The following is an 81,123-nucleotide window of genomic DNA, read 5'->3' on the forward strand; positions in this document are numbered from 1 at the left end:
AGTTCAGTCGGTTAGAATACCTGCCTGTCACGCAGGGGGTCGCGGGTTCGAGTCCCGTCCGTTCCGCCACTTATTAAGACATTAAGCCTGCCTACCCGGCAGGCTTAATGGCAAAAGACTTTAGGGGCGTAGCTCAGTTGGTAGAGCACCGGTCTCCAAAACCGGGTGTCGCGAGTTCGAGTCTCTCCGCCCCTGCCATATATAATCCTTTGCTTCGGCAAAGGATTTTTTTTTGCCTGAAAGACGCCAGTCCCCTCTTCAGACGTTGCAGCCAGCATTTCTGCTGGCGCATGCATCAATCCATAATGTTGATTTTTAGAAGATCTTTTATCTGCGATTGCTTATCGCTGTTCTGGAGCCAGATGGCATACAGCGGTCTGGAAAGCGTGGTGGAGTCCACAACGGTATGCAACCCGGGTTTCGTGTCTGCCCAGCGAACAGGTAACCAGGTGCACCCCTTCAGCAAGGAGAGCTGCTGACAGGCGATCTCCGCAGAGCTGGTTGTTAACTGTGGCACATCATCCGGAGCAATCAATCCCGCCTCGTGTTGCTGGAAATCTGGCCCCCACTCCAGACGCAGATAGGTCAGGTCGGCTTTCATCATTGAAGGCTCGGAGGCATAAAGCGCAAGGCCAAACTGGCCAACAATCTGGCTGCTAAATTCGTCCATTTTGGGGGCTTCGGTCGTGATCAGAAGATCCAGCTGGCGCTCGTGCAGTTGCTTAACGAGCGACTGACGTTGCGCAATCCGCGCTTCAAATTGCAAATGGTTGTGGGAAGGGTAGAGCCGGGTAAGCCACTGACTGAGCATACATTCCCACAACGATGCGCTGGCCCCAATGGAGAACTCGTTATGCCTCGAGGTGTGCGCAACCTCTTTACGTGCCGCCTGCCAGGTATTCATCAGTGTTTCTGCATACGGCAGAAGTTTTTCACCGGCTGGCGTGAGGCGTATGTTGTTGCGGTGGCGGGTAAAAAGATTCACACCCAGTTGATTTTCCAGCTGTCGAATACGAAAACTGACCGCTGACTGCGTCAGGTAAAGGGCTTCCGCTGCTCGCCCAAAGTGGCGCGTTCTGCTCACTTCCAGGAAAGTTTTTAGCAATTCCGTATCCACATCTTTCTCCGCAAAATAATTTGTCGTTATGATTTAAATGTTTTGTTTTACACTCTGTCAAGCGTAACTAATACTCCGCGCCATAAATAGCTCGGCCAAAGAATTAGGAGCGTGTAGGATGGCGGAAAGCTTTACGACGACTAATCGTTTTTTCGACAATAAAAATTATCCACGCGGGTTCTCTCGTCACGGCGATTTCACCATCAAAGAGGCGCAGATGCTTGAGCGTCATGGTTATGCCTTTAACGAGCTGGATCTGGGTAAACGTGAGCCTGCAACTGAAGACGAAAAACAGTTTGTCGCAGTCTGCCGTGGCGAGCGTGAGCCACAGTCTGAAGCAGAACGTGTATGGATCAAGTATATGGCACGCATTAAGCGTCCAAAGCGTTTCCATACGCTGTCTGGCGGTAAACCGCAGATGGAAGGTGCTGAAGACTACACTGAGTCTGACGACTAACAAGAAAAGGGGCTGTGGCCCCTTTTTTTATGCCAGTAACTTTTGCAGGTGCAGGAGCAAGCGATCGATCGCACGATAGCTTAACGCTTCCTGCAGATGCCGCCTCTCAATGTCAGGGCACTTTTCCACATCGGCGATGGTGCGGGCGACTTTTATAAGACGCTGCCATGCGCGAATGGAAAGTCCAAAGCGCGTCAACGTATCCTCCAGCCAGCATGAATCTTCAGTCTTAAGAGGACAAAACTGCCGAATCTCAGCGTTATCCAGACGGGCATTCAGCTTATGTTGACGCATATACTGCCGGGCCTGCGCGGCGATAACCCGCTCGCGAACCTCCACCGTACTCTCTCCTCTGGCGCTGCTCTGGCTGAGCAGGCCGGGAGGAGGCAAGGGGATTTCCAGCGACAAATCGAAACGATCCAGGAAAGGACCAGATAACTTCCCCAGGTAGCGTAGCGTCTGTTCAGGCGTGGAGCGATTGTGGTTTCCCTGATAATGGCCCGATGGGCTGGGGTTCATTGCCGCTACCAGCTGGAACCGCGCGGGATAGCTTATTTTGGCGCGTGCACGGGAGATGTGGATCTCACCCGATTCGATGGGCTCCCTCAGCGCATCCAGAACGCGGCGTTCAAATTCAGGCAGTTCATCCAGAAACAGGATGCCGTTGTGCGCCAGAGAGAGCTCTCCCGGCCCTGGTATGGAGCCACCGCCGACCATGGCCGCCAGTGAGGCACTGTGGTGCGGAGAGCGAAACGGGCGACGTCGCCACTGTTTTTGCAATGACACTGAACTCACCAGACTAAATATCGCCGCGCTTTCCAGCGCTTCATGGTTATTAAGTGGAGGCAGTAAACCATTCAACCTGCTCGCCAGCATCGTTTTTCCTGTACCCGGTGGGCCAATCAACAACAGGTTATGTCCGCCGGCAGCGGTGATCTCCAGCGCCCGCTTCCCCTGCTCCTGGCCGTAAATATCGCTCAGATCGTCCGGGCTTTCTGCCAGGGGATCGCCTGATTCTTCCGGCTCTGACAGCACATGTTGCCCCTCAAGATACGCGCACACTTCCTGTAAATGCCCGGCTAGCAGACATCCTCTCTCGGCTATCAGGCTCACTTCTGCACCATTTTCATTGGCAACAATGATTTGTCGACCTGCGCGAATGGCCTCCAGCGCACCCGAGATGGCACCAGGAACGCCCCTCAGCGCGCCTGTGAGCGCCAGTTCACCGATGAACTCATATGCGCCTAGTCTGCTGCTGTTAAGCTGCTCAGAGGCGGCGAGGAGCGCTATAGCGATAGGTAAATCATATCGCCCTCCCTCTTTAGGCAAGTCTGCAGGCGCAAGGTTGATGGTGATTTTCTTTGCCGGAAAGGTATAACCGCTATTAATAATCGCACTGCGCACCCGATCTCTGGCTTCCTTTACCGTGGTCTCCGGCAATCCAACCAGCGTCAGCCCGGGCAGCCCGTTGCTGAGATGAACTTCTACCGAAATAAGCGGTGCTTTTACGCCAATGGCCGCTCGGGTATAAACAACTGACAGTGACATAAGCACCTCCTCAGGAGATGACTATGCCCGTGACCGATATGCATGTTTAGCCACATTTAGCGGATTTACGCATCCTCTTCCGAGGTTTTAACGTCAAGATGTAACCTTTTCTTTTCTGTGGAACCCTGCTCGCAAAAAAATGTACAGGTGACATACCGCTCTGTCCGTGCTGAAAAAATGAAAAATATTCACTATCTAATTTCTTTATATAAAACAATGCGTTCAGAAAATATGATTCGCAGACTAACGAAAACAGCCATAAATAAATCTTGTGTTTGATTTAAAAACTGTGATACCTCTTTAGGTATTCCTTCGAACAAGATGCAAAAAGAACTGAAAATGACAGCCCTTCTACGAGTGATTAGCCTGGTCGTGATTAGCGTGGTGGTGATTATTATCCCACCGTGCGGGGCTGCACTTGGACGAGGAAAGGCTTAGAAATCAAGCCTTAACGAACTAAGACCCCCGCACCGAAAGGTCCGGGGGTTTTTTTATGACTAAAAAACTTACATGAGGAGCAGAGAATGACTAATAGCACAAAATTCTGTTTCTCCCGATTTATGACGGGGAACTAACTATGAATGGTGCACAGTGGGTAGTACATGCGTTGCGCGCACAGGGAGTCGACACTGTCTTCGGTTATCCGGGGGGCGCAATAATGCCGATTTACGATGCATTGTATGACGGCGGCGTGGAACACCTCTTGTGCCGACACGAGCAGGGCGCTGCGATGGCCGCCATTGGCTATGCACGTGCCACCGGTAAAACCGGTGTCTGCATGGCAACCTCAGGGCCGGGCGCCACAAACCTGATCACCGGCCTGGCGGATGCACTGCTTGATTCCGTTCCCGTTGTCGCCATCACCGGTCAGGTGGCCTCGCCCTTCATTGGCACTGATGCCTTCCAGGAAGTGGACGTGCTCGGTTTGTCACTGGCCTGCACCAAACACAGCTTCCTCGTTCAGTCTCTGGAAGAGCTGCCGCGTGTGATGGCAGAGGCGTTTGAGGTGGCAAACTCTGGTCGCCCTGGACCGGTTCTGGTTGATATCCCGAAAGATATCCAGGTTGCTCTGGGCGATCTGGAACCGCACTTCTCCACCGTTGAAAGCGACGATGCATTCCCGCACGCCGCGGTGGAAGAGGCGCGGCAGATGATTGCCCACGCTAAACAACCGATGTTGTACGTAGGGGGTGGGGTTGGTATGGCACAGGCCGTTCCCGCCCTGCGCGAATTCATCGCGGTTACGCAAATGCCCGCCACCTGTACGTTGAAAGGTCTTGGCGCGGTAGATGCGGACTATCCGTATTATCTGGGCATGCTGGGGATGCACGGTACCAAAGCGGCGAACCTGGCCGTGCAGGCGTGTGACTTGCTGATCGCCGTAGGTGCCCGTTTTGATGATCGTGTCACCGGCAAGCTGAATACCTTCGCGCCGAATGCCAACGTGATCCACATGGATATCGACCCGGCGGAGATGAACAAACTGCGTCAGGCGCATGTGGCCCTGCAGGGCAATCTCAACGCGTTATTACCGGCTTTACAGCAGCCTCTGAAAATCGACGCATGGCGTCAGCACACCGCCGAAATGCGCGTTGAACATACCTGGCGTTACGACCATCCTGGTGACGCCATCTATGCGCCACTGCTGTTAAAGCAATTGTCCGACCGTAAACCGGCAGACTGTGTGGTCACGACGGATGTAGGCCAACACCAGATGTGGTCAGCACAGCACATGACTTACACGCGCCCGGAAAACTTCATTACCTCCAGCGGCTTAGGGACGATGGGCTTCGGTCTCCCTGCCGCGGTTGGGGCGCAGGTTGCCCGCCCGAACGATACGGTTATCTGTATCTCCGGTGACGGCTCTTTCATGATGAACGTGCAGGAGCTGGGCACCGTTAAGCGCAAGCAGTTACCGTTGAAAATCGTCTTGCTCGATAACCAGCGTTTAGGAATGGTTCGTCAGTGGCAACAGCTGTTTTTCCAGGAACGCTACAGTGAGACTACCCTGACGGATAACCCCGATTTCCTCATTCTGGCCAGTGCCTTTGGTATCCCTGGCCAGCACATCACCCGTAAAGACCAGGTTGAAGCGGCACTCGACACCATGCTGTCAAGCGAAGGGCCGTACCTGCTTCATGTCTCGATCGACGAGCTTGAGAATGTCTGGCCGTTGGTACCGCCAGGTGCCAGTAACTCACAAATGCTGGAGAAATTATCATGATGCAACATCAGGTCGCCGTGCAGGCTCGCTTCAATCCAGAGACATTAGAACGCGTTTTGCGTGTGGTACGTCACCGTGGCTTTCAGATTTGCTCTATGAATATGGAGACGGCCACTGATGCTCAAAATATCAGTATCGAATTAACCGTTGCCAGCCCGCGGTCGGTCGACTTACTGTTTAGTCAGTTAACAAAACTGGTAGACGTTGCACATGTTGCCATCTGCCAGAGCACAACCACATCACAACAGATCCGTGCTTAAGCGCGACAGGAAGAGAAAATGACGACAAAAAAAGCTGATTACATTTGGTTCAATGGTGAGATGGTTCGCTGGGAGGACGCGAAAGTCCACGTTATGTCCCACGCGCTGCATTACGGTACCTCTGTCTTCGAAGGCATCCGTTGCTACGACTCACACAAAGGGCCAGTGGTGTTCCGTCATCGCGAACACATGCAGCGTCTGCATGACTCAGCCAAAATTTATCGTTTCCCGGTTTCTCAGAGCGTGGATGAGCTGATGGAAGCCTGCCGCGACGTGATTCGTAAGAACAACCTCACCAGTGCCTATATTCGTCCGCTGGTGTTTGTAGGTGATGTGGGCATGGGCGTGAACCCGCCAGCCGGTTATACCACCGATGTGATCATTGCTGCGTTCCCGTGGGGTGCTTATCTGGGGGCTGAAGCCCTGGAGCAGGGGATCGACGCAATGGTTTCTTCCTGGAACCGCGTGGCACCAAACACGATCCCGACGGCGGCAAAAGCGGGCGGTAACTACCTCTCCTCACTACTGGTCGGTAGCGAAGCGCGCCGTCACGGTTATCAGGAAGGTATCGCGCTGGACGTGAATGGCTATATCTCTGAAGGTGCAGGTGAAAACCTGTTCGAAGTGAAAGACGGCATTCTGTTTACGCCGCCATTTACCTCTTCCGCCCTGCCGGGCATTACCCGTGACGCCATCATCAAGCTGGCAAAAGATTTGGGTATCGAAGTCCGTGAGCAGGTCCTGTCCCGCGAATCCCTGTACCTGGCCGATGAAGTGTTCATGTCCGGTACCGCGGCGGAAATTACGCCGGTTCGTAGCGTAGACGGTATTCAGGTTGGTGCTGGCCGCTGTGGTCCGGTCACCAAACGTATTCAGCAAGCCTTCTTTGGCCTCTTCACCGGTGAAACGGAAGATAAATACGGCTGGCTGGATCAGGTTAATCAATAAGCATAAATATGGGACGGCACGCACCGTCCCATTCAATAGTCAGACGGGAGTAAATAAAGCATGCCTAAGTATCGTTCCGCCACCACCACTCATGGCCGTAACATGGCAGGTGCCCGCGCACTGTGGCGCGCCACCGGGATGACCGACGCCGATTTCGGTAAGCCTATTATCGCCGTGGTGAACTCCTTCACCCAGTTTGTGCCGGGCCACGTGCACCTGCGCGATCTCGGCAAACTCGTTGCCGAGCAAATCGAAGCCTCCGGCGGTGTGGCGAAAGAGTTCAACACCATTGCGGTGGATGACGGTATCGCGATGGGTCACGGGGGTATGCTCTATTCACTGCCGTCGCGTGAGCTGATCGCCGACTCGGTGGAGTATATGGTGAACGCCCATTGCGCGGATGCCATGGTTTGTATCTCCAACTGCGACAAAATTACCCCAGGGATGCTGATGGCTTCCCTGCGTCTGAACATTCCGGTGATCTTCGTCTCCGGCGGTCCAATGGAAGCGGGTAAAACCAAGCTTTCCGATAAAATCATCAAGCTCGACCTGGTCGATGCGATGATTCAGGGCGCGGATCCAAAAGTTTCTGATGAGCAAAGCGATCAGGTTGAACGTTCTGCGTGCCCAACCTGTGGCTCCTGCTCAGGTATGTTCACTGCGAACTCCATGAACTGTCTGACCGAAGCGCTGGGTCTGTCTCAGCCGGGCAACGGCTCGCTGCTGGCGACCCACGCCGACCGTAAACAGCTGTTCCTCAATGCCGGTAAACGCATCGTTGAGCTGACCAAACGCTACTACGAGCAAGATGATGAAAGCGCGCTGCCGCGTAATATCGCCAGCAAAGCCGCGTTTGAAAATGCCATGACGCTGGATATCGCCATGGGTGGTTCCACCAACACCGTTCTCCACCTGCTGGCCGCCGCGCAGGAAGCTGAAATCGACTTCACCATGAGCGATATCGACAAGCTGTCCCGCAAAGTACCGCAGCTCTGTAAAGTTGCGCCGAGTACCCAGAAGTACCACATGGAAGATGTCCACCGTGCGGGTGGCGTACTGGGTATTCTCGGTGAACTGGATCGCGCCGGGCTGCTGAACCGCAACGTCAAAAACGTGCTCGGCCTGACGCTGCCGGAGTCGCTGGACAAATACGACGTCATGCTCACGAAAGACGATGCGGTGAAAAAGATGTTCCGCGCCGGCCCGGCAGGTATTCGTACCACCCAGGCCTTCTCACAGGATTGCCGCTGGGACACGCTGGATGACGATCGCGCAGAAGGCTGCATTCGCTCACTGGAACATGCCTACAGCAAGGACGGCGGTCTGGCCGTGCTCTACGGTAACTTTGCAGAAAACGGCTGTATTGTAAAAACCGCAGGCGTGGATGACAGCATTCTCAAATTCACCGGCCCGGCAAAAGTATACGAAAGCCAGGACGACGCGGTAGAGGCTATTCTCGGTGGTAAAGTGGTGGAAGGCGACGTGGTTGTCATTCGCTACGAAGGGCCGAAAGGCGGGCCGGGTATGCAGGAGATGCTCTATCCCACCACCTTCCTGAAATCCATGGGCCTCGGAAAAGCCTGTGCGCTGATCACCGACGGACGTTTCTCTGGCGGTACGTCTGGTCTCTCCATTGGCCACGTGTCACCGGAAGCGGCAAGCGGCGGCAACATTGCGATTATTGAAGATGGCGATTTGATCGAAATTGATATCCCGAATCGCGGTATTCAGTTGAAACTGAGCGACCAGGACATTGCGGCGCGTCGTGAAGCCCAGGAAGCTCGCGGTGACAAAGCCTGGACGCCAAAAGATCGCCAGCGCGACGTCTCCTTCGCCCTGCGTGCCTATGCGAGCCTTGCCACCAGTGCAGATAAAGGCGCGGTGCGCGACAAATCGAAACTTGGGGGCTAATGATGGCCGAGTCGCAACCGTTATCCGCCGCCCCTGAGGGGGCGGAATACCTCAGGGCGGTGCTACGTGCACCGGTCTATGAAGCCGTGCAGGTTACGCCGCTGCAGAAGATGGAGAAACTCTCCTCGCGCCTCGACAACGTGATTCTGGTGAAACGCGAAGACCGTCAGCCGGTACACAGCTTCAAGCTGCGTGGCGCCTACGCGATGATGGCCGGGTTGACCGATGAGCAAAAAGCGCGGGGGGTGATTACCGCCTCTGCGGGCAACCACGCGCAGGGCGTCGCGTTCTCCTCTGCGCGCCTGGGGCTGAAAGCGCTGATTGTTATGCCGGTTGCTACTGCCGATATCAAAGTGGATGCCGTACGCGGTTTCGGCGGTGAAGTGTTGCTCCACGGCGCAAACTTTGACGAAGCCAAAGCAAAAGCGATAGAGCTGGCGCAGCAACAGGGGTTTACCTGGGTGCCGCCGTTCGATCATCCGATGGTCATTGCCGGACAGGGGACGCTGGCGCTTGAGCTGCTGCAGCAGGATGCGCATCTCGACCGCGTCTTCGTGCCGGTTGGCGGTGGCGGCCTCGCGGCGGGCGTAGCGGTGCTGATCAAACAGCTGATGCCGCAAATCAAAGTGATTGCCGTTGAAGCGGAAGACTCGGCCTGTCTGAAAGCGGCGCTGGATGCCGGTCATCCGGTGGACTTACCACGCGTCGGGCTGTTTGCTGAAGGCGTGGCGGTTAAACGCATTGGCGATGAAACCTTCCGTCTTTGCCAGGAGTATCTCGACGATATTATCACCGTCGACAGCGACGCCATCTGCGCCGCAATGAAAGATCTGTTCGAAGATGTGCGTGCGGTAGCGGAACCTTCCGGCGCGCTGGCGCTGGCGGGGATGAAGAAATACATCGCGCAGCACAACATCCGCGGCGAGCGTCTGGCGCATGTCCTGTCTGGTGCCAACGTGAACTTCCACGGTCTGCGCTATGTTTCCGAACGCTGCGAGCTGGGTGAGCAACGCGAAGCGCTGCTGGCGGTTACCATTCCGGAAGAGAAGGGCAGCTTCCTGAAGTTTTGTCAGCTGCTGGGCGGCCGTTCAGTCACGGAGTTTAACTACCGTTTTGCCGACGCCCGAGATGCCTGCATTTTTGTCGGCGTACGGTTAAGCCGTGGTCTGGAAGAGCGTAAAGAGATCCTCCACCTGCTCCACGAAGGTGGCTACAGCGTCGTGGATCTCTCTGACGATGAGATGGCGAAACTGCACGTGCGTTACATGGTGGGTGGGCGTCCATCGAAGCCGCTGCAGGAACGTCTCTACAGCTTCGAGTTCCCGGAGTCACCGGGCGCGTTGCTCAAATTCCTGCATACGCTGGGCACGCACTGGAACATCTCTCTGTTCCACTACCGCAGCCACGGTACCGATTATGGACGCGTGCTGGCCGCCTTCGAACTGGGCGAGCACGAGCCTGATTTCGAAACGCGCCTGAACGAGCTGGGCTATGAGTGTCACGATGAAACCCATAACCCGGCGTTCAGGTTCTTCCTGGCGGGCTAGTGGTTAGGCAGTATCTGCCAGAAGGCATCAATAAGCGGCTCCTGCAGCCGCTTTTTTTGTGCGCACACGCCAAGCTCAAACGGCGTTTTTTCGTCGCTGCGCTCCAGAATCATCACGCGATTACGCACCGGTTCCGGGCTGTTCTCCAGGACCACTTCCGGCAGCAGTGCCACGCCGCAGCCCAGCGCCACCATTGAAACCATCGCCTCATGCCCGCCAACCGTCGCGTAAATCGACGGGTTGCTGATCTTCTGGCGACGAAACCAGAGCTCAATACGACGGCGCACCGGCCCCTGATCGGCCATGATAAAAGGCACCGTTGACCAGTCTGGCTTTTCCACCGACACCTGATTACGCACCGGGCAGGGTAACGCGGGGGCAATCAGCACGACCGCCAGGTTTTCCAGCATTGAGAACGCAACCGCGCCCGGCAGGGTTTCGGGTTTCCCGGCAATGGCGAGATCCGCCTCGCCTGTCACCACTTTTTCCATTGCGTCGGCGGCATCACCGGTGGTGAGTTTAATTTCCACCGACGGTTGTTCTGCGCGAAAGCGGTCAAGAATCGGCGGCAGATGGCTATAGGCCGCGGTCACGGAGCAGAAAATATGCAGCTCGCCGGACAGCGATGGCCCTTTCTGGTCAATGGTGTGTCGCAGCTGTTGATACTGCAGCAGCGTTTGTTGGGCAAAGACCCGTAACTCCTCACCGGCTTCCGTCAGGGTGACGGTGCGGTTGTCGCGTACAAACAGGGGCTGACCGAGGTCTTCCTCAAGGCGCTGGATCTGGCGCGAAAGCGTGGAGGGACTGACGTGCATCGCCCGGGCGCTGCGCCCAAAGTGACGGCTTTCCGCCAGATGCAGGAACATTTTCAGATCGCGTAAATCCACTGATTTCACTCCCCCTTTTTACATTGCAAATATTGCAACGTGACGTTGTGAATATATCAATTTCCGCAATAAATTTCCTATCATATAGTAAGTTCATTCTCGCAAAAGCGAACCGAACAATAAGCACAACAACACAACATCACAACATCACGGAGTCCATTATGGCTAACTACTTTAATACACTGAATTTGCGCCAGCAGCTGGCGCAGCTGGGCAAATGCCGCTTTATGGCGCGCGACGAATTTGCCGATGGCGCGAGCTACCTTCAGGGTAAAAAAGTGGTCATCGTCGGCTGCGGCGCCCAGGGTCTGAACCAGGGCCTGAACATGCGTGACTCCGGTCTGGATATCTCCTACGCCCTGCGTAAAGAAGCGATTGCTGAGAAGCGTGCGTCCTGGCGCAAAGCGACCGAAAACGGTTTTAAAGTTGGTACCTACGAAGAGCTGATCCCCCAGGCAGACCTGGTGGTTAACCTGACGCCAGACAAACAGCACTCTGACGTTGTGCGTTCCGTGCAGCCGCTGATGAAAGACGGTGCGGCGTTGGGTTACTCCCACGGCTTTAACATCGTTGAAGTGGGCGAGCAGATCCGTAAAGACATCACCGTTGTGATGGTGGCGCCGAAGTGCCCGGGTACAGAAGTACGTGAAGAGTACAAACGTGGCTTCGGCGTGCCAACGCTTATCGCCGTTCACCCGGAAAACGATCCGAAAGGCGAAGGTATGGCGATCGCCAAAGCATGGGCTGCAGCAACGGGTGGCCACCGTGCGGGCGTTCTGGAATCGTCTTTCGTCGCGGAAGTTAAATCTGACCTGATGGGTGAGCAAACCATCCTGTGCGGTATGCTGCAGGCGGGCTCTCTGCTGTGCTTCGACAAGCTGGTGGAAGAGGGTACAGACCCGGCATACGCAGAAAAACTGATTCAGTTCGGCTGGGAAACGATCACCGAAGCGCTGAAGCAGGGCGGTATCACGCTGATGATGGACCGTCTGTCCAACCCGGCGAAACTGCGTGCTTACGCGCTGTCTGAACAGCTGAAAACGATCATGGCACCGCTGTTCCAGAAACATATGGATGACATTATCTCCGGCGAGTTCTCTTCCGGCATGATGGCGGACTGGGCTAACGACGATAAGAAACTGCTGACCTGGCGTGAAGAGACCGGTAAAACCGCTTTTGAAACCGCCCCACAGTTTGAAGGTAAAATCGGCGAGCAGGAGTACTTCGATAAAGGCGTTCTGATGATTGCGATGGTGAAAGCTGGCGTTGAGCTGGCGTTCGAAACCATGGTGGATTCCGGCATCATCGAAGAGTCTGCCTACTATGAATCACTGCACGAGCTGCCGCTGATTGCGAACACCATCGCCCGTAAGCGTCTGTACGAAATGAACGTGGTTATCTCTGATACCGCCGAGTACGGTAACTACCTGTTCTCTTACGCTTGCGTCCCGCTGCTGAAAGAGTTCATGACGACCCTGCAGCCGGGCGATCTGGGCAAAGCGATTGCGGAAGGTGCGGTGGATAACGCGCAGCTGCGTGATGTAAACGAAGCCATTCGCGTCCATGAAATCGAGAAAGTGGGCCAGAAACTGCGTGGCTACATGACCGATATGAAACGTATCGCGGTAGCAGGTTAATACCCGGGCGGGCTGATGCCCTGACCTGACTAAACGTACAAGGCCTTCTCTCAGAGAAGGCCTTGCTGTTATTTGCGGTACAGAACCTTAATAACATGGTAGCCAAACTGCGTATGCAGTGGGCCAGTGGGTTCCAGCACCGGGCAGGAAAAGACCACTTTATCGAACGCCGGAACCATTTGACCCTGACGGAATTCACCTAAATCACCGCCGCGTTTACCTGACGGACAAATAGAGTGTTTCTTCGCCAGCTTGCCGAAGTCGGCGCCGTTTTTGATCTGCTCGAGAAGATCCAGAGCCAGTTTTTCTTCTTTTACAAGGATATGCAGTGCTGCCGCGGTTTTTGCCATGATCGTGCCTTGAGTGGTATGGATTAGGCTCGCTATACTACCACGCTGTTATTCTCCCCTCCTGACTTTCATTGAGTGATCATTTATGCGTTTAAACCCCGGACAACAACAAGCCGTCGAATTTGTCACTGGACCCTGTCTGGTGCTGGCGGGCGCGGGATCCGGCAAAACGCGCGTCATCACCAATAAGATTGCCCACCTGATCCGCGGCTGCGGGTATCAGGCTCGCCACATCGCGGCGGTGACGTTTACTAACAAAGCAGCGCGCGAGATGAAAGAGCGTGTCGGCCAGACGCTGGGGCGTAAAGAGGCGCGCGGTCTGATGATTTCTACCTTCCATACGCTGGGGTTGGATATCATCAAACGTGAATACGCCGCGCTGGGGATGAAATCCAACTTCTCACTGTTTGACGATACCGACCAGGTGGCCCTGCTCAAGGAGCTCACCGAGGGGCTGATCGAAGATGATAAGGTTCTGCTGCAACAGCTGATCTCAACGATCTCCAACTGGAAAAACGATCTGATGACCCCGGCCCAGGCCGCGGCGATCGCCAAAGGCGAGCGGGATCGGATCTTCGCCCACTGCTACGGTCTGTACGATGCGCATATGAAAGCCTGTAACGTGCTGGATTTCGACGACCTGATCCTGCTTCCCACGCTACTGCTGCAGCGTAATGAAGAGGTGCGTGAGCGCTGGCAGAATAAAATCCGCTACCTGCTGGTGGATGAGTATCAGGACACCAATACCAGCCAGTATGAACTGGTGAAGCTGCTGGTGGGACAGCGCGCGCGTTTCACGGTGGTCGGTGATGACGATCAGTCCATTTACTCCTGGCGCGGTGCGCGTCCGCAAAACCTGGTCCTGCTGAGCAAAGATTTCCCGGCGCTGCAGGTGATCAAACTGGAGCAGAACTACCGTTCCTCCGGACGTATCCTTAAAGCCGCGAATATCCTGATCGCCAACAACCCGCACGTGTTCGAAAAACGCCTGTTCTCCGAACTGGGTTACGGTACAGAGCTAAAAGTGCTCAGCGCCAACAATGAAGAGCACGAAGCGGAGCGGGTCACAGGCGAACTTATCGCCCACCACTTCGTCAATAAAACCGAATACAAAGACTATGCGATCCTCTATCGCGGCAACCACCAGTCACGCGTCTTTGAAAAGATGCTGATGCAAAACCGCATCCCGTACAAAATTTCGGGCGGAACCTCCTTCTTCTCGCGGCCCGAAATCAAAGATCTTCTGGCCTACCTGCGTGTGCTCACTAACCCGGATGATGACAGCGCGTTTCTGCGTATCGTGAATACCCCGAAACGGGAAATTGGCCCGGCGACGCTACAAAAGCTTGGCGAGTGGGCGATGACGCGTAATAAGAGTCTGTTTACCGCCAGCTTCGATATGGGGCTGAGTCAGACACTCACCGGACGCGGCTACGATTCATTAACCCGCTTTACCCACTGGCTTGGTGAAGTGCAGCGGCTGGCAGAGCGCGAACCTATCGCCGCCGTGCGCGACCTTATCCACGGTATCGACTACGAGTCCTGGCTGTATGAAACCTCCGCCAGTCCGAAAGCGGCCGAGATGCGCATGAAAAACGTTAACCAGCTGTTCAGCTGGATGACTGAAATGCTGGAAGGCTCGGAGATTGATGAACCGATGACCCTGACGCAGGTGGTTACCCGCTTTACCCTGCGCGATATGATGGAGCGCGGCGAGAGCGAAGAAGAGGCCGATCAGGTTCAGCTGATGACGCTGCATGCATCAAAAGGTCTGGAATTCCCGTATGTCTATCTGGTTGGCATGGAAGAGGGGTTACTGCCGCACCAGAGCAGCATTGATGAAGATAACGTCGATGAGGAGCGCCGTCTGGCCTATGTTGGCATCACGCGCGCTCAGAAAGAGCTGACCTTCACGCTGTGCAAAGAGCGTAGACAATATGGCGAACTGGTGCGCCCGGAGCCGAGCCGTTTCCTGCTGGAACTTCCGCAGGACGACCTCATCTGGGAGCAGGAGCGTAAAGTGATTACGGCTGAAGAGCGGATGCATAAGGGGCAGGCGAACGTCGCTAACATCCGCGCCATGCTGGCGAAAGCCAAAGAGAAAGGGTAGGTTGTTACACGCCCGGCAAGCGTAGCGCTACCGGGCATGTCCGACTCATTATTTCACCTCAAGCACCCAGTGTACGTAGCTCTGCCACTGACACTCCTGCTCGACCATCTCCGCCCCAAGCGGATGATTATCCAGCCAGTTTTCCGGCAACGTCAGCGAAAGTTTTTCGTCATCCGCCACCAGATTGAGTGCCGGCAGCAAATCATCGCGGCGGCGGCTGGCAAACAGAATAGCCAGACGCAGCAGGCGGCACATATGCTCGGCTACGCGCGGCGGCACGGCGTTTTGCTGATGCAAAGAGGAGAGGTCAACGGCATTGGTCTGGTTCAGCAGCAGCGTTGCCAGCAACTTTTTCTGCGCAGGGGTATAGCCGGGTAAATCGAGGTTACGCACCAGATAAGCGGCATGAGCCGGGGCCTGTTTAAAATCAATGCTCAGCCCGATTTCATGCAGTGCACAGGCACTTAGCAGCAGATCGCGACTCAAAGGGTCCAGATCCCAGGCGTTAGCCACATGATCGGCGAAGCGTGACGCCAGCTGTGCCACGCGGCCTGCCTGATCGATATCAACCAGGAAACGACGTTGCACGTTTCGCAGGGTACGGCTGCGAATGTCCTGATCGACCGACAGGTGCAACATCCCGTAGACCAGACCTTCACGCAGCGCGCCGCCCGCCAGCGTCATACATGTGATGTTCAGTTCGGTGAAGATGGCGATCAGGATCGCGAGCCCGCTCGGGAATACCAGCGCGCGTTCAAGCGTCAGGCCTTCAATTTCCAGCTCTTCAAGACGCCCGCACTGAATGGCCCGCTGTTTAAGCTGCTGAAGCTTGGCAAGCGTGATCCGCTCATCCATGCCTTGCGCCATCATAATTTCCTGCAATGCCTGCACGGTACCGGAGGCCCCCACGCAGACTTTCCAGCCGTGGTAGCGCAGTTCGTCCATCACCGGGCGTAACACCTCGCGTGCGGCAGTTTCCGCCTCGTCGAAGTTCTCCTGACCCAGATTGCGGTCAGTAAAGTAGCGCTCAAGCCAGGTTACGCAACCCATCGACAGGCTGAATAGCGACGTTGCCTGCGCACCGGTGCCGGTCACGAGTTCGGTACTGGCGCCCCCGATATCCACAACCAGACGACGATCGTCGCCCCCTGTGGTGTGCGCAACACCCTGATAAATCAGGCGCGCTTCTTCTTCACCGCTGATAACCTGCACCGGACAACCGAGAATTTCCTGCGCTTTGGCAATAAAATCCACGGCGTTAACCGCCAGGCGGAGTGTCGCTGTGGCGACGACGGTGATTTGGGAATGCGGGATATCCTGCAGACGCTCTGCAAAGAGTCGCAGGCACTGCCAGCCACGTTCCATGGCTTCAGGAGAGAGGTGATTATCGCTGCTCAGGCCCGCCGCGAGGCGGACCTTGCGCTTAATGCGCGTCAGCGTTTGTATGCTTCCCGCCACCTCGCGCACAACCAGCATATGAAAACTATTCGAACCGAGATCAATTGCCGCATAAAGCGAGGTGGAGCTGAGCATAATTTTTTAACCTGAGCGACGACGATTACGCGGCGCGCCAGATCGACGCGGGCCATTGCCGGATCGGGCGCGGGTAAGGCGCTTAGCCGGCGGCAGTTCGCTTAATAGCGCATCCGGGTTGTACTTACTCACCGGAATAGAATGGCCGATGTACGTCTCAATCGCCGGCAGGTTCAGCGCATACTCTTCACACGCGAGGCTGATAGAGTGGCCGCTTGCACCCGCACGACCGGTACGACCGATACGGTGTACATAGTCTTCGCAGTCATCCGGCAGGTCATAGTTAAAGACGTGCGTAACGGCTGGAATGTGCAGGCCGCGCGCTGCGACGTCGGTGGCGACCAGAATATCGAGATCGCCACGGGTGAATTCTTCAAGAATACGCAGGCGTTTTTTCTGCGCAACATCGCCCGTCAGCAGGCCAACACGGTGACCGTCTGCAGCCAGATGGCCCCAGATATCTTCACAGCGGTGCTTGGTGTTCGCGAAGATAATGGCGCGGTCTGGCCACTCTTCTTCGATCAGCGTTTGCAGCAAACGCATTTTCTCTTCATTGGAAGGATAGAAGAGTTCTTCTTTGATGCGGTGGCCGGTTTTCTGCTCGGGTTCCACTTCCACATATTCGGCGTTGTTCATCTGCTCGAATGCCAGTTCGCGTACGCGATACGACAGGGTTGCAGAGAACAGCATGTTGAGGCGCTGATTCGCGGGTGGCATGCGGCGGAACAGCCAGCGGATATCTTTAATGAAGCCCAGATCGTACATACGGTCAGCTTCATCCAGCACCACAACCTGGATGGCACCAAGGTTAATGTGGTTCTGTTTTGCGTAGTCGATAAGACGGCCGGTGGTACCGATCAGGATATCCACACCGCTTTCCAGCACTTTCAGCTGCTTATCGTAACCATCGCCGCCATAAGCCAGGCCGATTTTCAGGCCCGTAGCCTGCATCAGGGGTTCAGCGTCTGCGTGGATCTGTACCGCCAGTTCTCGCGTCGGGGCCATAATTAGCGCGCGCGGCTGGTTAACTTTGCGGTCTGCAATCGCTGGATGAGAAAGTAAATAATGAAACGTTGACGTTAAAAACGCCATCGTTTTGCCAGTACCGGTTTGCGCCTGCCCTGCTACGTCACGTCCCGCCAGCGTCAGCGGCAGGGCGAGAGCCTGAATGGGCGTGCAGTTATGAAACCCTTTATTTTCAAGGGCTTCGATCACTTTTGGGTGCAGGGCGAAGTCGGAAAACTTCTGTTCTGTTAAATGTGTTTTGCTCATAGTGTGGTAGAATATCAGCTTACTATTGCTTTACGAAAGCGTATCCGGTGAAATAAAGTCAACCTTTAGTTGGTTAATGCGACATCAACACGTCGTTGATGAGGGCGAAACCAACGCACCAGGCTTATTCCTGTGGAGTTATATATGAGCGATAAAATTATTCACCTGACTGACGACAGTTTTGACACGGACGTACTTAAGGCTGACGGGCTGACACTCGTCGATTTCTGGGCTGAATGGTGTGGTCCTTGCAAAATGATCGCCCCGATTCTGGATGAGATCGCTGACGAATATCAGGGCAAACTGACCGTTGCCAAGCTGAACATCGACCAGAACCCGGGCACCGCACCAAAATACGGTATCCGTGGCATTCCGACCCTGCTGCTGTTCAAAAACGGCGAAGTGGCAGCGACCAAAGTGGGCGCACTGTCCAAAGGTCAACTGAAAGAGTTCCTCGACGCTAACCTGGCGTAAGGTTTCTTTGCTGCGCGTCCAGAGCGCCTAAATTATGTGGAACTCTGGACGCCCGGCTGAAGTCGTGCTAAGTTAGCTATGACTTCGTTTTAAACATATCTTGTTGTTTGAATCTTGTTTTACCCGATACTTCCCGTTGTTGACACAAACAGTGCGTGAAGTTGCTAAATTCCGGGCTTGTCACTCAATCCGTCTTGTCGTTTCAGTTCTGCGTTTTTTCCCTGTGACCAGACAGCGAACAGACATGAGTTGATGGCCGCTAAACAGGCATGGATGACCCTGCCATACCATTCACAACATTAAGTTCGAGTATCACCCCGAGTTTAAGAACCCACACCATTATGAATCTTACCGAATTAAAGAATACGCCGGTTTCTGAGCTGATCACTCTCGGCGAAAATATGGGGCTGGAAAACCAGGCTCGTATGCGCAAGCAGGACATCATTTTCGCCATCCTGAAGCAGCACGCTAAGAGTGGCGAAGATATCTTTGGCGACGGTGTGCTGGAGATATTGCAAGACGGATTTGGTTTCCTCCGCTCTGCAGACAGCTCCTACCTCGCCGGCCCTGACGACATCTACGTATCCCCTAGCCAAATCCGCCGTTTCAACCTCCGCACTGGTGACACCATTTCAGGTAAGATTCGTCCTCCAAAAGAGGGTGAACGCTACTTTGCGCTGTTGAAAGTGAATGAAGTTAACTTCGACAAACCGGAAAACTCCCGTAATAAGATCCTGTTTGAGAACTTAACGCCGCTGCACGCGAACTCTCGCCTGCGCATGGAGCGTGGTAACGGCTCAACTGAAGATTTAACCGCTCGCGTCCTGGATCTGGCATCGCCAATCGGTCGTGGCCAGCGTGGTCTGATCGTCGCACCGCCAAAAGCGGGTAAAACCATGCTGCTGCAGAATATCGCGCAGAGCATCGCTTATAACCACCCAGACTGCGTACTGATGGTACTGCTGATTGACGAACGTCCGGAAGAAGTGACCGAGATGCAGCGTCTGGTTAAAGGTGAAGTGGTTGCTTCTACCTTTGACGAACCCGCATCTCGCCACGTTCAGGTTGCGGAAATGGTTATCGAGAAGGCGAAACGCCTGGTTGAACACAAGAAAGACGTGATCATCCTGCTCGACTCCATCACCCGTCTGGCGCGTGCCTACAACACCGTCGTTCCGGCTTCCGGTAAAGTGCTGACGGGGGGGGTGGACGCTAACGCCCTGCATCGTCCAAAACGCTTCTTCGGTGCGGCACGTAACGTGGAAGAGGGCGGCAGCCTGACCATCATCGCTACGGCGCTGATCGATACGGGTTCCAAAATGGACGAAGTTATTTACGAGGAGTTTAAAGGTACAGGTAATATGGAACTGCACCTCTCTCGTAAAATTGCTGAGAAACGCGTCTTCCCGGCTATCGACTACAACCGTTCCGGTACCCGTAAAGAAGAGCTGCTCACCACCCAGGAAGAGCTGCAGAAAATGTGGATCCTGCGCAAAATCATCCATCCAATGGGTGAAATCGACGCAATGGAGTTCCTCATCAACAAACTGGCGATGACCAAAACTAACGACGATTTCTTCGATATGATGAAACGCTCGTAACGCAAATAAAGCCAGCAAGCGCCACGTTTTTACGTGGCGTTTTTCTTTTATGGCTTATACGCTATTAATGCAGACTCCCATTTCAGACCAGTCAGTGCGACAATAAGACTGTTTGTGCAGTTAACGAAATAATTGATTGAAAAATATACAAAGGGAGTTGTAAGAAGCCTTCTTTATTACTTCTGAGGCAGGGGCTTCATGGTTATACTTCCGGGACTAACTTTTGTTGAGAGCAATCCATTGTGAATCTACTCACCGCCGTTACTGAGCTAATCAGTATATTTTTATTCACAACCTGTTTTTTGTTCATCGCGCGTAAGGTGGCCAAAAGAATAGGGTTGGTGGATAAGCCTAATTTTCGTAAACGTCATCAGGGACTTATTCCTCTGGTTGGAGGGATTTCTGTTTACGCTGGTATCTGTTTCACGTTTGGTATTGCGGATTACTATATTCCACACGCCGCCCTCTACCTTGCTTGCGCCGGTGTCCTGGTGTTAGTCGGGGCGCTGGATGATCGGTTCGATATCGCGGTAAAAATTCGCGCCACCGTCCAGGCCGCCATTGGCGTGATCATGATGGTCGTTGGTGGGCTATACCTGAGAAGCCTCGGTTATGTGTTCGGACCCTGGGAGTTAGTACTGGGTCCCTTTGGTTTCTTCCTGACACTGTTTGCCGTCTGGGCGGCGATAAATGCTTTCAACATGGTGGATGGTATTGACGGCCTGCTCGGTGGATTGTCGTCGGTTTCGTTTGCCGCAATCGGCATCATTTTATGGTTCGATGGTCAGTACAGCCTGTCAATGTGGTGTTTTGCCATGATTGCCGCCATTCTGCCTTATATCCTCTTAAATCTCGGTGCGCTCGGTCGTCGCTATAAAGTGTTTATGGGTGATGCGGGCAGTACGCTGATCGGCTTTACCGTTATCTGGATTTTGCTGGAGACCACACAGGGTAAAACCCACCCGATTAGCCCGGTAACAGCGCTGTGGATTATTGCCATTCCGCTAATGGATATGGTGGCGATTATGTATCGTCGTCTGCGTAAAGGAATGAGTCCTTTCTCTCCCGATCGCCAGCATATTCACCATCTCATCATGCGTGCCGGTTTTACTTCACGTCAGGCGTTTGTGCTGATTACCCTGGCTGCCGCTATTCTGGCCGCAATTGGGGTGGCTGCGGAATATGCTCATTTCATCCCTGAATGGGTCATGTTGGTATTATTCTTGCTAGCGTTTTTCCTGTACGGCTACTGCATTAAGCGCGCATGGAAAGTGGCGCGGTTTATTAAACGTCTTAAACGCAGGATGCGTCGCAACAGTGGCAACAATACAACATTAACTAAGTAAAACCGGGACTATGATGACTCAACCGTTGGCGGGAGCGAAATCAGTGGTAACTGAGAATGAGCTGGATATTCGGGGTTTGTTTCGCGTGTTGTGGGCAGGCAAACTTTGGATTGCGGGGATCGCGCTGGGGTTTGCATTGTTAGCGCTGGCCTACACCTTCTTTGCAAAACAAGAGTGGAGCGCTACGGCAATCACTGATAAACCAACGGTTAATATGCTCGGGGGGTTCTATTCCCAGCAGCAGTTCCTGCGTAACCTGGATATCAAAGCCAATCTGGCCACCCCAGATCAGGCTTCCGTCATGGATGAGGCCTATAAAGAGTTTGTGATGCAGCTGGCTTCCTGGGATACGCGCCGTGATTTCTGGAGCCAGACGGATTATTACAAGCAACGGATGGTGGGCAACAGTAAAGCCGATGCCGCGCTGCTGGATGACATGATTAACAACATTCAGTTTATGCCGGGAGATGCGCTGCGTAACGTCAACGACAGCGTCAAACTGATTGCCGAAACCGCGCCGGATGCCAATAACCTGTTGCGCCAGTACGTTGCCTTTGCCAGCCAGCGTGCGGCAAGCCACCTTAATGAAGAGCTGAAAGGTGCCTGGGCTGCCCGTACTATCCAGATGAAAGCGCAGGTTAAACGTCAGGAAGAGGTGGCTAAAGCCATCTTCGCACGCCGTGTACACAATATTGAGCAGGCGCTGAAAATTGCCGAACAGCACAATATTTCCCGCACCGAGACGGACGTGCCGGCAGATGAACTGCCTGATTCAGAAATGTTCCTTCTCGGGCGCCCAATGCTGCAGGCTCGACTGGAAAACCTCCAGGCCGTTGGCCCTGATTTTGACCTCGACTACGATCAAAACCGCGCGATGCTGAACACCCTGAATGTCGGTCCAACAATGGACCCGCGTTTTCAGACCTATCGTTATTTGCGAACGCCTGAAGAACCTGTAAAACGCGATAGTCCGCGCCGCGCATTCCTGATGATCATGTGGGGGATTGTGGGTGCACTGACTGGCGCAGGCGTGGCGTTAACGCGCCGTCGCACTAACTAAGAACGCCGTCTACGATGAAGGCTGCGGCCTTCATCGTTTAATCGAAGAGAATCGATGTGAAAGTACTTACCGTATTTGGCACCAGGCCGGAGGCCATTAAGATGGCACCTCTGGTTCATGCGCTGGCCAGTGATCCTGATATTGAAGCGAAAGTGTGCGTCACTGCCCAACACCGTGAGATGCTCGATCAGGTCTTAACTCTCTTTTCTATCGTCCCGGATTACGATCTCAATATTATGAAACCGGGGCAGGGGTTAACGGAGATAACCTGCCGTATTCTGCAAGAGCTCAAGCCGATTCTGGAGTCCTTCAAACCTGACGTGGTTCTGGTGCATGGCGATACCACCACCACGGTGGCAACCAGCCTGGCTGCGTTTTACCAGCGAATTCCTGTCGGCCATGTTGAGGCCGGTCTGCGTACCGGCAACCTTTATTCGCCGTGGCCCGAAGAGGCCAACCGCACACTCACCGGCCATCTGGCGATGTACCATTTTGCGCCCACCGAAAATTCACGACAGAACCTGCTGCGTGAAAATATTGCCGACAACAAAATCTTTGTCACCGGGAATACGGTGATTGATGCCCTGATTTGGGTTCGTGACCGCGTGCTGTCAAACAACGATCTTCAGAAAGAACTCGCCGCACGCTACCCCTTCCTGAACAATGGCAAAAAAACCATTCTGGTCACCGGCCACCGTCGCGAGAGCTTTGGACGCGGCTTTGAGCAAATCTGTCATGCCCTGGCGGAAATCGCCGCGCAGAATCAGGATGTGCAGATTGTCTACCCGGTGCACCTTAATCCTAACGTCAGCGAGCCGGTCAACCGTATCCTTGGGCATATAGAAAACGTCCTGCTGATTGAACCGCAGGACTATTTGCCGTTTGTCTGGCTGATGAACCACGCCTGGCTGATCCTGACCGATTCCGGTGGTATTCAGGAAGAGGCGCCGTCTCTCGGCAAGCCTGTGCTGGTCATGCGTGAAACGACTGAACGCCCGGAAGCGGTGAAAGCGGGCACGGTACGTCTGGTCGGCACCAATGCACAACTGATCGTCGAAGAGGTGACGCGCCTGCTGCACGACGACGAAGAGTATCAGGCGATGAGCCGGGCCCATAACCCGTATGGTGATGGGCAGGCTTGTGGCCGTATTTTGCATGCACTTAAACACAATCGGGTATCGCTATGAGTTTTACTACCATCTCTGTCATTGGTCTTGGCTACATTGGCTTGCCCACAGCGGCAGCGTTTGCCTCCCGTCAAAAACAGGTTGTGGGCGTGGATATCAACGCGCGTGCGGTGGAAACCATTAACCGTGGCGAAATTCATATCGTGGAGCCCGATCTCGACCGCGTGGTGAAAGAAGCGGTTGATGGCGGATTCCTGCGTGCTAGCACGACGCCGGTCGAGGCAGATGCATATCTTATTGCGGTGCCAACCCCCTTTAAAGGCGACCATGAGCCCGACATGGCTTACGTCGAAGCGGCGGTAAAATCGATTGCACCGGTCCTGAAAAAAGGGGCTCTGGTGATCCTGGAATCCACTTCGCCCGTCGGTGCTACCGAACAGATGGCGCAGTGGCTGGCGCAAGCCCGACCTGACTTACGCTTCCCGCAGCAGGCGGGCGAGCAAGCTGATATCAATATTGCTTACTGTCCTGAGCGTGTGCTGCCAGGTCAGGTGATGGTAGAGCTGATTAAAAACGATCGCGTGATCGGCGGCATGACGCCAGTCTGTTCTGCACGCGCCAGCGCGCTTTACAAGATTTTCCTTGAAGGCGAATGTGTGGTGACCAACTCCCGCACCGCCGAAATGTGCAAGCTCACGGAAAACAGTTTCCGGGACGTGAATATCGCCTTCGCGAATGAACTGTCGCTGATTTGCGCCGATCAGGGGATTAACGTCTGGGAGTTGGTTAGCCTGGCGAATCGCCATCCGCGCGTAAATATCCTCCAGCCTGGCCCGGGCGTGGGCGGTCACTGTATCGCTGTCGATCCGTGGTTTATTGTGGCGCAAAACCCGGCGCAGGCCCGCCTGATCCGCACCGCGCGTGAAGTGAATGACAGCAAGCCACACTGGGTGCTCAGTCAGGTGAAAGCCACCGTAGCGGACTGTCTGGCTGAGAGCGGCAAACGCGCCAGTGAGCTGAAAATTGCCTGCTTTGGTCTGGCATTCAAACCGAATATTGACGACTTACGCGAAAGCCCGGCGATGGAGATTGCAGAGATGATCGCTGGCTGGCACACCGGCGAAACGCTGGTGGTTGAACCCAATATTCATGAACTGCCGGCAAAACTGGCGGGCCACTGTACGTTGACCGCGCTGGATGAGGCGCTGGCGACGGCGGATGTGCTGGTACTGCTGGTGGATCATAAAGAATTTAAAGCGACGTCCGGTGATGCCGTACGCCAACAGTATGTGGTTGATACGAAAGGTGTCTGGCGTTGAGCCACCTGAAGGGGGTTCTCGAGTCCCTTGAGTGGGAGAGTGCCTTTTTTGGTCTGCCATCAGCCATCGTGCGCCTGCGCGACGATGCGCCGGTTCTGACTGACGCCGACTTCACCGCCTGGCCGCGGGTGCAGGCCAGGATCCCCGCAGACCGTGCCGACCTGCTCGATGCGCTCCAGCAACAAGGTTTTCAGCTGGTTGAAGGCGAGGTTGATCTGTCCCTTACGCTCACCCATCATGATTCGCCCGGTGCGGAAGTGGCAACGGAGCAGGATATCCCCGCGCTGCGTCAGATGGCGGCGCAGGCGTTTGCCCGGAGCCGTTTTCGCGCACCGTGGTATGCACCGGACGACAGCGGGCGTTTCTACGCCCAGTGGGTAGAGAACGCGGTAAAAGGCACCTTTGACCATGTGTGCCTGGTGTTTCGCACTGCAGGCGGCCAGATTGAGGGATTTGTCTCGCTTCGTAAGCTCAACGCGAACGAGGGGCGTATTGGTTTATTAGCCGGGCGCGGCATGGGCGAAAAACTCATGCAGGCGGCGCTTCACTGGGCGCAGCAGCAACAGCTTTTGACTCTGCGGGTGGCAACCCAGATGGGCAACACCGCCGCGCTTAAACGTTATATCGCGAGTGGTGCCAACATCGACGCCACCGCTTACTGGTTATACAGGTGACAAGATGATTCCATTTAACGCACCACCCGTCGTGGGCACTGAACTCGACTATATGCAGTCTGCTATGGGCAGCGGCAAACTCTGTGGTGACGGTGGTTTTACCCGTCGCTGCCAGCAGTGGATGGAGCAGCGGTTTCACAGCGCTAAAGTCCTGCTGACCCCGTCCTGTACCGCATCGCTGGAAATGGCGGCGTTGCTGCTGGATATCCAGCCGGGCGATGAAGTGATCATGCCGAGCTATACCTTCGTCTCTACAGCGAATGCCTTTGTCCTGCGTGGTGCGAAAATCGTCTTTGTGGATATTCGCCCGGATACCATGAACATCGATGAGACGCTGATTGAAGCGGCAATCACGGACAAAACGCGCGCGATTGTGCCGGTTCACTACGCGGGTGTGGCGTGTGAGATGGACACCATCATGGCGATCGCCAAAAAACATGACCTGTTCGTGGTTGAAGATGCCGCTCAGGGCGTGATGTCGACCTATAAAGGGCGAGCGCTGGGAACGATCGGCCATATCGGCTGCTTTAGCTTCCACGAAACCAAAAACTATACCGCCGGTGGCGAAGGTGGTGCGACGCTGATTAACGACCGTGCGCTGGTCGAGCGCGCGGAAGTGATCCGTGAAAAAGGCACCAACCGCAGCCAGTTCTTCCGGGGGCAGGTAGACAAATATACCTGGCGCGATATTGGCTCAAGCTATCTGATGGCCGATCTGCAGGCGGCATACCTGTGGGCGCAGCTGGAGGCAGCGGACCGCATTAATCTTCAGCGCCTGTCCCTGTGGCAAACTTATTACGACGCGCTGCAACCGCTGGCACAAGCCGGGCGAATTGAGCTGCCGACCCTTCTGGCTGATTGCGTCCATAATGCCCATATGTTCTATATCAAACTGCGCGATAACGACGATCGCAGCAAGTTGATTGCCTGGCTAAAAGAAGCCGAAATTCTGGCGGTGTTCCACTATATCCCGCTGCACTCCAGCCCTGCAGGAGAGGCATTTGGGGTCTTCGCGGGTGAAGATCGCTACACCACGAAAGAAAGTGAGCGTTTGCTTCGTTTGCCACTGTTCTACAACCTCGCGCCTGTTAACCAGCGTACGGTGATTAACACCCTTCTGAGTTATTTCGGCTGATATGTCTCTGGCAAAAGCATCGGTGTGGACCGCCGCGTCCACACTTGTCAAAATTGGCGCTGGGCTACTGGTCGTCAAGCTGCTGGCTGTCTCATTCGGCCCTTCAGGCGTCGGGCTGGCGGGGAATTTCCGTCAGCTTGTGACCGTCCTTGGGGTACTGGCCGGCGCAGGGATTTTCAACGGCGTCACGAAATACGTTGCGCAGTACCATGATGATGCGACCCAGCTTCGCCGTGTTGTCGGTACATCCTCGGCGATGGTCACCGGCTTTTCGACCCTGATGGCGGTTATTTTCCTGCTGGCCGCGGCACCCATAAGCCAGGGGTTATTTGGTCACACCCATTATCAGGGGCTGGTTCGTCTGGTCGCGCTGGTTCAGCTGGGCATTGCCTGGGCTAACCTGCTGCTGGCGCTGATGAAAGGCTTTCGTGATGCGGCCGGGAACGCACTGGCGTTAATCCTCGGCAGCGTCATTGGCGTGATTGCCTACTATTTTTGCTATCGGCTGGGCGGCTATGAAGGCGCGTTGCTGGGGCTGGCGCTGGTACCGGCATTAGTGGTCGTTCCGGCGGCGTTCATGCTAATGCGTCGGGGCACCATTCCGTTGAGTTACCTGAAACCTCAATGGGACAAGGTGCTGGCAAGCCAGCTGGGAAAATTTACCCTGATGGCGCTCATCACTTCCGTCACGCTCCCTGTCGCCTACGTGATGATGCGAAACCTGCTGGCGGCGCATTACAGCTGGGACGAAGTTGGGATTTGGCAAGGGGTGAGCAGTATTTCCGATGCCTACCTCCAATTTATAACGGCTTCCTTTAGCGTCTATTTGCTGCCAACCTTATCGCGCCTGACCTCCAGGCAGGATATCACGCGCGAAATTTCCCGCTCACTGCGGTTTGTCCTTCCCGCCGTTGCGGCAGCCAGTTTAACCGTATGGCTATTGCGCGATGTCGCCATCTGGCTGCTCTTCTCCGCGAAGTTTACCGCCATGCGCGATCTGTTTGCCTGGCAACTGGTGGGCGATGTACTGAAAGTGGGGGCTTACGTTTTTGGTTATCTGGTGATTGCGAAAGCCTCGCTACGGCTGTATATCCTGGCGGAAATCAGCCAGTTTGCATTACTGACCGCATTCTCACACTGGTTGATCCCGGCACACGGTGCGCTGGGGGCGGCTCAGGCCTATATGGCAACCTATATCGTTTATTTCGCTGCCTGTTGCGGCGTATTTTTACTTTGGCGTAAACGCGCATGACTGCACTGATTCACATACTGGGATCGGATATCCCACACCATAACCAGACCGTGTTACGGTTCTTCAATGATGAACTGGCATCGGGGGATCCCGACGCTCGTGAGTTTATGGTTGCCGGTCAGGATAATGGCCTGAGCGTGGCGTGTCCGGCGCTGACTCTTTCTTTCTGGCCGGACAAGGCTGCGCTGGCGAAGGCGGTTGTTGCCAAAGCCAAAGCGGATCGTGAGCAACGTTTCTTTTTCCATGGGCAGTTTAATACCGGCCTGTGGCTGGCGCTCCTGAGCGGGGGGATCAAACCTTCGCAGTGCAGCTGGCATATCTGGGGAGCCGATCTCTACGAAGTCTCCAGCGGCTGGAAATTCCGTCTTTTCTACCCATTGCGGCGCATGGCGCAGGGGCGTGTGGGATGCGTTTTCGCGACCCGTGGCGATCTCAATTATTTTGCTAAACGCCACCCTGACGTACGCGGTGAGCTACTCTATTTCCCGACCCGAATGAACCCGGCGCTGAACAACATGGCGAATGATACGCCGCGCGAGGGTAAACTGACGATTCTGGTGGGTAATTCAGGCGATCGCAGCAATGAACATCTTGCCGCGCTCAGGGCGGTACATCAGCAGTTTGGCGACACCGTGAATGTGATTGTGCCGATGGGGTATCCGGCCAATAACGATGCCTATATCAATGAGGTCCGCCAGCAGGCACTCGCGTTATTTAGCGCCGGGAATGTGCACATTCTCCACGATAAGCTGGAATTTGATGAGTATCTTGCGCTGCTGCGTCGGTGCGATCTGGGCTATTTCATCTTTGCGCGTCAGCAAGGAATTGGCACGCTGTGTCTGCTGATTCAGGCGGGTGTGCCCTGCGTACTCAATCGCGAAAACCCATTCTGGCAGGACATGGCGGAGCAGCATCTGCCGGTGCTGTTTACTTCCGATGTGCTTAACGAAGAGGTGGTCCGGGAAGCGCAGAGACAACTGGCGCTGGTGGACAAAAGTGCCATCGACTTCTTTAGCCCGAACTACCTCACGCCGTGGCACCGCGCGCTGCGTATCGCTGCAGGAGACAAAGCATGAGCCAGTTGCAATTCAGCGGCTTACTGATCGTTTGGCTTCTGAGCACTTTATTCATCGCCACGCTCACCTGGTTCGAGTTTCGCCGGGTGCGTTTTAACTTTAACGTCTTCTTCTCGTTACTGTTTCTTCTGACCTTCTTTTTCGGATTCCCGCTGACCAGCATTCTGGTCTTCCGGTTTGACGTGAGCGTTGCCCCGCCCGAGATCCTGCTTCAGGCGATCCTGGCAGCGACCTGTTTCTACGCCGTCTACTACGCCACCTATAAAACGCGCCTGCGTTCAGCGCAATCCACCGCGCCGCGCCGGGCGCTCTTCACCATGAACCGGGTGGAGACGCACCTGACGTGGGTGATGCTGATGACGATCGCGCTGGTAAGCGTGGGTATCTTCTTCATGCATAATGGTTTTCTGCTGTTCAAGCTCCAGTCCTACAGCCAGATTTTTTCTGCCGAAGTGTCGGGCGTGGCGCTTAAGCGCTTCTTCTACTTCTTCATTCCGGCGATGCTGGTGATCTTTTTCCTGCGTCAGGACAGCAAAGCCTGGCTGTTTTTCCTGGTGAGTACCGTTGCCTTCGGTTTCCTGACCTACATGATTGTGGGAGGGACGCGTGCAAATATCATCATCGCTTTCGCAATCTTCCTGTTTATCGGCATCATCCGCGGGTGGATCTCTTTATGGATGCTGGTGGCTGCTGGGGTGTTTGGCATTGTTGGTATGTTCTGGCTTGCCCTGAAGCGCTACGGGCTCAACGTAGCCGGTGACGAGGCGTTTTACACATTCCTCTATCTCACGCGCGACACCTTCTCGCCGTGGGAAAACCTGGCGTTGTTGCTGCAAAACTACGACAAAATCGATTTCCAGGGCCTTGCGCCTATTGTGCGCGACTTTTATGTCTTTATCCCAACCTGGCTGTGGCCAGACCGTCCCGGCGTCGTACTCAACACGGCAAACTATTTTACCTGGGAAGTGCTGAACAACCACTCAGGCCTTGCGATCTCACCTACGTTGATTGGCTCGCTGGTGGTGATGGGGGGAAGCTGGTTTATCCTGCCGGGGGCGGTGGTGGTGGGGCTGATCATCAAGTGGTTTGACTGGCTCTACGTGCGCGGCAACGAAGAAACAAACCGCTATAAGGCGGCTATTTTGCACAGTTTCTGCTTTGGTGCCATTTTCAATATGATCGTTCTGGCGCGTGAAGGGCTGGATTCATTCGTGTCGCGCGTGGTTTTCTTCATGGTCGTTTTTGGCATCTGCCTGTTACTGGCCAAACTGTTGTACTGGCTGTTTGACAGTGCAGGGCTTGTGCATAAGCGCGAGCCGCAGGGCAGCACAACGCTGTCGCAAGTGTGAGTAGGGAAAGTCATGACGGATAAAACTTCTGCACCGCGCTATACGCTGCGCGGTCTGCAGCTTATTGGCTGGCGCGATATGCAACACGCGCTGGATTTTCTGTTCGCTGGTGGTCAGATGAAGTCTGGTACGCTGGTCGCCATTAATGCGGAAAAGATGCTGGCGGTGGAAGACAACGCCGAAGTGAGAGGCCTGATAGAAGCGGCTGAATTTAAATATGCCGACGGTATCAGCGTGGTGCGTTCAATCCGCAAAAAGTATCCAGGCGCTAATGTATCTCGCGTGGCAGGGGCCGATCTCTGGGAGCAACTGATGGCACGCGCAGGGGCGGAAGGCACGCCGGTATTCCTGATTGGCGGTAAGCCGGAGGTACTGGCGCAGACCGAAGCGAAATTGCGCAGTCAATGGAATGTTAACATCGTGGGCAGCCAGGATGGCTACTTCAAACCAGAGGCCCGGCAGGCGCTGTTTGAACGCGTTCGCGACAGTGGAGCGAAAATCATCACCGTGGCGATGGGCTCCCCACGCCAGGAGATCCTGATGCGTGACTGCCGTCAGGTGTGTCCGGATGCCCTTTATATGGGCGTTGGCGGAACGTATGACGTCTTTACCGGCCATGTTAAGCGTGCGCCCAAAGTCTGGCAAAACCTGGGGCTGGAGTGGCTGTATCGCCTGCTATCTCAGCCGACGCGGATTACACGACAGATCCGTCTGCTTCGCTACCTTACCTGGCACTACACCGGGAAAATGTAATCAAAATGTAGCGCGATATGCTGTTCGCACTGCAACTCCCCTGCAAAACTGCTGCGAATCTGTGCAATGCATTCATTTTTTTTATGCATCGTTTGCCATTTGCCGCATTTTAAGAAACCATTCGCCCCGTATTTTAGTACCCCTAAAAAACAATACCTGGCCTGAAGTCGGGAAACAGCAAACACAATCGAGGATCTATGGCAGAGAAAAAACCGGAGCTACAGCGTGGGCTGGAGGCTCGTCATATTGAACTGATAGCGCTGGGCGGCACTATCGGCGTGGGCCTGTTTATGGGCTCCGCAAGCACGCTCAAATGGGCAGGACCTTCGGTCTTGCTGGCTTATATCATTGCGGGATTGTTCGTTTTCTTCATCATGCGTTCGATGGGCGAAATGCTCTTCATGGAGCCCGTCACGGGTTCCTTCGCCGTTTACGCGCACCGATATATGAGCCCGTTCTTTGGCTACCTGACGGCATGGTCATACTGGTTTATGTGGATGGCGGTTGGCATCTCTGAAATCACGGCGATAGGGGTCTATGTACAGTTCTGGTTCCCGGACATGGTCCAGTGGATACCGGCGCTGATTGCCGTGGGGCTGGTGGCACTGGCAAACCTTGCCGCGGTTCGTCTTTATGGTGAAATCGAATTCTGGTTTGCGATGATCAAAGTCACCACCATCATCGTGATGATTGTGGTCGGGCTGGGCGTTATCTTCTTCGGCTTTGGCAACGGCGGGCACGCCATTGGCTTTGGTAACCTGACCGAAAACGGCGGCTTCTTTGCGGGCGGCTGGAAGGGCTTCCTGACGGCACTGTGTATCGTTGTGGCCTCTTATCAGGGGGTTGAGCTTATCGGTATTACCGCGGGTGAAGCGAAAAACCCGCAGGTTACGCTGCGCAGCGCCGTAGGCAAGGTGCTGTGGCGTATCCTGATTTTCTATGTGGGGGCGATCTTCGTTATCGTAACCATCTTCCCGTGGAATGAAATTGGCACGACCGGTAGCCCGTTTGTCTTGACCTTCGCGAAGATTGGCATCACGGCAGCAGCAGGCATCATTAACTTTGTGGTTCTGACGGCGGCGTTGTCAGGCTGCAACAGCGGGATGTACAGCTGCGGACGTATGCTCTACGCGCTGTCCAGAAACAACCAGCTGCCAGCGGCAATGGCGAAAGTTTCGCGTGCGGGCGTACCGGTTGCGGGAGTGGCGGTGTCGATTGTGATCCTGCTGATTGGCTCCTGCCTGAACTACATCATCCCGAATCCGCAGCGAGTGTTTGTTTATGTCTACAGCGCCAGCGTGCTGCCAGGCATGGTGCCCTGGTTTGTTATCCTGATTAGCCAGCTGCGTTTCCGTCAGGCACATAAAAAGGCCATCGCCAGCCATCCGTTCCGTTCTATTCTGTTCCCGTATGCCAACTATTTGACGATGGCGTTCCTGGTTTGCGTATTAATCGGAATGTACTTTAATGAAGATACGCGCATGTCGCTGTTTGTCGGGATGATCTTCCTGGCGGCGGTGACCGCGGCGTATAAGCTTTTTGGTCTGGGCCGCCGCGCTACCTCGCAGAAAGTGGAGGAATAAGCGGCAAAATGTGCAAACCATAACCAAACGCGCATTTTTTTCAAAAAAGCACTAGACAGCGGGGTCGGAGGTACGTAATATCCAGCCCCGCAACGGCGCTAAGCGCCCGTAGCTCAGCTGGATAGAGCGCTGCCCTCCGGAGGCAGAGGTCTCAGGTTCGAATCCTGTCGGGCGCGCCATTTTAGTCCCGGCGCTAGAGCTGCGGTGGTCTGAGAAGTAGTCAGTACCGCGTGAAAGAATACAGTGGTGGCTATAGCTCAGTTGGTAGAGCCCTGGATTGTGATTCCAGTTGTCGTGGGTTCGAATCCCATTAGCCACCCCATTATTGAAAGAGTTGTGAATTGCGAAGGTGGCGGAATTGGTAGACGCGCTAGCTTCAGGTGTTAGTGTTCTTACGGACGTGGGGGTTCAAGTCCCCCCCCTCGCACCACGACTTTTTAATGAATTGAACTAAAAATTCAAAAAGCAGTACATCGGCGAGTAGCGCAGCTTGGTAGCGCAACTGGTTTGGGACCAGTGGGTCGGAGGTTCGAATCCTCTCTCGCCGACCAATTTTGAACCCCGCTTCGGCGGGGTTTTTTGTTTTCTGCGCCTTTCTCTCCTCTGTAGTGATTCCACGACAACAGCCGGCTTCCTTGTCGCGATTCAGCGACACATAACACATTGAAAGTAAAAGATATAATAATTTGGCGGCTTTCGTGTCTCCTCCAGACGACATATCGTCGTGTTTATCAGCAGGTTGTAGGGTCTAAGATACCGCTCAACAACATAATTTCCTTTTATCTTAAAATGTTGCGCGATGTAAAAGTTCTGCGTGTCAAGTTGGCACGTTACGTGCAATAATATACGTGTAGATGCTCATTCCATCTCTTATGTTCGCCTTAGTGCCTCATAAACTCAGGAATGACGCAGAGCCATTTACGGTGCTTATCGTCCACTGACAGATGTCGCTTCGGCCTCATCAGACACCATGGGCATAACGTTGAGTGAAGCACCAAATATGTTGTCTTACAGACCTGTTTTAACGCCTGCTTTTATAGCAGGCGTTTTTTTATGCCTTATTCCCGGTAAACGTACATGATCAGGGCGACCAGTATCAGAGCGGCTGACGAAACGCTGTAAAGCGCTTGTATGGAGCCAAACCCTGCCGCCGCCATCGCGGCAATACCGGTGAAAAGCGAGGCACTGAGCGTTTGCCAGCGCCAGGCTTTACTGCTGGCCGAAGCCATGTGCGTGGTTTGAAAACTGCTGAGTACGGCAAACGTGCCGGCCGCAAAGAGAACATTTGAGGCCAGGTGTGCGACAAATATCATCCCCAGCGCGCATGCCATCCACCCGGACAACAGCGGGAGCATCCCATACGCGGCAAGGAAGATGCCGAGACACAGTAAAATCCGTGGCGTGCGTGCTGCAAAACGCGTCAGGCTGTCTCTTTTTAGCAGCAGGGGACCGCAAAGTTGTCCCATGCTCCTTGCAAAAAGCAGTGGCAAAGCAAGGCTGGCCGCATCCTGAGGATGGATCTGCTGTGCCATTGCCGGAAGAAGCGCCATGGCCGGTGAACCGACGGCGGCCAGCGCAGGCAAAATCAGCAAACTGCGTTTCTGCCGGATGGTCAACATCTGCCAGCGTAAAGCCGCAGGCGCTTTCTCTTCAGCGGGGACTGCCAGTGTGGGCGCTAAATATACACGACCCGCCAGCCAGAGCATGAACAGCGATCCGAGAAAGCTGATGGCATCAATGGCCAGCAAGGCGAGGATGGCGATCTTCTGGAAAAGTACCATCCCCAGCCCGGTGCCTAACAAAACCTGAGCGGCAAAAATCACATTCTCGAGGCAGGTTGCGGCAGGCAGTTCTGCTTCTCTGAGTCCGCGTTTAAAGAGCAGCGTCAGGGCAGGCCAGCTCATTCCGCTAAGCAGTGCTTCGGTGGACTGCACGGCCAGTAACGCAGGGATACTGTGATAGTGCACGCCGAGCAGGGGAAAGAGCAGGGCCAGTAAGCCAAGCCCCTCGGTGAGTATCAACAGGGGTATCGGAGAATAGCGTACACACAGCTTTTCACTGATGAGGCTGCCGATAAAGCCAGGTAATGTGGCGAAAAGAAAGGCGAGGGTAAGCAGCGCGGGCGGGGCGGACCATGATAATAGTAAGCCGAAGACCACCACCTGGGTGACGCCATTTCCCAGTGATGTGAAGATAAAGGCACAGGCCAGCAGGCGCAGCCAGCGGTGGCAGCGCAGCGCTTCTATAAGCGCGTACAAAAGGGAGTTCATGACGATTTCCTTTCAAAAACGATTCAGTCCACGCGGCACTCGTCGCGTGTATGGAAAAAAGTTAATGAAAAGACGTCGTTACATTGGCGGGTTCGTTTTAGATGATGTGGTAAAGAATGTAGCAGGCGAAGGGGAATAAAAAAAGGAGGCCGTCTGGCCTCCTTGTTATTTATTGCTGGCTGCCATTATTTTGCAGCGTTAATAACAGTCCATCGCGGCGCATGGCGGCAGCCTCTTCCGGCTTGTGCTGCTTGTCCAGCGAATCGGCAAGCCACGCGTAGTCAAACGCGTCCGGGCGCTGTTTCAGCGCTGCACGGAAGGCGAGACTCGCTTCCTGCCATTCACCGTGCTTCATCAGCGACTGGCCCAGCGTACTCCACAGCAGTGGACGGTCGCCGACGGCTTTAATCTGCTGACGCAGCATTTTTTCAATTTGCTCAGGGTTATTGGTTTTCAGACGCGGGATCACCATAACCAGGCGATCGTCATACTGTCGCTTCAGTCCGTCGAGGAGGATCTCCTGCGCCGTGTCATGATCGTCACATTCAATCAGATGTTCTGCCATCGCAACCTGCAACGGAACCTGCTGACGCGTTTTCCGGCTCTGATTCTTCCACCAGGTTTTCAGGCCATCGCTGCCGAGATCGGCACGCGCCTGATCCATCAGGCCAATCCATGCCAGACGCTGAAGTTCATCACGATGCTCATCATCACCGACGTCGGCTTTGGCCATCGACGGAATGATATCCAGCAGTGAACCCCAGGCACCGGTGCGAATATAGGCCTGCTCGGCAAGACGCAGCACTTCCGGGTGGCGTGGCGAGACTTCCAGCAGACGGTCGATACCGTGACGCGCGGCGTGGTTTTCGTTGCGGGCCAGCTGCAGGCGAACGCGGGTGATCTCAACGGGAATCGGGTCTTTCGGAGAAAGTTCTGACGCGCGTTCCAGGTGCTGGTTGGCGCGGGCTTCGTCACCCCGCTGTTGCGCTGCCTCGGCGGCCAGCAGATAGTTCACCACCGGCTGTTCGGCATGGTCAGCATTTTTTGACATCAGCTTTTCAACCTGCTGATAGTCACCCTCGGCCAGCTTAAGCAGTGCCTGCTCAGTCTGCTTACGGGCGCGGCGGCGTTTACGGCCAACGAACCAGCCACGCGTATGCGCACCGGTACGGAAAATTCGGCGCAGGATCCACTCTACTGCAAGGAGCACCACCACACCGAGGATCAGGATGATCACCAGACCCGTTACGCTGGTTTCGATGTTGTAGTTATCGGTCTGGATCAGGACGTAACCCTGATGACCGGCAAGCATCGGCCCCAGGACGATCCCGGCGATCAGCAGGATGAAGAGTAAGAGTACTTTAAGCATCATTACTCTCCTTGTGGCGCGCTTTCAAGCGCTGGCGCGGCGGCAGGGGCCTGGGCGTGAGGTTCTGCCGGAACGCCCGGCTGCGCCAGCAGGTTGCGCACGCGCGTCTGCATCAGTTTTTCCAGAATCGGCTGGCTTTCCAGCTTGTCCGGCACGTTCATGGTGATGTTCTGCTGGCTCAGTTTATCAATGTCATCGAGGAAAGCCGTGGTCGTGGCATCATCGGTATTGTAGTAAGCACGTACCCATGTCGAGACGTTATCAAGCGCCTGTTTGTAGGTTTCTTCCTGATGACGCGGTACGGCCTGAGCCGCAACCAGCAGGCGGGAGCGAATGTTTTCGCGCAGATAAATGTCCTGATTCGGCGCTAACAGCGGAACGGCGGTTTCGTCGCGGCGGCGGATAGTAATGAAGCTATCCATAAAGTTCTGCCAGCTTTTTTGCAGGTTCACGCGCCATTCGCTCAGGGAGCTGGAAAGCTCGGTGCCGTCAGAATCCATCGGGGAGTCATCGTCGTTGTTATCCGCCAGCTGCAGGTTATCAATCTGGTTTGAAAGCTGATTGACCTTCAGGATGATGCCATCGTAGTCCACCTGCGAAACGGCAGAAAGGCTGGCGATATCTTCGGTAATGGCACGACGCGCGGTAATGAGGCTCGGATCGTTCATGTCTGCCAGGCTCGCATCAGCGCTTTTCAGCAGCGCGGCGGCGGTGGTGACGTCCTGATCGCTCCAGAGCTTACGTCCGGCCAGCTTCACCAGGAAATCGGCCTGCGAGAGCAGCCAGGTTTTGGCATCGGTACCGGAAATCGTGGCGACTTTCTGCTGCACGTCGTCCAGCTGTTTGGTCAGCTCTTCCTGTTTGCTGTTCGCCTCAGCGAGCGCCGCGGACTGCTGTTTAATCACCGTTTCCAGTTCAGTCTTCTGCGTCTCCTGCGCTTTTTGCAGAGCAGTAAGCTGATTGACCAGCGTGTCGTTGGTTGCCGTCTGGCTGGAGCCTTGCTGTTTCACCAGGCCATAGAGGCCAACGCCTGCGGCCAGCGCAATGGCGATGGCTATCGCGCTCAGCGCGAGGCTGGTTTTATTGCTGCCGTTCTTCTTCTCAACGGTTTTCTCAGTCGTTTCTGACTGCGGCGTGATGTCCACAGTCTCCCTGGTCTCTTCAACCACGGCGGAGGATTTATCGTGTTCCGTCATTATGGCTTCCCATTATGAGAGTTATTGTAATGCGCGCAGCAGCGCATCGTTGTCAGCGTTATCAGCGATCCGAATATCTTGCCAGCCCAGTTCCCGGGCCTGGTTCGCCAGACGCTCACTGACGACCAGAAGCCGGCAGTGGAGTAACCAGTTTTCACGATACCAAAGGGGCACCAGCGACCAGAGCTGCTGCAGCATTTCACCGCTGGTCACCACCAGGGTCGTAATGCCGCGCATATGCCAGCGCATCGCCTCTTCCGCACCATCGTAATGTTTTGCACAACGCTGATAGCATTCGCAGAACGTGACCTCAGCCCCGCGTTCCCGCAGCGTTTCACCCAACAGTTCGCGCCCGCCGTTACCGCGTAAAATGAGTGCACGCTTTCCGGCAATAGTTTGTAATTCAGGTAATTGTAGCAAGACTTCGCTGATTTCCCGATCTAACGGGTAACGAACATCTGTTCCGCTTACGGTATGCAACGCCAGTGCCGTTGTACGACCAATCGCAAAATAGTGAGGGGCGGTTGGCCAGTTAAGCCCCTGCTGTTGCAGCTGCGCCTGGGCAAATTCCACCGCATGTTGCGACAGCGCAAACAGCAAGTCGCCCTGCTGGAGGGTATTCATATGGTCGGCAAGCGCGGACAGCTCCCGACCGGGGGAGAATTCAATGAGCGGAAAACTCCAGGCCACCTGCCCCAGTGCGCGCAGACGGCTCACTAACTGCTCTCCTGTGGGAGAAGGGCGGGTGACAAGAATACTCATGCAGGGGGTTCTCCATTATACACCTCAGCCAGGATCTCGCGGGCGCCGTTATCCAGCAGCTCTTCTGCCAGCGACACGCCAAGCTGTTCGGCATCTTGCGCTTTACCGCGACGTTCGCCGCGTACCATCTGTGAACCGTCCGGTGCGCCAACCAGCGCTCGCAGCCACAGTTCACCGTTAATTAATTCAGCATAGCTGCCAATCGGCACCTGACACCCTCCTTCGAGGCGGGTGTTCATGGCGCGCTCGGCGTTAACGCGGATAGCGGTCTCATCATGGTTCAGTGGGGCAAGCAGCGCGCGGGTACGCTCATCATCCAGACGGCATTCAATGCCGACGGCACCCTGACCCACGGCCGGCAGCGACAGCTCAGGCGGCAACGCGACGCGAATGCGCGACGTCAGCCCCAGGCGCTTCAGACCCGCAACCGCGAGGATAATGGCATCGTAATCGCCGTTATCCAGCTTGCTCAGACGCGTACCAACGTTACCGCGCAGCGAACGAATGATCAGGTCCGGACGACGTTCTGCCAGCTGACACTGACGACGTAAACTGGACGTGCCAACCACGCTGCCTTCTGGCAACGCATCGAGCGAATCATAGTGATTGGAGACAAACGCATCGCGCGGATCTTCACGCTCGCAAATGGTCACCAGCCCCAGCCCTTCCGGGAACTCGACGGGCACATCTTTCATCGAATGTACGGCGATATCGGCGCGGTTCTCAAGCAATGCCAGTTCCAGTTCTTTGACAAACAGGCCTTTGCCGCCCACTTTAGCCAGTGGCGTATCAAGGATCACGTCACCGCGCGTGACCATCGGCACCAGCTCGACGCACAATCCACTGTGGCAGGCTTCAAGGCGCTGCTTAACATAATGTGCCTGCCAGAGCGCAAGAGGGCTTTGGCGTGTGGCAATTCTCAAAACATTGTCTAACATGCTTGTTACCGTCATTATCAATCGCTAACCATCCTAACATTGTTGACTCTGGGATGGCAGTTTTACGGTGATGAAGAAGAGAGGGACAGGGCGGGGTTCTCGTCAGCCACAGCCGTATTAAGGAATTTACACGTACAGAACGGTGCTACACTGTATGTAGCGCATCTTTCTTTACGGTCAACCGGCAAGGTGTTAAATTGATCACGTTTTAGACCATTTTTTCGTCGGTACCACCATAATGATAAGGGCGAAAAAAGGTAACGGTTCTCTTTTTGTAATACTGCGGGTCCGCTGTTATTTCTGTTTTGAATAGCGTGCGACACCCGGAAACATCAGGCGATACGTCTTGTACCTCTATATTGAGACTCTGAAACAGAGACTGGATGCCATAAACCAACTGCGTGTCGATCGCGCGCTTGCTGCTATGGGCCCTGCTTTCCAGCAGGTATACAGTCTTCTGCCGACATTATTGCACTATCACCATCCGCTGATGCCTGGCTACCTTGACGGTAACGTTCCCAGAGGCATCTGTCTTTTCACGCCTGATGAAACCCAACAACACTACCTGACCGAACTTGAACTCTACCGTGGCATGCCGCCGCAGGAATCACCGAAAGGTGAACTGCCGATTACAGGCGTTTACACCATGGGCAGCACCTCCTCGGTTGGGCAAAGCTGTTCTTCGGACCTGGACATCTGGGTCTGTCATCAGTCCTGGCTCGATAACGACGAGCGTCAGCTGCTGCAGCGAAAGTGCAGCCTGCTGGAAAGCTGGGCCGCGTCGCTTGGCGTGGAAGTCAGTTTCTTCCTGATTGATGAAAACCGTTTCCGTCATAACGAAAGTGGCAGTCTGGGTGGTGAAGACTGCGGCTCAACCCAGCACATCTTACTGCTGGACGAGTTTTACCGTACTGCCGTTCGCCTGGCCGGTAAGCGTATTCTGTGGAATATGGTGCCGTGCGACGAAGAAGAGCATTACGACGATTACGTAATGTCGTTGTACTCCCAGGGTGTGCTGACACCAAATGAATGGCTGGATCTGGGTGGCCTCAGTTCGCTTTCCGCCGAAGAGTACTTTGGCGCGAGCCTCTGGCAGCTTTATAAAAGCATTGATTCGCCGTATAAGGCCGTGCTGAAAACCCTGCTGCTGGAAGCCTATTCCTGGGAATACCCCACGCCGCGTTTGCTGGCGAAAGATATCAAGCAGCGTCTGCACGACGGAGAAATTGTCTCCTACGGGCTGGATGCTTACTGCATGATGCTTGAACGCGTCACCGAATATCTGAAAGCCATTGATGACACCACGCGTCTCGATCTGGTGCGTCGATGTTTCTATCTCAAAGTCTGTGAAAAACTCAGCCGCGAACGCGCATGCGTGGGCTGGCGTCGTGAAGTGGTCAGTCAGTTGGTTAAAGAGTGGGGATGGGACGAAGAACGTCTGTCGATGCTTGATAACCGCGCCAACTGGAAAATCGATCAGGTGCGTGAAGCGCACAACGAACTGCTCGACGCCATGATGCAAAGCTACCGCAACCTTATCCGCTTTGCGCGTCGTAACAATCTCAGCGTTTCCGCCAGCCCGCAGGACATCGGGGTATTGACGCGTAAACTGTACGCGGCGTTTGAAGCATTGCCGGGTAAAGTCACGCTGGTTAACCCGCAGATTTCACCGGACCTGTCAGAACCGAACCTGACCTTTATCTATGTGCCGCCGGGCCGCGCAAACCGCACCGGGTGGTACCTGTACAACCGTGCGCCAAGCATGGACTCGATCATCAGCCATCAGCCGCTGGAATATAACCGCTACCTGAACAAGCTGGTGGCCTGGGCCTGGTTCAACGGCCTGCTGACCTCGCGTACCCGGCTGTTTATCAAAGGCAACGAGGTTGTCGATTTAGCCAAACTGCAGGAGATGGTGGCGGATGTCTCCCACCACTTCCCGCTGCGTCTGCCGGCGCCGACGCCAAAAGCGCTCTACAGTCCGTGTGAAATTCGCCATCTGGCGATCATCGTCAACCTGGAATATGACCCGACGGCGGCCTTCCGCAATCAGGTGGTTCATTTTGACTTCCGCAAACTGGATGTCTTTAGCTTTGGCGAGCAGCAAAACTGCCTGGTGGGCAGCGTAGACCTGCTGTACCGCAACTCGTGGAACGAAGTGCGTACTCTGCACTTCAACGGCGAGCAGGCGATGATCGAAGCGCTGAAAACGATTCTCGGCAAGATGCACCAGGACGCTGCGCCGCCGGACAGCGTTGAGGTGTTCTGCTATAGCCAGCATCTGCGCGGTCTGATCCGTACCCGTGTGCAGCAGCTGGTTTCGGAGTGCATCGAACTGCGCCTCTCCAGTACCCGTCAGGAAACCGGTCGCTTTAAAGCGCTGCGCGTCTCCGGACAGACCTGGGGCCTGTTCTTCGAGCGCCTGAATGTTTCAGTACAGAAGCTGGAAAACGCCATCGAGTTCTACGGCGCCATTTCGCACAACAAGCTGCATGGCCTGTCAGTGCAGGTGGAAACCAACCACGTGAAACTGCCACAGGTCGTGGATGGCTTTGCGAGCGAAGGAATTATTCAGTTCTTCTTTGAAGAGTCGGGTGACGACGCCGGTTTCAACATCTACATCCTGGATGAGACGAACCGCGCTGAGGTTTATCACCACTGTGAAGGCAGTAAAGAGGAGCTGGTGCGCGACGTCAGCCGCTTCTATTCGTCCTCACATGACCGCTTTACCTACGGCTCCAGCTTCATCAACTTTAACCTACCGCAGTTCTACCAGATTGTGAATGTAGACGGACGTTCGCAGGTGATTCCGTTCCGTACGCAGGCCGTTACGCCAGCGGTTCCCGCCAGCCAGGACACTACCCCGCTGTTGCAGCAGTATTTCTCCTGACAGTTTTTGCCCGGTATGCAGTGCACCACCGGGCAAAACAGACTCAACGAAAACGCACGTCTTCGCCTGCCTGCGCGGTCGCCGCCTGTTCCAGCAGATCCCAGAACGTTTCGCCGCTACGGTCACACACCCATTCGCCCTCTTTCAGATCGAAATGGTAGCCACCCTGTTTGGCGGCCAGCCAGACCTGGTGAAGCGGCTCCTGGCGGTTAATAATAATTTTGCTGCCGTTTTCGAAGCTCAGGGTCAGAATGCCGCCGTTGATCTCACAATCGATATCGCTGTCGCCGTCCCAGTCGTCAAGCCGCTCTTCGATGGTCATCCATAAGGTGTCTGCAAGGCGATGGAATTCACTGTCGTTCATGGTTTTGTTCCTGTTTTTCGTGATGCCGGCAGTATAACGCTAAATAATTCCCGTTGCAGGAAAGCGGCAAACTCTTGCTTTTGTGTCTTCTCCTGCGATGATAGAAACAGATTTGAACTTACGGGCAACTTTATAATGAAAAACGTTTTCCGAACGCTTGCCGTTCTCATCACGCTGTTTAGTCTGACGGGCTGTGGACTGAAGGGACCGCTTTACTTCCCGCCAGCGGATAAAACGGCGCCGCCGCCGACGAAACCTGTGCAAAGCGGTATTGAGTCTTCCACGCCAGACACGAACGATCGTGGCAATAATGGTGGTCCGACTCAGGTTAATCTCTGACGATTACGTTCTGTACCCGCGCAATGGAGCGAATGATGCAGTTCTCTAAGATGCATGGCCTTGGCAACGATTTTATGGTCGTCGACGCGGTAACGCAGAATGTCTTTTTCTCCCCGGAACTGATCCGCCGCCTGGCGGATCGGCATCTGGGCGTGGGGTTCGATCAGCTGCTGGTGGTTGAGCCGCCGTACGATCCTGACCTCGATTTCCACTACCGTATTTTTAACGCTGACGGCAGTGAAGTCTCCCAGTGCGGCAACGGTGCGCGCTGTTTTGCCCGCTTTGTCCGCCTGAAAGGGCTGACGAACAAGCGCGATATCCGCGTCAGTACCGCGAATGGTCGCATGGTGCTCAGCGTCACCGATGACGATCTGGTTCGCGTGAATATGGGCGAGCCGAACTTTGAACCTTCCGCCGTGCCGTTTCGCGCAAACAAAGCGGAAAAGACCTATATTATGCGTGCGGCCGAGCAGACAGTATTGTGTGGCGTCGTCTCGATGGGAAACCCACACTGCGTGATTCAGGTTGATGATGTGGAGACCGCCGCCGTTGAAACCCTCGGCCCGGTGCTGGAAAGCCATGAACGCTTCCCGGAACGCGCGAACATTGGTTTTATGCAGGTGGTGAAGCGTGAACACATCCGTCTGCGGGTGTATGAACGCGGCGCGGGCGAAACCCAGGCCTGCGGAAGCGGTGCCTGCGCGGCGGTGGCCGTCGGCATCGCTCAGGGGTTACTGGCAGAAGAGGTTCGCGTGGAGTTACCAGGCGGTCGTCTTGATATCGCCTGGAAAGGACCGGGTCATCCGCTGTTTATGACTGGCCCGGCGGTACATGTCTATGACGGGTTTATCCATCTATGAAGCAACCAGGGGAAGAACTGCAGGAAACGGTGACGGAACTGGACGACAGTGCTGTTGTTGATTATCTGCTGAACAATCCCGCGTTTTTTATTCGCAATGCACGTCTTGTCGAACAGATGCGCGTGCCGCATCCGGTGCGCGGGACCGTGTCGCTGGTCGAATGGCACATGGCTCGCGCGCGCAACCACATCAATCAGCTTGAAGAGAACATGACGCTGCTCATGGAACAGGCGAACAATAACGAAAGCCTGTTCTATCGACTGCTGCATCTGCAGGCGCGTCTGGCCTCGGCCCACAGCCTTGACGAGTTTCTCAGCCGTTTCCACCGCTGGGCGCGAGAACTGGGGCTTGCAGGCGCAACCCTTCGTCTCTTCCCCGACCGCTGGCGCATTGGTGCACCGTCTGGTTTCACCCATCTGGCGCTGAGCCGTCAGGCGTTTGAGCCGCTACGTATTCAGCGTCTGGGGCATCAACATCACTATCTGGGGCCGCTGAACGGACCAGAATTGCTGGTGGTATTGCCAGAAGCCAAAGCGATTGGCTCGGTGGCCATGTCATTGATGGGGCGCGATGGCGACTTAGGCGTGATGTTATTTACCAGTCGCGACGCGCATCACTATGAGCAGGGGCAAGGTACGCACCTGTTGCAGGAGATCGCCCTGATGCTGCCTGAGCTGCTGGAGCGCTGGATTGAGCGCGTATGACGGACGGACTTCTTGCCACTGACGTCGCGCGGTTTCTGCGCTACCTGGGGGTTGAACGTCAGCTTAGCCCCATAACGCTGCTGAACTATCAGCGTCAGCTTGATGCCATCATGCAGATTGCCGATGAAATCGGCCTGAAAAGCTGGCAACAATGTGACGCTGCGACGGTTCGAGGCGTCGTCGTGCGTAGCCGCAGGAAAGGGTTAGGCCCGGCGAGTCTGGCGCTCAGGCTCTCTGCCCTGCGCAGTTTCTTCGACTGGCTGGTGAGCCAGGGCAGCCTTAAAGCCAACCCGGCGAAAGGCATTGCCACGCCAAAAGCACCGCGTCATCTGCCTAAAAATATCGACGTCGATGATGTCAATCGCCTGCTGGATATCGATCTTAACGATCCGCTGGCGGTGCGTGACCGCGCGATGCTGGAGGTGATGTACGGTGCCGGACTGCGTCTGTCTGAACTGGTCAATCTCGATATAAAACATCTCGATCTGGACACCGGCGAAGTGTGGGTGATGGGCAAGGGCAGCAAAGAGCGCCGCCTGCCGATTGGTCGCAACGCTGTCGCCTGGATTGAGCACTGGCTTGACCTGCGCGGGCTGTTTGGCGCGGAAGAAGAGGCGCTGTTCCTGTCGAAACTCGGCAAGCGGATCTCGGCGCGTAACGTGCAGAAACGTTTTGCGGAGTGGGGCATTAAGCAGGGGCTGAACAGCCATGTTCACCCGCACAAGCTGCGCCACTCTTTTGCGACCCACATGCTTGAATCAAGCGGCGATCTGCGCGGCGTGCAGGAACTGCTCGGCCACGCGAATTTGTCCACCACCCAAATTTATACCCACTTAGACTTCCAGCACCTTGCCTCGGTGTATGACGCGGCGCATCCACGCGCCAAACGGGGGAAATAATGCGTTTTTACCGCCCACTGGGTCAGATATCAGCCCTTACCTTTGACCTTGATGACACCCTTTATGATAACCGCCAGGTGATCCTGCGTACCGAGCAGGAGTCGCTGGCGTTTGTGCAGAACTATCACCCGGCGCTGAAGACGATGCAGAACAAGGACTTCCAGCAGCTGCGTCAGTCCCTGCGGGAGACCGAGCCGGACATTTACCATGACGTGACCGAATGGCGTCGACGTGCGGTTGAACAGGCGATGCTGAATGTTGGCATGAGCGCGCGTGATGCGGCGATAGGGGCTGAAGCGTCCATGGAAAACTTCGCCAAATGGCGCAGCCGTATTGATGTGCCACAGGAGACCCACGATACGCTGGCCGCGTTGGCAGAGAAGTGGCCGCTGGTGGCGATTACCAATGGCAATGCCCAGCCTGACCTGTTTGGTCTTGGCGATTATTTTGAGTTTGTGCTGCGCGCGGGCCCGCACGGGCGCTCGAAACCGTTTAACGATATGTATCACCTGGCGGCGGAAAAACTGAACCTGCCGCTCGGCGAAATGTTGCATGTGGGTGATGACCTGACCACGGACGTGGCCGGGGCGATCCGCTGCGGCATGCAGGCCTGCTGGATCAAGCCGGAAAACGCTGACCTGATGACAACGCCGGACAGCCGTCTTCTGCCGCACGTGGAAATTTCACGGTTGGCATCCCTCACGACGCTGATATAATCATCAATTGTTCTGTATAAATTAACAGGGTTTTGGCGAAGGAATCACATTCGCCTGCCTGACATTACGTGACGGTGCCAATGGACGTTTCTTACCTGCTCGACAGCCTTAATGACAAACAGCGTGACGCGGTTGCCGCTTCGCGCACCAACATGCTGGTGCTGGCTGGGGCGGGCAGTGGTAAGACGCGCGTGCTGGTACACCGTATTGCGTGGCTGCAGAGCGTGGAAAACTGCTCGCCGTACTCCATTATGGCGGTGACGTTTACCAACAAGGCGGCGGCAGAGATGCGCCACCGAATCGCACAGCTGATGGGCACCAGCCAGGGCGGCATGTGGGTGGGGACTTTCCACGGTCTGGCGCATCGCCTGCTGCGGGCGCACCATATGGACGCTAACCTGCCGCAGGATTTCCAGATCCTCGACAGCGAAGATCAGCTGCGTCTGCTGAAGCGTCTTATCAAGGCGATGAATCTTGACGAGAAGCAGTGGCCGCCGCGTCAGGCAATGTGGTACATCAACGGCCAGAAAGACGAAGGGCTGCGTCCGCACCATATTCAGAGCTTCGGCAACCCGGTCGAGCAAACCTGGCAGAACGTTTATAAAGCCTACCAGGAGGCGTGCGATCGCGCAGGTCTGGTGGACTTTGCTGAGCTGCTGCTGCGTGCGCATGAGCTGTGGCTCAACAAACCGCATATCCTGCAGCACTATCGTGAACGCTTCACCAATATTCTGGTGGACGAATTCCAGGATACCAATAACATCCAGTATGCATGGATCCGCCTGCTGGCCGGTGATACCGGCAAGGTGATGATCGTCGGTGATGACGATCAGTCCATCTATGGCTGGCGTGGGGCGCAGGTGGAAAACATTCAGCGCTTCCTCAATGATTTCCCCGGTGCTCAGACTATCCGTCTGGAGCAGAACTACCGTTCGACCAGCAACATTCTGAGCGCCGCCAACGCCCTGATTGAGAACAACAACGGGCGTCTGGGTAAAAAGCTGTGGACCGATGGCGTTGACGGTGAACCGATCTCTATCTACTGCGCATTCAACGAACTTGATGAAGCGCGCTTTGTGGTGAACCGTATTAAAACCTGGCAGGACAACGGCGGCGCGCTGGAGCAGTGTGCCATTCTCTATCGCAGCAACGCCCAGTCGCGTGTGCTGGAGGAGGCGTTGCTGCAGGTGAGTATGCCGTACCGTATTTACGGCGGCATGCGCTTCTTTGAACGTCAGGAGATCAAAGACGCGCTCTCGTATCTGCGTCTGATCGCAAACCGTAATGACGATGCGGCGTTTGAGCGCGTGGTGAACACCCCAACCCGCGGCATCGGTGACCGTACCCTGGACGTGGTGCGCCAGGCCTCCCGCGATCGCCAGCTGACACTCTGGCAGGCGTGCCGCGAGCTGTTGCAGGAGAAAGCGCTCGCCGGACGTGCAGCCAGCGCCTTACAACGCTTCCTGGAGCTGATTGATGCCCTGGCACAGGAAACGGCCGATATGCCTCTGCACGTACAGACCGACCGGGTGATTAAAGACTCCGGCCTGCGCACCATGTATGAGCAGGAGAAAGGCGAAAAGGGCCAGACCCGTATTGAGAACTTAGAGGAACTGGTGACGGCAACGCGCCAGTTCAGCTACAACGAAGAAGACGAAGATTTGATGCCGCTGCAGGCGTTCCTCTCCCACGCGGCGCTGGAAGCGGGCGAAGGGCAGGCAGACACCTGGCAGGATGCGGTTCAACTTATGACCCTGCACTCCGCCAAAGGTCTGGAGTTCCCGCAGGTGTTTATCGTCGGGATGGAAGAGGGGATGTTCCCGAGCCAGATGTCGCTGGATGAAGGTGGGCGTCTGGAGGAGGAGCGTCGTCTGGCCTATGTTGGCGTGACGCGCGCGATGCAAAAGCTGACGCTGACCTATGCCGAAACCCGACGCCTGTACGGTAAAGAGGTGTATCACCGTCCGTCGCGCTTTATCGGCGAACTGCCGGAAGAGTGCGTGGAAGAGGTGCGCCTGCGCGCCAGTATCAGCCGCCCGGTCAGCCATCAGCGTATGGGCTCGCCGATTGCTGAAACGGACACCGGCTACAAGCTGGGTCAGCGCGTGCGTCATGCTAAGTTTGGTGAAGGCACCATCGTCAATCTGGAAGGTAGCGGCGAGCACAGCCGCCTGCAGGTGGCGTTCCAGGGGCAAGGTATCAAATGGCTGGTGGCAGCCTACGCCAGGCTGGAAACTGTGTAACTTTCAGAAAAATATCATTATTTTGTAATAATCTGCTAGCCTTATACGTTGAAGGTCAATTAATGCCCTTCAGCGTTCCGTTGCGTGTTGACGCCACTATTACTGCTGGCGTAACATGCGCGCACGATTACGCTAAGAGGACATTCGCCTTGGACACACCCAGTAGATACTGGCTCAATTCCCTGTCATCCAGGAACAACTCCTAAGGCTATCTCCTCTTGCTGATGGCCTTAGTGGTTGTCAGCGACCTGCATTATTCCCGTCGCGCTGAGTCAGGCTGTTTAATGGTCTGAAACCCAATTTGTTTCTGTGTGCCCACCGAACTGTCCGATATTTTTTGCATTGGGAGTCCCGGTCATGTTGAGCGCATTTCAACTCGAAAATAACCGACTGACTCGGCTTGAAGCCGAAGAGTCACAGCCCCTCATTGATGCCGTATGGGTGGATCTGGTCGAGCCGGACGACGATGAGCGCCTTCGCGTACAATCTGAGCTGGGGCAAAGCCTGGCAACCCGCCCGGAACTGGAAGACATCGAAGCATCTGCTCGTTTTTTTGAAGATGAAGACGGTCTGCATATTCACTCCTTCTTCTTCTTTGAAGACGCCGACGATCACGCGGGTAACTCCACCGTGGCGTTTACCATTCGTGACGGTCGCCTGTTTACCCTGCGCGAACGTGAGCTGCCCGCGTTTCGTCTCTACCGCATGCGCGCCCGTAGCCAGGCGATGGTCGACGGTAATGCCTACGAACTGCTGCTGGACCTGTTTGAAACCAAAATCGAACAGCTGGCGGATGAAATTGAAAACATCTACAGCGACCTGGAAAAGCTGAGCCGCGTCATCATGGAAGGTCATCAGGGCGATGAATACGACGAAGCGCTCTCGACGCTGGCAGAGCTGGAAGATATCGGCTGGAAGGTGCGTTTGTGTCTGATGGATACCCAGCGCGCGCTGAACTTCCTGGTGCGTAAGGCGCGTCTGCCGGGCGGTCAGCTGGAGCAGGCGCGTGAGATCCTGCGCGATATCGAATCCCTGCTGCCGCACAATGAATCGTTGTTCCAGAAGGTCAACTTCCTGATGCAGGCGGCGATGGGCTTTATCAATATCGAGCAGAACCGCATCATCAAGATCTTCTCGGTGGTCTCGGTGGTCTTCCTGCCACCAACGCTGGTGGCCTCGAGCTACGGGATGAACTTTGAGTTTATGCCGGAGCTTAAGTGGAGCTTTGGCTACCCCGGCGCGATTATCTTTATGATCCTCGCCGGGCTGGCGCCGTACCTCTACTTCAAGCGCCGTAACTGGCTGTAAACATCAGGCGGGTGGCGTTGTGCCTGCCCGCCTTATCACCGCTTACAATCCTTTGCGCGTTCTGCGCTGGGTATAAAGGGCGTCTGCAACAAAAATCGCCAGCGCCACCCAGATAAAGGCAAACGTCACCATCTTATCTGCGCCCGGTACTTCGCCGTAAAACACCACTGCCAGCAGGAACATCAGCGTCGGACCGATGTACTGAAAGAAGCCCAGCGTGGAGAGACGCAGGCGCGTTGCGGCACCGGTGAAGCACAGCAGAGGAATGGTGGTTACCACACCGGCCGCCATCAGCATCAGATTCAACGACAACGGGTTACTGCCCATATGGCTGGTTGCGCTGTCGGCAATACCAAACAGGTAAATCGCCGCGACCGGCAATAGCCACAGGGTTTCAAACAGCATCCCGGTCTGCGCTTCAACGGCTATCTTCTTCCGAACCAGCCCGTAAAACGCAAAGCTGAACGCCAGGCCCAGAGCGATCACGGGCAGCGAACCGAAGGTCCACAGCTGGACCAGCACGCCGCAAAAAGCGAGGATGACCGCCAGCCACTGCATACGACGGAAGCGCTCGCCCAGGAAAATCATGCCCAGAACAATGTTGACCAGGGGATTAATAAAATAGCCCAGGCTCGCTTCGAGCATGTGATGGTTATTGACTGCCCAGATAAAGAGCAGCCAGTTGCCGCCTATCAGCACGGCTGAGAGGGCCAGCAGGAACACCTTTTTCGGCGTTTTCAGCAGCGTTTTGACGCCAGACCACTGACGGCTAACGCTCATCAGCGCGATCATAAAGAAAAACGACCAAATCACACGGTGTGTGAGGATCTCGTCAGCGGGTACGTAAGCGATAAACTTGAAGTACGCCGGTGCGATACCCCAAATAAAATAAGCGGCAAGGGCGAGTAGTACGCCCTGCCGCGTTTGTTTAGCATCCATCGGGATAATCCGTTACAAAAAAGTGAATTAATTTTACCCGATTTTAGGGTTTCAACCCACCATATAAGTGGCAGTTGCGCTGGCGATATAGACCTGCTCTTCGTTATGCAATTCAACGCGGGCGACGGCAACCTTATTCCCGGCGCGCAGCAGGCTGCTGGTGGCGGTAAAACGGTTTCCGCGCCCGGGACGCAGGTAATCGACGCGTAAATCGATGGTGCCCATACGCGACAAACGCTGGCGCAACTCGTCTTCATTGATGGTGTCATGGCGCGTCAGCGTACTGCCCACACAGACCAGGCCCGCCGCCACATCCAGCGCTGAGGCAATCACCCCGCCATGCAAAATACTCTGCGCCCAGTTGCCTACCATCATCGGCTGGTTGTTGAAGCTGAGCTGGGCAAACGCTTTCTCGTAGCGCTCGAGTTCCAGACCCAGTGCACGGTTAAACGGCATATGGTAAACAAAAATCTCGCCCACGAGTTTTAACGCTTCTTCGGCGGTAAGCATGGCTGACATGAGGCATCACATCCTTATTGTTAATAAAATGTTGATTTTATGCTTCAGCAATAAGGAATTCCACTTTCAGAAACGAGGATGCAGCAGTTGTCGCAGAAGTATGTAGAATATCCGCCACATAACAATTCAACTAATTAACTCTTTGCAGGAGAACACCACCGATGCGGACGTATCTGGCCTGGTTACTGGCGGCGGTTGCGCTGCCCCTCACAGCATATGCCCAGGAAGCGACGATTAAAGAAGTTCACGATCAACCTGCCGTGCAGGGCAGCATTATCGCGAACCTTCTTCAGGAACATGATAATCCGTTCACGCTGTATCCGTATGACACCAACTACGTGATATACACGCAGACCAGCGATCTCAACAAAGAGGCGATAAGCTCCTATAACTGGTCCGATAATGCGCGTAAAGACGAAGTGAAGTTCCAGTTAAGTCTCGCGTTCCCGTTCTGGCGCGGCATTCTGGGACCGAATTCGGTGCTCGGCGCCTCTTACACGCAGAAATCCTGGTGGCAGCTTTCCAACAGTGGCGAATCTTCACCGTTCCGTGAAACCAACTATGAGCCGCAGCTGTTCCTCGGTTTTGCGACCGATTATGAATTCGCGGGCTGGACGCTGCGTGACATTGAGGTGGGCTTTAACCACGATTCAAACGGACGCTCCGACCCTACCTCGCGCAGCTGGAACCGTGCCTATACGCGACTGATGGCGCAAAACGGCAACTGGATGGCGGAAGTGAAGCCGTGGTTCGTGGTGGGCGACACCGACGACAACCCGGATATCACCAAATATATGGGTTACTATCAGCTCAAAATCGGCTATCAGTTGGGTGACGCGGTGCTGAGCGCCAAAGGTCAGTACAACTGGAACACCGGTTACGGTGGTGCGGAACTGGGTCTCAGTTATCCGGTGAGCAAGCACGTTCGCCTCTATACTCAGGTTTACAGCGGTTACGGCGAGTCGCTTATCGATTACAACTTCAACCAGACCCGTGTAGGTGTGGGCGTGATGCTGAACGATATTTTCTAGGCAGCTCGAATGTTTTTTCGTTAAACGTTGAAGTTTCTCTCTCAGGCGCTGAAAATAGCGCCTGTTTTATTTCTGGCAAATGGGGTTAACGTGGCGCAGGCGGAAGTATTGAATCAGGAATCGCTGGCTAAACAGGTTTTGCATGAAACCTTTGGCTACCAGCAGTTCCGCCCTGGCCAGGAAACCATCATTGAAACCGTGCTGGAAGGCCGCGATTGTCTGGTGGTCATGCCTACCGGCGGCGGTAAATCCCTCTGCTATCAGGTGCCCGCGCTGGTGCTCAACGGCCTGACGGTCGTGGTATCGCCTCTTATTTCCCTGATGAAAGATCAGGTCGATCAGCTCCTTGCCAACGGCGTGGCGGCGGCCTGCCTTAACTCCAGCCAGACCCGCGAGCAGCAGCAAGAGGTCATGGCCGGTTGCCGTACCGGGCAGGTTCGCCTGCTGTATATCGCGCCGGAACGTCTGATGCTGGATAACTTCCTCGATCATCTGTCGCACTGGAATCCGGTCCTGCTGGCGGTGGATGAAGCCCACTGTATCTCCCAGTGGGGACATGATTTCCGCCCGGAATATGCGGCGCTCGGCCAGCTCCGTCAGCGTTTTTCCGAACTGCCGTTTATGGCACTCACCGCGACGGCAGATGACACCACGCGTCAGGATATCGTCCGGCTGCTGGGGCTGAACGATCCGCTGATTCAGGTCAGCAGCTTCGACCGCCCGAACATCCGCTACATGCTGATGGAAAAATTCAAGCCGCTGGATCAGCTTCTGCGCTACGTGCAGGAGCAGCGCGGGAAGTCCGGCATCATCTACTGCAACAGCCGCGCGAAGGTGGAAGACACGGCCGCGCGCCTGCAGAACCGTGGTTTTAGCGCCGCCGCTTACCATGCCGGGCTGGAAAACGCGGTTCGCGCCGATGTGCAGGAGAAATTCCAACGCGATGACCTGCAGATTGTGGTGGCGACGGTGGCGTTCGGAATGGGGATCAACAAGCCGAACGTGCGCTTCGTCGTACACTTCGACATTCCGCGCAATATCGAATCGTACTACCAGGAAACCGGCCGCGCCGGGCGTGATGGGCTGCCTGCAGAAGCCATGCTGTTTTACGATCCGGCCGACATGGCGTGGCTGCGCCGTTGTCTGGAAGAGAAACCGCAGGGCCAACTGCAGGATATCGAACGCCACAAGCTCAACGCGATGGGCGCGTTTGCCGAAGCGCAAACCTGCCGCCGTCTGGTGCTGCTCAACTACTTTGGCGAGGGGCGTCAGGAGCCGTGCGGCAACTGCGATATCTGTCTTGACCCACCAAAGCAATACGATGGCCTGATGGATGCGCGCAAAGCGCTCTCGACCATCTATCGTGTGAACCAGCGCTTCGGCATGGGCTACGTGGTGGAAGTGTTGCGTGGGGCGAATAACCAGCGTATCCGCGACATGGGACACGATAAGCTGCCCGTCTACGGTATCGGCAAAGACCAGAGCCACGAGCACTGGGTGAGCATCATCCGTCAGCTGATTCACCTGGGCTTTGCCACGCAAAACATTGCCCAACACTCCGCGCTTCAGCTTACCGAAGCGGCACGTCCGGTGCTCCGCGGGGATATCGAACTGAAGCTCGCGGTTCCGCGCGTTGTCGCCCTGAAGCCGCGGGTGATGCAAAAATCGTACGGCGGCAATTACGATCGCAAGCTGTTTGCCAAACTGCGCAAGCTGCGTAAAGCCATTGCTGATGAAGAGAACATTCCGCCCTACGTGGTCTTCAACGATGCGACGCTTATCGAGATGGCAGAGCAGACGCCGCTCAGCGCCAGCGAAATGCTCAGCGTCAACGGTGTTGGCACGCGCAAGCTGGAGCGCTTTGGCAAAGAGTTTATGGCGCTTATCCGCGCTCATGTCGACGGTGACGATGAGGAGTAGTCAGCCAGCCTAAAAAATGTCAGGATGGTGACTCACTTAATTATTTCCCTGCGAGTTAATTATGTTAATGCTATTTCTTACCGTGGCGTTAGTGCACATCGTTGCGCTCATGAGCCCGGGCCCTGACTTTTTCTTCGTGTCACAAACCGCCGTCAGCCGCTCCCGCAAAGAAGCGATGATGGGGGTGCTGGGTATCACCATGGGCGTTATGGTCTGGGCGGCCGTGGCGCTGCTTGGTCTGAACCTGATTCTGGCGAAGATGGCCTGGTTGCACAACATCATCATGGTTGGCGGGGGGCTTTACCTTTGCTGGATGGGCTACCAGATGCTGCGCGGGGCGTTGAAGAAAGAAGAGAAAAAGCCGGAAGAACCGAAAGTTGAGCTGGCAACGGGCGGCCGGAGTTTTATTAAAGGGCTGCTCACCAACCTGGCGAACCCAAAAGCGATTATCTATTTCGGCTCCGTGTTCTCCCTGTTTGTGGGTGACAACGTGGGGGCGGGTGCGCGTTGGGGCATTTTCCTGCTGATCGTGGTGGAAACTTTTGCGTGGTTTACCGTGGTTGCCAGCCTGTTTGCCTTACCGGCGATGCGCCGCGGTTACCAGCGTATTGCGAAGTGGATTGACGGCTTCGCCGGCGCGTTGTTCGCCGGCTTTGGCATTCATCTCATCATTTCTCGCTAAGCATGACGCGCTGACGCAAGCAGCGCGCCTACCAGCATAAACAGCGAACCAAAGACTTTGTTCAGGGCCTTCATCTGCTTAGGCCCTTTAATCCACACCGCAATCCGCTGCGCCAGCGTCGCGTAACCAATCATCACGATGATATCGACAACAATGGTGGTCGCACCCAGCACCACGTACTGCATGACCTGTGGCTGATGCGGGACGATAAACTGCGGGAACAGCGCGGCGAGGAAAACAATACTTTTCGGGTTGGTCAGGTTCACAAACACCGCGCGTTTAAACAGGCGTCCGCGTGTTTGCGTCTGGGCGAGCGTATTAAGATCAATTGAGCCTGCTGCACGCCACTGCTGAATACCGAGCCAAATCAGGTACGCGGCACCGGCCCATTTCAGCACATCAAAGGCCAGTACCGAGCGGGAGAACAGCGTACCCAGACCAATGCCCACCAGCACGATATGAATGCCCAGACCGGTCTGCAAACCGGCAATAGATGCTGCGGCACCGCGATAGCCGTGGTTGATGGAGGTGGTCATGGTGTTAATGGCGCCTGAACCTGGGGAAAGGCTAAGGATGATGGATGTCAGCAGATAAGCGAACCACCACTCGAAGGTCATTTGAAACTCCCGAATTGTCTGTTTTTATGCCACAATACGCTATTGTTACGTCATTTTGTGACCGGTGACGAAAAAACGATATTCCTTGGCTTACGGGGGTGGAAACCCGATGTTTCAGCAGAAAAAGGACTGGGAAACACGAGAAAACGCATTTGCTGCTTTCTCTATGGGGCCGCTGACCGATTTCTGGCGTCAGCGTGAGGAAGATGAGTTTACGGGTGTTGGCGATGTTCCGGTACGCTTTGTGCGTTTCCATGATGAGAAAAACGATCGGGTGATCGTGGTCTGTCCGGGACGTATCGAGAGCTACATCAAATACGCTGAACTGGCCTATGACCTGTTCCATCTGGGCTTCGATGTGTTGATTATCGACCATCGCGGGCAGGGGCTTTCTGGCCGCTTATTGTCGGACACGCATCGCGGTCATGTGGATAACTTCAGCGATTACGTCGACGATCTTGCCGCCTTCTGGCAGCAGGAAGTTCAGCCGGGCCCATGGCGTAAGCGCTATATTCTGGCGCACTCTATGGGTGGGGCGATTTCGACGCTGTTTTTACAGCGCTATGACCACCAGTGTGATGCCATTGCGCTTACCGCGCCAATGTATGGCATCGTCATGCGTTTTCCGGACTGGATGGTGCGCCATATTCTCGACTGGGCTGAGGGCCATCAGCGCATTCGTGAAGGGTATGCCATCGGGACAGGGCGCTGGCGCGCGCTGCCGTTTGCCCTCAACGTATTGACCCATAGCCGGCAGCGTTATCGCCGTAACCTGCGTTTTTATGCCGATGAACCGCGCCTGCGCGTCGGTGGCCCGACATATCACTGGGTGCGGGAAGGGATCCTTGCCGGTGAACAGGTGCTTGCTGGTGTTGGTAAAGATGATACGCCGACACTTCTGATTCAGGCTGAAGAAGAGCGTGTGGTGGATAACCGCATGCATGACCGCTTTTGTGAACTCCGCGCTGCGGCCGGTCACCCTTGCGAAGGGGGTAAACCGCTGGTCATCAACGGCGCGTACCATGAGATCCTTTTTGAAAAGGACGCTATGCGCTCAGTCGCGCTCAACGCCATTGTTGAATTTTTCGACAGGCATAATTGATTGTTGTTTTACCACCAGAGGTTGAAATCCCTATGTACCAGGTTGTTGCATCTGATTTAGATGGCACGCTGCTTTCGCCCGACCATACCCTGTCGCCTTACGCGAAAGAGACCTTAAAGCTTCTGACCGCCCGCGGAGTGAACTTCGTGTTTGCCACCGGCCGCCACCACGTGGACGTGGGGCAGATCCGCGATAATCTTGAGATCAAATCGTACATGATCACCTCCAACGGTGCGCGCGTGCACGATACCGATGGCAACCTGATCTTTACGCATAACCTGGATCGCGACATTGCCGCCGATCTGTTCGGCGTAGTGCATAACAACCCGGACATTATCACTAACGTTTATCGCGATGACGACTGGTTCATGAATCGCCATCGCCCGGATGAAATGCGTTTCTTCAAGGAAGCGGTATTTAACTATTCCCTGTACGAGCCAGGCCTGCTGGAGCCGGAAGGGATCAGCAAGGTGTTCTTTACCTGCGAAAGCCACGAAGCGTTGTTACCGCTGGAACAGGCGATTAATGCGCGTTGGGGTGACCGCGTCAACGTGAGTTTCTCGACCCTGACCTGTCTGGAAGTTATGGCCGGGGGTGTTTCCAAAGGGCACGCGCTGGAAGCCGTGGCGAAACGTCTTGGCTTCGAACTGAAAGACTGTATCGCCTTCGGTGATGGCATGAACGACGCCGAGATGCTCTCTATGGCGGGCAAAGGCTGCATTATGCAGAATGCACACCAGCGTCTGAAAGACCTGCACCCGGAACTGGAAGTGATTGGGTCTAACGCTGACAACGCGGTACCAAAATACCTGCGCAAACTGTTCCTTGAATAATCTTCATTTGATTGTTTATTGCTCAGTTGTCAACTAAAGAGTTCGCTACAATGCCTGTCCTTATTTCTGAGAGACAAGCATTGTGGCGCTACTCATTATTACCACTATCCTGTGGGCCTTCTCTTTTAGCCTGATTGGCGAGTACCTCGCCGGGCACGTCGACAGCTACTTCTCGGTGCTGATGCGCGTGGGGCTGGCGGCGCTGGTATTCCTGCCCTTCCTGCGTACACGCGGGCAATCGCTGAAGACCATTTTGCTGTACATGCTGGTGGGGGCGATGCAGCTCGGCATCATGTACCTGTTCAGCTTCCGGGCTTACGTCTACCTGTCTGTCTCTGAATTTCTGCTTTTCACCGTGCTTACGCCGCTCTATATCACGCTGATTTACGATCTACTCAGCAAACGTCGTTTGCGCTGGGGATATCTGTTGAGCGCGGCGCTGGCGGTGATCGGGGCGGCGATTATTCGCTACGACAAAGTGAGCGACCACTTCTGGACCGGGCTGATGTTCGTGCAGCTGGCGAACCTCAGCTTTGCCATCGGTATGGTCGGGTACAAGCGCCTGATGGAAACCCGCCCGATGCCACAGCATAACGCGTTCGCCTGGTTCTATATGGGGGCAGCTATCGTCGCGGTGGCGGCATGGTTTATGCTCGGCAACCCGCAAAAGCTCCCGACGACAAGCCTGCAGTGGGGCGTTCTGGTCTGGCTGGGCGTGGTGGCATCGGGGCTGGGGTACTTCATGTGGAACTACGGCGCTACGCAGGTAGACGCCGGTACGCTGGGGATCATGAACAACGTGCATGTGCCTGCAGGGCTGCTGGTGAACCTTGCCATCTGGCAGCAGCAGCCTCACTGGCCGAGCTTCCTTATTGGGGGAGCAGTGATTCTGGCTTCGCTGTGGGTCCATCGCCGTTGGGTCGCTCCGCGCTCCGCACAAACGGAAGATGATCGCACGCGTGGTTCCGCGCAGAGCGAATAAACGCTTCCGTAATCGGCTGACGCTGCTCGCCATCGCGCACGGCGGCGTACAGCCGGCTCCATAGTCCCTCACCCAGGGTTTTAGTGACAACCAGACCCTGGCGTTCAAAACTCTCCACAACCCAGTGTGGCAGCGCCGCGATGCCCATTCTGGCGGCAACCATCTGAATCAACAGCAGGGTGTTATCCACGCTTTTGAGCTGCGGGCTAATGCCGGCCGGCTGCAGGAAGTGACGCCAGATATCCAGCCGACTGCGCTGTACCGGGTAAATCAGCAGCGTTTCACTGGCTAAATCTTCCGGGGTGATACGCGTTTTACTGGCCAGCGGATGATCCGGAGCCAGCACCAGACGTACCTCATAATCAAACATTGGTGAATAGTGCAGGCCGCTGCGGGGCAGAATGTCTGAGGTCATCACCAGATCCAGTTCGCCCTGCTGGAGCGACGGCTGCGGGTCGAACGTCACGCCGGATTTGAAATCCATCTCCACCTGCGGCCACCTCTCGCGGAAGTTCTCAAGCGCGGGTGTCAGCCATTGAATACAGCTGTGACACTCAATGGCGATACGCAGTCTGGTTTGCTGCGGCTCGTTACAGGACTGCAGCGCGCTGGCTATTTGCGGCAGCACCTGATTAGCCAGCTGCAGCAGGATCTCGCCCTGAGGCGTAAAGCGTAGCGGCTGGCTCTTACGCACAAAAAGACGAAAGCCGAGGCGTTGTTCCAGATCGCTGAACTGGTGAGAAAGGGCGGACTGGGTCTGGTGCAGCGTGGCTGCCGCCGCCGCGAGAGAACCGCAATTTCGCAACGCTTGTAGCGTTTTCAGGTGTTTAATCTCGATCATGAAAGTCCTTCACTTCGCCATGAACATTTTGCGCTTGAGGAATATACAGTAACTGCCAATTATGGATGTGTAAACATCTGGATGGCTAAATACGAAAAATTCACAGGGGACACACCATGACAATTCGTAATCACACTCTCGGTTTCCCTCGCGTTGGCCTTCGCCGCGAGCTGAAAAAAGCGCAGGAAAGTTACTGGGCAGGTACCTCTGGCCGTGAAGAATTGCTGGCAGTGGGCCGCGAACTGCGTGCGCGCCACTGGGAACAGCAAAAGCAGGCGGGCATTGATCTGCTGCCCGTGGGCGATTTCGCCTGGTACGACCATGTTCTGACCACCAGCCTGCTGCTTGGCAACGTGCCGGCTCGTCATCAGAACAAAGATGGATCGGTAGATATCGACACCCTGTTCCGCATTGGCCGTGGTCGTGCGCCAACGGGAGAGCCTGCGGCAGCGGCGGAAATGACCAAGTGGTTCAACACCAACTATCACTATATGGTGCCGGAATTTGTGAAAGGCCAGCAGTTCAAACTGAGCTGGACCCAGTTGCTCGACGAAGTCGATGAAGCGCTGGCGCTGGGCCACCAGGTGAAACCGGTACTGCTGGGGCCGGTAACGTATTTGTGGCTGGGTAAAGTGAAAGGCGAGCAGTTTGACCGTCTCAGCCTGCTGAACGATATTCTGCCGGTCTACAAACAGGTGCTGATTGAACTGGGTAAACGCGGAATTCAGTGGGTGCAAATCGATGAGCCTGCGCTGGTGCTGGAGCTGCCGCAGGCGTGGCTGAAAGCGTTTAAACCCGCTTACGATGCCCTTACTGGTCAGGTGAAGCTATTGCTGACCACCTATTTTGAAGGCGTGACGCCGAACCTGAGTACTATTACTGCGCTGCCGGTTCAGGGTCTTCATGTTGACCTGGTCCACGGCAAAGATGACCTGGCCGAACTGCACAAACGTCTGCCCGAAGAGTGGCTACTCTCGGCCGGACTGGTGAATGGCCGTAACGTCTGGCGCGCCGATCTGAGCGAGAAATATGCACAGATTAAAGATATCGTCGGCAAACGTGAGCTGTGGGTGGCCTCCTCCTGCTCTCTGCTGCACAGCCCAATCGATCTGAGTGTGGAAACCCGCCTGGATCCCGAGGTGAAGAGCTGGTTTGCCTTTGCGCTGCAAAAATGTGAAGAGCTGGCGCTGCTGCGTGATGCGTTAAATAGCGGTGACACCACGGCCATTACCGACTGGAGCGCCCCCATTCAGGCGCGTCGTCATTCGGCACGCGTCCACAACCCGGCGGTCGAAAAACGTCTGGCGGCCATTACCGCGCAGGACAGCCAGCGTCAGAGCCCCTATGAGGTGCGTGCCGAAGCCCAGCGTGCCCGCTTCAACCTGCCAGCGTGGCCAACCACCACCATCGGCTCCTTCCCGCAGACGACGGAGATCCGCGGCCTGCGTCTGGATTTCAAAAAAGGCAACCTCGATGCGAATCACTACCGCACCGGCATCGCTGAGCACATCAGACAGGCGATTGTTGAGCAGGAACGTTTAGGTCTGGACGTGCTGGTACACGGTGAAGCCGAGCGTAACGACATGGTGGAATACTTCGGCGAACATCTGGACGGTTTCGTCTTTACGCAGAACGGTTGGGTGCAGAGCTATGGTTCCCGCTGTGTGAAGCCACCGGTGGTGATTGGTGACGTCAGCCGCCCGCAAGCGATCACCGTAGAGTGGGCAAAATTCGCCCAGTCCCTGACCGACAAACCGGTGAAAGGGATGCTGACCGGCCCGGTGACGATCCTCTGCTGGTCCTTCCCGCGTGAAGATGTGACCCGTGAAACCATCGCCAAACAGATTGCGCTCGCGCTGCGTGATGAAGTGGCCGATCTGGAAGCGGCGGGTATTGGCATCATCCAGATTGATGAACCGGCGCTACGCGAAGGTTTGCCGCTGCGTCGCAGTGACTGGGATGCTTATCTGAAGTGGGGTGTGGATGCTTTCCGCCTCAACGCCGCGGTCGCGAAAGACGACACGCAGATCCACACCCACATGTGTTACTGTGAATTTAACGACATTATGGATTCGATTGCCGCGCTGGATGCCGACGTGATCACCATCGAAACGTCGCGTTCAGACATGGAACTGCTGGAGTCCTTCGAAGCGTTCGAGTATCCAAACGAAATTGGGCCGGGTGTCTACGACATCCACTCCCCGAACGTACCGAGCGTGGAGTGGATTGAGAGCCTGCTGAAAAAAGCCGCCCAGCGGATCCCGGCTGAGCGCCTGTGGGTCAACCCGGACTGCGGACTGAAAACCCGCGGCTGGCCGGAGACCCGCGAGGCACTCGCGAACATGGTCAGGGCGGCGCAGAATTTGCGTCAGGCCTGATAAATCCGAAGCCCGGCAAGGCGTAGCCGCGACCGGGCTTTTGTTTTACGCTTTTTTCCCGCCGTACTGGCTGAACCATGCCAGCATCCGCTGCCAGCCATCTTTAGCCGATTCTGCGTGATAGCTCGGACGATAGTCGGCATTAAAGGCGTGGCCGGCATCCGGATAAACAATGATTTCAGCTTTTGCATTGGCTGCGCGGAGCGCATGGCGCATGGTCTCTACCGTATCAAGCGGGATCCCGGTGTCCTGGCCGCCATACAGCCCTAAGACTGGGGCATTTAACTCGGTGGCGATATCAACGGGATGCTTAGGCGAGTTCAGCGTTTTCTCCCCCACCAGTTTGCCGTACCAGGCAACGGCGGCTTTAAGCTGCGGATTATGTGCGGCATACAGCCAGCTGATACGTCCTCCCCAGCAGAAACCCGTCACCATCAGACGATGTGCGTCGCCGCCATTGCGCGCAGCCCAACTGGCCACGTGGTCCAGATCGGCCAGTACCTGTGCATCCGGCACTTTGCTGACCAGGTTGCTGAACAGCGTCGGTATATCGCTGTAGTCGTTCGGATCGCCCTGACGGAAATAGAGCTCTGGCGCAACGGCCAGATAACCTTCCAGCGCCAGACGGCGGCAAAGGTCGCGAATATGTTCGTGAACGCCGAAAATTTCCTGAACCACAATCACGATGGGCAGCGGGCCGTCGGCCGATTTTGGCCGCGCGTGGTAAGCAGGCATATTCTCCCCCTGCGAGGGGATGGAGGTCTCACCTGCCGTAATGGCCTCTTCAGGTGTTGAGACGATGGTTGATGCATGAGGGGCCGCTGCAGGTGCAAAACCGGTTTTTTCAGTCATGGCATTCTCCGTACCAATGAGTTAGCGCAAAGGTAAATATAGTCACCAGGTTAACAATTCACAGTGCCTGAAACGGTCTATCTTTTGTGCAGCACCTGACGATATAACTTGTTAATGTGATGTGAATCACTATTTCATGGAAATTTACTGCAATCATTTTCATTCATGGTGAGATGTGTCACGTAATTCTGCTTACTGCTTCTGTAAAGTACCTTTTTACTTCTTCTGACTAACCGACCCACAGAGGAGTCACCTATGTCTAAGTCTGATGTTTTTCATCTCGGCCTCACTAAAAACGATTTACAAGGGGCTACGCTGGCTATCGTCCCGGGCGATCCTGAGCGTGTGGAAAAGATCGCCGCGCTGATGGATAAGCCGGTTAAGCTTGCTGCCCATCGTGAATTCACCACCTGGCGCGCTGAGCTGGATGGCAAAGCGGTGATCGTCTGTTCTACCGGTATCGGTGGCCCGTCCACCTCAATTGCTGTTGAAGAGCTGGCGCAGCTGGGCATTCGTACTTTCCTGCGTATCGGGACTACCGGTGCCATTCAGCCGCATATCAACGTTGGCGACGTGCTGGTGACAACCGCTTCCGTGCGTCTGGACGGCGCGAGTCTGCACTTTGCCCCTATGGAATTCCCGGCGGTGGCGGATTTCGAATGCACCACCGCACTGGTTGAAGCCGCGAAATCCGTTGGCGCAACCACCCACGTAGGCGTGACCGCCTCTTCTGATACCTTCTACCCAGGCCAGGAGCGTTATGACACCTTCTCCGGCCGCGTGGTAAGCCGTTTCAAAGGTTCTATGGAAGAGTGGCAGTCTATGGGCGTAATGAATTACGAAATGGAATCTGCAACCTTGCTGACCATGTGCGCAAGCCAGGGTCTGCGTGCCGGTATGGTGGCGGGCGTTATCGTCAACCGTACCCAGCAGGAGATCCCGAACGCGGAAACCATGAAGCAGACCGAAAGTCATGCTGTGAAAATCGTGGTTGAAGCAGCGCGTCGCCTGATCTAATCCCTTCTTATACGAAAAAGGCCGACCCGTTCGGCCTTTTTTTTGCGTAGCGCCTCGCAGGAAAACCCTTTCAAACTGGACGTTTATACAGCACAATTCTATTTTGTGCAGGTAATACGTTGATGCAGGGGGCATTGTGGATATCTCAATCCTGATTTATGCAGTGATTGCGCTGGTGGGCGTGGGGGCAGGCTGGCTGATTTCCAGCTACCAGCACGCGCAACAAAAGGCCGATCAGCTGGCCGAGCGCGAAGAGATAGTCGCCGATTTAAGCGCGGCAAAACAGCAGGTTGCGCTGAGCGAACACTGGCGTGACGAATGCGAACTGCTCAACAACGAGCTGCGTAATCTTCGCGATATCAACACCTCGCTGGAGGCCGATCTCCGCGAAGTGACTACCCGCCTCGAATCCACCCAGCTGCATGCGGAAGATAAAATCCGCCAGATGATGAACAGCGAGCAACGCCTCAGCGAGCAGTTCGAGAACCTCGCGAACCGCATTTTTGAGCACAGCAACCGCCGCGTAGACGAACAAAACCGTCAAAGCCTGAATAGCCTGCTAACGCCCCTGCGTGAACAGCTGGACGGCTTTCGTCGTCAGGTACAGGACAGCTTTGGCCAGGAGGCTCGCGAGCGGCACACGCTGGCGCATGAAATTCGTAATCTTCAGCAGCTGAATGCGCAAATGGCGCAGGAAGCGGTCAACCTGACCCGTGCGCTGAAGGGCGATAACAAAACCCAGGGCAACTGGGGGGAAGTGGTGCTGACCCGCGTGCTGGAGGCCTCTGGCCTGCGGGAAGGGTATGAATACGAAACGCAGGTGAGTATCGAGAACGATGCCCGCTCGCGTATGCAGCCTGATGTGATTGTGCGGCTCCCGCAGGGTAAAGATGTGGTGATAGACGCCAAAATGACGCTGGTGGCTTATGAGCGCTATTTCAATGCGGAAGATGACTACACCCGCGAGTCGGCGCTGCAGGAGCACATCGCCTCCGTGCGTAACCACATTCGTCTGCTGGGCAGAAAAGACTACCAGCAGTTACCCGGCCTGCGCTCACTGGATTACGTCCTGATGTTTATTCCGGTTGAACCCGCGTTCTTGCTGGCGCTCGACAGACAGCCTGAACTGATTACCGAAGCCCTAAAAAATAACATTATGCTGGTGAGCCCCACCACGCTGCTGGTGGCATTGCGCACCATTGCCAACCTGTGGCGCTATGAACATCAGAGCCGTAATGCGCAGCAGATTGCCGATCGCGCCAGCAAGCTTTACGACAAAATGCGCCTCTTTGTGGATGATATGTCCTCGGTCGGGCAAAGCCTTGAACGCGCCCAGGATAACTATCGCCAGGCGATGAAAAAACTCTCTTCCGGGCGTGGCAACTTACTGGCGCAGGCCGAAGCGTTTCGTTCCCTGGGTGTGGAGGTGAAGCGCGAGATTAATCCGGAATTAGTTGAGCAGGCCACCGCCCAGGATGAAGAGTTTCGCCTGCGCGAAGGCGCTGGCGAACAAAAGACAAACAGTGAAGACAATACGTTAGCGACAGATTTAACGTCAGACGAGCGTCCGGCACGTTTCTTTCGCGAAGGTTGAAACGTAGGGCAAACGCGCCCAATCTGTTACACTTCACGAACATTTTACTGATAAGCAGGCTCTGAGATGGTTGACGATTCACAAGACACGACGCACTTTGGCTTTCAGACTGTCGCCAAAGCGCAGAAAGCTGATATGGTGGCCCACGTATTTCATTCCGTGGCGGCGAAGTACGATGTGATGAATGACTTGATGTCGTTCGGCATTCATCGCTTGTGGAAGCGCTTCACCATCGACTGTAGCGGTGTGCGTCGTGGACAAACGGTACTGGATTTAGCCGGCGGTACAGGCGATTTGACAGCAAAATTCTCCCGTCTGGTGGGCGAAACCGGTCGCGTTGTTCTGGCAGATATTAACGACTCAATGCTCAAAATGGGACGTGAGAAGCTGCGTAACATCGGCGTGGTAGGTAATGTCGAGTATGTGCAGGCGAACGCCGAAGCGCTGCCTTTCCCGGATAATACCTTTGACTGCATCACTATCTCCTTCGGCCTGCGTAACGTCACCGATAAAGAAAAAGCGCTGCGCTCCATGTACCGCGTGTTAAAGCCGGGTGGACGCCTGCTGGTGCTCGAATTCTCCAAACCGATTCTTGAGCCGTTAAGCAAAGCTTACGACGCATACTCATTCCATGTGCTGCCGCGCATTGGTGAGCTGGTGGCAAACGACGCGGAAAGCTATCGGTACCTGGCGGAATCTATCCGTATGCACCCGGATCAGGACACCTTAAAGGCCATGATGCAGGATGCGGAATTCGAGAACGTTGAGTATTTCAACATGACGGCAGGTGTCGTCGCGCTGCATCGCGGTTATAAGTTCTGAGTGGAGGTTTCCCGTGCCCTTTAAACCCTTTGTCACCGCAGGCATCGAGAATGTCCTGAATGCCTTTCTTTACCGCGCACCGGCGCTAAAAGCCGCACGTCAGCGGCTTAACGGCAAGGTGCTGCGAGTTGTTCTGAAAGAGTTCTCGACGCCGCTTGTGCTGGTTTTCAGTGAACGCCAGCTTGACGTTCTGGGTGAGTGGGAAGGTGAAGCCGACTGCTCCGTGATTACGCACATGAGCGTGCTGCCAAAATTACGTGACCGTCAGCAGCTTACGACGCTTATCCGCAGCGGTGAGCTGGAAGTGGAAGGCGACATTCAGGTCGTACAGAATTTCGTTGCGCTCAGCGATCTGGCCGAGTTTGACCCGGCGGAGCTGCTTGCGCCTTTCATTGGCGACATTGCTGCCGAAGGGATCGGTAAAGCCATTCATGGCGGTACGGCTTTTCTACGCAAGAGTCTGCAACGACAGCAACGCTATGCGGCGGAAGTGCTGACTGAAGAGTGGCGTATGGCCCCTGGCGCGCTTGAAGTTGCATGGTTTGCGGAAGAGACCGCAGCGGTTGAACGCGCGGTGGATGCCTTAACCAAACGGCTGGAAAAACTGGAGGGCAAATGACGCCTGGTGAAATTCGGCGCCTCTATTTTATCGTCCACACCTTTTTGAGTTACGGGCTCGACGAGCTTATCCCCAAAATGCGTATCACGCTGCTGCTTCGCATCTGGCGGCGGATGTTGTTCTGGATGCCTAATCGTCATAAAGATCAGCCGCTGGGTGAACGTCTTCGCCTGGCGCTCCAGGAGCTGGGCCCGGTATGGATTAAATTCGGGCAAATGCTCTCGACTCGCCGCGATCTTTTCCCGCCGCAGATTGCCGATGAACTGGCACTGCTGCAGGACCGCGTTGCACCGTTTGACGGTGTGAGAGCGAAAAAACAGATCGAAGAGGCGATGGGCAATATTCCTGTCGAGACCTGGTTTGACGATTTCGAAATAGAACCTCTTGCTTCAGCCTCTATCGCCCAGGTGCATACAGCCCGTCTGAAAGAGAACGGCAAAGAGGTGGTTATCAAAGTGATCCGCCCGGACATCCTGCCGGTAATCCGAGCGGACATGAAGCTTATCTATCGGCTTGCACGCTGGGTTCCGCGCCTGCTCCCCGACGGACGCCGTCTGCGCCCAATGGAAGTTGTGCGGGAGTATGAAAAAACGCTGATTGATGAATTAAACCTGCTGCGTGAATCGGCAAATGCCATCCAGCTGCGCCGGAACTTTGAAAACAGCCCGATGCTCTATGTGCCTGAAGTGTATTCGGACTACTGCAGCCAGAACATGATGGTAATGGAGCGGATTTACGGTATTCCGGTCTCGGATGTTGCAGCCCTGGAAAAGCAGGGAACCAACATGAAGCTGCTGGCCGAGCGTGGTGTACAGGTCTTCTTTACCCAGGTATTCCGCGACAGCTTTTTCCACGCGGACATGCACCCGGGGAATATCTTCGTCAGTTATGAGCACCCGGAAGACCCGAAATATATCGGTATTGACTGCGGTATTGTGGGCTCGCTGAACAAAGAAGATAAGCGCTATCTCGCTGAGAACTTCATCGCCTTCTTTAACCGTGATTACCGCAAGGTGGCCGAGCTGCACGTTGATTCTGGCTGGGTTCCGCCGGACACCAACGTCGAAGAATTTGAGTTTGCTATCCGTACCGTCTGCGAGCCGATTTTTGAAAAGCCGCTGGCAGAAATTTCCTTCGGACACGTATTGCTGAACCTGTTTAACACGGCACGCCGCTTCAACATGGAAGTGCAGCCACAGTTAGTTTTACTCCAGAAAACATTACTTTACGTTGAAGGTGTAGGTCGACAGCTCTATCCTCAGTTAGACTTATGGAAGACTGCGAAACCTTTCCTTGAATCCTGGATTAAGGATCAGGTGGGCATTCCGGCGCTGGTGCGCTCTATTAAAGAGAAAGGCCCGTTCTGGATAGAAAAAATGCCTGATATTCCTGAACTGATTTACGACAGTTTGCGTCAGAGCAAGAACCTTCAGCACAGCATGGATAAAATCGCCCGCGAGCTTCAGTCCAGCCGTGTTCGACAGGGGCAGTCGCGCTATCTCTTTGGCATTGGAGCAACGCTGCTGCTGAGTGGTACGCTGTTACTGATCACTCGCCCTGACTGGCAGATGATGCCCGCCTGGCTGATGGCTGGCGGTGTTGTGGTCTGGCTCGCCGGCTGGAGAAAAACGCGCTGATTTTGCGTCGCTATCGACGGGTCGCCTACGTATAATGCGACCTGACTCATTAATCATCTATCCCTGAGGTACATGTATGGGTGGTATCAGTATCTGGCAATTGTTGATCATTGCCGTCATCGTCGTGCTGCTGTTTGGCACGAAAAAGCTCGGTTCTATCGGCTCCGATCTGGGCGCGTCTATCAAAGGCTTCAAGAAAGCGATGAGCGATGATGAGAGCAAGCAGGATAAAACCAGCCAGGATGCTGACTTTACTGCTAAATCCATCTCCGAAAAGCAGGAAGAGGCGAAAAAAGAAGACGCTAAACGCCACGATAAAGAGCAGGTGTAATTCGTGTTCGACATTGGTTTTAGTGAGCTGCTGCTGGTCTTTGTGATTGGCCTGATAGTGTTAGGACCCCAGCGTCTGCCGGTGGCGGTGAAAACCGTTGTGGGCTGGGTACGCGCGCTGAGATCGCTGGCTTCGACCGTACAAAATGAGCTGGCGCAGGAACTTAAGCTGCAGGAGTTTCAGGAAAGCCTGAAAAAGGTGGAAAAGGCGAGCATGGATAACCTGACGCCTGAACTGAAAGCCTCAATGGATGAACTGCGTGAAGCGGCAGAATCCATGAAGCGCTCCTACAGCGTCAACGATCCTGAAAAGGCGAGCGATGAAGCCAACACCATCCACAACCCGGTGGTGAAGGACAGCGAAGCGCAGCGCGAGGGCGTTACGCCTGCCAGCGCGGAGCATCAGGCTACCGCGCCTGAACAAACGCCGCAGGAATCTGAACCGAAAAAACAGGCGCAGCCGGAAGCACCGGTGGTAAAAGCGGCTGACGTTAAGCCTGCCGCGCCTGTTTCCGAATCATCCCCCTCGTCGAGTGATAAAGCGTAAACATGGCAGTAGATGATACCCAACCGCTGATTACGCACCTCATAGAGCTGCGTAAGCGCCTGTTAAACTGCATTATCGCGGTTTTCCTCATTTTCTTATGCCTGGTCTATTTCGCCAATGATATCTACCAGGTTGTCTCTGCGCCGCTGATCAAGCAGATGCCGCTGGGGGCAACGATGATCGCAACGGACGTTGCATCACCGTTCTTTACCCCTATTAAGCTCACCTTCTGGGTATCGCTGATTGCCTCTGCGCCGGTCATTCTTTATCAGGTGTGGGCGTTTGTGGCGCCAGCGCTGTACAAGCATGAACGCAAGCTGGTTATCCCGCTGCTGGTATCCAGCTCGCTGCTGTTCTATATCGGCATGGCGTTCGCCTACTTTGTTGTCTTCCCGCTGGCCTTTGGCTTCCTGACGCATACCGCGCCGGAAGGGGTTCAGGTGTCGACGGATATCGCCAGCTACCTCAGCTTTGTGATGGCGCTGTTTATGGCGTTCGGTGTGGCATTCGAAGTGCCGGTAGCCATTGTGCTGCTTTGCTGGGTAGGAGTGACGACCCCTGATGACCTGCGTAAGAAGCGCCCGTATATCCTGGTCGGCGCGTTTGTGGTTGGCATGCTGCTCACACCACCTGACGTCTTCTCACAAACACTGCTGGCAATACCGATGTATTGTCTGTTTGAAGTCGGCGTATTCTTCTCGCGTTTCTACGTGGGAAAAGGGCGTCGGTCGGATGACGAAGACGATACGTCGGAAAAGACCACTGAAGAGTAAAACCAGCCGCCCGTCAGGGCGGTTGTGCTATGGGGAATCGCATGTTTGATATCGGACTCAACCTGACCAGCTCGCAGTTTGCGAAAGACTGCGATGAGGTCGTCGCGCGTGCTTTTGCCGCCGGGGTGAAAGGGCTGCTCCTGACGGGAACCAACCTGCATGAAAGCGAGCAGGCGCAGCAGCTTGCTCAACGCTATGATCGCTGCTGGTCAACCGCTGGCGTGCATCCTCATGACAGCAGCCAGTGGACGCCGCAGAGCGCTGAAATCATACACAGGCTGGCGAAAACCACTGAAGTCGTGGCCATTGGCGAATGTGGTCTCGATTTCAACCGTAACTTTTCCACGCCAGCCGAACAGGAAAATGCCTTCACCGCCCAGCTCGCCCTGGCAGCAGAGCTTGGAATGCCTGTGTTTATGCACTGCCGTGACGCGCATGAGCGCTTCCTCGCCTTACTGGAACCCTGGCTCGATAAACTGCCCGGGGCGGTACTGCACTGCTTTACCGGTTCACGGCAGGAGGCGCTGGATTGTCTGGAACGCGGGTTATATCTGGGCATTACCGGCTGGGTTTGCGATGAACGTCGCGGGCTTGAGCTTCGCGAGCTGTTGCCGGTGATCCCGGCGGACCGCTTGCTTGTTGAAACCGACGCACCTTATCTGCTGCCGCGAGATATGCAACCCAAACCGGCTTCTCGACGTAACGAACCGGCCTATCTGGGGCATATTCTTGAGAGCGTAGCGCGCTGGCGCGGAGAAGACCCGCACTGGCTGTGCGCACAGACGGATGACAACGTGCGTCGCCTGTTCGGGATAGACGTTTAAACTTTGCGGAAGTCGGTGTTTTTCACGCTCTGCAATACCTGCTTATTCAGCAGGTTGAGCAACAGCATGGAGCGTGCTTCACCGTCAGGCTCGGCGAAAATCGCCTGTAAGCCCTCGAAAGCCCCTTCAGTGATGACGACGCTGTCGCCTGCGTAGGGGGTTTCCGGATCGGTGATGCCTTCAGGTTGCTGGTACACCGAAAGCTGATGAATCACCGTTGACGGGACCGTGGCCGGGTGAGCGCCAAAACGCACAAAGTGGCTGACACCGCGTGTGGCGCTGATGGTCGTGGTGTGAATCACTTCCGGGTCGAACTCAACGAACAGATAGTTCGGGAATAATGGCTCACTAACGGTCGTGCGCTTCCCGCGCTGCATTTTTTCAAGCGTGATCACGGGTGTCAGGCAATTTACAGACTGACGTTCAAGATGTTCCTGCGCGCGCTGAAGTTGCCCGCGTTTGCAATACAGTAAATACCAGGCCTGCATAATCACTCTTTCCCTTAGTTCGGGGCGCAAGCATATCAAAACCCTGGCGGGATCGCTAAGTTGATTATAATGGGGGAAAAGGGAACAGAATGCATAAGTTCACGCTAATTTAACAAAATTACAGCATCAAGCAGGCTTACGCCGTATAATGAAGCGCTTACAGAGAGGCCATGACTAACTGCATGAAATACCACGATCTCCGCGACTTCCTGACGCTGCTGGAAAAGCAGGGCGAACTCAAACGCATTACACTTCCTGTTGATCCTTATCTGGAAATGACAGAAATTGCTGACCGCACCCTGCGTGCCGGTGGCCCCGCTTTACTGTTTGAAAACCCCAAAGGGTATTCGATGCCGGTGCTGTGCAACCTGTTTGGCACACCGCGCCGTGTGGCGTTGGGGATGGGACAGGAGGACGTCACGGCGCTGCGTGAAGTGGGTAAACTGCTGGCGTTTCTGAAAGAGCCAGAGCCACCGAAAGGTTTCCGCGATCTGTTCGATAAACTGCCGCAGTTTAAGCAGGTGCTAAACATGCCAACCAAACGTCTGCGCGGCGCACCGTGTCAGCAGAAAGTGCTGGAAGGCGATGCGGTGGATCTGACAAAAATTCCTGTCATGCAATGCTGGCCTGAAGATGCTGCGCCGCTTATCACCTGGGGGCTCACCGTCACGCGTGGTCCGCACAAAGAGCGACAAAATCTGGGTATTTACCGCCAGCAGCTGATTGGCAAGAATAAGCTCATCATGCGCTGGTTGTCACATCGTGGCGGTGCCCTGGATTTCCAGGAGTGGTGTGCTGAACACCCGGGCGAGCGTTTCCCGGTTTCCGTTGCGTTAGGCGCCGATCCGGCCACGATTCTGGGGGCGGTAACGCCAGTGCCGGATACGCTGTCCGAATATGCCTTTGCAGGCCTGCTGCGCGGAACCAAAACCGAAGTCGTGAAGTGTATTTCTAATGACCTTGAAGTTCCTGCCAGCGCGGAGATCGTTCTGGAAGGTTACCTTGAGCAGGGCGAAATGGCACCGGAAGGGCCATACGGTGACCACACCGGCTATTACAACGAAGTTGATAACTTCCCGGTGTTTACCGTCACGCACATCACCCAGCGTGAAGATGCGATTTACCACTCCACCTATACCGGACGTCCACCGGATGAACCGGCGGTACTGGGAGTGGCGCTGAACGAAGTGTTTGTGCCGATCCTGCAAAAGCAGTTCCCGGAAATTGTTGATTTTTACCTGCCGCCGGAAGGGTGTTCGTATCGCCTGGCGGTGGTGACGATGAAGAAGCAATATCCTGGTCACGCTAAACGCGTGATGATGGGCGTATGGTCTTTCCTGCGCCAGTTTATGTATACCAAATTTGTTATTGTCTGCGATGATGATGTTAACGCCCGCGACTGGAATGACGTTATCTGGGCCATTACTACGCGAATGGATCCGGCGCGCGATACGGTGTTAGTCGAAAACACGCCGATAGATTATCTGGATTTTGCCTCGCCGGTCTCCGGCCTTGGCTCAAAAATGGGACTGGATGCCACAAACAAATGGCCCGGCGAAACCGAGCGTGAATGGGGTCGACCGATCAAAAAAGATCCTGCCGTGACCGCGCGCATTGACGCGATCTGGGATGAACTGGCCATAATGAATAACGGTAAACCTGAAACAGGCCGTTAAGCCCTATAGACTTCACGACAGAGAGAGCGAATGACAACCTTAAGCTGTAAAGTGACCTCGGTAGATGCTATCACCGACACCGTATATCGCGTCCGTTTAGTACCTGAAGCGGCATTCTCTTTCCGCGCCGGTCAGTACTTGATGGTCGTGATGGATGAGCGTGATAAGCGTCCCTTCTCTATGGCTTCTACGCCAGCAGAGCAGGAATTTATTGAGCTTCATATTGGTGCGTCTGAGCTTAACCTGTATGCGATGGCCGTCATGGATCGCATTCTGAAAGAACGTGAAATCGTGGTGGATATTCCTCATGGTGATGCCTGGCTGCGTGAAGATGAAGACCGTCCGCTGATCCTGATTGCGGGGGGAACGGGTTTCTCTTACGTGCGCTCTATCCTGCTGACGGCCCTGGCGCGTAACCCGGATCGCGATATCACCATCTACTGGGGCGGCCGCGAAGAGAAACATCTCTACGACCTGTCTGAACTGGAAGCATTAAGCGTCAATCATCCACACCTGCGCATTGAGCCGGTGGTGGAGCAGCCTGAAGAGGGCTGGCGTGGGCGCAGCGGTACGGTACTGACGGCGGTGCTGCAGGATCACGGCACGCTGGCGGGACATGATATCTATATTGCTGGCCGTTTTGAGATGGCGAAAATTGCCCGTGATCTGTTCTGCAACGAACGTGACGCGCGTGAAGACCGTCTCTTCGGCGATGCGTTCGCGTTCATTTAAATAAAAAACCCGCCCCTGACAGGCGGGAAGAACGGCAACTAAACTTTATCTCTTCGCCACTGGCGCCATAACTGCGTTGGCTGCGCGTGCTCACCCGAATCCCTTACTTCCGTAAGCGCATCGGGTGCCGCTCGCGTGCCGCCGTGTTCTGGCGACACTGGCTGTAAGAACCCCTCGAAGAGTTACACTCGCTCAAATACCGTCGCGATACCCTGACCCAGCCCTATACACATCGTCGCCAGACCAAACTGAGCGTCTTTGCGTTCCATCAGGTTAATCAGCGTGGTGCTGATGCGTGCCCCGGAACAACCCAGCGGGTGGCCGAGGGCGATCGCGCCGCCATTGAGGTTAATCTTGTCGTCTATCTGATCCATCAGACCCAGATCTTTGATGCACGGCAGGATCTGCGCGGCAAAGGCTTCGTTCATCTCAAACAGATCGATATCACTGGTGGTTAAGCCTGCTTTTTTCAGCGCCAGCTTCGAGGCCGGCACCGGACCGTAACCCATAATGGACGGATCGCAACCCACCACCGCCATCGAACGCACCCGGGCGCGAGGCGTCAGGCCTAACTCGCGGGCACGGCTTTCACTCATCACCAGCATCGCGGCGGCCCCGTCAGATAGGGCAGACGAGGTGCCTGCCGTTACCGTACCGGTGACCGGGTCAAACGCCGGGCGCAGCGTAGAAAGGGTTTCTACAGTGGTTTCCGGGCGAATCACTTCATCGTAGTTGAACTGCTTCAAAACGCCGTCAGCATCGTGACCACCGGTTGGGATGATCTCATGCTTAAACGCGCCGGACTGCGTTGCGGCCCAGGCGCGTGCGTGGGAGCGCGCAGCAAAGGTATCCTGCATTTCGCGGCTGATGCCGTGGAGGCGGGAAAGCATCTCAGCGGTCAGGCCCATCATTCCCGCCGCTTTCGCCACGTTACGGCTCATACCCGGGTGGAAATCAACCCCGTGGCTCATCGGCACGTGGCCCATGTGCTCCACGCCGCCGACCAGACAGGCCTGTGCATCACCGGTCATGATCATGCGTGCCGCGTCGTGCAGCGCCTGCATTGACGAACCACACAGACGGTTAACGGTCACCGCCGGAACTGAATGCGGGATCTCCGCCAGCAGCGAAGCGTTACGGGCGATGTTAAAGCCCTGTTCGAGGGTTTGTTGTACACAGCCCCAGTAAATATCGTCGAGCGCAGCGGGATCCAGTGCCGGGTTACGCGCCAGCAGGCTACGCATCAGGTGCGCGGAGAGGTCTTCCGCGCGCACATTACGGAATGCACCGCCTTTTGAACGGCCCATCGGGGTGCGAATCGCATCAACAATGACAACCTTTTCCATTGTGACTCCTTAAGCCGTTTTCAGCTCGCCAACCGGACGGGCTGGCTCAACTGCTGGGTAATAGGGTTCGTTATGGCGCGCTTTGTTACGCAGACCTTCCGGCACGTCATACAGCGGGCCGAGGTGCTGGTACTGCTGAGCCATATCGAGATAACGGGCGCTGCCGAGCGTATCCAGCCAGCGGAACGCGCCGCCGTGGAACGGAGGGAAGCCGAGGCCGTACACCAGTGCCATATCCGCTTCTGCCGGGCTGGCGATAATGCCTTCTTCCAGACAACGCACCACTTCGTTGATCATTGGAATCATCATTCGGGCGATGATTTCATCGTCGGTGAAGTCACGTTTCGGCTGGCTGACGTCGGCCAGCAGGCCATCCACCGCCGCGTCTTCTTCTTTCTTCGGTTTACCTTTGCTGTCTTCTTTATAGCGCCAGAAGCCCAGGCCGTTTTTCTGACCAAAGCGGCTGGCGTCAAACAGGGCGTCAATCGCGTCGCGGTAATCTTTCTGCATGCGCTGCGGGAAGCCTGCCGCCATCACCGCCTGGGCGTGGTGTGCGGTGTCAATGCCGACCACATCCAGCAGATACGCCGGACCCATCGGCCAGCCGAACTGTTTTTCCATCACTTTGTCGACTTTGCGGAAATCCGCACCGTCGCGCAGGAGCTGGCTGAAACCGGCGAAGTACGGGAACAGCACGCGGTTGACGAAGAAGCCCGGACAATCGTTGACCACGATCGGGGTTTTGCCCATTTTGCTGGCCCATGCCACGACTTTGGCGATCGTTTCGTCAGAGGTTTTTTCCCCACGGATCACTTCGACAAGTGGCATACGGTGCACCGGGTTAAAGAAGTGCATACCGCAGAAGTTTTCCGGGCGCTTCAGAACGCCTGCCAGTTCGCTAATCGGGATGGTGGAGGTGTTTGAGGCCAGTACGGTATCAGGACGAACCTTCTCTTCGGTTTCCGCCAGCACCGCTTTTTTGACTTTCGGGTTCTCAACGACCGCTTCAACGACCACATCCACACGGTCGAAACCGCTATAGTCCAGGGTCGGGTGGATTGTCGAGATCACCCCTGAGAGTTTCAGACCGTCAATTTTGCCGCGTTCCAGCTGTTTATTCAGCAGCTTGGCCGCTTCGGTCATGCCCAGCGTCAGGGATTTCTCGTTGATGTCTTTCATCACCACAGGCACGCCTTTCCAGGCCGACTGATAAGCGATGCCGCCGCCCATAATGCCTGCACCGAGTACCGCCGCCTGTTTTGGCGTCTCAACATTTTTGGTCAGCTGTTTCGCCTTACCTTTCACAAATTGATCGTTCAGGAAGATGCCCACCAGTGCGCGAGCTTCATTAGTGTGCGCCAGCGGAACAAAGCTTTGGTTTTCCAGTTTCAGCGCTTCATCACGGCCAAAGCGGGCTGCGGCTTCAATCGTTTTAACGGCGGTAATGGGCGCGGGGTAGTGTTTGCCTGCCGTCTGCATCACCATCCCTTTGGCGATGGTGAAGCTCATGGCGGCTTCAATTTTGCTGAGTTTCAACGTTTCCAGCTTCGGCTGACGTTTGGCTTTCCAGTCGAGGTCACCATTAATGGCCTGGTGCAGAATGGCGAGGGAGCCTTCAATCAGTTTTTCTGGTTTAACCACACCGTCCACCAGGCCTATTTTCTGTGCCTGTTCCGCCCCGACATCTTTACCGGCGGCGATGATCTCCAGGGCGCTATCGGCACCCAGCATACGTGGCATACGTACGGAACCGCCAAAGCCTGGCATGATGCCCAGCTTTGTTTCCGGCAGGCCGATGCGCAGGTCTGGCGTGGCCAGACGATAGTCGGTTGCCAGCACGCACTCGCAGCCGCCGCCCAGCGCGTAGCCGTTAACGGCGGAGACTGTCGGAACAGGCAGATCTTCCAGACGATTAAAGACGCTGTTGGCAAAGTGCAGCCACTGGCTCAGCTGTTCTTCCGGGACCTGGAACAGTGAAAGGAATTCGGTGATATCTGCACCGACAATAAAAGCCGCTTTGTTTGAGCGCAGCAGCAGTCCTTTTAATTCAGATTGTTTTTCAAGCACATCCAGCGCCTGGCCAAGACTGGCCACCGTCGCGGTATCAAGCTTGTTGACTGAGCCGGGGGCATCGAACACCAGTTCGGCAATGCCATCTTCCAGCCAGTTGAGGTACAGGGTGTCGCCTTTGTAGAGCATGTCAGTCTCCTGAATCCAGCAAGTGGATCTGGTCATACCAGATGAGACGGAGTGTGGGATTTATGTTAATAAAATGCAAATTTCTCATTAAGAAATTGCTGCATTGATCACGGTCGGTGGAAATCACGCAGTCGGAGTCAGGTGTGCTAAGATGCGATGACTTGAGCTCAGAAAAATGAAAGGAAGAAAGATGGACTCACTGGCTTCGCTTTATAAAAATCATATCGTTACCCTACAGGAACGTACCCGTGATGTACTGGCGCGCTTTAAGCTGGATGCGCTGTTAATCCACTCCGGAGAGCTGATTAACACCTTCCTGGATGACCATGCGTATCCGTTTAAGGTCAACCCGCAGTTCAAAGCTTGGGTGCCGGTCACGCAGGTCCCAAATTGCTGGTTGCTGGTGGACGGGGTGAACAAGCCGAAACTGTGGTTCTATTTGCCTGTCGATTACTGGCACAACGTTGAGCCGCTGCCGACCAGCTTCTGGACGGAAGAAGTGGACGTTATCGCTTTACCAAAAGCCGATGGCATTGGCAGCCTCTTGCCAGCCGGGCGCGGCAATATTGCTTATATTGGCCCGGTTCCTGAGCGTGCGCTCGGTCTGGATATTCCGGCGGATAAACTCAATCCGAAAGGGGTTCTGGATTATCTGCACTACTATCGCGCTTATAAGACCGACTACGAACTTTACTGCATGCGTGAAGCGCAAAAAACGGCGGTAAATGGTCACCGTGCTGCGCATGAAGCGTTCCAGTCTGGCATGAGCGAGTTCGATATTAACCAGGCGTATCTGACCGCCACCGGCCACCGTGACACTGATGTCCCTTACAGCAACATCGTCGCGCTGAATGAGCATGCGTCCGTTCTGCACTACACCAGGCTCGATCACCAGGTGCCATCCGAGTTGCGCAGCTTCCTGTTGGACGCTGGGGCAGAGTACAACGGCTATGCGGCCGACCTGACCCGCACCTGGGCGGCAAATGCGGATACCGATTTTGCACAGCTGATTAAAGACGTTAACGATGAGCAACTGGCGCTTATTGGCACCATGAAAGCGGGAACCAGCTATGTGGATTACCACATCCAGTTCCATCAGCGCATCGCTAAACTGCTGCGTAAGCACCAGATCGTGAAAGACATGAGCGAAGAGGCGATGGTGGAAAACGATCTGACCGGGCCGTTCATGCCGCACGGTATTGGTCACCCGCTGGGCCTGCAGGTTCATGATGTTGCCGGTTTTATGCAGGACGATACCGGTACGCACCTGGCCGCGCCGTCTAAATATCCTTACCTGCGCTGCACGCGTATTCTTGAGCCGCGTATGGTGCTGACCATCGAGCCGGGTATCTACTTTATCGAATCGCTGTTAGCGCCATGGCGTGAAGGCCCGTTCAGCAAGCACTTCAACTGGGACAAAATTGAAGCGCTGAAACCGTTTGGCGGTATTCGTATCGAAGACAACGTGGTGATCCACGAAAACGGTATTGAGAATATGACGCGAGACCTGAAGCTGGCCTGATGGATAGCTGGCTGATACCGGCTGAACCGGTCACCTTTGTTGAGGAAATTAAGAAGAGCCGATTCATTACGCTGCTGGCACATACCGACGGCGTTGAGGCGGCAAAAGCGTTTGTTGAGTCCGTTCGCGCGCAGCACCCTGACGCACGTCACCATTGCGTGGCGTGGGTGGCAGGACCGCCGAACGATTCACAACAGCTGGGGTTTTCCGATGACGGTGAACCGGCAGGCACAGCCGGTAAACCCATGCTCTCCCAGTTGATGGGCAGCGGCGTGGGTGAAATCACCGCCGTGGTCGTTCGCTACTACGGCGGTATCTTATTAGGCACGGGTGGACTGGTTAAAGCGTATGGCGGTGGGGTTCAGCAGGCACTGAATATGCTGATTACCACCCGCAAAACGCCGCTCACCGAATATACTTTACTGTGCGATTACGGCCAGTTATCCGGCATTGAGGCATTGCTAAAGCAGTTTAACGGCGTCATCGCGCACAGTGACTATCAGGCAATGGTGCAACTGCGCGTGGCGCTTCCGCAGGCGGAACTGGCTGCTTTTTCAGCAAAGCTGGCGGATTTTAGTCGCGGTTCGTTGCAATTGCTGCCGATTGAAGAATAATCCCCACCTCACTTTTTTGAATACCAAAGGAAGCGGCAGAGATGCATTTTCGTGCCATTACCCGAATCGTTGGACTGCTGGTCATACTTTTTTCCGGGACGATGATTCTCCCAGGACTGGTAGCGCTTATTTACCGGGACGGCGCGGGGCGGGCATTTACCCAGACCTTCTTTGTCGCGCTGGCGATTGGCTCACTGCTGTGGTGGCCAAACCGTCGTCAAAAGGGTGAGCTGAAATCTCGCGAAGGGTTTCTGATTGTTGTTCTGTTCTGGACAGTGCTGGGAAGCGTGGGTGCGCTACCCTTTATCTTCTCTGAGCAGCCTAATCTGACCGTCACGGATGCGTTTTTTGAATCGTTCTCGGGTTTAACGACGACCGGGGCGACCACGCTGGTCGGGCTGGATTCCTTACCGCATGCCATTCTCTTTTATCGCCAGATGCTGCAATGGTTCGGGGGGATGGGGATCATCGTCCTGGCAGTGGCCATCCTGCCTATTCTCGGCGTCGGGGGGATGCAGCTTTACCGTGCGGAAATGCCGGGCCCACTGAAAGATAACAAGATGCGCCCGCGCATAGCCGAGACGGCGAAAACCCTGTGGCTTATCTATGTCTTGCTGACGATTGCCTGTGCGTTAGCGTTATGGTTTGCCGGGATGCCTGCATTCGACGCTATCGGGCACAGCTTTGCGACGATCGCCATCGGCGGGTTCTCGACCCACGATGCCAGTGTGGGTTACTTCGACAGCCCCACCATTAACACGATCATTGCCATCTTCCTGCTGATTTCCGGCTGTAACTACGGTCTGCACTTCTCCTTACTCAGCGGGCGTAGCCTGAAGGTGTACTGGCGTGACCCGGAGTTTCGCATGTTCATTGGTGTCCAGCTTACGCTGGTCATCATCTGTACCGTGGTGTTGTGGTTCCACGATGTCTATAACTCCGCGTTGACTACGTTAAATCAGGCGTTCTTCCAGGTGGTGTCGATGGCAACCACCGCCGGTTTTACAACGGACAGTATTGCGCGCTGGCCGCTGTTCCTGCCGGTACTGCTGCTGTGTTCTGCGTTCATCGGGGGGTGTGCGGGGTCGACGGGCGGTGGCCTGAAGGTGATCCGTATTCTGCTGTTGTTTAAGCAGGGGAACCGTGAACTTAAACGTCTGGTCCACCCGAACGCGGTTTACAGCATCAAACTGGGTAACCGTGCCCTGCCGGAACGTATTCTTGAAGCGGTGTGGGGGTTCTTCTCGGCCTATGCGCTGGTCTTCATCGTCAGTATGCTGGCGATTATCGCGACGGGGGTGGATGATTTCTCTGCCTTTGCTTCCGTCGTAGCAACGTTGAATAACCTCGGGCCTGGCCTGGGGGTTGTGGCGGATAACTTTGCCAGTATGAACCCGGTCGCGAAATGGATCCTCATCGCCAACATGCTGTTTGGTCGTCTGGAGGTCTTTACGCTGCTGGTGCTGTTCACCCCAACATTCTGGCGCGAGTAAGGAGTCGTCGGTGAAAACACTTATTCTTTTCTCTACGCGGGATGGGCAAACGCGTGAGATTGCCTCATATCTGGCTTCAGAATTAAAAGAGCTGGGGATTTACTCTGATGTGGTGAACCTGAACCGCACGGAGCAGATAGCCTGGCAGGATTACGACCGTGTGGTTATTGGCGCGTCTATTCGTTACGGGCATTTCCATCCGGCGCTGGATCGTTTTGTGAAAAAGCATACGGCAGTGCTCAATAAACTGCCCGGGGCTTTTTACTCGGTCAATCTGGTGGCGCGTAAACCTGAGAAACGTACGCCGCAGACCAACAGCTATACGCGCAAGTTTCTGTTGAGCTCTCCGTGGCAGCCGGACATCAGCGCCGTCTTTGCCGGCGCGCTGCGTTATCCGCGCTATCGCTGGTATGACCGCTTTATGATTCGCCTCATTATGAAGATGACCGGCGGCGAAACCGATACGCGTAAAGAGGTGGTGTATACCGACTGGTCGCAGGTCGCCAGTTTTGCGCGGGAGATCGCACATTTATCAGGCGATTCGCGGCTTAAATAGGCGTGACGTTTGAAAAGTGAGCGAACGAAAAGTTTTTTGTATTTTGTGCTTGTCACTTCAGAATAACTCCCTATAATGCGCCTCCACTGACACGGAACAACGGCACACACGCCGCCGGGTTAGCGGGGTTCAGAGATGAACACCAACAGAGACAAGCGAAAATAAATGCTTGACTCTGAAGCGGGAAAGCGTAATATGCACACCCCGCGCCGCAGCGAAAACGAAGCGGC

74 protein-coding genes and 5 tRNA genes are annotated in these 81,123 nt (G+C 55.3%); 59 read left to right on the plus strand and 20 right to left on the minus strand.

Annotated elements, in window-relative coordinates; genetic code table 11:
• The first annotated feature begins 122 nt into the window (after positions 1-122).
• Positions 123-198 (plus strand) — tRNA-Trp (locus QMG44_RS22430).
• Between the two features lie 97 nt (positions 199-295).
• Here QMG44_RS22430 and hdfR read toward each other — a convergent pair.
• Complete coding sequence (gene hdfR, locus QMG44_RS22435; protein ID WP_014172169.1) at positions 296-1,117, minus strand: HTH-type transcriptional regulator HdfR; 822 nt, start codon at positions 1,115-1,117, stop codon at positions 296-298.
• Positions 1,118-1,235: 118 nt separating this feature from the next.
• Between hdfR and QMG44_RS22440 the strand changes: the two genes are divergently transcribed.
• Positions 1,236-1,574 carry a DUF413 domain-containing protein gene (locus tag QMG44_RS22440; protein ID WP_014172168.1) on the plus strand — a complete coding sequence of 113 codons (339 nt, stop codon included), beginning with the start codon at positions 1,236-1,238 and terminating at the stop codon, positions 1,572-1,574.
• 27 nt (positions 1,575-1,601) lie between these two features.
• On the opposite strand, the gene QMG44_RS22445 is transcribed toward QMG44_RS22440, so the two are convergent.
• A complete protein-coding gene (locus QMG44_RS22445) occupies positions 1,602-3,122 on the minus strand; it encodes a YifB family Mg chelatase-like AAA ATPase (protein ID WP_086533017.1) in 1,521 nt (506 codons plus the stop codon).
• A gap of 339 nt (positions 3,123-3,461) precedes the next feature.
• Between QMG44_RS22445 and ilvL the strand changes: the two genes are divergently transcribed.
• From ilvL to ilvA, 7 genes are all read left to right on the plus strand, one after another.
• On the plus strand, positions 3,462-3,560 hold the full coding sequence (gene ilvL, locus QMG44_RS22450) for an ilv operon leader peptide (protein WP_001311244.1): 99 nt from the start codon (positions 3,462-3,464) through the stop codon (positions 3,558-3,560).
• 86 nt (positions 3,561-3,646) lie between these two features.
• Positions 3,647-3,697, plus strand: a complete 51-nt coding sequence (ilvX, locus tag QMG44_RS22455) for a peptide IlvX (protein WP_102046757.1) — start codon at positions 3,647-3,649, stop codon at positions 3,695-3,697.
• Positions 3,698-3,699: 2 nt separating this feature from the next.
• The gene (ilvG, locus tag QMG44_RS22460; protein ID WP_086533016.1) at positions 3,700-5,346 is read left to right on the plus strand and encodes an acetolactate synthase 2 catalytic subunit; all 1,647 of its coding nucleotides are present in this window, start codon (positions 3,700-3,702) and stop codon (positions 5,344-5,346) included.
• Positions 5,343-5,606, plus strand: a complete 264-nt coding sequence (ilvM, locus tag QMG44_RS22465) for an acetolactate synthase 2 small subunit (RefSeq protein ID WP_014172166.1) — start codon at positions 5,343-5,345, stop codon at positions 5,604-5,606. The genes ilvG and ilvM overlap by 4 nt, the downstream gene beginning before the upstream one ends.
• Before the next feature lie 18 nt (positions 5,607-5,624).
• Positions 5,625-6,554 carry a branched-chain-amino-acid transaminase gene (gene ilvE, locus QMG44_RS22470; protein ID WP_025202772.1) on the plus strand — a complete coding sequence of 310 codons (930 nt, stop codon included), beginning with the start codon at positions 5,625-5,627 and terminating at the stop codon, positions 6,552-6,554.
• A 60-nt stretch (positions 6,555-6,614) separates the two neighbouring features.
• Positions 6,615-8,465 (plus strand): dihydroxy-acid dehydratase, encoded by a 1,851-nt coding sequence (gene ilvD / locus QMG44_RS22475; protein ID WP_014172164.1) that lies wholly within the window; start codon positions 6,615-6,617, stop codon positions 8,463-8,465.
• Positions 8,466-8,467: 2 nt separating this feature from the next.
• Entirely contained in the window at positions 8,468-10,012 is a 1,545-nt protein-coding gene (ilvA, locus tag QMG44_RS22480) for a threonine ammonia-lyase, biosynthetic (protein ID WP_025202773.1), read from the plus strand.
• Here the strand turns inward: ilvA and ilvY are convergent.
• Entirely contained in the window at positions 10,009-10,899 is an 891-nt protein-coding gene (gene ilvY / locus QMG44_RS22485) for an HTH-type transcriptional activator IlvY (protein ID WP_020882896.1), read from the minus strand. The genes ilvA and ilvY overlap by 4 nt on opposite strands.
• Before the next feature lie 161 nt (positions 10,900-11,060).
• Between ilvY and ilvC the strand changes: the two genes are divergently transcribed.
• Positions 11,061-12,536, plus strand: coding sequence for a ketol-acid reductoisomerase (gene ilvC, locus QMG44_RS22490; RefSeq protein ID WP_086533015.1), 1,476 nt, complete (start codon positions 11,061-11,063; stop codon positions 12,534-12,536).
• Positions 12,537-12,604: 68 nt separating this feature from the next.
• On the opposite strand, the gene ppiC is transcribed toward ilvC, so the two are convergent.
• Positions 12,605-12,886, minus strand: a complete 282-nt coding sequence (ppiC, locus tag QMG44_RS22495) for a peptidylprolyl isomerase PpiC (protein ID WP_008501570.1) — start codon at positions 12,884-12,886, stop codon at positions 12,605-12,607.
• 85 nt (positions 12,887-12,971) lie between these two features.
• Here ppiC and rep point away from each other — a divergent pair, with 85 nt between their 5' ends.
• Positions 12,972-14,996, plus strand: a complete 2,025-nt coding sequence (rep, locus tag QMG44_RS22500) for a DNA helicase Rep (protein WP_014172160.1) — start codon at positions 12,972-12,974, stop codon at positions 14,994-14,996.
• Between the two features lie 48 nt (positions 14,997-15,044).
• Here rep and gppA read toward each other — a convergent pair whose 3' ends face one another.
• Both gppA and rhlB read right to left on the minus strand, forming a co-directional pair.
• On the minus strand, positions 15,045-16,529 hold the full coding sequence (gene gppA, locus QMG44_RS22505) for a guanosine-5'-triphosphate,3'-diphosphate diphosphatase (RefSeq protein WP_073397810.1): 1,485 nt from the start codon (positions 16,527-16,529) through the stop codon (positions 15,045-15,047).
• Positions 16,530-16,535: 6 nt separating this feature from the next.
• Complete coding sequence (gene rhlB, locus QMG44_RS22510) at positions 16,536-17,801, minus strand: ATP-dependent RNA helicase RhlB (RefSeq protein ID WP_014172158.1); 1,266 nt, start codon at positions 17,799-17,801, stop codon at positions 16,536-16,538.
• Positions 17,802-17,945: 144 nt separating this feature from the next.
• Between rhlB and trxA the strand changes: the two genes are divergently transcribed.
• The 17 genes from trxA to QMG44_RS22595 all read left to right on the plus strand — a co-directional run bounded on the left by trxA (position 17,946) and on the right by QMG44_RS22595 (position 33,101).
• Complete coding sequence (trxA, locus tag QMG44_RS22515; protein WP_004386384.1) at positions 17,946-18,275, plus strand: thioredoxin TrxA; 330 nt, start codon at positions 17,946-17,948, stop codon at positions 18,273-18,275.
• A 341-nt stretch (positions 18,276-18,616) separates the two neighbouring features.
• Positions 18,617-19,876 (plus strand): transcription termination factor Rho, encoded by a 1,260-nt coding sequence (rho, locus tag QMG44_RS22520; RefSeq protein ID WP_008501566.1) that lies wholly within the window; start codon positions 18,617-18,619, stop codon positions 19,874-19,876.
• 242 nt (positions 19,877-20,118) lie between these two features.
• On the plus strand, positions 20,119-21,222 hold the full coding sequence (gene wecA / locus QMG44_RS22525; RefSeq protein ID WP_014172155.1) for a UDP-N-acetylglucosamine--undecaprenyl-phosphate N-acetylglucosaminephosphotransferase: 1,104 nt from the start codon (positions 20,119-20,121) through the stop codon (positions 21,220-21,222).
• A 13-nt stretch (positions 21,223-21,235) separates the two neighbouring features.
• On the plus strand, positions 21,236-22,282 hold the full coding sequence (gene wzzE, locus QMG44_RS22530; protein ID WP_020882894.1) for an ECA polysaccharide chain length modulation protein: 1,047 nt from the start codon (positions 21,236-21,238) through the stop codon (positions 22,280-22,282).
• Positions 22,283-22,338: 56 nt separating this feature from the next.
• Positions 22,339-23,469: a non-hydrolyzing UDP-N-acetylglucosamine 2-epimerase gene (wecB, locus tag QMG44_RS22535; RefSeq protein WP_014172153.1), complete on the plus strand. Its 1,131-nt coding sequence runs from the start codon at positions 22,339-22,341 to the stop codon at positions 23,467-23,469.
• A complete protein-coding gene (gene wecC / locus QMG44_RS22540; RefSeq protein WP_086533014.1) occupies positions 23,466-24,728 on the plus strand; it encodes a UDP-N-acetyl-D-mannosamine dehydrogenase in 1,263 nt (420 codons plus the stop codon). The genes wecB and wecC overlap by 4 nt, the downstream gene beginning before the upstream one ends.
• Positions 24,725-25,402: a dTDP-4-amino-4,6-dideoxy-D-galactose acyltransferase gene (gene rffC / locus QMG44_RS22545; RefSeq protein ID WP_086533013.1), complete on the plus strand. Its 678-nt coding sequence runs from the start codon at positions 24,725-24,727 to the stop codon at positions 25,400-25,402. Before wecC ends, rffC begins: the two co-directional genes overlap by 4 nt.
• A gap of 4 nt (positions 25,403-25,406) precedes the next feature.
• Complete coding sequence (gene rffA / locus QMG44_RS22550) at positions 25,407-26,537, plus strand: dTDP-4-amino-4,6-dideoxygalactose transaminase (RefSeq protein WP_086533012.1); 1,131 nt, start codon at positions 25,407-25,409, stop codon at positions 26,535-26,537.
• 1 nt (position 26,538) lies between these two features.
• Positions 26,539-27,789 carry a lipid III flippase WzxE gene (gene wzxE / locus QMG44_RS22555; RefSeq protein WP_086533011.1) on the plus strand — a complete coding sequence of 417 codons (1,251 nt, stop codon included), beginning with the start codon at positions 26,539-26,541 and terminating at the stop codon, positions 27,787-27,789.
• Positions 27,786-28,865: a TDP-N-acetylfucosamine:lipid II N-acetylfucosaminyltransferase gene (locus tag QMG44_RS22560; protein ID WP_014172148.1), complete on the plus strand. Its 1,080-nt coding sequence runs from the start codon at positions 27,786-27,788 to the stop codon at positions 28,863-28,865. The genes wzxE and QMG44_RS22560 overlap by 4 nt, the downstream gene beginning before the upstream one ends.
• A complete protein-coding gene (gene wzyE / locus QMG44_RS22565; RefSeq protein ID WP_020882888.1) occupies positions 28,862-30,214 on the plus strand; it encodes an ECA oligosaccharide polymerase in 1,353 nt (450 codons plus the stop codon). Before QMG44_RS22560 ends, wzyE begins: the two co-directional genes overlap by 4 nt.
• Positions 30,215-30,226: 12 nt before the next feature.
• Positions 30,227-30,967, plus strand: coding sequence for a lipopolysaccharide N-acetylmannosaminouronosyltransferase (gene wecG, locus QMG44_RS22570; protein WP_047356050.1), 741 nt, complete (start codon positions 30,227-30,229; stop codon positions 30,965-30,967).
• A gap of 197 nt (positions 30,968-31,164) precedes the next feature.
• Entirely contained in the window at positions 31,165-32,550 is a 1,386-nt protein-coding gene (locus QMG44_RS22575) for an amino acid permease (protein ID WP_014172144.1), read from the plus strand.
• Between the two features lie 102 nt (positions 32,551-32,652).
• A tRNA-Arg gene (locus QMG44_RS22580) sits at positions 32,653-32,729 on the plus strand.
• A 67-nt stretch (positions 32,730-32,796) separates the two neighbouring features.
• Positions 32,797-32,872 (plus strand) — tRNA-His (locus tag QMG44_RS22585).
• A gap of 21 nt (positions 32,873-32,893) precedes the next feature.
• Positions 32,894-32,980 (plus strand) — tRNA-Leu (locus QMG44_RS22590).
• A 44-nt stretch (positions 32,981-33,024) separates the two neighbouring features.
• Positions 33,025-33,101 (plus strand) — tRNA-Pro (locus tag QMG44_RS22595).
• 507 nt (positions 33,102-33,608) lie between these two features.
• On the opposite strand, the gene QMG44_RS22600 is transcribed toward QMG44_RS22595, so the two are convergent.
• The 5 genes from QMG44_RS22600 to hemC form a co-directional block, all read right to left on the minus strand.
• Positions 33,609-34,820, minus strand: a complete 1,212-nt coding sequence (locus QMG44_RS22600) for an MFS transporter (protein WP_086533009.1) — start codon at positions 34,818-34,820, stop codon at positions 33,609-33,611.
• Positions 34,821-34,989: 169 nt separating this feature from the next.
• Complete coding sequence (gene hemY, locus QMG44_RS22605) at positions 34,990-36,189, minus strand: protoheme IX biogenesis protein HemY (RefSeq protein WP_032680089.1); 1,200 nt, start codon at positions 36,187-36,189, stop codon at positions 34,990-34,992.
• A gap of 2 nt (positions 36,190-36,191) precedes the next feature.
• Entirely contained in the window at positions 36,192-37,385 is a 1,194-nt protein-coding gene (gene hemX / locus QMG44_RS22610; RefSeq protein ID WP_281853277.1) for a uroporphyrinogen-III C-methyltransferase, read from the minus strand.
• Positions 37,386-37,406: 21 nt separating this feature from the next.
• The gene (hemD, locus tag QMG44_RS22615; RefSeq protein WP_086533008.1) at positions 37,407-38,147 is read right to left on the minus strand and encodes a uroporphyrinogen-III synthase; all 741 of its coding nucleotides are present in this window, start codon (positions 38,145-38,147) and stop codon (positions 37,407-37,409) included.
• Positions 38,144-39,085: a hydroxymethylbilane synthase gene (gene hemC, locus QMG44_RS22620; protein WP_032669623.1), complete on the minus strand. Its 942-nt coding sequence runs from the start codon at positions 39,083-39,085 to the stop codon at positions 38,144-38,146. Before hemC ends, hemD begins: the two co-directional genes overlap by 4 nt.
• Positions 39,086-39,431: 346 nt before the next feature.
• Between hemC and cyaA the strand changes: the two genes are divergently transcribed.
• Entirely contained in the window at positions 39,432-41,975 is a 2,544-nt protein-coding gene (gene cyaA, locus QMG44_RS22625; RefSeq protein ID WP_014172138.1) for a class I adenylate cyclase, read from the plus strand.
• A 43-nt stretch (positions 41,976-42,018) separates the two neighbouring features.
• Here the strand turns inward: cyaA and cyaY are convergent, their stop codons facing one another.
• Positions 42,019-42,339: an iron donor protein CyaY gene (gene cyaY / locus QMG44_RS22630; protein WP_014172137.1), complete on the minus strand. Its 321-nt coding sequence runs from the start codon at positions 42,337-42,339 to the stop codon at positions 42,019-42,021.
• A 135-nt stretch (positions 42,340-42,474) separates the two neighbouring features.
• On the opposite strand from cyaY, the gene QMG44_RS22635 reads away from it, so the two are divergent.
• From QMG44_RS22635 to corA, 8 genes are all read left to right on the plus strand, one after another.
• Positions 42,475-42,678, plus strand: coding sequence for an LPS translocon maturation chaperone LptM (locus QMG44_RS22635; RefSeq protein WP_025202779.1), 204 nt, complete (start codon positions 42,475-42,477; stop codon positions 42,676-42,678).
• 35 nt (positions 42,679-42,713) lie between these two features.
• Complete coding sequence (gene dapF / locus QMG44_RS22640) at positions 42,714-43,538, plus strand: diaminopimelate epimerase (RefSeq protein WP_020882883.1); 825 nt, start codon at positions 42,714-42,716, stop codon at positions 43,536-43,538.
• Entirely contained in the window at positions 43,535-44,242 is a 708-nt protein-coding gene (locus QMG44_RS22645) for a DUF484 domain-containing protein (RefSeq protein WP_014172135.1), read from the plus strand. Before dapF ends, QMG44_RS22645 begins: the two co-directional genes overlap by 4 nt.
• Positions 44,239-45,141: a tyrosine recombinase XerC gene (gene xerC, locus QMG44_RS22650; RefSeq protein ID WP_032679215.1), complete on the plus strand. Its 903-nt coding sequence runs from the start codon at positions 44,239-44,241 to the stop codon at positions 45,139-45,141. The genes QMG44_RS22645 and xerC overlap by 4 nt, the downstream gene beginning before the upstream one ends.
• Positions 45,141-45,857, plus strand: a complete 717-nt coding sequence (gene yigB / locus QMG44_RS22655; protein ID WP_086533007.1) for a 5-amino-6-(5-phospho-D-ribitylamino)uracil phosphatase YigB — start codon at positions 45,141-45,143, stop codon at positions 45,855-45,857. The genes xerC and yigB overlap by 1 nt, the downstream gene beginning before the upstream one ends.
• Positions 45,858-45,937: 80 nt before the next feature.
• Complete coding sequence (uvrD, locus tag QMG44_RS22660) at positions 45,938-48,100, plus strand: DNA helicase II (protein ID WP_020882882.1); 2,163 nt, start codon at positions 45,938-45,940, stop codon at positions 48,098-48,100.
• A gap of 149 nt (positions 48,101-48,249) precedes the next feature.
• Positions 48,250-48,306, plus strand: a complete 57-nt coding sequence (gene ysgD / locus QMG44_RS22665) for a YsgD/CorL family protein (RefSeq protein WP_212743980.1) — start codon at positions 48,250-48,252, stop codon at positions 48,304-48,306.
• A gap of 151 nt (positions 48,307-48,457) precedes the next feature.
• On the plus strand, positions 48,458-49,408 hold the full coding sequence (gene corA / locus QMG44_RS22670) for a magnesium/cobalt transporter CorA (RefSeq protein WP_020882881.1): 951 nt from the start codon (positions 48,458-48,460) through the stop codon (positions 49,406-49,408).
• A gap of 42 nt (positions 49,409-49,450) precedes the next feature.
• On the opposite strand, the gene rarD is transcribed toward corA, so the two are convergent.
• Both rarD and yigI read right to left on the minus strand, forming a co-directional pair.
• Entirely contained in the window at positions 49,451-50,347 is an 897-nt protein-coding gene (rarD, locus tag QMG44_RS22675; RefSeq protein WP_014172130.1) for an EamA family transporter RarD, read from the minus strand.
• 51 nt (positions 50,348-50,398) lie between these two features.
• Complete coding sequence (yigI, locus tag QMG44_RS22680) at positions 50,399-50,866, minus strand: acyl-CoA thioesterase YigI (RefSeq protein ID WP_014172129.1); 468 nt, start codon at positions 50,864-50,866, stop codon at positions 50,399-50,401.
• 161 nt (positions 50,867-51,027) lie between these two features.
• Between yigI and pldA the strand changes: the two genes are divergently transcribed.
• From pldA to rhtC, 3 genes are all read left to right on the plus strand, one after another.
• Positions 51,028-51,897 carry a phospholipase A gene (gene pldA, locus QMG44_RS22685; RefSeq protein ID WP_020882880.1) on the plus strand — a complete coding sequence of 290 codons (870 nt, stop codon included), beginning with the start codon at positions 51,028-51,030 and terminating at the stop codon, positions 51,895-51,897.
• Between the two features lie 90 nt (positions 51,898-51,987).
• Positions 51,988-53,817, plus strand: a complete 1,830-nt coding sequence (gene recQ, locus QMG44_RS22690; protein WP_086533006.1) for an ATP-dependent DNA helicase RecQ — start codon at positions 51,988-51,990, stop codon at positions 53,815-53,817.
• A gap of 61 nt (positions 53,818-53,878) precedes the next feature.
• Positions 53,879-54,499, plus strand: a complete 621-nt coding sequence (gene rhtC, locus QMG44_RS22695; protein ID WP_014172126.1) for a threonine export protein RhtC — start codon at positions 53,879-53,881, stop codon at positions 54,497-54,499.
• Here the strand turns inward: rhtC and rhtB are convergent.
• A complete protein-coding gene (rhtB, locus tag QMG44_RS22700) occupies positions 54,496-55,116 on the minus strand; it encodes a homoserine/homoserine lactone efflux protein (RefSeq protein ID WP_032679213.1) in 621 nt (206 codons plus the stop codon). The two genes, rhtC and rhtB, sit on opposite strands and share 4 nt — an antisense overlap.
• A gap of 109 nt (positions 55,117-55,225) precedes the next feature.
• Between rhtB and pldB the strand changes: the two genes are divergently transcribed.
• From pldB to QMG44_RS22715, 3 genes are all read left to right on the plus strand, one after another.
• Entirely contained in the window at positions 55,226-56,218 is a 993-nt protein-coding gene (gene pldB / locus QMG44_RS22705) for a lysophospholipase L2 (protein WP_020882879.1), read from the plus strand.
• A 32-nt stretch (positions 56,219-56,250) separates the two neighbouring features.
• On the plus strand, positions 56,251-57,051 hold the full coding sequence (yigL, locus tag QMG44_RS22710; RefSeq protein ID WP_020882878.1) for a sugar/pyridoxal phosphate phosphatase YigL: 801 nt from the start codon (positions 56,251-56,253) through the stop codon (positions 57,049-57,051).
• Between the two features lie 82 nt (positions 57,052-57,133).
• On the plus strand, positions 57,134-58,033 hold the full coding sequence (locus QMG44_RS22715; RefSeq protein WP_025202785.1) for a carboxylate/amino acid/amine transporter: 900 nt from the start codon (positions 57,134-57,136) through the stop codon (positions 58,031-58,033).
• Here QMG44_RS22715 and metR read toward each other — a convergent pair.
• Complete coding sequence (metR, locus tag QMG44_RS22720) at positions 57,921-58,874, minus strand: HTH-type transcriptional regulator MetR (RefSeq protein ID WP_047356056.1); 954 nt, start codon at positions 58,872-58,874, stop codon at positions 57,921-57,923. The two genes, QMG44_RS22715 and metR, sit on opposite strands and share 113 nt — an antisense overlap.
• A gap of 116 nt (positions 58,875-58,990) precedes the next feature.
• On the opposite strand from metR, the gene metE reads away from it, so the two are divergent.
• A complete protein-coding gene (metE, locus tag QMG44_RS22725) occupies positions 58,991-61,252 on the plus strand; it encodes a 5-methyltetrahydropteroyltriglutamate--homocysteine S-methyltransferase (protein ID WP_086533005.1) in 2,262 nt (753 codons plus the stop codon).
• A gap of 45 nt (positions 61,253-61,297) precedes the next feature.
• Here metE and QMG44_RS22730 read toward each other — a convergent pair whose 3' ends face one another.
• Positions 61,298-62,104 carry a dienelactone hydrolase family protein gene (locus QMG44_RS22730; protein WP_014172118.1) on the minus strand — a complete coding sequence of 269 codons (807 nt, stop codon included), beginning with the start codon at positions 62,102-62,104 and terminating at the stop codon, positions 61,298-61,300.
• 255 nt (positions 62,105-62,359) lie between these two features.
• Here QMG44_RS22730 and udp point away from each other — a divergent pair, with 255 nt between their 5' ends.
• The 9 genes from udp (at position 62,360) to tatD (ending at position 70,267) form a co-directional block, all read left to right on the plus strand.
• Positions 62,360-63,121: a uridine phosphorylase gene (gene udp / locus QMG44_RS22735; RefSeq protein ID WP_003860792.1), complete on the plus strand. Its 762-nt coding sequence runs from the start codon at positions 62,360-62,362 to the stop codon at positions 63,119-63,121.
• Between the two features lie 136 nt (positions 63,122-63,257).
• Positions 63,258-64,715, plus strand: a complete 1,458-nt coding sequence (gene rmuC, locus QMG44_RS22740) for a DNA recombination protein RmuC (protein ID WP_281853278.1) — start codon at positions 63,258-63,260, stop codon at positions 64,713-64,715.
• Positions 64,716-64,781: 66 nt separating this feature from the next.
• Positions 64,782-65,537: a bifunctional demethylmenaquinone methyltransferase/2-methoxy-6-polyprenyl-1,4-benzoquinol methylase UbiE gene (gene ubiE, locus QMG44_RS22745; protein WP_014172115.1), complete on the plus strand. Its 756-nt coding sequence runs from the start codon at positions 64,782-64,784 to the stop codon at positions 65,535-65,537.
• 13 nt (positions 65,538-65,550) lie between these two features.
• On the plus strand, positions 65,551-66,156 hold the full coding sequence (ubiJ, locus tag QMG44_RS22750) for a ubiquinone biosynthesis protein UbiJ (protein ID WP_086533004.1): 606 nt from the start codon (positions 65,551-65,553) through the stop codon (positions 66,154-66,156).
• Positions 66,153-67,793: a ubiquinone biosynthesis regulatory protein kinase UbiB gene (gene ubiB, locus QMG44_RS22755; protein ID WP_014172113.1), complete on the plus strand. Its 1,641-nt coding sequence runs from the start codon at positions 66,153-66,155 to the stop codon at positions 67,791-67,793. Before ubiJ ends, ubiB begins: the two co-directional genes overlap by 4 nt.
• A 76-nt stretch (positions 67,794-67,869) precedes the next feature.
• The gene (gene tatA / locus QMG44_RS22760; RefSeq protein WP_014172112.1) at positions 67,870-68,124 is read left to right on the plus strand and encodes a Sec-independent protein translocase subunit TatA; all 255 of its coding nucleotides are present in this window, start codon (positions 67,870-67,872) and stop codon (positions 68,122-68,124) included.
• A gap of 3 nt (positions 68,125-68,127) precedes the next feature.
• A complete protein-coding gene (gene tatB / locus QMG44_RS22765) occupies positions 68,128-68,670 on the plus strand; it encodes a Sec-independent protein translocase protein TatB (protein WP_020882873.1) in 543 nt (180 codons plus the stop codon).
• Positions 68,671-68,672: 2 nt separating this feature from the next.
• Positions 68,673-69,443 (plus strand): Sec-independent protein translocase subunit TatC, encoded by a 771-nt coding sequence (tatC, locus tag QMG44_RS22770; RefSeq protein WP_014172110.1) that lies wholly within the window; start codon positions 68,673-68,675, stop codon positions 69,441-69,443.
• 41 nt (positions 69,444-69,484) lie between these two features.
• Complete coding sequence (gene tatD, locus QMG44_RS22775; protein ID WP_020882872.1) at positions 69,485-70,267, plus strand: 3'-5' ssDNA/RNA exonuclease TatD; 783 nt, start codon at positions 69,485-69,487, stop codon at positions 70,265-70,267.
• Here the strand turns inward: tatD and rfaH are convergent.
• On the minus strand, positions 70,264-70,755 hold the full coding sequence (gene rfaH / locus QMG44_RS22780) for a transcription/translation regulatory transformer protein RfaH (RefSeq protein ID WP_020882871.1): 492 nt from the start codon (positions 70,753-70,755) through the stop codon (positions 70,264-70,266). The two genes, tatD and rfaH, sit on opposite strands and share 4 nt — an antisense overlap.
• A gap of 170 nt (positions 70,756-70,925) precedes the next feature.
• Here rfaH and ubiD point away from each other — a divergent pair, with 170 nt between their 5' ends.
• Positions 70,926-72,431: a 4-hydroxy-3-polyprenylbenzoate decarboxylase gene (gene ubiD, locus QMG44_RS22785; protein ID WP_014172107.1), complete on the plus strand. Its 1,506-nt coding sequence runs from the start codon at positions 70,926-70,928 to the stop codon at positions 72,429-72,431.
• A 30-nt stretch (positions 72,432-72,461) separates the two neighbouring features.
• Complete coding sequence (gene fre / locus QMG44_RS22790; protein ID WP_014172106.1) at positions 72,462-73,163, plus strand: NAD(P)H-flavin reductase; 702 nt, start codon at positions 72,462-72,464, stop codon at positions 73,161-73,163.
• A 182-nt stretch (positions 73,164-73,345) separates the two neighbouring features.
• On the opposite strand, the gene fadA is transcribed toward fre, so the two are convergent.
• Positions 73,346-74,509, minus strand: coding sequence for an acetyl-CoA C-acyltransferase FadA (fadA, locus tag QMG44_RS22795; protein WP_044866329.1), 1,164 nt, complete (start codon positions 74,507-74,509; stop codon positions 73,346-73,348).
• Positions 74,510-74,518: 9 nt separating this feature from the next.
• The gene (gene fadB / locus QMG44_RS22800) at positions 74,519-76,708 is read right to left on the minus strand and encodes a fatty acid oxidation complex subunit alpha FadB (protein ID WP_086533003.1); all 2,190 of its coding nucleotides are present in this window, start codon (positions 76,706-76,708) and stop codon (positions 74,519-74,521) included.
• A 190-nt stretch (positions 76,709-76,898) separates the two neighbouring features.
• Here fadB and pepQ point away from each other — a divergent pair, with 190 nt between their 5' ends.
• From pepQ to hemG, 4 genes are read left to right on the plus strand one after another with little or no spacing between them, the layout of a single operon-like run.
• The gene (pepQ, locus tag QMG44_RS22805) at positions 76,899-78,230 is read left to right on the plus strand and encodes a Xaa-Pro dipeptidase (protein ID WP_025202792.1); all 1,332 of its coding nucleotides are present in this window, start codon (positions 76,899-76,901) and stop codon (positions 78,228-78,230) included.
• Positions 78,230-78,844 (plus strand): IMPACT family protein, encoded by a 615-nt coding sequence (locus tag QMG44_RS22810; protein WP_020882868.1) that lies wholly within the window; start codon positions 78,230-78,232, stop codon positions 78,842-78,844. The genes pepQ and QMG44_RS22810 overlap by 1 nt, the downstream gene beginning before the upstream one ends.
• Before the next feature lie 41 nt (positions 78,845-78,885).
• Complete coding sequence (gene trkH / locus QMG44_RS22815) at positions 78,886-80,337, plus strand: Trk system potassium transporter TrkH (protein WP_014172101.1); 1,452 nt, start codon at positions 78,886-78,888, stop codon at positions 80,335-80,337.
• A 10-nt stretch (positions 80,338-80,347) separates the two neighbouring features.
• Positions 80,348-80,893, plus strand: coding sequence for a menaquinone-dependent protoporphyrinogen IX dehydrogenase (gene hemG, locus QMG44_RS22820; RefSeq protein WP_020882866.1), 546 nt, complete (start codon positions 80,348-80,350; stop codon positions 80,891-80,893).
• The last annotated feature ends 230 nt before the right edge of the window (positions 80,894-81,123 follow it).

The sequence above is a fragment of the Enterobacter sp. 200527-13 genome, from assembly GCF_027924865.1.
Lineage (GTDB): Bacteria > Pseudomonadota > Gammaproteobacteria > Enterobacterales > Enterobacteriaceae > Enterobacter > Enterobacter ludwigii.

What these genes read in the sequence shown, in the direction of transcription:
- hemC (WP_032669623.1), bottom strand. Translation starts at nt 39,085, where the DNA reads ATGTTAGACAATGTTTTGAGAATTGCCACACGCCAAAGCCCTCTTGCG.
- rffA (WP_086533012.1), top strand. Translation starts at nt 25,407, where the DNA reads ATGATTCCATTTAACGCACCACCCGTCGTGGGCACTGAACTCGACTAT.
- ilvA (WP_025202773.1), top strand. Translation starts at nt 8,468, where the DNA reads ATGGCCGAGTCGCAACCGTTATCCGCCGCCCCTGAGGGGGCGGAATAC.
- udp (WP_003860792.1), top strand. Translation starts at nt 62,360, where the DNA reads ATGTCTAAGTCTGATGTTTTTCATCTCGGCCTCACTAAAAACGATTTA.
- wecC (WP_086533014.1), top strand. Translation starts at nt 23,466, where the DNA reads ATGAGTTTTACTACCATCTCTGTCATTGGTCTTGGCTACATTGGCTTG.
- ilvL (WP_001311244.1), top strand. Translation starts at nt 3,462, where the DNA reads ATGACAGCCCTTCTACGAGTGATTAGCCTGGTCGTGATTAGCGTGGTG.
- ubiE (WP_014172115.1), top strand. Translation starts at nt 64,782, where the DNA reads ATGGTTGACGATTCACAAGACACGACGCACTTTGGCTTTCAGACTGTC.
- metR (WP_047356056.1), bottom strand. Translation starts at nt 58,874, where the DNA reads ATGATCGAGATTAAACACCTGAAAACGCTACAAGCGTTGCGAAATTGC.
- trkH (WP_014172101.1), top strand. Translation starts at nt 78,886, where the DNA reads ATGCATTTTCGTGCCATTACCCGAATCGTTGGACTGCTGGTCATACTT.
- ubiD (WP_014172107.1), top strand. Translation starts at nt 70,926, where the DNA reads ATGACTAACTGCATGAAATACCACGATCTCCGCGACTTCCTGACGCTG.
- QMG44_RS22730 (WP_014172118.1), bottom strand. Translation starts at nt 62,104, where the DNA reads ATGACTGAAAAAACCGGTTTTGCACCTGCAGCGGCCCCTCATGCATCA.
- hemX (WP_281853277.1), bottom strand. Translation starts at nt 37,385, where the DNA reads ATGACGGAACACGATAAATCCTCCGCCGTGGTTGAAGAGACCAGGGAG.
- rhtC (WP_014172126.1), top strand. Translation starts at nt 53,879, where the DNA reads ATGTTAATGCTATTTCTTACCGTGGCGTTAGTGCACATCGTTGCGCTC.
- ubiB (WP_014172113.1), top strand. Translation starts at nt 66,153, where the DNA reads ATGACGCCTGGTGAAATTCGGCGCCTCTATTTTATCGTCCACACCTTT.
- tatA (WP_014172112.1), top strand. Translation starts at nt 67,870, where the DNA reads ATGGGTGGTATCAGTATCTGGCAATTGTTGATCATTGCCGTCATCGTC.
- ilvC (WP_086533015.1), top strand. Translation starts at nt 11,061, where the DNA reads ATGGCTAACTACTTTAATACACTGAATTTGCGCCAGCAGCTGGCGCAG.
- dapF (WP_020882883.1), top strand. Translation starts at nt 42,714, where the DNA reads ATGCAGTTCTCTAAGATGCATGGCCTTGGCAACGATTTTATGGTCGTC.
- pepQ (WP_025202792.1), top strand. Translation starts at nt 76,899, where the DNA reads ATGGACTCACTGGCTTCGCTTTATAAAAATCATATCGTTACCCTACAG.
- rep (WP_014172160.1), top strand. Translation starts at nt 12,972, where the DNA reads ATGCGTTTAAACCCCGGACAACAACAAGCCGTCGAATTTGTCACTGGA.
- QMG44_RS22440 (WP_014172168.1), top strand. Translation starts at nt 1,236, where the DNA reads ATGGCGGAAAGCTTTACGACGACTAATCGTTTTTTCGACAATAAAAAT.
- yigI (WP_014172129.1), bottom strand. Translation starts at nt 50,866, where the DNA reads ATGTCAGCCATGCTTACCGCCGAAGAAGCGTTAAAACTCGTGGGCGAG.
- fre (WP_014172106.1), top strand. Translation starts at nt 72,462, where the DNA reads ATGACAACCTTAAGCTGTAAAGTGACCTCGGTAGATGCTATCACCGAC.
- yigB (WP_086533007.1), top strand. Translation starts at nt 45,141, where the DNA reads ATGCGTTTTTACCGCCCACTGGGTCAGATATCAGCCCTTACCTTTGAC.
- wzxE (WP_086533011.1), top strand. Translation starts at nt 26,539, where the DNA reads ATGTCTCTGGCAAAAGCATCGGTGTGGACCGCCGCGTCCACACTTGTC.
- QMG44_RS22445 (WP_086533017.1), bottom strand. Translation starts at nt 3,122, where the DNA reads ATGTCACTGTCAGTTGTTTATACCCGAGCGGCCATTGGCGTAAAAGCA.
- rarD (WP_014172130.1), bottom strand. Translation starts at nt 50,347, where the DNA reads ATGGATGCTAAACAAACGCGGCAGGGCGTACTACTCGCCCTTGCCGCT.
- wzzE (WP_020882894.1), top strand. Translation starts at nt 21,236, where the DNA reads ATGACTCAACCGTTGGCGGGAGCGAAATCAGTGGTAACTGAGAATGAG.
- corA (WP_020882881.1), top strand. Translation starts at nt 48,458, where the DNA reads ATGTTGAGCGCATTTCAACTCGAAAATAACCGACTGACTCGGCTTGAA.
- rho (WP_008501566.1), top strand. Translation starts at nt 18,617, where the DNA reads ATGAATCTTACCGAATTAAAGAATACGCCGGTTTCTGAGCTGATCACT.
- wzyE (WP_020882888.1), top strand. Translation starts at nt 28,862, where the DNA reads ATGAGCCAGTTGCAATTCAGCGGCTTACTGATCGTTTGGCTTCTGAGC.
- gppA (WP_073397810.1), bottom strand. Translation starts at nt 16,529, where the DNA reads ATGCTCAGCTCCACCTCGCTTTATGCGGCAATTGATCTCGGTTCGAAT.
- QMG44_RS22810 (WP_020882868.1), top strand. Translation starts at nt 78,230, where the DNA reads ATGGATAGCTGGCTGATACCGGCTGAACCGGTCACCTTTGTTGAGGAA.
- QMG44_RS22645 (WP_014172135.1), top strand. Translation starts at nt 43,535, where the DNA reads ATGAAGCAACCAGGGGAAGAACTGCAGGAAACGGTGACGGAACTGGAC.
- hemD (WP_086533008.1), bottom strand. Translation starts at nt 38,147, where the DNA reads ATGAGTATTCTTGTCACCCGCCCTTCTCCCACAGGAGAGCAGTTAGTG.
- QMG44_RS22600 (WP_086533009.1), bottom strand. Translation starts at nt 34,820, where the DNA reads ATGAACTCCCTTTTGTACGCGCTTATAGAAGCGCTGCGCTGCCACCGC.
- ilvG (WP_086533016.1), top strand. Translation starts at nt 3,700, where the DNA reads ATGAATGGTGCACAGTGGGTAGTACATGCGTTGCGCGCACAGGGAGTC.
- rhtB (WP_032679213.1), bottom strand. Translation starts at nt 55,116, where the DNA reads ATGACCTTCGAGTGGTGGTTCGCTTATCTGCTGACATCCATCATCCTT.
- ilvD (WP_014172164.1), top strand. Translation starts at nt 6,615, where the DNA reads ATGCCTAAGTATCGTTCCGCCACCACCACTCATGGCCGTAACATGGCA.
- cyaY (WP_014172137.1), bottom strand. Translation starts at nt 42,339, where the DNA reads ATGAACGACAGTGAATTCCATCGCCTTGCAGACACCTTATGGATGACC.
- rfaH (WP_020882871.1), bottom strand. Translation starts at nt 70,755, where the DNA reads ATGCAGGCCTGGTATTTACTGTATTGCAAACGCGGGCAACTTCAGCGC.
- fadB (WP_086533003.1), bottom strand. Translation starts at nt 76,708, where the DNA reads ATGCTCTACAAAGGCGACACCCTGTACCTCAACTGGCTGGAAGATGGC.
- wecG (WP_047356050.1), top strand. Translation starts at nt 30,227, where the DNA reads ATGACGGATAAAACTTCTGCACCGCGCTATACGCTGCGCGGTCTGCAG.
- QMG44_RS22575 (WP_014172144.1), top strand. Translation starts at nt 31,165, where the DNA reads ATGGCAGAGAAAAAACCGGAGCTACAGCGTGGGCTGGAGGCTCGTCAT.
- uvrD (WP_020882882.1), top strand. Translation starts at nt 45,938, where the DNA reads ATGGACGTTTCTTACCTGCTCGACAGCCTTAATGACAAACAGCGTGAC.
- xerC (WP_032679215.1), top strand. Translation starts at nt 44,239, where the DNA reads ATGACGGACGGACTTCTTGCCACTGACGTCGCGCGGTTTCTGCGCTAC.
- metE (WP_086533005.1), top strand. Translation starts at nt 58,991, where the DNA reads ATGACAATTCGTAATCACACTCTCGGTTTCCCTCGCGTTGGCCTTCGC.
- QMG44_RS22560 (WP_014172148.1), top strand. Translation starts at nt 27,786, where the DNA reads ATGACTGCACTGATTCACATACTGGGATCGGATATCCCACACCATAAC.
- tatD (WP_020882872.1), top strand. Translation starts at nt 69,485, where the DNA reads ATGTTTGATATCGGACTCAACCTGACCAGCTCGCAGTTTGCGAAAGAC.
- tatC (WP_014172110.1), top strand. Translation starts at nt 68,673, where the DNA reads ATGGCAGTAGATGATACCCAACCGCTGATTACGCACCTCATAGAGCTG.
- QMG44_RS22635 (WP_025202779.1), top strand. Translation starts at nt 42,475, where the DNA reads ATGAAAAACGTTTTCCGAACGCTTGCCGTTCTCATCACGCTGTTTAGT.
- pldA (WP_020882880.1), top strand. Translation starts at nt 51,028, where the DNA reads ATGCGGACGTATCTGGCCTGGTTACTGGCGGCGGTTGCGCTGCCCCTC.
- rhlB (WP_014172158.1), bottom strand. Translation starts at nt 17,801, where the DNA reads ATGAGCAAAACACATTTAACAGAACAGAAGTTTTCCGACTTCGCCCTG.
- ilvM (WP_014172166.1), top strand. Translation starts at nt 5,343, where the DNA reads ATGATGCAACATCAGGTCGCCGTGCAGGCTCGCTTCAATCCAGAGACA.
- pldB (WP_020882879.1), top strand. Translation starts at nt 55,226, where the DNA reads ATGTTTCAGCAGAAAAAGGACTGGGAAACACGAGAAAACGCATTTGCT.
- ppiC (WP_008501570.1), bottom strand. Translation starts at nt 12,886, where the DNA reads ATGGCAAAAACCGCGGCAGCACTGCATATCCTTGTAAAAGAAGAAAAA.
- yigL (WP_020882878.1), top strand. Translation starts at nt 56,251, where the DNA reads ATGTACCAGGTTGTTGCATCTGATTTAGATGGCACGCTGCTTTCGCCC.
- hemY (WP_032680089.1), bottom strand. Translation starts at nt 36,189, where the DNA reads ATGCTTAAAGTACTCTTACTCTTCATCCTGCTGATCGCCGGGATCGTC.
- trxA (WP_004386384.1), top strand. Translation starts at nt 17,946, where the DNA reads ATGAGCGATAAAATTATTCACCTGACTGACGACAGTTTTGACACGGAC.
- fadA (WP_044866329.1), bottom strand. Translation starts at nt 74,509, where the DNA reads ATGGAAAAGGTTGTCATTGTTGATGCGATTCGCACCCCGATGGGCCGT.
- ilvE (WP_025202772.1), top strand. Translation starts at nt 5,625, where the DNA reads ATGACGACAAAAAAAGCTGATTACATTTGGTTCAATGGTGAGATGGTT.